This is a genomic window from Silanimonas lenta DSM 16282, from assembly GCF_000429065.1.
In the GTDB taxonomy this organism is placed as follows: Bacteria; Pseudomonadota; Gammaproteobacteria; order Xanthomonadales; family Xanthomonadaceae; genus Silanimonas; species Silanimonas lenta.
Window position 1 is genome coordinate 284,494 of sequence record NZ_KE386844.1, and the last position, 88,679, is coordinate 373,172.

Genomic DNA, 88,679 nt, shown 5'->3' on the forward strand with positions numbered 1-88,679 from the left:
GCGGTCACCGCGCGGTGCAGGTCCTCGTCCTTGAAGCGGTCGCGCAGCACCTTGAGCCGGTTGCGCGCCAGCACCAGCTCGCCGGTGAGGTTGACGATGGCATCGAGGCGCTTGGTATCGACGCGCACGGTCTGCTCGGCCTCGCCGCCGGCCTTGGCCGGGGCCGCGGGCCTGGGTGCGGCAGACGCACCCGCCGCGGGCCTGGCGGCGGCCGGCTTGGCCGGCCGGGTGGCGGCCGAGCCCGAGGCCCAGGCCTTGATCGAGGCGATCAGCTCCGGCTCGGCGGGCGGCAGTTCCTGCCCGGCGGCGAGGGCGGCCATCTGCGCGGAGAGGGTGTCGAGGCAGCGCTGGGCGTAATCGAAGGCGTCGTCGTCGAGCAGGATCTTGCCGTCGCGGGCCTTGTCGAAGGCGTCCTCGAGGGCATGGCAGAGATCGACCATGGGGGTGAGGCCAAGGAAGCCGGCGCCGCCCTTGATGGTGTGGAAGCCGCGGAAGACCGCGTTCAGCAGGCCCTTGTCGTCGGCCGCCTGCTCGAGCTGCACCAGCTGCTCGCCGAGGCGCTCGAGGATCTCGCCGGCTTCGACGAGGAAATCGGCGGCGATGTCGGGCGAGACGGCAGCCATGGGCGCTCCTTCACAGGCCGAGGTCGGACAGCAGGTCGTCGGCGTCGCGCTGCGAGGCCGCCGGCCGGTCCAGCCCTGCAATACTCGGGCCAGTGCCGGCGAGCGGGTCTTCGTCCTTCTTCCGCGCGCCGCCCGGCGGCAGGCCCATGGCGCTGAGCTGGTCGTGCACCCCGCGCACGATGCCGGCCACCTTCTTGATGATCTGCCCGGTGAGGTCCTGGTAGCTCTGCGCCAGCGCCATCTCCGAGAGGTTCCCGCGCAGGGCCTTCAGCAGTTCCTCGTGGTCGGCGCTGGGCACCAGCAGGCGCTCCATCAGCCGCTGCGAGTCCTCGACGAGGTCGAGGGTGCGGTTGGCGGCCTGCTCGCTCATGGCCACGGCATGGTCGAGGCGGGCGCAGGCATCGGGCAGTTCGCCCACCGCCGCATCCACCGCCGGCAGCTCGCCGAGCGCCTCGCCGAGCTGCTGGCTCAAGCGCGCCAGGCCTTCCACCAGCGGCCCTTCCTGCCATTGCAGGATGGCATTGAGTTCGGCGCGCAGGCTGGCCTCGTCGGCCTGGCCGATGGCCTCCAGCGCCGCCCGCAGGTGGGCGGCGAGGTCGAGGTTGCGCGCCGTGTCGCTCATGCCGCTGCGCTGCCCAGGCGTTCGAAGATCTTGTCGATCTTTTCCTTGAGGGTGGCGGCGGTGAAGGGCTTGATGATGTAGCCGTTCACGCCGGCCTGCGCCGCTTCGATGATCTGCTCGCGCTTGGCCTCGGCGGTGACCATCAGCACCGGCAGGGTCTTCAGCTTCTCGTCGGCGCGGATCATCTTGAGAAGCTCGATGCCGGTCACGCCCGGCATGTTCCAGTCGGTGACGACGAAATCGAAACCGCCCTGCTTGAGCATGGTGAAGGCCACGCCGCCGTCCTCGGCCTCGGCCACGTTGGTGAGCCCGAGGTCGGCGAGCAGGTTCTTGACGATGCGGCGCATCGTCGAGAAATCGTCGACCACCAGGATGCGCATGTTCTTGTTCACTCGGAATCCTCGTGTTGCCGGATGCGGCGATTCTAGAAGCCCCTGGCCTCAGGCCTCCGTGTCCTTATCGGCAGAACCGAAGTCGCCTAAATGGGCACGCAGGCGCAGCATGGCCTGGCCGTGGATCTGGCAGACCCGGGACTCGGAGACGCCGAGCACGGCGCCGATCTCCTTGAGGTTCAGCTCCTGCTCGTAGTAGAGGGAGAGCACCAGCTGCTCGCGCTCGGGCAGGCGGCCGATGGCCTCGGCGAGATGGCGGCGGAACTCCTCGGCCACCACCTGGCGGTCCGGGGCGGCCGCGCTGTCGCAGGGCAGGTGGGCCTCGCCATGGTCCTCGAGGTGGGAATCGAGGCTCAGCACCTGGCCGGAGACGGCGTCCTCCAGCAGCCGGGCGTACTCCTCGGGGCTCAGGCCGAGGGCCTTCGCCACCTCGGCGCCGGTGGCGGCGCGCCCGGTGGCCTGTTCGATGCGGCGGATCGCCTCGGCGGCCTCGCGGCTCCTGCGGTGCACCGAGCGCGGGGTCCAGTCGCCCTTGCGGATCTCGTCGATCATGGCGCCGCGGATGCGGATCGAGGCATAGGTCTCGAAGCTGGCGCCCTGCTCGCTGTCGAAGTTGGAGGCGGCCTCGATCAGGCCCAGCATGCCGGCCTGCACGAGGTCGTCGATCTCGACGCTGGCGGGCAGCCGCGCCGCCAGATGGTGGGCGATGCGCCGCACCAGCTCCGTGTGCCGCTCCACCACCTCGAGGAGGGGGCCTCGCTGGACGGCTCGGTACTGGGCGGCGGGGGCGATCATGCGCGGGCACCTCCGGCCTCCAGCATACGCTCGAGGAAGAACTCCACGTGACCACGCGGCGTGGAGGTCCTGGCCCAGCGATGGACGCGGGTGGCGAGCTCGCGGAAGGCGGCGGCCGAGGGCGAGGCCGGGAAGGCCTCGACCACCGGTTTCTGGCGCTGCACGGCACGCCGCAGGTGCTCGTCCTGGGGGATGGCCCCGAGGTAGGCCAGCGAGGCCTCGGGCAGGAATTTCTCCACCACCCGGGCCAGCTTGTCGTAGAGCGCCCGGCCCTCGACCGGGCTGCGCACCAGGTTGGCCACCACGTGCACCCGGCGCAGGCCGCGCTCGCGGCACAGCACCTTCACCAAGGCATAGGCGTCGGTGATCGAGGCCGGCTCGTCGCAGACCACCACCAGCACCTCCTGCGCCGCCTGGCAGAAGGTGAGCACGGCGTCGTTGATGCCGGCGGCGGTGTCCACCACCAGGGTGTCGAGCGGGCCCTCGTAGGCCGAGACGGCCTGGACGATGCCGGCATGCTCGGCCGGGCTCATCTCGGCCATGTGCCGCTTGCCGGAGGCCGAGGGCACGATCTGCACCCCCCTCGGCCCCGGCAGCAGGATCTCGGCCAGCGCGGCGCGGCCGGCCACCACGTCGGCGAGGGTGAGCTTCGGGGTCAGGCCGAGCAGCACATCGACGTTGGCGAGGCCGAAATCGGCATCCAGCAGCATCACCCGCTCGCCCAGGGCGGCGAGCGCGGTGGCCAGGTTCACCGAGACATTGGTCTTGCCCACGCCGCCCTTGCCGGAGGCGACGGCCAGCACCCGCACCGGGCCGGCGGCCTCAGGCGGCATCGGCGCCCTCCACCTCCAGCGGCCGGTCGCCGGCGCGGCGCAGCTCCTCCAGCCGCAGCACGAGATGGCTGGGGTCGGCGGCGGCGATGTCCTCGGGCACCCGCTGGCCGTCGGTGGTCCAGGCCAGCGGCAGGCGGTGGCGGGCCAGCACCGAGAGCGCGGCGCCGAGCCGGCCGGTCTCGTCCAGCTTGGTCAGGATGGCCGCTTCCGGGGCGATGAAGCCGAAGCGGCGGACCACCTCGTCGAGGTCGGCGTTGTGGGCATTGGCGGGCATGACCAGCATCGTCCGCACCTTGCCGGCGTGACGCAACCAGTTGAGCTGGCCCACCAGGGCGCGGTCGCGCGGGCCGTGGCCGGCGGTGTCCACCAGCACCAGCGGGTAGGCGGAGAGCCGCCCGAGGGCGGCATGCAGGGCCTCCTCGCTGCCGGCCTCGACCACGGTCAGGCCGAACTCCCGGCCATAGGCATGCAGCTGCTCGCGGCCGCCCGGGCGCTGGGTGTCGGTGGTGATCAGGGCGACGTCGCGCGGGCCGTGCTGGGCGGCATAGCGGGCCGCCAGCTTGGCCACGGTGGTGGTCTTGCCGGCCCCGGTGGGGCCGACCAGGGCCACCACGCCCGGGGTGCGCAGGGGGTCGCGGGTGGCCACCGGGATCAGGTGGGCGAGCTGGCCCAGCATCAGCCCCCGGGCCCGGGCCGGTTCGGCATCCGCCGGGATCTTGGCGGCCACCTCGCGGGCCAGGGCGTCCTCGCAGCCGTAGCCGGCGAGGGCATCGAGGGCGAAGGCGCGGGCCGGACTGCCGCGCAGGCGCTCGCCGGCCATGCGCTGCATCTCGCGCTCGATCATGCCGCGCATCTCGGCGAGCTCGGCCCGCACCTCGCCCAGCGCCGGGTCCTCGTCCCAGGGCGAGATCCGCACCGGGCGCGGCCCGGCGGGACGGGCTTCGGGCGGCGGCGCCAGGTCCTCGGCCGCCCGGCTGGCGGCCGCGGCCCAGTCCTCGCTGCGCGGCCGGGGCGGCGGGCCGGGCTCGGGGTCCATGAAGCCGGCGCTGGGCCGGGGCCGCGGCACGGCCTCGGCGGCGCGGACGATGCGGTCCTTGGCCTCGGCGAGGAAGGTCGAGAAGTCGGCCCGGCGGCCGGCGGCGGCAGGCCTGGCCGGCGCGGGCGGCGGCGGCGCGGCGGCACGCAGGGCCTTGGCGAGTTCCCCCGGCAGGCCGACATCGGCCGCCGGCGCCTGGTCGAGGGCGGTGGCCGGGCGGGTGGGGATCAGCGATTTGAGGGCATCCTGGGCCAGCTGCTCGTCGTAGTCGGTGGCCGCCACCACCTCGATGCCGCCCGGTACCGACCGGTTCGAGAGGATGACCGCGTCGGCCCCCTGCTCCTCGCGGACCATGCGCAGCACCGTCCGCATGTCCGGGGCAACGAAGCGCTTGATCTTCATGGTGGTCTACTCCGGCGGCGGCGGCCGCGTATGGCTTCGGTGTACCTGAAGGCCTCAGCCGATCGAACCGACCAGCTTCAGCCGTTTGTCTTCCGGGATCTCGCCGTAGGCCAGCACCTGCAGCGAGGGGATGCCGTGCCGGAACATCCGCGAGAGCACCCCGCGCACGCCGCCCGGCACCAGCAGCACGGCGGGTTCGCCGCGGGCTTCCTGCCGCTGTACGCAGTCGGCGAGGCTCTCCTGCAGGCGCTCGGCCAGGCCCGGTTCGAGCGCGGCCGTGTTCCCGTTGACCGAGTCCTGCAAGATCCGTTCCAGCTGCGGGGCCAGGGTGTAGACCGGCAGCTCCGGGTTCATGCCATTGATCTCCTGCACGATGAAACGCCCCAGCGCGGTGCGCACCGCGGCGGTGAGCTGGGCCGGGTCCTGGGTGGCGGCGCCGTGCTCCAGCAGGGCCTCGGCGATCTGCCGGATCTGCCGGATCGGCACCTTCTCGGCCAACAGGTTCTGCAGCACCCGCGCCACCACCGCCAGCGGCAGGGTCTTGGGCGTGAGGTCCTCCACCAGCTTGGGCGCGGATTTCTTCAGGGTATCGAGCAGGGCCTGCACTTCCTCCAGGCCCAGAAGCTCGCTGGCGTGCTCGCGGATCAGATGCGAGAGATGGGTGGCGATCACCGTGGCCGGGTCTACCACCGTGTAGCCCAGCGATTCGGCCTGCGCCCGCTGCGCCGGCTGCACCCACACTGCCTCGAGGCCGAAGGCCGGGTCGCGGCCGGGGATGCCCTGCACCTCGCCGAACACCTGCCCCGGGTTCAGGGCCATCTCGCGGTCCGGGTGCACCTCGCCCACCGCCACCGGCACGCCATGCACCAGCACCCGGTACTGGTTCGGCGGCAGATCGAGGTTGTCGCGGATGTGCACCGCCGGCACCAGGAAGCCGAGGTCCTGGGTCTGCTTGCGGCGGATCGCCTTGATCCGCGCCATCAGGTCGCCGCCCTGCCCCTTGTCCACCAGCGGGATCAGGCGGAAACCCACCTCCAGGCCGAGCGCATCCACCGGCCGCACCTCGTCCCAGCTGAGCTCGGCCGGCGCACCCGGCGCCGGACCGGCCACCAGCTGCCGGGCGGCCTCCTCGGCCTGCCGCGCGGCCTCGGCGCGCTCGTGCTGGTGCATCCGCCAGGCCAGCCAGCCGAGGCCGGCGGCGAGGGTGAGGAAGGCGAGGTTCGGCATGCCCGGCACCAGGCCCACGAGGCCGATGATGCCGGCGGTGATGGCGAGCGGCTTGTACTGCCCGAACACCTGCCCGACCATGGCATTGCCCATGTCCTGCGAGCGCGACACCCGGGTGACGATGACCGCCACCGCGGTGGAGACCAGCAGGGCCGGCAGCTGCGCCACCAGGCCGTCGCCGATCGAGAGCAGGATGTAGGTTTGGGCCGCATCGGCCGCCGACAGGCCGTGCTGCAGGGTGCCGATGGCAAAACCGCCGAGGATGTTGATGAACAGGATGAGGATGCCAGCGATGGCGTCGCCGCGCACGAACTTGCCGGCGCCGTCCATCGAGCCGTAGAAGTCGGCCTCCTCGCGCACCTCCTCGCGCCGCGCCCTGGCCTCCTCGCGGGTGAGGATGCCGGCGTTGAGGTCGGCGTCGATCGCCATCTGCTTGCCGGGCAGGGCGTCCAGGGTGAAGCGCGCCGCCACTTCCGAGACGCGGGTGGCGCCCTTGGTGATGACGATGAAGTTGATGATGGTGAGGATGGCAAAGACGATGATGCCAACCGCATAGCTGCCGCCCACCACGAACTGGCCGAAGCTGGCGATCACCTGACCGGCGGCCTCGTGCCCCTGGTGGCCGTTGAGCAGCACCACGCGGGTGGAGGCCACGTTGAGCGCGAGACGCATCAGAGTGACCAACAGCAACACGGTGGGGAAGATCGAAAACTCCAGCGGCCGCCTGACATAGATCACCGCCAGCAACACCACCAGCGAGGCGGCGATGTTGAGGGTGAACAGGGCATCGAGGGCGATCGGCGGCAGGGGCACCACGATCATCGCCAGCAGGCCGAGCAGCACGATCGGCACCGCGGCGCCCTGCTGGATCAGTTGGCGGGTGCGGCTGAAGGAGGGACTCACGGCGGCCATCGGGCATCGTGTCCGGGCATGGGGTCGAGCCGGTCGTGCAAGATGCGTGCCGGGACGCGGGCCCATCGTGCGAGCCTGCCGGCTGCGCGGGGCATTCGCTTCTCCCTCGGTCGGGGCTGTCCTGCCCCGACTCGGGCGCTCGGCATCCCTGCCTCGCTGTCCGCGAACCGCCCCGCGCAGCGTCGCGGCTCGCCACAGCCTTGCAGGGAGCGCCGCGCCCGCGGGGATTGCGCCCCCGTGAGCGAGGCAGGACGCCGAGCGGCAGCGAATATGGAGCCGGACGCGGAATCTGAGCTGCACGGGGGCGCAAACCACGCGATGGCAGGCGCTCCCACCAAGAGCTCCCGCGCCCCGCTCAGCCCGGCCCCGGCGCCTCCAGGTCGCCGAAATCCGGCAGCGTCGGGTAGGGCCCGCGGCGCGGCGTCCATACCTTGAGCTGGTAGACGTAGCTCAGTACCTGCGCCACCGCCTGGTACAGGGCCACCGGAATCTCCCGGCCGAGTTCGCCCTGGGCATGCAGCACGCGGGCCAGCGGCGGGGCGGAGACGATGGCCACGCGGTGGGCCTCGGCCACCTTGCGGATGTTGAGCGCCACCTCGTCGATGCCCTTGGCCACCACCACCGGGGCGCGGTGGCGGTTGCCGTCGTATTTCAGCGCCACCGCGTAGTGGGTGGGGTTCACCACCACCACGTCGGCGGTAGGCACGGCCTCCATCATCCGGCGGTTGGCCACCTGCTGCTGCAGGCGGCGGATCTGCCCCTTCACCTCGGGGTTGCCGTCGGTCTCCTTCAGCTCCTCGCGCAGTTCCTGCCGGGTCATCTTCAGCCGGCGCTTCCAGTTCCAGAACTGGAAGGGCACGTCGGCGGCGGCCAGCAGGCCGAGGCCGAGGCCCATGGCCAGCAGCAGGCCGAGGATGAGGCCGAAGCCCTGGGCGGCGGCGGCGGCCACCGGCAGCTGCGAGAGCGCCAGCAGCCGGTCTTCGTAGAGCAGGAAATAGGCGGTGCCGATGCCGCCCAGCAGCAGCACGCGAAACAGGGATTTCACGAGCTCGCCGAGCGCCTGCATGCCGAAGAGCCGCTTCACTCCCTGCAGTGGCGAGAGCCGCTCCGGCTTCGGCGCCATCGCCTCGGCGCTGAAGCGCACCCCCAGCACCGCCGGCGCCACCAGGGCGAAGAGCAGGCACATGGCCATCAGCGGGGCGATGGCGAGCATGAGCTCGCCAAGCGAAAGCAGGCCACGGTCGACGAGGTCCTGGCCCATGCCCCGGCCCTCGCCGGCACGGGCCAGGCTGTTCTTCATCCAGGCCAGGGCATGGCCGGCCATCCAGTCGCCGAACAGCATCAGGCCGAGCACGGCGCCACTGAACACCGCGGCCGTGGCGAGTTCCGGCGAGCGCGGGTTGTCGCCTTTCCTGCGCGCATCCTCCAGCCGTTTCGGGGTCGGGAGTTCGGTTTTCTCCTGGCCGCTCTCGCTTTCCGCCATGGCGCTACCCCAGCAGTCCCAGGGCCTGCCCGAAGGCCTGTTCGAGGAGTTCGCGCACCGGCCCGAGCAACTGGCCGGTGAGGGTGCCGATGAGGATCAGGCCCACCAGCAGCGAGGCCGGCAGGCCGAGCTGGATCGGATTGAGCGAGGGCGCGGCGCGCGCCATCACGCCGAAGCTCAGGTTCACCACCAGCAGGGCCAGCACCACCGGCAGGGCGATCTGGATCGCCACCACGAACATCTGCTGGGCGAACTCGGGCACGGCGCGCAGGGCCTCGGCATCGGGCAGCCAGCCGGAGGAGAGCGGCACCGCGCGCCAGGAATCGGCCATCAGCTCCACCAGCATCAGATGCCCGTTGAGCGAGAGGAAGATCAGCGAGAAGCAGAGGTAGAACCACTGGCCCACCACGCCGGCGTTCACTCCGCGCATCGGGTCGGCCAGCACCGCGAAGGAAAGGCCCGAGCCCTGGGCGATGTACTCGCCGGCGAGCGCGCCGGCCTCGAAGGCGAGCCGCAGCACGAAGCCGATGGCCACGCCGATGAACAGTTCGCGCGCCACCACCAGCACGGTGAGCGGGTCGATGCCCGGCAGCGGCGGCGGCGGCCCGGCCAGCGGCGCCATGGCGAAGCCCAGCGCGATCGCCAGCATGGCCTTGACCCGGCGCGGCACCGAGCGCGTGCCGAACAACGGCGCCACCATCAGCATGCCGCCGAGGCGGATGCTGGCCCACAGCGTGGCGTTGACGACGGCCAGCATGGCCTCGCCGTCGAGCACGATGCCGGGGATGCCCTGCGCCGCCATGCCCGGGCTGCCGCGCTCAGCCGACGATCTGCGGGATGCGCTGGAACAGCGCGATGGTGTAGTCCACGAGCATGCCGATCAGCAGGCTGCCCATGGCCGCCAGGGCCACCACCATGGCGACGGCCTTGGCGACGAAAGCCACGGTGGGCTCGTTCACCTGGGTGGCGGCCTGCAGCAGGCCCACCACCACGCCCACCGCCAGCACGGCCACCAGCAGCGGCCCGCCCACCATCAGGGCCAGCTCCAGCCCGGCGCGCAGCTCGGTGATGGCGGTCTCCGGCGTCATCGCTAGCCCCCCATCGGGTTGAAGCTTCCGGCCAGGGTGCCCACCACCAGCACCCAGCCGTCCACCAGCACGAACAGCAGCACCTTGAACGGGGCCGAGATCAGCATGGGCGACATCATCATCATGCCCATCGACATCAGCACGCTGGCCACCACGAGGTCGATGATCACGAAGGGGATGAAGATCAGGAAACCGATCTCGAAGGCGGTCTTCAGCTCGGAGGTGATGAAGGAGGCCACCAGCACGCCGAAGGGCACGTCGGCCGGGCTGGCGAAGCCCTCGGTGTGCCCGGAGAGGTTGGCGAAGGTGATCAGGTCGTTCTCGCGCACCTGCGCCAGCATGAAGGCGCGGAAGGGTTCGGAGGTGGCGGTCCAGGCATCGGCGAAGCTCAGGGAGCCCTCGAGGTAAGGCGAAAGGCCCTGGGTCCAGGCCTGGTCCATCACCGGGGCCATCACCATCACGGTGAGGAAGAGGGCAAGCCCCACCAGCACCTGGTTGCTTGGCGTCTGGCCGGTGCCCATGGCCATGCGCAGCAGGGCCAGCACCACCATGATGCGGGTGAAGGCGGTGCAGGCCAGCAGCAGCGAGGGCAGCAGCGTGATCGCCGTCATGCCGAGCAGCACCGCCAGCGAGACGCTCACGTCCTCGCCCCCGACATTGGCGACCGTGAGGCTGGGCAGGCCGGTGGGCTGGGGACCGCCGGCCGCCGCGGCCAGCGAGGGCAGCAGGGCGAGCAGCAGGACCGGCAGGGAGGAGAGGAGACGGGAGGAGAGAGCGGGCACGACGGGCATCCGGCGGGGATGCCGGAGCCATGCAAGCGGCGTGCCTGGAAAGTGCCCCGGGCAGGGCTCAGGCCGAATCCCGTGCCCGCAGCCGGGCCAGGAGCTCGGCGAAGCCGGCCTGCGTGGGGGCATCGAGCAGGGGCTCGGGCAGGGTGTGCAGCAGGTTCACGCTGTGCTGGGTCACCCCCAGCAGCAGCTGCTGGCCGCCGCAGTCCACCAGCACCACGCGCTCGCGCGGGCCGATGGCGAGGCTCGCCACCACCCGCAGGCCGGGCAGGGGCCTGAGGCCGCCCCCGGGCAGGCGCCGCAGCGCCCAGGCAAGAAGCAGGATCAGGCCCACCACCAGGCCCAGGGCCAGCAGGGTGCCGCCGAGGCCGGCGCCCTGCGGCACGCCCTGCCCCACCTGCACGGCCCGGGCGGCGGCCGGCGCGGCACTGGCGGCGGCGAGCAGGAGAGCGTCCATCAGCGCAGGCGCTTGATGCGCTCGGAGGGGCTCACCACCTCGGTGAGGCGCACGCCGAAGCGGTCGTTCACCACCACCACCTCGCCCTGGGCCACCAGGGTGCCGTTGACGTAGACGTCGAGCGGCTCACCGGCGGCGCGCTCCAGCTCCACCACCGAGCCCTGGTTGAGCTGCAGCAGGTTGCGGATGGGGATGCGGGCGCGGCCCACCTCGAGGCTCAGGGTCACCTGCACGTCGAGGATCAGGTCGAGATTGACGTCGGCGCTGGCGGCCGGGGCGGCCTGTTCGGGGCCAGGGGCGAGATCACCCCACATGGCAAGATCGGCGGCGTCTTTTTCGGTGCTCATGGAGGGGTCCTTTCAGTTCGCCTTCGGCTTCGTCTGCGTGGGCGTGATGCGGTTGATCTTCACGGCATGCTTGCCGCCGTGCAGGCCGAACTGGCCTTCGAACAGGGGCAGGCCCTCCACCACCAGCGGCGTCTGTTTCGGTACGTCGATGGGCAGGATGTCGCCCACCTTCAGCGCCACGAGCTGGCGCACGCTGAGCCGGCGGGTGGCCAGCACCCCGGCCACGTCCAGCTCGACGAGGTTCAGGCCTTCGCGCAGCTGGATGGGGAAGTTCTCGTCCTTCTCCGAGCGGTCGGAGGCGATGCCGGCATCCAGGAGCTCGCGGATCGGCTCGAGCATGGCATAGGGCAGGGTGACGTGCATCTCGCCGCCGCCGCCCTCCAGCTCGACGTGGAACTTGCTCACCACCACGTATTCGCGCGGGCTGACGATGCTGGCGAAGTGCGGGTTCACCTCCGAGTTCGTGTACTCGAACTCGAACTGCATCACCGGCGACCAGGCCTCGGTAAGATCGATGAAGGCCTGCTTGAGCATGAGCTGGATCACGCGCATCTCGGTGGGCGTGAACTCGCGGCCCTCGATCTTGGCCGGAAAGCGCCCGGCGCCGCCAAAGAAGTTGTCGAGCACGGCGAAGACCAGGGTGGGCTCGAAGACGATCAGGCCGGTGCCGCGCAGCGGCTTCATCTTGATCAGGTTGAGGTTCGTCGGCACGTAGAGCGTGTGCAGGTAGTCGGCGAACTTCATCAGCTCGACGCCGCGCACCGAAAGATCGGCGGAGCGCCGCAGCAGGTTGAACAGGCCCACCCGCCACATGCGGGCGAAGCGCTCGTTCACCATCTCCAGCGTGGGCATGCGCCCACGCACGATGCGGTCCTGGGTGGCGAAATCGTAGGGCCTGGCCTCGCCGGCATCGACGCCGGTCTCGGCCTCGACCGCGCCCGAATCCACGCCATGCAGCAGGGCGTCGATCTCGTCCTGGGACAGCAGGTCGCTCATGGCCTCCGCCTCACTGGGTGACGAAGCTGGTGAACAGGAGGGCGCTCACCAGGTCCTTCTGCCGGGTCTCGCCCTCCAGCACGCGGTTGGCCTCGGCCAGCGCCCGGCCCTGCAGGGTGACCATCACGTCAGGCTGGGCCAGCTCCTCGGCGGTGGTCTGCCGCAGCATCACCAAAAGCGCGCTGCGGATCGCCGGCAGATGGGTTTCGATGGCCTTCTGCCCGGCCTCGCTGCGGGTGGCGAGCTGCACCTGTACCTGCAGGTAGCGGGCGCCGCCGCCGCTCAGGTTCACCACCAGCGGGTCCTTGACCTCGATGTAGCGGGTCTGGGCCTTCGGGTCGGGCGCGGCCTGGGCGGCCTCTTCGCCCCCGGCGGCCGGCGCCGGCGGCGCCTTGGGCATCAGGAAGAACATCAGGCCACCCACCAGCAGGGCCGAGCCCAGCGAGGCGCCGAGGATCGGCACCAGGGGCAGGCCGGGCTTGGCCTCGGCGGCGGGGGCAGCGGGAGCGGGCTTCTTGTCGGCCATGGACAGTCCTCGAGGCGTCGGCAGCGGGCGTGCAAGCGTCATGCCGGGGCTCCGTCCCGGACGCTGCCGGGAATCCGTCGCACCCGGCACGGACGGGCGGCCCGGGCTAGTAGGCGCCGAAACGGCGGCGGGTTCAATCGGTGGAATTTGTACTTTGCTGACAAAGCCGGGGAAAAGTTCCGGCAAGCTTCGCCGCGTCCCGTTTCTCCGGGATGGAAGGGCCCGGACGGCCCGGCGGCATGGCGCTCGGCCCCCCCGGCCACGGTTCCCGACCCTGCCCTGCGCCCCGCGCCCCGGCCCCGGCGCCCTTCCCGACCCGGCCCCCGCGGCCGGGTTCTTCTTTATCCGGCCTGCGCGCGGCTTCCCAAGGCCCCGGGGGCTTGCCACACTGCCGCGATGATCTGCCTCTCGCCCCCTTCCCGCCGGCCCGGCGCCGGCGCCTGCCGGCCCCGCGGGCCCGGAGGGTCCGACGCATGAGCGCCGCCCCGGGAACGGGCGGCCCGGGCCTGCGGGTGGCCCTGGTCGAGGACGACCGCGGTGAGGCCGAACGGGTGCTGGCGGCCCTGGGCGGGGCCGGGCACCACACCGACTGGTATCCGGATGGCACCGGCTTCATGGCCGAGGCGCGCGACGGCCGCCACGACCTCTTCCTGATCGACTGGAACCTGCCGGACGGCGAGGGCGTGGCCCTGGTGAGCTGGCTGCACCGTGCGGTGGGCCGGCGCGCCCCGGTGATCATCTTCAGCCGCTTCGACGACGACGAACGCATCGTCGAGGCCCTGGCCGCCGGGGCCGACGACTACATCACCAAGCCCACCGCCTGCCGGGTGCTGCTGGCGCGCATCGCCGCGGTGCTGCGACGGGCGCAGCCGGGGCCGGCCCCGGCCATGGCCCTGGAACACGGGCCGTTCCGCCTCGACGCCAGCCTGCGCGAGGTCTACCGCGAAGGCGAGCGGATCGAGCTGCAGCCCAAGGAGTTCGACCTTGCCTGGTACCTGTTCCAGCACCGCGACCGGCTGATCCGCCGCGAAGAGCTGGCGGCCGCGGTCTGGGGCCGCGAGGTGCCGGGGCGGGCGCGCACCCTCGACACCCACCTCTACACCCTGCGCCGCAAGCTGCGCTTCGCCGAGCACGGGATGCGGCTCGCCAACGTCTACCGCGAGGGCTACCGGCTGGAAACCACGGGCAGCGAGGCCGAGGAGGCACCGGGCGGCTCAGGCGGCTGAGGCCTTCTGCTCGCGCGGCAGCTCGATGCGGAACTCGGCGCCGCCGCCGGGGCGGTCGTCCACCACCACCGTGCCGCGGTGGCGGGCCACCACGCTCATCACCATGGCCAGGCCGAGGCCCACCGAGCGGGCGTCGCCGTGCTCGCGCCGGGCCAGGGGACCGAAGCGCTGGAACAGCTGGCTGCGCCGCGAAGGCGCGATGCCCGGCCCCTCGTCGCGCACCACCACCGCCAGCCGCTCGCCCCTGGCCTCCAGCCGCACCTCGACCGTGCCCCCGGCTGGCGTCACCTTGAGCGCGTTCGACAGCAGGTTCTCCACCGCCCGGCGCAGCAGGGCGGCATCGCCCAGCACCCAGCCGGGCTCGTCCTCCTCCAGCACCAGGGCGATCCGCACGCCCTTGGCCCGGGCCGCGGGCGAGCTGGTTTCCACCGCCTCCACCAGCACGTCGCCGAGCAGCACCGGATCGGCGCGGGTGAAGGCCTCGGGCGAGGCGGCACGCACATAGTCGAGGTAGGTGGTGGCCATCTGGGCCAGCTGCTGGGCGAGGCGTTCGGCCTGCTGCAGCAGGGCGCGGGTCGGCGCCGGCAGCTCCGGCCCGGCCTTCACCCCCTCGCAGAGCTGCACCAGGGCATGGGCCGGGGCGCGCAGATCGTGGGAGAGGAAGTCGATGGCGGCCTGGCGCTCGCGCTGCTCGGCCAGCAGGCCAGAGACCTCGGTGAGGCAGACCAGGGTGTCGTGCCGGGCCGGGTCGTGGCCGGGCGGCAGCGGCTCGAAGGCCACGATCACCTCGCGCTCGCCGCAGCGGGCGAGCAGGCGGGTGCTGCCACTGCCGAGGTACTGCGGAAGCTGGCCCGGCAGGGCAAGGTCGATGGCCTGCAGCCACTCGCGCAGGGAGCTGCTCGCCGCCTCGGGCGGCTGGCGCCAGGCCAGGGCCTGGGCATTGGCGAGCCGCACCCGCTGCTCCGCATCGACCACCAGGATCGCCGCCGGCTGCAGGTCGAGCAGCCGGTGCACGTACTCGCGCTGCTGGCGGATGCTGGCGATGGCCTCGCGCACAGCCGCCAGGGCCTCGTCGAAATCGAAGCCGCGCCGCGGTGCCGGCGCCCCCGCCGCCTCGCGGCGCAGCACCGCGAGCTCGGCGGCGAGCTGGGCGGCCGCCCGCGAGAAACGCCGCGCCAGCTCCACGCCGAGCTGCACCGGCAGGGCGATGAACAGGGCCACCGCCGGCACCCAGAACAGCAGGCGGTAGGCGAGGAGATGCAGACCGACCACGGCGAGCAGGCCAAGGCCCCCGAGCAGGGCGGCACGGCGCTGCGGCAGGCGGTGCATCAGCAGGGCGAAGCCGAACAGCAATCCGCCGATGCCGAGCGCGCTGGCCCAGGCCGGCGGCACCCGGAACACATGCCCGGTGAGCAGGGCGGCCGCGGCCTGGGCCTCGAACTCGTCGATGGTGAGGTCCTGGGCCCAGCCGGAGACCGGGGTGGTGAGGTTGATCTCGGTGTCCTGCTCCGACTGCCCGATCAGCACGATGCGGTCGCGCCAGGCATCGGGGTGCACCTCGCCATCGAGCACGTCGCCGGCATTGATGGTGCGGATGCTGCGCGCGCCCCCGAGGAAGGCGAAGACATAGGGCTCGCTCGCCGCCGCGGGGGATTCGAAGGCCGCCCGCAGGGCGGCGCGGCGCGGCGCCGGCACGAGGTCGCCGGCCTGCTGCAGCAGGGCCAGCGGGAAGGCCGGGCGCAGCGCCCCGGCAAGGGGCGTGGCGTAGTAGCCGCCGCGGATCACGTTGTCCTCGCCGGTGGCCACGAGCTGCACGCCTAAGGTGCGGAAACCGAGCTTCTCGGCATGGCGGAAGCCTTCCTCGGCGCTCATGTGCGCGCCGTCCGCGGCGAATGCCTTGCCCACCGTATTGCCGTGCCGCAAAAGCGCCTCGCGCAGCACCGGCAGGCCCTCGCGGTCGCGCGGGTCGCGCGGGTCGAAGTGCAGGTAGACGCCGATCACCCGCGGCTTGACCTGGTTCAGGCGGTCGACGAGGCGGGCGAGTGCCAGCGGCCGGCGGTCGATGAAATCCGGGTAACGGCGCTCCGACTCGCCGTCGATGTGCACCAGCACGATCTCCGCCGGCGGCGCGCGGCGGTGCAGGCGCATCCACTGGTCGTAGAGCCGGGTGTCGAAGGGACCGAACACGTCGAAGCCGACCAGCAGGGCGGCCAGCACGGGCACCACGAACAGGTGGAGGGGCAACCGGCGCATGCTCAGCGGCCGCGCAGCACCGCCTCGCCGTGCAGGGCCTCGAGGGCCACCGCCAGCATCGAGCGCAGGCCCACCCCGAGCGCCGCCTCGTCGAGCAGGAACTCCGGCGAATGGTTCATCGGCGCCCGCCGCGGATCGAGGCCGGGCGCGGTGCTGCCGACGAACCAGTAGAAGGTGGGCGCCACCGTGCTGAACTGCGAGAAGTCCTCGCCGATGGTGAGCAGGGGCATCTCCACCACCGACTCCTCGCCCAGCGCCGCACGCAGGGCCGCGCCGCCGCGCTGCGCCCGCTCGAAGGCATTGGCGGTGAGCGGGGCATTGAGGTTCACCGTGAGCTCGGCGCTGCCGCCCGCCGCCTCGGCGATCGCTTTCGCGGTGCGCTCCATGCGGGCGATCACGTCGCGCCGCACCTCGGCGTCGAAGGCACGCAGGGTGCCGGTCATCACCGCCTCGTCGGGGATGATGTTGAAGCGCACCCCGGCCTGCACCTGGCCGGTGGAGAGCACCACCGGCGAGCGCACGGTGTCGATCTGCCGCGCCACGATGGCCTGCAGGGCGAGCTGCACCTGCGCCGCGATGGTCACCGGATCGACCCCGTCCCAGGGCCGGGCCCCGTGCGTCTGCCGCCCGCGCAGGCGCAGTTCCCATTCGTCCACCGAGGCCATGGTGGGGCCGCCGCGGTAGCCCACCCGCCCCGCCGGCAGCGCCGACCAGACATGTAGGCCGAACACCGCCTCCGGCGTCCAGTCGGCGAACAGGCCCTCGTCCAGCATGGCCTTCGCGCCCACCACCTGGCCCGGTTGCGGCGGGCCTTCCTCGGCCGGCTGGAACACGAACATCACCTCGCCGGGCAGGCGCTCGCGCATCCCGGCCAGCACCTCAGCCACGCCCATCAGGATGGCGACATGGGCGTCGTGGCCGCAGGCATGCATCACCCCCACCTCCTGCCCGCGGTAGGTGGTGCGCACGCGGGAGGCGAAGGGCAGGCCGGTGGCCTCGGTCACCGGCAGGGCATCCATGTCGGCGCGCAGGGCGATGCGCGGGCCGGGCCGGCCGCCCTTCAGCAGCCCGGCCACGCCGGTGATGCCGAGGCCCTCGCGCACCTCGAGGCCGAGGCCGCGCAGATGGGCCGCCACCTTCGCCGCCGTGCGCACCTCGAGGGTGCCGAGCTCCGGATGCTGGTGGAAATCCCGGCGCCAGGCAGTGACGGCCGGCAGTACGGCCTCGATGCGCTGGTCCAGATCGCCCGCTGCCACGCCGGATGCGGATGCGGGCGCGGCGGCGAGCAGGGCGGCGAGCAGCAGGGCCGGGAGCCGGAGGACGGCCGGAAGAACGGAAACGCGGGGCTGGGGCATGGCGGCCAGAACCGGTGGCATGGCCCCGAAGCATACGCAGGAAGACGCGGCCCCGCGGCCCCCGGCGCCACGCCGCGGCCCGCCGCCGCTACTCGTAGCGCAGCGCCTCGATGGGGTCGAGGCCGGCGGCCTTGGACGCCGGCATGATGCCGAAGGCCACACCCACCAGGGCGGAGAAGCCGGCCGCGGCCAGCACCACCCAGACCGGCACCGAGGCCGGCGGGAAGCCGGGGATCAGCGAGGCCACGCCGATGCCCGCCGCAATGCCCAGGATGATGCCGATGACGCCGCCGAGCAGGGCGAGCAGCGCGGCCTCGAGCAGGAACTGCACGAGGATGTCGCGGCGGGTGGCGCCCAGCGCCTTCAGGATGCCGATCTCGCGGGTGCGCTCGGTCACCGAGACCAGCATGATGTTCATGATGCCGATGCCGCCGACCAGCAGGCTGATGCCGACCACGCCGCCCACCACGAAGGTGGCGGTGGCGGCCACCTGGTCGAACTGCTTCACGAAGGCGTCGGCGGCGTCGATCTTGAAGGTGTCGTCCTCGCCGGGCGGGGTGCGGCGGGCGAGGCGGATGGCGCGCTTCGCCCGCTCGCGCACCGTGTTCACCTGCTCGAGGTCGGGCACGGTGAAGCTCACCTGCATCATCGGCCGGGTGCTGTTGCCGCTCATGGCCCGGCCCACGTCGAAGGGGATGATGAGGTAGTTGTCGAGGCTGAAGCCGAGCAGCTCGCCCTGCTTCTCCATCAGGCCCACCACCTTGAACCACTCGTTGCCGAGGCGGATGAACTCGCCGGTGGGGTCCTCGGGCAGGCGCAGGTCGGCGCGCAGCTTCTCGCCGATCACCGCCACCCGGCGCCGGCCGAGGTCGTCGGCCGGGGCGAGGAAGCGGCCCTTGGCCGGCCAGCGGCCATAGACCGCCGCGTAATCGGCGTTGCTGGCCTGCACCTGGGCCGTGACCGTGCGGCCGCGGTAGCTCACCCCGGGCACCGGCACCACCAGCACCGGCGAGACCTGGCCCACGCCCGGCACGCGGTAACGCAGCACGTCGAGGTCGTCGAAGGTGATGTAGTTGAAGCGGCCGCTCTGGAAGTTCTCGTTGGTGTTCACCGCCTGCAGGGTGAGCGTGCTGCCGCCCAGCTCGGCGAGCTGGCCCTTGATCGAGGCGGAGAAGCCCTGCACCAGCGAAACGACGGCGATCACCGAGCCGGTGCCGATGACGATGCCGAGCGTGGTAAGCACGCTGCGCAGGCGGTTGGCCAGCAGGCTGGCCAGCGCGGCGCGGAAGGCTTCCAGCAGGGCCTGCATCTCAGGCCGCTCCGGCCGCCGCGCGCGGCGGATTGGGGTGGTCCCCGACGATGCGGCCGTCCATCACCCGCACGGTGCGCCGGCAGTGCGCGGCGATATCCGGCTCGTGGGTGACCACTACCAGCGTCTGGCCCTGGGCATGCAGGGCGTCGAACAGGGCCATGATCTCGGCCGAGGTGCGCGAGTCGAGGTTGCCGGTGGGTTCGTCCGCCAGCAGCAGCGAGGGCTCGCCCACGAGGGCGCGGGCCACCGCCACGCGCTGGCGCTGGCCACCGGAGAGCTGGTTGGGCCGGTGGTCGAGACGATTGCCGAGGCCCACCCGCTCCAGGGCCTCGATGGCGCGGCGGCGGCGCTCGGCCCGCGGCAGGCCGCGGTAGACCAGGGGCTGCATCACGTTGTCGAGCACGCTCATGCGCGGCAGCAGGTGGAAGCTCTGGAACACGAAGCCCACCTCGCGGTTGCGCACCCGCGCCAGCTCGTCCTCGGTAAGTTGCGCCGTGTCGCGGCCGTTCAGCAGGTAGCGGCCGGAAGTGGGGGTATCGAGGCAGCCCAGCAGGTTCATCAGGGTGGACTTGCCCGAGCCCGAGGGCCCGACGAGGGCCACGTACTCGTTGCGGCCGATCACGAGGTCCACGCCGTCGAGGGCGCGCACCTCCTGCTCGCCCATCCGGTAATGCTTGTGGATGGCGGAGAGCTCGATCACGCGTCGGCGTCCGCCTCGTCACCGGCCTCGTCGGCCGTGGCCTTCGGCGTGGCGGCCTTCACCGCCGTGCCTTCGGCCATCTGCCGCAAGAGGCGCGCCGGGCCGGCCACCACCACGTCGCCCTCGGCGAGACCGGAGGCGATGCCCTGCCAGCGGTCGTCGGCCTCGCCGAGGCGGACCTCCACCCGGCGGGCGCGGCCATCGACCACGGTCCACAGGTGGTGGACGATCCGGCGCGGCTCGGGCTCGCTGCTCTGTACCGCCTCCACCGGCACGGCGAGCGTCCGGCTGCCATCGCCGAGGAAGACGTTGGCCCGGGCGCTCATGCCCGATCGCAGGGACAGGTCGGCGGGCGGATCCAGCTCGGCGATCACCTCGTAGGCGCGGCCCTGGTTCTCGACGAGGGGCGAGAGCGCCACCCGCCGCACCGTGCCCGGCACCGCGGTGTCGGCATGCGCGGCAGGGAACACCTCCACGGCCTGCCCCACCACCACCCGGGCCACGTCGGCCTCGTCCACCTTCAGCCGCGCCTCGATGGCGCTGGTGTCGGCGATGCGCATCAGCTGCGCCCCGGCGAAGGCCTGAGTGGAGGGCACGGCGGTCTCGCCCACCTTGATCGACACCGCCACCACGGTGCCGTCGATCGGCGAGACCACCTCGGTCTTCTGCAGCAGCTCGCGGGCCTCGGCGAGCACCGCCTCGGCGCGGCGCAGGGCCTCCTCGCTGCTCTTGAGCTCGATGCGCGCCAGCGCGAGCTGGTTCTTCTCCTCGTCGAAGCGCGCGGCATCGATGGTGCGGGCCGCCATCAGCCGCTCGAAGCGCTCGAACTGCTTCTCGCGCAGGGCCAGGGCCGCACGCTGGCGCTCGATGGCGATCGCGGCCTGCCGGCGCGTGGCCTCCTCACGCTCGATGGCATTGCGGTAGGTCTCCGGGTCGAGGCGCAGCAGCACCTGGCCGGCACGCACCTGCTCGCCCTCTTCCACCAGTACCTCGGCCACCCGGGCCAGCACCTCGGAAGTGAGGTTCACCTCGGTGCGGTACGCCAGGGTGCCGGAGGCGAGGATGCTCGGGCGGATCGCCTGCGGCGCCGCGGTGGCCAGGGTCACCTCCAGCGCATCGCCGCCGCCGCGCTTCACCAGGAAGGGCAGGGCCAGCACCAGGACGATGCCGCCCGCCACCAGGGCTTTCTTCGGAATGGGCATGGGCGGTCAGCGGGTGAGCGCCCAGGCGAGCCAGGCGCCATAGATGAGCACGTTCGGCAGCAGGGCCACGAACAGGGCGCCGCCCCAGCCGCCGCGGGTCATCACCTTCCAGCCGAGGGCGGTAAGACCGATGGACCACAGGGCCAGCAGGTCGAACTGCTTGGCGAGGCTGCTGAAGGCATGATCGAAGGGCAGCTGCACCAGCAGCGGATCGACGTGGGTGAGCATCAGCGCGTGCTGCGGGGTCTGCGGCGCCATGGTGAAGGCGCCGACGAGGCCGACGACGTAGCCGAGAAGACCCGGCAGGCTCGCCCAGACGACCAGGGCGAAGGCATGCTTGAAGGACAGCGCCGCGCCCGCCACCTTGCCGGCGAGGAAGTAGTAGAGGGCGAAGAGGGCGAACATCAGCGGCAGGACGATGGCCAGGACCACCGCGCCGATATAGCCCTGCACCTCGGCCGAGGGCATGAACTGCTTGGCCTGGGCGATCTCGGCGGCGGTCATCTCGCGGCCGGCCATGGTCAGCGCGAAATCGGCGTACCAGTCGGGGTCGACGCGCAGGAAGTAGGCGAGGGTGAAGCCCGCCACCGCCAGCACGAAGAGGGCGAGCGGCAGCAGCACCGTGGGCCGCTCGCGCTGGGCCTCGAAATGCCGGGTGGGTTCGAGGAAGACATCGACGAGGCTCATGCGGCGCTCTCCTGCGCATACGGGGGGAGAGCCGCACCCTGCCCGGCCCTGCAGCCACGCGGAAGTGACGATGGTCATGCAGCCTGCGGTCATCCAGACCGCGCGCCTACCGAAAATGCTTCAGGCGTAGAGATCGAGCAGGCCGTTGCCGGCACGCGGTGTCGGCAGGATTACCTGCGCCTCAGATTCACCGGCAGCGCTGCCGCGGTCCTGTGCCGCATGGCCTGCGCTGCCCGCAAAGCCCCGGTCGCCGGCCTCGCCGCCGCGCGGTGGCGGGCGCTCGCCGACATCGGCCTGCCCCAGGCTCAGGCCCTGCTGGGCCAGCAGCTCGCGCAGCCGCGGCAGGGCCTGCTCGAGCGCGTGGCGGGTTTCGGCCTGGGTGGCGAGGAAGCCGAGATCGACCCGGTCGCCCTCCAGGCTCAGGCGGATCTCGACCGGACCCAGGCCCTCGGGCGCGACGCGCAGGGTGGCCTCGCCGCCGCCGCGCCCGGCCATCCACTGCAGGCGGGCGCCGAGGTCTTCGCTGAAGCGCGCGCCATGCAGTAGCGGGGCCTGCGGGAAGGCGGTGTGCAGGTCGAGGCGCGGCAGGCCGGTGCCGGAAAGCGGAGGCAGCGGCAAGCCCGTGGCCAGGGCGGCCAGCGCGGCGGGGGTCGGCGCGAGGCCGGGCTCGCCCTCGCCGTGGCGATCAGCGCCGGCGGGCAAGACGAGCCCCCGGCCTGCGGCGGCCAGCGCCATGGCGAGCGGCGCCGGGCCTGCCGCGAGGGCGGCGGCCGCGATCCCCGCCCGGGCGCCGGCAGGTCCGGCTCCTGCGCGCGCCCCGGCCGCCACCGGCGTGGAGGCCGTCGCCGCGGCGAGACCGGGGGGCAGCGCCACGGCGGCGGAGCCGGACGCCACCGGCAGCGCGGGCGTCGCGGCGGCGGGCAGGGCCGCCGCTGCGGGCAAAGCCGGTGCCGCGACCGCGGCCGGTGCGGTGCCGTGGCCGGCGAACAGCGGCGCGGCGGGGAACAGGGAGGACAGGCCGGGCGGCGGCCAGGCGGCGGCCGGAGCCGCAGCGTCCATGGGCGAGGCCGGACCTGTCGTCGCAGCGATCGTCGCGGCGGGCGATGGCACGGCGACCACCGCCGGAGTGGGGGACGGCCCCGCGAGGGACGCACCCGCCGCGGGCGGGGCCACGCCCGGCGGACGGGGCATCGGCCCGGTGGCCAGGGACAGGGGCGCCGCCGCCGGCGTGGTGACCAGTGCGGCGTCGGCCGGCGCAAGCAGCGGGCCGGCGGCATCGCCGCGCTCTGCCGGTTCGGCAGGCGCGGCCTGCTGCAGGGCAGCGGCGAACAGGCCGGCAGGCACGGCCGGATCGACCGGCGTGGCCGGATCGGGGGGCGGCGCCGGGGCGGCGATGGCCTGCGGGCGGAGATCGGGGGCTTTCATCGGCCATCCTCCGGCGAGGGCCGGCAGTGCTGGCGGGCCGCCAGCTCGTCCAGCACCGACTGCTCGCGGCGCTCCTCGAGCTTGCGCTCGGCCAGGCGGTAGCTGGCGGCCAGCTTCTCCAGCACCAGTTTGTCGCGGCTGGCGAGCAATAGGCGGGTGCGCTCGATGGCCAGGGCCTCCTCACTGCTGGCGAGCTGCTTTGCCTGCAGGCTCACGGCATCGTCGATCCTGGCGAGAAAAGCGGCGCGGTTCTTCAGCAGGCTGGAACTGAGCGCCGTGCCAGGAGCCGGCAGGGTCTCGTATTCGGTGCGAAAACGGGCCAGGTCCTCGAGACGGCGGACCTGTTGCTCATGAGCCTGCACCTTCTTCGCCAGCTCCTTGGCCAGCGTGTCCTCGCGCTTCTCGGCGCGGCGGATCAGGGGATCGAGGCGCTTCGAGTTCATGCCGGGCCCTCCAGCAACTGCGCGAGTGCGGCCTTGCTGTCCTCGAGGCTGGCGGCCTCGTGCACGTCCTGGGCGAGGAAGGCCTGGATGGCCGGCCAGCGGGCGATGGCCTCGTCCACCAGCGGATCGGCGCCGCGCTGGTAGGCACCGATGGTGATCAGGTCGCGCTGCGCCGAGTGCGCGGCGAGCAGGCGCTTCAGGCGGCGGATGCGCTCGCGCCAGGCAAGGTCGGCGATCTCGGTGACCACGCGGGACACCGAGCGCTCGACGTCGATCGCCGGGTAGAGCCCGGAATCGGCGATGCGGCGGTCGAGCACGATGTGGCCGTCGAGAATGGCGCGGGCGGCGTCGGCGATCGGCTCTTGCGGATCATCGCCCTCGGTGAGCACGGTGTAGAAGGCGGTGATCGAGCCGCGCCCGGCCGGCCCCATGCCAGCGCGCTCGCAGAGCGCGGGCAGCCTGGCGAACACCGAGGGCGGATAGCCGCGGGTGGTGGGCGGCTCGCCGATCGACAGGCCGATCTCGCGCTGGGCCTGGGCGAAGCGGGTGAGCGAATCCATCAGCAGCAGCACATCGAGGCCCTGGTCGCGGAAGTACTCGGCGATCGCAGTGGCGCGCAGGGCGCCGTGGATGCGCGCCAGCGGCGGTCGGTCGGCCGGCGCCGCCACCACCACCGCACGCTTCAGGCCATCAGGGCCGAGGGTGGCCTCGACGAAATCGCGTACCTCGCGGCCGCGCTCGCCGATCAGGCCCACCACCACCACGTCGGCGCGGGTGAAGCGGGTCATCATGCCGAGCAGGGTGGACTTGCCGACGCCGGAACCGGCGAACAGGCCCACGCGCTGGCCGCGGCCGATCGGCAGCAGGGCATTGATGGCGCGCACGCCGACGTCGAGGCCCTGGGTGATCGGCTCGCGCGAGAGCGGGTTGATCGGCAGGCCAGTGAGCCCGAGGTAGGCATCCGGGCGCGGCGTGGGCCGGCCGTCGAGGGCGTGGCCGTCGCTGTCGATCACCCGGCCGAGCAGACCTTCGCCTACCGCCACGCGGCCACGCGCCCAGCCCGGCAGCACCCGGGCCCGCGGCAGCAGGCCGTGCAGGTCGGTGGTGGGCATGAGATAGGTCTTGTCACCGGCGAAGCCCACCACCTCGGCCTCGACGAAGCCGCCGCCCTGGGCTTCGATGCGCACCGCCGAGCCCAAGGGCACTTCGCAGCCCTCGGCCTCGAGGGTAAGACCGATGGCCCGGCGTAGCACGCCCTCGCGCACCAGGCCCTGGCGCTCGATGGGCGGCAGGGGGGCGGCAAGCCGGGCGGCGAGCCGGGCAGCGCGGTGTTCCAGCAGCAGGCCAGTGGCGGTGTTCATGGCAGGCTCCCGGGCGCCTGCAGCACGGCGGCCAGTGCGGCCTGCAGGCGGGCATCGGTGCGGGCATCGATGCGCACGCCATCGCCGTGGATGCGCACGTCGGCGCGGGCAAGCTGCGGATCGGGCACCACCCGGGCATCCGGCCATTCCGGCAGCCAGGGCTTCAAAAGCACGGCATCCTCGGGATTGAGGCGGATCTCGAGGGTACGTTGCCCCGGGCCCACGGCCTCGAGGGCGGTGCGCACCAGCTGCGCCAGCAGTTCCGGCTCGGCCTCGTAGGCGCGGCCGAGCAGGGCCCCGGCCACCCGCACCGCCATCTGCGCCAGGGCCGCATGCACTTCGTCCTCGAGCCGGCCGAGCGGCCGGGCCATGGCCTCGACCACGCCCTCGATCTGTGCCACCAACCGGCGCACTTCGGCCTCGCCGGCCTTGAAGCCTTCGCGGCGGCCGGCTTCGAAGCCCTCGCGGCGCGCCGCCTCCTCGATGCGCTGCAGCTCCTCGATCGAGGGCGGCTTCGGGGGGGGCGGGGCATCCAGCACCGGGGCCCGCCACAGGGCAGGTTCGGCGCTCATACCATCTCCTCCTTGGCGCCGCCGAGCGAGATCGTGCCCTCATCGGCCAGGCGGCGGACGATGGAGAGGATCTCCTTCTGCGCCGCCTCGACCTCGGAAAGCTTGACCGGGCCACGGTCCTCCATGTCTTCCTTGAGGATCTGCGCGGCGCGCTGCGACATGTTCTTCAGCACCTTCTCCTTCACTTCCGGCGAGGCGCCGCGCAGGGCCAGCGGCAGGCGGTCACCCGGCACCTCGCGCAGGATGGTCTGCATCGATTTGTCGTCGATGCCGGCAAGGTCGTCGAAGACGAACATCAGTTCCTGGATCTGGTCGGCGAGGCCCTGGTCGACCTTGCCGATGGCGCCCAGGATCACCTGGTCCTGCCCGGTATCGACGAAGTTGAGGATGTTGGCCGCGGTCTTCACCCCGCCGATGGTGGTGGCCTTGCTGCTCTGCGCGCCGGCGAACTGCTTTTCCATCACCTCGTTGAGTTCGTTGAGCGCCACCGGCGGCACGTTGTCGAGGGTGGCCACGCGCAGCAGCACGTCGGCGCGCACCCGCTCGGGGAAGCACTTGAGGGTCTCGGCGGCCTGGTCGGGCTCGAGGTGCGAGAGCACGATGGCCATGATCTGCGGGTGCTCGTTGCGGATGAGGTCGGCGATGGCGCGCGGATCCATCCACTTCAGCATCTCCATGCCCGAGCTGTTGCGCCCGAGCAGGATGCGGTCGATCACGCTGCCGGCCTTGTCCTCGCCCAGGGCCTGCACCAGCACCTTGCGCACGTAGTCATCGGCACCGATGCCCACCGAGGTCTGCTTGTCGAGGGTCTGGGCGAACTCGCCCATCACCGCCTCGATCTGCTCGCGCGAGACGCCGCCGACCGTGGCCATGGCCTGGCCGACCTTCTGCACTTCCTTCGCCGTCATGTGCTTCAGCACCTCGGCGGCCTCGAGCTCGCCGAGCGAGAGCATCAGGATCGCGGCCTTCTCCACGCCGCTGAATTCGCCTTTCTTGTCAGCCATCGCTCGCGATCCATTCCTTCACGACCTGGGCGACGCGGCGCGGATCTTCCTTGACGGCGTTGCGCGCGAACTCGATCTTGCCCTCGATGCTGGTCGGCGGCGGCAGGGCCCCGGCCCCGCCCGGCTGCGCCAGGGCGAGCTGGGTGCCCGGCGCCCCGGGGGCCGTGCCTTCGGCCCCGGGCAGCATCGGGCCACCCTCGCCAGCATACGCCCGCCCGGCGCCGGCGTCCTCCGCCGGGGCCGGCGCCGCCAGCAGCTGCTTCAGGGCCGGGCGCAGCACCAGGAAGGCCACCAGCAGCACCAGCAGGGCGCCCACGGCAATCCTCGCCACCTGCCAGACCAGCGGGTTCTCCCACAGGGGCGGGGCGGCCTCCTCCAGCGGCTCGGGGGCGATGAAGGGCGCGTTCACCACCGTCACCACATCGCCGCGCTCGGCATCGAAGCCCACCGCCTGTTTCACTAGGGCCTCGATGCGCGAAAGCTCGTCGGCGCTCAGGGGGCGCAGGGCGCCGGCCGGCGCCTCGGGCGCGGGTGCCGCGCCTTCGGCCGGAGCGGCGAGGGCGGCACCGGGCAGATTGGGGATGTTGTCCACCACCACCGCCACGGTGAGGCGGCGCACCCGACCCACCGGCTGGCGCACATGGGTGAGGGTGCGGTCGAGTTCGAAGTTGCGGGTGCGGCTGCTGCTCGATTCCACCGGCCCCGCAGCGGCGGTATCGGCCGTGGCCTCGGGGCCGGGGGGGGTATTGCTGGTGGCGCCGGGGATGCCGCGGTCGCCGGCCTCGGCGCGGCGCTGGTCGCTCACCTGCTCGCTGCGCAGCTGGGCGGAATCCGGCGCATAGACCTCGCGCGCCTCCTCCACGGCGGAGAAATCCATGTCCAGCGCCACCTCGCTGCGCACCCGGCCGATGCCGACCAGGGGCTCGATCAGGCTGGCCACCTTGGCGGCGATGCTGGCCTCCTTCTCGCGGGTCAGGGCGAACTGCTCGGCGCTGATGGCATTCGGCGAGTCGGGCTTGTCGCGGGTGAGCAGGCGGCCCGTCTCGTCCACCACCGTCACCCGCTCGGGCACCAGGTTGGGGATGCCGTTGGCCACCAGGTGCTGGATGGCCTGCACCTCGTCGGGCTTGAGGAAGCGGCCGGGCAGCAGGCCCACCACCACCGAGGCGGCGGCCGGCTGCTGCTGGCGGGTGAAGGCGGAGGGCCGCGGCAGGGCGAGATGCACCCGCGCCTCGCGGATCGGCCGCAGCTGGCGGATGGTCTTGGCGAGCTCGGTCTCCAGCGCCCGCTGGTAGCGCGCCGTCTCGACGAACTGGCTGACGCCGAAGCCGGGGTCGCGCTCGATCAGGGCCATGCCCGGGCCGTCGCTGCTGCCAAGCCCGGAACTGGCGAGCGCCATGCGGGCTTCCTGCAGGCGCTCCTGCGGCACCTTCACGTCGCCGGTGGCGGGGTCGATCTCGACCGGGATCTGCGCCGCGCGCAGCACCTGGGCGAACTCGCCGGCGGTGGCGGCATTGGTGCCCGATTGCACCGTCACCAGCGGCGGCTTCTGGGTCCAGAAGAAGGCCCAGAGCCCGGCGGCGATCGCCAGGGTGAGCAGGCCCATGGCCCAGAGCTGGCGCGGCAGCCCGGCGCGCGAGAGCTGGGCGAGGAAGCCGGCGGCGGGCGGGCTGGGAGGCAGGGCGACGGCATTCATCGGTCAGCAGTCCTTACAAGGCCGCCTCACAGCGGCATGTTCATGACGTCCTGATAGGCCTGCACCAGGCGGTTGCGCACCTCCACCGTGGCGCGGAAGGCCACCGAGGAGGCCTGGGCGGCGACCATCACCCGGGCCAGATCGGCCCTGGGGTCGCCACGTTCGAAGGCGGCCTGCAGCTCGCGGGTCTGGGCCTGCAGGGTGTTCACTTTGCGGATCGCGTTGCCGAGCGCCTCGCCGAAGCTCGGCGCCGCCACCGCCGGGCTGGCCCCCAGGCCGGTTGCCGCCGGCGCGGCGCCGGGAGCGGCGGGGCCGGCCGCACCCGCAGCTCCCTGCAGGCTCGCCATCTGCGCCTGGTAGCTGCGGATCTGCGACAGCACGGAGCTGATGGCGTCGGTCATGGCATGGCGGCATCGGACAGGCAGGTGCGGGGGAGGCTGCAAGCCGCGTGCCAGCCGCCACCGCCACCGGGCCGACGTCAAACCGCCGGGCCGGCATGCGAGCATGGGGGCATGTCGGCGCATGTCTCCGATCTCACCGCCTCGCTGCTGGCCGGCTGGGGCCCGGGCACGGTCTCGCCGTGGATCGCCGCGGTCTGGGGCGTCTACGTGCTGGTGCTGGCGCTGTGGATCGTGCGCCAGCGCCGCGAGCCGGTGGCCACCCTGGCCTGGCTGCTGGCCCTGGCCTGGCTGCCGGTGCTGGGCTGGGCGGTGTACTGGTGGCTGGGGCCGCAGCGCATCCGCCGCCGCCGCCTGAAGCGCCAGCGTGCCCGCAGCGCCTTCCACCGCGCCCCACTGCCGCGGCCAGGGGAGATGGTGGCCGACGGCCGCGAGCGGCTCATCGAGGCGAGCACCGGCGTGGCCCCCACCCAGGCCTGCCGGGTCGATCTCATCACCGGCGGCGAATCCACCTTCGAGGCCCTGTTCAGCGCCATCGCCGCGGCCCGGCATTCGATCCACCTCGAGTACTACATCTTCGAGCCGGACAGCGTGGGCACCCGCCTGCGCGACCTGCTCGCCGCCCGCGCCCGCGCGGGCGTGGCGGTGCGCCTGCTGCTCGATGGCCTGGGCTCGCGGCGCTGCTCGCCGCGCTTCCTCGCCCCGCTGAGCGCCGCCGGGGCGGAGGTGGCGTGGTTCCATCCGCTGCGTCTCGGCCACCTGGTGTGGCGACCCACCCTCAATCTGCGCACCCACCGCAAGATCGCGGTGATCGATGGCCGGATCGGCTTCACCGGCGGGGTGAACATCTCCGACAGCCAGAGCGAGCGCGCCTCGGCCGCGGCCTTCCACGACCTGCACCTGCGCATGGAGGGCGAGGTGGTCTCGGCCCTGCAGCTCGCCTTCGCCGAAGACTGGCATTACGCCACCGGCCGCCTGCTCACCGCCGCCGCCGACTGGCCGCCGCAGCCGCCCGGTGGCATCCGCTGCCAGCTGGTGCCCTCCGGCCCCGACAACCCGCTGGCGCCGATCCACCGGCTCTACGTGGATGCCCTGCACACCGCGCGCCAGCGGGTGTGGATGATGACCCCCTACTTCGTGCCGGACGCCGCGGTGCTGCTGGCGCTCACTTCGGCGGCCCTGCGCGGGCTGGACGTGCGCCTGCTGCTGCCCAACCGCAACGATTCGCGGGTGGTGCGCGCGGCGGCGCGCAGCTTCTACCCCGAGCTGCTGGCCGCCGGGGTGCGGGTGTTCGAGTTCCAGCCGCGCATGCTGCACGGCAAGGCCCTGCTGGTCGATGGCGATACGGCCATCATCGGCAGCGCGAATGTCGATCCGCGCAGCTTCTGGCTGAACTTCGAGCTCTCGGTGCTGTTCCGCGACACTGCCGTGGCCGCGGCCCTGGAGCGGCGCATCGCCGCTGATCTCGCGCAGTCGGCAGTGGTGCCGCCCGGCTGGCAGCCCGGCGGCTGGCGCGCCTATGCCGACAGCTTCGCCCGCCTGCTGGCGCCGGTGCTCTGAACCCGCGGCGCCCCGCCGGCCACAGGCACTAGACTGGAAGCCCCTCCGCCCCGAGGCCCTCCGATGCCCTGGCTCGCCTACGCCGCCGCGCTCACCGCCTTCGCCCTCGCCCTCCTGCCCCGCCTCGGCAGCATCGCGGTGCTGGCCTGCCTCGGCCTGGCGCTCGGCCTGCTGCTCGCCGGCACCCTCGCCTGGCTGCGCCAGCGCGAGGCGCGGCTGGTCTCGGCCCGGCTGCTCGACGAGGCCGAGCTGCAGCGGCTGCGGGCTCAGCTCGAGGCCCTGGGGCCCGAACCCCGGGGCCTGCCCCTGCGGCAGGCCTCCGAGCAGTAGACCACCTGCTCCCAGTCGCGCTCCCACTTCTTCCGCCACTGGAAGGGCCGCTGGCAGGCCGGGCAGGTCTTCTCCGGCCGCGCTGGCCGCCGCGACTCACGCCTCGGCACGGACCACCCGGTTGCGGCCGAGACGCTTGGCCTCGTAGAGCGCCTGGTCGGCACGGCGCAGCAGGCTCATCGGCAGCTCGCCGCGCGCCGGGTACATCACCGCCACTCCGATGCTGATGGTGACCCCGATCCGGGCCCGACCCACCACCTCGCAGAGCCGTTCGGCGCGCTGCTCCGCGGCCGCGGCATCGGTGCCCGGCAGCAGCAGGGTGAACTCCTCGCCGCCGTAGCGGGCCAGCATCTCGAGCGGCGGGGAAAGGCCGGTGCGCAGCAGGGCGGCCACGTCCACCAGCACCCGGTCGCCCTCGAGATGGCCGTGATGGTCGTTGTAGCGCTTGAAGTGGTCGACATCGATCATCAGCGCCGAGAGCGGCAGGTCCTGCTCGGCGCAGCGCGCCCACTCGCGGGCCAGCGCCTGCTCCAGGGCGCGGCGGTTGTGCAGGCCGGTGAGCGGGTCCTCCACCGCCATCTCCGCCAGCCGGGCATTGGCCCGTTCCAGTTCCAGGGTGCGGTCGGCGATGCGCTGTTCGAGCAGGCGGTTCTGCGCCTCCACCCGCGCCAAGCGCCGGCGGCCGAGCGCGCGCGAGGCCCAGACCATCAGGGCGCCGAAACCGGCGAGGGCGAGGATGCGCAGCAGTGGTTCTTCGTGCAGGCGCGGGGTCACCAGAAGGCGCAGGCGCAACGGGGCGATGGCGCGGCCGCTGGGCAGCTGGCCCTCCACCTCCAGCAGGTATTCCCCGGGGTCGAGACCACGGATCGAAAGATCGCGGTCGGCCCAGTCGGAGAAGTCCGGCACCAGCGGCATCAGGCGGTAGCGGAAACGCGCCCCGGGCTCCAGGCTCTTCAGGGTAAAGCGCATCCGGATCGGCTCCTGCGAGCGCAGTTCGAGGGCTCCGCGCAGCACCTCGCCGAGGCGGGGGGCTTCACCCGGCGGAGCCACCACGAGCTGGTCGAACTCCACCGCCAGCGGCGGCAGGGCCGGCACCGGGCCGTCCGGGGCGTACTGCAGGATGCCGTTCCACACCGGCACCCGCAGCACGCCGCCGCGGCTCACCCGCGGCAGACCGAAGCCGGTACTGGCCCAACCACCGACATGGACCCGCTCCCAGGCGAGCGTAGCCGCTGGCCGCAGCAGCAGGTCGCGCGGGGTCACCGCGAACAAGCCCATCGGGGTTTCCACCACACTGAGCTTGCCCGGCTGCACCAGGCTGGCGATCCACTCCGGGGTCGGCGCCTCGACGAAGCGCTCGGCGCTGCGGTCGAAGCGGTAGGTGCGCCCCTTCGACCAGGCCGAGAGCTCGCCATCGACGAAGTACAGCTTGGGCCGGTCGGGCCCGTCGATGGGCAGGCCCTGGTCGGCGCCGAAGGCCTCGTCGGACTGCCGGGTGGCGGTATCGAGCTCGATCCGCCAGCGCCGCGGCGCGCCGCGGTCGTCGCTGAGCCAGAACTCGCCCGGGGCGGTCTGCACGAGATCGATCACCGCCATGCCCTCCAGTGGCCAGCGACGGCGCAGCTGCCAGCCCTCGGGGCCGGTGCGGGCGAGCAGGAAGAAGGCATGGTCGGACACCGCCACCGCAAGATCGCTGCGGCCGCGCACCGGCTGCACCAGCAGCACCGCCTCGCCGTCGTGCAGTACCGTCGGCTCGCGCTGGCCCGGTCGCAGCTGGCGCAGGCCATTGCGCTCGGCCACCAGCAGGTGGCGCTCGTCGGCCAGCAGCATGTAGGTCTCGAGCTCGGCCCAGGGCAGGGCCTCGGCCCGCACACCGCCCTGGCCGTCGGCCTGCAGGCGGAACAGGCCGCGGGCGCTGGCCACCCAGAGCGCGCCGTCGAACTCGGCGGTATCGGCCACCACCCCGCGGATGCCATGCCGGCGGTCGAGGACCGACCAGGGCGAGGGCATGACGAGACGCAGCACCTCGGTATCGGTCACCGCCCACAGCCCGCCTTCGTTGTCGCGGGCAAGGTCGAGCAGCGAGTGTTCACCGAGCTCGACCCGCTGCCGCAGGCGCAGCCCGGCATCCACCCACAAGAGCTCTCCATCCAGCGTGGAGACGAGAAAGCCCCCGCCATCGAGGCCGATCGCGGTGTACACCGACAGCGCCCCGCCCGGCCAAGGCAGGGCGAGCTCGGTGCCGTGGTCGTCGAGCCGCCAGACCCCGCTGCCGGCCACCACGAAGCGGCTGCCGCCCCAGCCCAGCACGGCCGCCACCGGGGTGTCGGCGAAGGTCTCGCCCCCGGGGAACAGCTGATGTTCGCCGCCCCGCAGGAACCCCAGGCCGCGGCCCTGGATGCGGGCATAGAGCTCGCCGCCGAAGCTGAGCAGCGAACGCATGTCCGGCCCCAGCGGCCAGCTGCGGGTATCGCCGCCACGCGCCGGCAGCAGGTGCAGGAAATGCTGCGACTGCAGATAGATGCCGTCCGGCGTCTCGAGGATTTCCCACACCGGCCCGAGCCGGCGGTCGGCCTCGGGCAGGCCGCTCGTGGCGAGAAGGTCGACGTAGCGGTAGCCCTGCAGCGGATCGAGCTCGAGCCGGCCGTAGGTGTCGTTGCCGCCCACCATCACCGTGCCATCGGCCAGCCGCCGCACCAGGGTGGCATTCACCCCCACCGGCAGCGGCACGGTGCTCCATTCCACCCCGTCGTAGACCAGCACCCCGTCGGCCGAGGCGACATAGACCTTGCCCGGCGCGGTGGCCACCGACCACAGGGCGGGCGTGGCGCGGTAGACCTCGGGGCCGATCCGCTGCAGGATCGGCGCGCCCTGCAGGCCGCGGGCGGTGACCGCGGTGGCTGGCCCCGGCTCCGCGGCCGGGGCAGGGGCGGGCCACGGGGCCGCCAGCAGCCCGAGCCAGGCAAGGCAGGCAAGACGGCGGGCAAGGGCGGACAGGCCGGGCATGGGGCGATTATGCGCATGCCCGCTTCCGCTAGGATGCCGGGCGCCGTCACGCCCGTCCCGCCCCGATGACCCTGCTCAGCGTCAACGTCAACAAGATCGCCGTGCTGCGCAACTCGCGCGGCGGCACCCTGCCCTGCCCGCGGGCCCTGGCCCTGCACTGCGTCGAGGCCGGGGCCCGGGGCATCACCGTGCATCCGCGGCCCGACCGCCGCCACATCACCGCCGAGGACGTGCAGGCCATCGCCGCCGCCCTGCCCGCCGGGGTGGAGTTCAATATCGAGGGCAATCCTTTCGCCCCGCCGCGCCCCGGCTACCCCGGCCTCCTGGCCCTGGCCCGCGAGGCCCGGCCGGCGCAGGTCACCTTCGTACCGGATGCCGACGGCCAGCTGACCTCCGACCACGGCTTCGACCCCGCGGCCCTGCCCCCTGCGCTGGCGGACGAGATCGCGGCCTTCCGCGCCCTGGGCTGCCGGGTCTCGCTGTTCGTCGATCCCGGCACCCTCCGGCTCGACCCGATCCGCGCCGCCGGCGCCGAGCGCATCGAGATCTATACCGGGCCCTATGCCGCCGCCTTCGGCCAGCCGGGCGAGGCTGCCGCCCTTGCCGACTGCCAGGCCACGGCCCGGGCCGCCCAGGCCCTCGGCCTCGGGGTGAATGCCGGCCATGACCTCTCGCAGGCCAATCTCGGGCGCTTCCTCGCCGCCGTGCCGGGTGTGCTCGAAGTATCGATCGGCCATGCCCTGGTGGCCGAGGCCCTGGTGGAGGGCCTGGCCGAAACGGTGCGCCGCTACCGCGCCATCACCGGCGGCTGAAGGCGCAAAAAGCCCAGGCAGCACCGCGGCCCAGTCCGGGCGGCAGGCCACGCCCCGCTGCCCGGAGGCTTGCCGCGGCAATGAAAAAACGCCGCCCCGAAGGGCGGCGTTTCCACTCCCTGCCTCGGGCGGCGAGGCCGCCCAGGCTCACTGCGGGGTCTGGTCGACGAAGGCGATCTTCTCGAGCCGGGCATTCTTCGCCCGCGCCAGCACCTTGGCCAGCACCTCGTACTCCGCAGCCGGATCGACCTCGACCTCAATGCGCGGCTGTTCGTCCACCGGCAGGAGCTGGGTGCGCACCTGCGAGATGTCCTCGAACTGCGCCTGCAGGGTGGCCATCGGCGCCGGGGTGTTGTTGAGCAGCACCTCGCCGGAGGAGGTGATCTTGAGCGACACCGGCGGCGGCGGCTCCTTCGGGTTCTCCGGCGGGTTGGGGCTGCGCTGCGGCAGGGTGATGTTGATCCACGAGGCCGGCGTCGGCGCCGTCACCATGAAGATGATGAGCAGCACCAGCAGGATGTCGATCAGCGGCACCACGTTCATGTCGGCCTTGGGGCCGGAACCGGAACCTGCGGAAAAGGCCATGGATCAGCTCTCCGGCTCGGAAATGTAGTTGATCGAACGCATGCCAGCCACGCGCACCCGGGTGGTCACGTCCTGGATCAGGGCGTAGCGGGTTTCCTTGTCGGCGCGCAGCAGCACCTCCGGCTGCGGCGTCTTCTGCGCCTCCACCGCCAGGCGGGCGTCGAGGGCGTCCTTGCTGGCCAGCTCCTCGTCACCCCAGAACACCGTGCCGGCCTCGCGGACGGTGATGGTGATCGGCGTGACCTTCACCGAAGGCGGGCGCTCATCGACGCTCGCCTTCGGCAGCTCGACGCGCACGTTCTGCGACACCGAGGCGGTGACCATGAAGATGATGAGCAGCACGAGCATCACGTCGACCAGCGGCACGACGTTCGGCTCGTTGAAGCCGCCTGCGTTGTCGGAATCGGCACTGAAGGCCATCGAGGGATCTCCCTGGCTGGGGGCGCGAGGCCCCCCTTAGCGCTTGTCCCCGCCCACGCGGGCGCCGGTGGCGAAGAAGTCGTGCAGGTCGTGCGCGAAGGCGTCGAACTGCGCGATCAGCTTGCGGTTGATGCGGTTGAAGTAGTTGAACGCGATCACCGCCGGGATGGCCACGGCAAGACCGATGGCGGTCATGATCAGCGCCTCGCCCACCGGGCCGGCCACCGCCTTGATCGAGCTCTCGCCCGAGGCCGAGAGGCCGACCAGGGCCATCAGGATGCCCCACACGGTGCCGAGCAGACCGACGAAGGGCGCGATGGCGCCGGTGGTGGCGAGCCAGGTCTGGCCGTCCTCCAGCGACTGCGACTCACGGGCCACCGCCTGGCGCAGGGCGCGGTCGATGAACTCCGAGCGGTTCAGGGCCTCGGCGAGGCGGCCTTCCGACTTCTGGTGGTGGGCGGCGGACTGGGCGCAGTCCAGCGCGATCTTCGAGAACGGCTCCCAGCCCGGCTGCTCCTCCATGAAGCGGATCGCTTCCTGGGCATTGCTGGTCTGCCAGAAGGTGCCGGTCACGCGGTCGGCGCGGCCACGGATGCGCAGGAGCTTGATGCTCTTCATCACCGTGTAGTACCAGGACACGATCGACATGATCACGAGGGCGATGAACACGGCCCAGTTGACCGGACCCATGTGGTCCATCACGGCCTGGAAGCTGAAGTCGGCCCCCGTGTCCGGCTGCACCGTCTGCGCCGCGGTGGCGGGAGCGGTCAGCGGGATGTTGGTCGCGACCGAAGCCGCCGGAGCAGCGGCCTCAGCCGCCGGCGCGTTGGTGGTGTTGTCCTGCAGCATACGTGGATACCTTCGGTTGGATTAGCAGGGAGGAGTGAAGTTGACGGGGACGAGGACCGCGCCACCGACCGGCTGGCCATTGCGCAGACCGGCCTTGAAGGTCCAGCGGCGGGCGGCGTCCATGGCCGCGCGGTCGAGGTTGCGGTTGCGGCTGGTGCGCTCGACATCGACCTCGAGCACGTTGCCCTGGGCGTCGATGGTCACGCGCAGCATCACCTCGCCACCGATACAGCGGCGGGCTTCCTGCGGCGGATAGCGCGGCGGGTTCAGGCGGCGGCCGGCGATGTCCTCGGAGGGCGCGAAATCGCTCGGCGGGGCCGGCGGGGCCGGCGGGGCCGGCGGCGGCGCCTGGATGTCGAGGGCGCTGGCATCATCGAAGACCACCGGCGGCTCTTCCGGCGGCGGCGGCACGGTGGTGGGGGTGACCGGCGTCTGCACGATCTTCTGCACCACCTTGGGCGGTTCCGGCGGCGGCGGCGGCGGCGGCGGCGGCGGCGGCGGCGGCTCGATGAAGCTGACGTTCACCACCCGCTCCACCTCCTCCTCGGCGGCCTGGTTGTTGATCGGCACCAGGAGGGCAAGGCCGCCGGCCACGTGCAGGGCGATGGCGAAGGCCAGGCCGATGGTCCGCGGCCAGCTGAAGGGCGCGGGGACGCGGGTGCCGTAGATGCGATTGTCCGTCATGCGTAGAGCCGGCTCGGGAATTGGGGACCCGCCCGCGGGCGGGCCGTCAATAGTACGGGATGAATGCGGCGCTGGATACCGCGAATGGCCCCGGAAATGTGAAGGGATCAGCGCATCTGCTGCAGCATGCGGTTGGCCTGGTCGCGGGTCTCGGCGTACTTGGCCGCCTCCTGCAGCGCGGCGCGGGCGCCGGCGCGGTTGTCGAGCTGGGCCTCGGAACGGGCGATCACCATCCAGGCATCACCGGGCTTGGACACGCCCTTGGCCAGGGCGGCCCGGGCGGCATCGCGGGCCTTGGCGTCCTCGCCCTCGCCGGAGAGCACCTTGGCGAGGTTGAGGCCGGTGTCGCCCTTGGGATCCAGGGCCGCGGCCTCGGTGTAGGCGGCGATGGCCTTGGGGATGTCCTCGGAGAAGTAGGCGGCCTGGGCCAAGGCATTCAGGGTCTGCAGGTCGCGGTTCAGGACGCCCTTGGCGAGGCCTTCCTCGATCACGGCGATCACCTCGCGCTCCTTGCCCTCGGCATTGAAATAGAGCGAGTAGAGCGTCTGGTAATCGCGCGATTCGGTGAGCAGCCCCTTGGCGCGGGCGCCCTCGACGAGGGCGATGGCGCGGTCCTGCTGGCCAAGATCGAGATAGGTGGAGGCCAGGGCGAAGACCATGCGCTTGTCGTCCGGCGCCGCGGCCAGCAGTTCCTCGCCCACGGCCACCGCCTCCTGCGCCCGGTCGAGCTCCATCAGCGAGGAGAACAGCAGCCGCTTCCATTCCGGCTTCGGCGAGGGCGAGAGGGCAATGGCGGTCTTCAGCGCATCGACGGCCTTGGCGAAGTCCTCGGCCTGGTGGTAGGCACCCGCCAGCATGTAGTGGTGGTCGGGATTCTTCGACTTCGACTCGGCGAAGAAGCGCTCCATGACGGCGATCGCTTCCGCGGCCTCGTCGTCGTTGAGATGGGCGATGGCGAGGTTGAGCATCACGCCGAAATGGCCGTTGTTGTCGAGGCCATTGGCCTCGATCGCCGTGCGGTAGTAGCCCTTGGCGGCGGCAAGATCGTCCATTTCCAGCGCAGCGGTGCCGGCGATCTGCGCGGCGAAGGCGCGCTCATAGGCATTCAGCCGGTCCTCGGCGAGCAGGCCATCGGCGAGACGGCGGGCCTTCTCCGGATCGTCGTCGTCGTTGATGGCCTTGACCAGCTGGTTGAACTGGCGCGAGTAGCGCGAGGAGATCTTCAGCCCGGGCTCGGTGCGGGTGGCCTCGGGATAGTTCGGCGCCGCCTGCTGGGCGCGGGCTTCCCGGGCCTCGCGGGCATTGGAGCGGCTGAGCTGCGCCTCGGCGGGCAGGGCGTAGACGGCCGCGGTGAACAGGGCGAGGCCGACGAGGAGGGAACGGGATGCGGACATGGCGGCTCCAGGCACGGGCAGCGACGAACAAGGCTGGCGAGGGTAAGGCTTGGAGTGGCCCGTACTCAAGCGAATTCCCGTCCGGACAAGGCCGTTCAGGCCGGTGTCACGCGGACGAAACGGCGCCTTAACGAACCCGGGACGCGGTCTTCAGCCCGTGGTGGCGAAGTTCGCCCGGGCGAAGGCCACCCGCTCGGCCGGGTCCTTCGACAGGCGGCCGGCCGCCTCCAGCGCCTGCACCTTGCGCAGCCGCGGCAGCAGGCCATTGGCATTGGCCATCTGGATGGCGAGCCCGGGGCGGGCATTGAGCTCGAGGATCAGCGGGCCCTTGTGCTTGTCGAGCACGAAATCGACGCCGATGTAGCCGAGGCCGGAAAGCTCGTAGCAGCGTGCCGCCATGTGCAGCAGCTCGTCCCAGCGCGGGATCGACAGGCCGACGATGCTGTGCTCGGTGTCCGGGTGGTCGCGGATGATCTCCGAGCCCCAGACCCCGCGCTTGGTGATGCCCGAGGGCAGGTCGATGCCGACACCGATCGCGCCCTGGTGCAGGTTGGCCTTGCCGTCCGAGAGCCGGGTCGGCAGGCGGATCATCGCCATCACCGGGTAGCCGAGGAAGACGATGATGCGGATGTCGGGCACGCCCTTGAAGCTGACCCGCTCGAAGATCGGGTCGAACTGCACGCAGTACTCGACCAGCAGGTGGTCGGGCTGGCCGCCGAGCGAGAACAGGCCCGAGAGGCCGTTGCTCAGGTGGTGCTCGAACTCCTCGCGGGCCATCAGGCTGCCGTTGGCACGACGGTACTTCTCGCCGCGGCGGCCGCTGATGACGAGGATGCCGTCACCGCCGGAGCCGTGCGCCGGCTTCACCACGAAGCTCTCGCGGTCCTTCAGCTTCTCGTGCAGCTCGCCGATCTCGTGCTCCTCGCGCACCACCGCATAGAGCTCGGGCACCGGCAGGCCGGCGGCCAGGGCCAGCTTCTTGGTGATCAGCTTGTCGTCCACCCGCGGGTAGAACTTGCGCGGGTTGTACATCAGCACGAACTCGGCATTGCGCCGGCCGATGCCGACGAGGCCGAGCCGGTTCAGCCGGCGGGCGATCTCGAAGGGATTCCACAGGCCCATGGCTCAGGCCTTCGGCGCGTCGGTGCCGGCGGCGGGCGGTGGCGCGATCGGGTCGGCCTCGCGGGCGAGCGCGCGGAAGCGTACCAGCTCGGTGAGGCGGTAGCCGGAGTAGCGGCCGAGCACCAGGGCGGCGGCGAACAGCCAGAGCAGGAACTCGGGATAGACATAGATCAGGTGCTCCAGCCGGTCCCAGCTCATCACCAGGTAGGCCATGGCCGCCACCACCATGGTGCCGATGCCTTCCTTGATCGCGGTGCCGGCGCCGCGCTCGTCCCAGGCCACCGACATGCGCTCGATGGTCATGGCCATGATCACCATCGGGAACAGGGCCACCGAGAGCCCGACCTCGAGATCCATGCGGTTGGCCAGCACCGAGATCAGGGCCATCAGCAGCACCACCATGATGAGGATGGCGGTGAGGCGGGGCACCAGCAGCAGGCGCAGGCGCTCGAGGTAGAAGCGCACCAGCAGGCCGGCGCCGACCACCAGCACGAACAGGGTGATGCCGGCCACCAGCGCGGTCTCGCGGAAGGCCAGGGCCACCAGCACCGGCATGAAGGTGCCGTAGGTCTTGATGCCGACGATGTTGCGCAGGATCAGCATCATGAAGGCGCCGATCGGCACCAGCAGCAGCACCTTGTACACCTCCTGCGCCTGCAGCGGCAGGGAGAGCAACGACCAGCGGATGTAGTTGGCGTCCTGCACCTCGAGCCGGCGCTGGGCCATGGCCATGGCATCGGCGAGGTTGTAGCCCACGGTGAAGCGCAGGCTGGGCCTGGCCTCGCTGTCGAGCACCAGGAGTGGATCGGGCGAGACGTTCCACAGCAGCAGGTCGGCGGGCAGGCCCTCGGCGGCGGTGCGCGGGTCGAGCAGCCGCCATTCGGTGCCGGTGTGCACCAGCAGCCAGGGCTCGATGCGACCCTCGCCGCCGCCTTCCACGAGGCGCAGGCCCTGCACCATGCGCGCCGGGATGTTGCGGATCGCGAGCAGGTCGACGATGAAGCGGGTACGCAGCTCGTCGTCGATCTCACCGGTGCGGTCGCGGCGGGCGTAGCGGTCGAGCAGCAGCTGGGCATCCTCGTCCGGGCTGGCGGTGAGGCGGCGGATCAGCTCGCGGGCGAAGGTGGTGATGTCGGCCGAGCGGTCGCGCACGCTGTCGAGCAGTTCCTGGGCGGCGAGCTGGTAGGGGCGCTCGAGCTCGGGCGGGGTGCGCAGTTCGGGCACCAGCTCCGGCAGCAGGGTGCCGACGGCGAGCTGCGAGCGCACGAAGGTGGCGCGGTAGTAGAGGTCCTGCTCGCCCACGGCGTTGCGCGTGGCCCACACCACCTTGCGGCCCTGGGCCTCGCGCTCCGGGATGCGCGAGTAGCCGCGGGCGACGAAGCGCTCGTCGAGCGCGATCCAGCCCGGGGTGAGGAAGGGCAGCTGCAGGTTGACCACGTTGGCACGGCGCTGCGGCTGGAACTCGACGTGCGCCTGCACCGTCCACACCTGCACCGTCTCGTCGGGCTGCAGCGGGAACTTGAGCACCTGCCACTTGTAGACGATGGCCGCGCTGGCGAGGGCAAAGATCGCGAACGCGAGGACGTAGAGGTGGCGCTTGCTCATTCGGCGTTCCGTGTCGGCCCGCGCGGCATCGGCGCGCGGGGTCGCGGCAGTGTACCCGAGGCCCCGTGCGGCCGGCGCGGCATCAGGCCGCCAGCACTAGGGCGAGGCCCAGGGCGTTGAGCAGGGCGTGGGCGAGGATGGCGGCGTCGACGCGCCGGGTGCGCAGGTAGAACAGGCCGAAGCCGAGGCCCATCAGCAGGTAGGTGCCAAGCGTGAGGCCCCAGGCCGGCAGCCCGCGCCCGGCCGGCAGCGGCTCGTGGACGAGGGCGAAGACGCAGGCGGTGACGAGCAGGCCCAGGAGCCCCCGCCCGGCGCGGGCGAAGCGTTCCAGCAGCACCCGGCGGAACACCAGTTCCTCGCCCACCGGCGCCAGCACCAGCACCGCGAAGGCGGTCAGCAGCGGCGCCTCTTCGAAGGCGAGGCGGATCAGCGGCACATTGCTGCCGGTGGTGGACAGGCCGATGGCCTCTCCCAGGCTAGCGAGCGCCACGGCCAGCGCCTGCAGGCCGAGGGCGAGCAGCAGGCTGGCTAGCAGCAGGCGGGCGCCCCTCGGCCCCTTTCCGGGTGCCGGCAGGCGCCGGCGGTGCAGGGCGTAGAGCACGGTGCCGGCGAGCGCGGTGCCGATGAGGCTGAGGGGAATGAAGCGCGCCGGCAGGCCGCCGAGGGCCGCGAGCGGCGGACCGGGATCGAAGCCGAGACGCTGGGCGAGGCCGAGGGCTAGTCCGAGCAGGAAGACCGTGGCGAAGACGAGGCCGGCGCCGAACAGCAGGTCGAGGCCGGTCCAGCCCGCCAGGGCCGGGAGACTCGAGGGGGCCGGCCGCGGGGGGAGGGCGGCGGCCGGCATCAGACGTCGAGATTGCCGACGCGCAGGGCGTTGTCTTCGATGAAGGCGCGCCGGGGCTCGACGATGTCCCCCATCAGGGTGGAGAAGATCTGGTCGGCGGCCACCGCATCCTCGATCCGCACCCGCAGCAGGCGCCGGGTCTCGGGGTTCACCGTGGTCTCCCAGAGCTGCTCCGGGTTCATCTCGCCCAGGCCCTTGAAGCGCTGGATGGTGCGGCCCTTCTTGGCTTCCTCGAGCAGCCAGTGCTGCGCCGCGGCAAAATCACGCACCGGCTGCTGGCGGTTGCCGCGCAGCACCATCGCGCCCTCGCCCAGGGCGAGTTCGGCGAGTTGCCGGGCGGTATCGGTGAGCGCCTTGAGCTCACCGGTGAGCAGCTGCGCGGCGGCGATGGTCTGGGTGCTGGTGAGGCCGTGGTGGCGCTTTTCGACCAGCAGCGCCCCGGGCTGGTCGCCGGCCTCGGCCTGGCCGCGCAGCCGGTACTGCGGCCGGCCGGGGCCGCGGGCCTCGAGCCTGGCGTTTTGTGCATCGCACCATGCAGCGAGCGCGCCGGCATCGGCGAACAGCGCGGGCGAGAGCGGCGGCGCCTGGTAGATCGCCTCCAGCACCGCGGCATCGATGCGGTGGCGGTGGCGCTCCACCGTCTCCTGGGCCGAGGCCACGGCCTGCATCAGGGCCTCGAGGGCGGCGCCGCGCACCGGCGGGGCGCCGGCGGCCGGCACCAGCTCGGCGCCCTCGATGGCGTTCTGGATCAGATAGGCGCTGAGTGCGTGGTCGTCCTTGAGGTAGAGCTCGGTCTTGCCCTGCTTCACCTTGTACAGCGGCGGCAGGCCGATGTAGATGTGGCCGCGCTCGATCAGCTCCGGCATCTGCCGGTAGAAGAAGGTGAGCAGCAGGGTGCGGATGTGCGAGCCGTCGACGTCGGCGTCGGTCATCAGGATGATGCGGTGGTAGCGCAGCTTGTCCGGGTTGTACTCGTCCTTGCCGATGCCGCAGCCCAGCGCGGTGATCAGGGTGCCGACCTCGGCCGAGGCGAGCATGCGGTCGAAGCGGGCGCGCTCGACGTTGAGGATCTTGCCCTTGAGCGGGAGGATGGCCTGGGTCTTGCGGTTGCGGCCCTGCTTCGCCGAGCCGCCGGCCGAATCGCCCTCGACGATGAAGAGCTCGGAGAGCGCCGGGTCTTTCTCCTGGCAGTCGGCGAGCTTGCCGGGCAGGCCGGCGATGTCCAGCGCCCCCTTGCGGCGGGTGAGTTCGCGGGCCTTGCGCGCCGCCTCGCGGGCGCGGGCGGCGTCCACCACCTTCTCGGTGATGATCCGGGCCTCCTGCGGATGCTCCTGCAGGAACTCCTGCAGCCGGGCGCCGACGATGGCCTCGACCACCGGCTTCACGTCGGAGCTGACCAGCTTTTCCTTGGTCTGGCTGGAGAAGCTGGGGTCCGGCACCTTCACCGAAATGATGGCGATCAGGCCTTCACGCATGTCGTCGCCGGAGAGGGCGACCTTGGCCTTCGCCGCGGTTCCGCTCTGTTCGATGTAGTTCGTGAGCGTTCGCGTCAGTGCGGCACGGAAGCCGGCAAGATGGGTGCCGCCGTCCTTCTGCGGGATGTTGTTGGTGAAGCAGTACACCGTCTCCTGGTAGGCATCGGTCCACTGCATGGCGATCTCCACCGTGATGCCGTTCTGCTCGCCGCTCATGGCGATCACCTGCGGGTGCAGCGGCGTCTTCACCGAGGCGAGATGCTCGACGAAGCTCTGGATGCCGCCCACGTATTCGAAGATCTCGTGCCGCCCCTCGCCGCGCTCGTCGATGAGCTCGATGCGCACCCCGGAGTTGAGGAAGCTGAGCTCGCGCAGGCGCTTGGCCAGCACGTCGAAGTGGAACTCGGTATCGGTGAAGGTCTCCTTGGAGGGCAGGAAGCGCAGGGTGGTGCCGCGCTTCTGCGAAGGCCCGACGGCCTTCAGCGGGTAGAGCGGCTCGCCATGGGCGTACTCCTGCTGGTGGTGCTGGCCTTCGCGCCAGATGTCCAGCCAGAGCCGCTCGGAGAGCGCGTTCACCACCGAGACGCCGACGCCATGCAGGCCGCCGGAGACCTTGTAGCTGTTGTCGTCGAACTTGCCGCCGGCATGCAGCACGGTGAGGATGACCTCGGCGGCGGAGCGCCCCTCTTCCTTGTGGATGTCGACCGGGATGCCGCGGCCATTGTCGGCCACCGAGCAGGAGCCATCGGCGTGCAGGGTGACCACGACCCGGTCGCAGTGGCCGGCCAGGGCCTCGTCGATGGCGTTGTCCACCACCTCGAAGACCATGTGGTGCAGGCCGGTGCCGTCGTGCACATCGCCGATGTACATGCCCGGGCGCTTGCGCACGGCCTCGAGGCCGCGGAGCACGGTGATGCTGGAGCTGTCGTAGGTCGGGGTGGCCGGGGTACCGCTGGTCTGTTCCGTCATGCCTTGCTCGCAGGCCGCCGCTCGGCAGACGCCGGCAGGCGGGATGGGGAGAGGGCCAACCGGAGGCCGGTGGAGGCCGTCCCGGCAGGGCGGAGCGGAAGTGCCGGGGCCGGTTGGAACGGCCTGATTATACCCCCTGCCCCCCGGGAGGCGGCGCGGCATCGGGAGCGGTCACGGGCGCTGCCAGCTGGGCGGAAAGCGGGCGGACCTTGCCCTGTTCCACGTGGAACACCGGCCAGTGGGCAGCCTCGGCGGGACAGGCCGCCGGCAGGCCGGTGCCCGTGACGAGGCATTGATACGGTGCCCGTGCCAGCCAGTGCAGAAGCCGGCCGAGGTGCCCGGCATCCAGTTCGGCCCCGAGATCATCAAACAGCAGCAGACTCGTAAGACCGCGGGCCTGCCTCAGGGCTTCGGCCTGGGCGAGGCAGAGGGCCAGGGCCACCAGCTTGGCCTGGCCCCGCGACCAATGCTCGGGCGGCACGCCGAAGGCCTCGCCAAACTGCAGGTCGGCGCGATGCGGGCCAATGGTGGTGTAGCCCAGTTCCCGGTCGCGGGAACGGTTGAGCAGCAGCAGGTCTTCCAGCGCCGAGTCCTCGGCCCGCCAGCCGGGCCGCAGGCCGAGGGGCGGGGGGGAATCCTCACACAGCCGGGGCCAGACGGCGGCCAGTGCCTGTTCCAGATACCCCGCCGCCGCCGCCCGCTGCCGGGTCATGGCATGGGCGCAGCGGCCCAGTTCCTGCTCCCAGGGCTCGAACTCGGCATCCGGCGCACCGCTGCGCAGCAGGGCATTGCGCTGCCGCAGGGCCCGGGCATAGCGGCGGGCGAGGGAAGAAAACCCGGGTTCGAGATGGAACACCAGCCAGTCGAGGGCACGCCGGCGTTCCTCGGCCGGACCTTGGGCCAGGGCCGAGGAGGCGGGGTGGAAACACAGCACTGGAAAGCCCTCAGCCAGGCCTCCAAGGGTCGAAAGCGCTTCGCCGTCCCGGCGGGCCGTCCAGTGCTCGCCGCCATGGCGCAGACCACTGACATGACCCTGGCCGGTGCCATCCCGCCAGTGGGCCACCACTTCGAGGGCCGTCTTCCCGCGCTGGATCAGGCCCTGGCCGGGCCGGGCCCGAAAGCTCCGGCCATAGCCCAGCAGGCACAGGGCTTCCAGCAGGCTGGTCTTGCCGGCCCCATTGGGTCCGGTCAGCCAGGCCGAACGCCCGGCCAGTTCCAGCTCGACACGGCCAAGGCAGCGCAGATGTTCCACGTGGAACCGGTCGATCCGCATTCCGCGCCCTCAGGCCTGCAAAGACGAACGCCCGGCAGGGCCGGGCGTCCAGAAAAAACGGCCAGGCAGGGAGCTCACAGGCGCAGCGGCATCACCACGTGGCGGCTGCGCTCGCTGTCCTTTTCCCGCACCAGCACCGAGGAGTTGGCATCGCGCAGCATCAGTACCACGGTCTCGCCCTTGAGAGCGCCGAGGGCATCCAGGAGGTAGGTGACGTTGAAGCCGATGGCAAGACCGTCGACCTGCGTCCTGGCCTCGAGTTCCTCCTGGGCCTCTTCCTGCTCGGGGTTGTGCGCCACGATGTGCAGACGGCCCGGCGAGGCCTCCAGCTTCACGCCGCGGAACTTCTCGTTGCTGAGGATGGCGGCGCGCTGCAGGGCCGAGCGCAACACTTCGCGGTCGAGTTCCACGGTCTTGTCGGCGCCGATCGGAATCACGGCCTCGTAGTCGGGGAAACGGCCATCGATCAGCTTGGAGGTGAAACTCACGTCCTCGCGGCGCATGCGCAGGTGGTTGCGCGCCAGTTCGAGTTCGATGATGCGCTCGCCGCCCTCAAGCAGGCGCTGCAGTTCCAGCACGCCCTTGCGCGGCACGATGATCTGCCGCTTGGTACCGCTGCCGCCGGGCAGGGCGGCCTCGCACAGGGCCAGACGATGGCCATCGGTGGCCACGCAGCGCAGGCTGTCGCCGCGCAGGTCGAGCAGCAGGCCATTGAGGTAATAGCGCACGTCCTGCTGGGCCATGGCAAAGGCGCTGCGCTCGATCAGGTCTTTCAGCAGGCCTTCGGTGAGCGAGACCCGTTCCACGCCTTCGAGGGCGTCGATGGAGGGGAAGTCGTTGGCGGGCAGGGTGGCGAGGGTGAAGCGGCTGCGGCCCGCCGAGACCGTGGCCTTGTCGCCACTCACCGAAACGCTGACGCGGCAGCCGTCGGGCAGGGCGCGGACGATTTCGTAGAGCTTTCGTGCGGGAATGGTGGTTTCGCCGGGCTCGGCATCTTCCACCACGGCACGGGCGACCATCTCGACCTCGAGATCGGTGCCGGTGAGCGCCAGCTCGACGCCCTGGACCTGCACCAGCAGGTTGGAGAGCACGGGGAGCGTCTGCCGGCGTTCGACGACGCCGACGACCTGCTGGAGGGGCTTCAGAAAGGCTTCGCGGGAGAGGGAGAAGCGCATGCGTCGGGGCCTGTATCCGTCGTTGGATAAATCGGTGCTTGGCGGTGGTAGAGCGCCCGGAAAGCCCGGGATAACGCGTCAAACCATTGATTTTGAAGGAAAAATTTTTCTTCGCGCTGTGGGGAAGCCGAGGAACAACTGTGTGGATAACCGTGGATGGCCGGGGCGCTGCGGCAGTTGTCCCAAGTTCTCCACAGGCTATGCACCCCTTGATCTGCGGCTATTCACTCCGTGAGTTTGCGCACCAGCTTGTCCCAGTCCTCGCACAGCTTGCCGTCGGTCTGCATCAGCTCGCGGATCACCCGGCAGCCATGCAGCACCGTGGTGTGGTCGCGGCCGCCGAAGGCATCCCCGATTTCCGGCAGGCTGTGCTCGGTGAGCTCCTTGGCGAGCGCCATCGCCAGCTGGCGCGGGCGCGCCAGCGAGCGGGTGCGGCGTTTCGACAGGAGGTCGGCCACGCGCAGCTGGTAGTAGTCTGCCACGGCCTTCTGGATGTTCGGGATGGAAATGGCCTGCTGCTGGGCCCGCAGCAGGTCGCGCAGGGTCTCCTGGGCGAACTCGACGGTGATCGGCTTGCCGAGGAAGTTGGCGCGGGCCGCCAGGGTGTTCAGGGCGCCCTCGAGATCGCGCACGTTGGAGCGCATGCGCTTGGCGATCAAAAGGGCCACGTCCTCGGGCAGCGGCACGTTGCGCGCCCGGGCCTTGGAGGCGAGGATGGCCGCCCGGGTCTCGAAGTCGGGCGGCTCGATGGCCACCGACAGGCCCCAGCCGAGGCGTGACTTCAGCCGCGGCTCCAGGTTCTCCACCTCGCGCGGGTAGCGGTCGCAGGTGAGGATGATCTGCTGCTTGCCGTCGAACAGCGCATTGAAGGTGTGGAAGAACTCCTCCTGGGTGGTGTTCTTGCCGGCGAAGAACTGGATGTCGTCGATCAGCAGCGCGTCCACGGTGTGGAACTGGCGCTTGAACTGGTCCATCGACTTTTCCTGCAGCGCCTTCATCATCGCCGAGAAGAACTGCTCGGAACGCAGATAGAGAACGCGCATACCGGGGTTGAGCGAGAGCATCAGGTTGCCGGCGGCATGCATCAGATGGGTCTTGCCCAGGCCCGTGCCGCCGTAGAGCAGCAGGGGGTTGTAGGCCCGGCCCGGGTTCTGCGCCACCTGCAGGGCGGCCGACTTGCCGAGCTGGTTGCTGCGGCCTTCCACGAAGTTCTCGAAGGTATAGGCCGGGTCCACCGTCGGCGCGAGCGGGGGTAGGGCCGGCCGCGCTGGCGTGCTGCCGGCAACGGTCTCCGGGGCGCTGCCGGGTTCGCGGCCGGTAGCGGGGCGCGGGGCGCTGCCCACCGTCACCTGCACCGGCAGCGGGGTACCGGCGAAGTGCGCCAGCAGCTCCTGGATGCGGGCGAGGTAGCGGTCGCGCACCGTGTCGACCACGAACCCGTTCGGCGCATAGAGGGTGAGGCCGTCGGCGCGGGCCTCGGCATGCAGGGGTTTCAGCCAGGTCTGGACGTCCTCGAGCGGCAGCTCGGCTTCCAGGCGTTCCAGGCAGAGGGGCCAGGCGGATTCCATAAGGCGGGGACGAGGCATTCCAGCCCGCGGCCGGAGCCGCGGCTGTGGATAAGTTGGGGATGGGCGGGCAGCATAGCGTTGCCGTCCCGCTCCGCCAAGCCGCGGATGGCTTGACGGAAAAACCGGGAGTGCGTAGGATCCCGCCTCTTTTCCTGCCCCATCGAACAGGTGACCCATGGCCACCAAGCGCACCTACCAGCCCAGCAACCTCAAGCGCAAGCGCGACCACGGCTTCCGCGCCCGCATGGCGACCGCCGAGGGCCGCAAGATCCTGTCGCGCCGCCGCGCCAAGGGCCGCAAGCGCCTCAGCGCCTGATCCCGGTGGCTTCGCCGCCGGCATGCGAGGCCTAGACGCCCGCTTTCCGGTCGAGGTCCGCGTCCGCAGCGGGCGCGAGTACCGCGAAGCCTTCGCCGACAGCCGGCGCGTGGCCACGCGCCACTTCAGCCTCCATCTGCGTTCCCGCGATGGGGGCTTTTGCCGTTTGGGAATGGCGGTGAGCCGCAAGGTCAGCCCCGACGCCGTGGTGCGCAACCGCATCAAGCGGCAGATCCGCGAGAGCTTCCGCCAGCGTCGCCACGGCCTGCCCGCCGGCGACTGCATCGTGGTGGCCCGGGTGGGGGCCGGAGCCCTCGGCAAGGCCGCCCTGCGCGCCGAGCTCGAGACCCTCTGGCAACGCCTGCTCGCGTTGCCGCCATCCCCGCCCGCCGGCACAATCGCCCCGGCCGCGACCCCGGGGCCCGAGCCCCCATCGTCTCCGCATTCCGAATCCCCATCCAGCCCCGCGCGCCCGTCGGCGCCAGCGGGCGAGTGACCGAATGAACCAGAACCGTGCCTTCCTCCTGTTCGCCTGGGTTGCCCTGGCGATCCTGCTCGCCTTCGAATGGACCCGCTTCACCGCCACGCCGCCCGCGGCACCGCCCGCGCCGCCGCCGACCGCCACGGTGGAGAGCAGTGATGCGGGGCTGCCGACCGCCGCCGACCTGCCGCAGGCCTCCGCCGCTCCGGTGGCTGGCGCGGTAGCGGTCAGCGACGGCCTGCCGACTCTGGCCGATGCTCCGGCGCCGGCCCTCGCCCCGGCCAGCCTTCGTTCCGCCGCTGGCCGCGAGCTCGAACTACTCACCGACGTGCTGCGCCTGCGCATCGACAGCCGGGGCGGCGCCCTAGTGTTCGCCGAGCTGCTCACCTATCCGGTGGACCAGGAAGACCGCAGCAAGGGCAATGTCATCCTGCTCGACCGCGAGGCTACTCGCTTCGAGGTGGCGCAGAGCGGCTGGCTCGCCGCCAGCCCCGCCCCCGGTGGTGATGCCCTGTGGACCTTCGAGCAGGAGGCTTCTCGCCTCGTCCTCGCCGAAGGGCAGGACCGGCTGGAGGTGCCGCTCGTCTGGCGCGACGAGGCCTCCGGTCTCGTCGCCCGCAAGATCTACACGCTGGAACGCGGCAGCTATGCCATCAGCGTGCGCCACGAGCTCGAGAACGCCGGCACGGCGGCCTTCAGCGGCAGCCTGTTCCACCAGATCCTGAAGCGCCCGCCGCCGCCGCCGGCCAAGAGCTCGATGTTCACCAACCCGGAGAGCTTCAGCTTCGTCGGCGCGGCCTGGTACACCGCCACCGATCACTTCGAGAAGCGCAAGTTCGAGGACTTCGCCGGCAAGGGCCCGCTCGACAAGGCCACCACCGGCGGCTGGTTCGCCATGCTGCGCCACCACTTCCTCTCGGCCTGGGTGCCGCCGAAGGACAAGGCGCACACCCTCTCCCTGCACACGGTGGAAGGCAACCGCTTCGCCATCCGCAGCGTGGGCCAGCCGCTGATGGTGGCTCCCGGCGAGCGCGTGGCGATCGATTCCATCCTGTGGGTGGGACCGAAGCTGCAGGCGCCGATGAAGGCCATCGATCCTACCCTGCCGCTCTCGCTCGACTACGGCATCTTCAGCTTCCTCGCCCAGCCGCTGTTCTGGGTGCTGAACTGGCTGCACGGCCTGTTCGGCAACTGGGGCTGGGCCATCATCGGCATCGTGGTGCTGCTGAAGCTGGTGCTCTATCCGGTCTCGGCCAAGCAGTACCAGAGCATGGCCCGTATGCGCGCCGTCGCCCCGCGCATCGAGCAGCTCAAGGAGCGCTATGGCGAGGACCGCATGAAGTTCAACCAGGCGATGATGGAGCTGTACCAGAAGGAGAAGATCAATCCGCTGGGCGGCTGCCTGCCGATGCTGGTGCCGATCCCGATCTTCCTCGCGCTCTACTGGGTGCTGCTGGAGTCGGTGGAGCTGCGCCAGGCGCCGTGGATCCTCTGGATCGACAACCTCACCGCGCCCGACCCCTACTTCATCCTGCCCGCGCTGAATCTCGCAGTGATGTGGCTGACGCAGAAGCTCACGCCCAGCCCGGGCATGGACCCGATGCAGAAGAAGATGCTGCAGTGGATGCCGGTGGTGTTCGGTGTGCTGTTCGCCTTCTTCCCCTCGGGCCTGGTGCTGTACTGGTTCACGAACGGCCTGCTCGGCCTGGCCCAGCAGTGGTGGATGACCAAGCGCTACGGCGAGACGCCGGCGCTGCCGGCCAAGGCGAAGTAAGCGCCGGAGGCAGGCCGGGGGTGTTGCGCGACACCATCGTCGCCATTGCCACGCCCGCCGGGCGGGCCGGCATCGGCGTGCTGCGGCTTTCCGGGCCGCGTGCCTTTGCCATCGCGGCGGCGCTCACCGGGCCTGCGGAGGCGGGCTTCGTGCCGCGCCCGCGCCATGCGCATTACCGGCGCTTCTGCGAGGCCGACGGCGAGGTGATCGACGACGGCCTGCTGATCGCCTTCCCGGCGCCCCACAGCTTCACCGGCGAGGACGTGGTGGAACTGCAGGGCCATGGCAATCCGCTGCTCCTGGCCCGGCTGCAGGCCCGCTGCGTGGCGCTGGGCGCCCGGCCGGCACGCCCCGGCGAGTTCAGTGAGCGCGCCTTCCTCGAGGGCAGGATCGACCTGGCCCAGGCCGAAGCGGTGGCCGACCTGATCGCCGCTTCCTCCGAGGCGGCCTTGCGCGCCGCGCGGCGCTCGCTCGACGGCGTGTTCAGCGCCCGCGTGGCCGAGGTGGTGGAAGCCCTCACGGCGCTGCGGGTGTATGTGGAGGCGGCGATCGATTTCCCGGAGGAGGAGATCGATTTTCTCGCCGCCGCGGAACTGCGCGAACGCCTGGCTGGGGTCGAGGCCCTGCATGCCGCCCTGCGTGCCGATGCCGCCCGCGGCCAGCGCCTCGTCGACGGCTTGCATGTAGTGCTGGTCGGTGCGCCGAATGCCGGCAAGAGTGCGTTGATGAATGCCCTCGCCGGCGCCGAGCGTGCCATCGTCACCCCGCTTCCCGGTACCACCCGCGATCTCTTGCGCGAAGTGCTGCGCCTCGAGGACATGGAGTTCACCCTAGTGGACACCGCCGGCCTGCGCGAGACCGCTGATCCGATCGAGCAGGAGGGCATCCGCCGTGCCCGGGCCGAGCGCCGGCGTGCCGACCTGGTACTGGCTCTGCTCGACGACCGCGAGGCCGAGGCCGCCCTGCCGCGGTTGGCCGCCGAGCTGGCCGCCGACCGCGAAGGCGATGTGCCGGGTCCGGCCCTGCTCTGGCTGCATACCCATGCCGATCTCACAGGGCGGCTGGGCGCGGAGGAGCGGCGTGCCGACGGCCTGCACCTGTGGATCGATGCCCGCCGCGGCGAGGGCCTGGAAGCCCTGCGCCGCACCCTGCGCGAGGCCGCCGCCGGCGAGGGCGCGGAGGGCAGCTTCTCGGCGCGGGCGCGGCATGTGGAGGCGATCGGGCGTGCCGGCCAGCATCTCGCCGCTGCCGCCGCGCAGCTCCGGGCCGGGCAGGGCGAACTCGCGGCGGAGGAGCTGCGGCTTGCGCAGGCGGCCTATGGCGAGATCACCGGCGCGGTGAGTGCCGATGCCCTGCTCGGCCGCATCTTCTCGAGCTTCTGCATCGGGAAGTGAGGCCGTCTTCGCGCCCGGTGCGGAGGGCCCCTACTGGCGGATCACCTCGCGCCGCATCGGCGCCAGGATCGCCAGCAGCTCGTTCTGGGCCGACAGCGGCACGCCGCGGGCGCGCATCGCGTCCACGAGGTGTTCCACGAGAGCGTTGAAGTCGGCCTCGGTCAGGCCCAGCCCGGCATGCGCGGCGCGCATGTCGCGGCCGCCGTAGGTGCAGGGGCCGCCGCTGAGGGCGCAGAGCCGTTCGACCAAGCGTTCGTGCAGGTTCACCAGGTCGGCCTCGACGAAGTCCTCGGCGATGCGCGGGTCGGCCACGCTGCGCGCCAGGAGGTCGAAGCTGATGGCATCGATGCCCTCCGCGCCGCCGAGGCGCTCGTAGAGGCTGGCCTTCGGCGCGCCGGTGCTGGCGCAGCCGGCCAGCAGCAGGGCGAGCAGCGCGGCGCGCAGGCTGCGCTCAGTGGCTGAGCTGTAGCGAGACATACCAGGCCTCCTGTCGGTCGAGGGTGGCGATGGCGCCGAGGTCGGCGTAGGCCGCGACCACCGCCACGCGCTTGTTGGGGAACCAGGCGACGAACACGTCCTTCCAGTCGTGCTCGCGGGCGAAGCCGAGGTTGTCGGGCTTCTGCCGGTACTCCACGCCCACCGCCCAGCGCGGGTCGAGCAGCACCGCCACGCTGGCCTCGCCCAGCAGGGAGCGGCCGCGCCGCGCATCGCCGCCGAAGCCGAGCAGGCCGGTCTGGTTGGCGTTGCTGCTGCGGAGCACGCCGTTGAGGAGGAGGTGCCGGCCCCCGGCGCCGCCGAGGAAGAGCTTGGTGGCGGCGAGGTAGACGTCGTTGCCGCTGTCGTCCACCGCCCCCACGAGGGAGGGCACGAGGAAATCACGCTGGCGCTTGTGTTGCAGGCCGAGGCTGAGCTGCGGCCAGGGGCCGTAGACGAGGTCGCCGGCAAGCCGCAACTTGGCGTGGGCGATGTCCTGGCGGAAGTGGCGCGTCGGCAGGCCCAGCGCATCGGCCAGGGTGGCCAGGCCGAAGTCCTGGCGCGCCAGCCCGATTTCCACGCGGTTGCGCCAGCCCAGCGCGATGCCGCGGCTGGTCAGCGTATAGTCGCCGCTGTCGACGCGGGTGGCGAAGGCCGCCCCGCCCCATTGCTCCTCGGTGCCGTAACCGGCGATCACCGCCCAGGGCACGATGCCCCCGCCGGCGCTGCCCTCGATGCTGCTGGCGCCGCCGGTGGCGAGCAGGCGGCCGGCGTGGCCGGTGGCTGACGGGGTGGCGATATCGCGAGCGGACGCAGGCGCGCCGGCGAGCAGCGCGATGGCGAGCCAGGGAACGATGCGTGTCATGCGGCGTGGTCCTCCTGCCGGTCGGGGCCGCGGGCGCGGAGCCAGTCGAGCAGGGCCTCGAGCGGCAGCGGGCGGCTGAAGTGGTAGCCCTGCGCCACGTCGCAGCGCAGGCGGGACAGCACCTCGAGGCCGACCTCGGTTTCCAGTCCCTCGGCCACCACCTTGAGGCCGAGGGCGTGGCCGAGCTGGACGATCGATTGCACGATGCGTTCGTCGTCGCTGCCGGGCGCGAGCTGCAGTACGAAGCTCTTGTCGATCTTCAGTTCGTCGGCCGGCAGGCGCTTCAGCTGCCCGAGCGAGCTCTGGCCGGTGCCGAAGTCGTCCACCGACACCCGTAGGCCTTCGGCGCGCAGGGCGTCGAGCGTGGCGACGGCGCGGTCGAGGTCGGCGAGCACGGCGCTCTCGGTGACCTCGACGATGACCTGCGCCGGCGGCACGCCATGGGCGCGCAGGCGGTCCATCACCGCCGCGCCGAGCCCCGGGTCGGCGAGGTCGATGGCGGAGAGGTTGATCGCCACCCCGTGGGTGAACCCGGCCGCCCGCCAGGCGGCGAGGTCGGCGAAGGCGCGCTCCAGCACCCAGCGGGTGAGGACGCCCACCAGGCCGGCCCGCTCGGCCAGCGGGATGAACTCGTCCGGGCCGATGCGCCCGAGGGTGGGATGCGTCCAGCGCAGCAGGGCCTCGACATGGCGTACGTCGCGCGTCGCCACGTCCACCTTCGGCTGGTAGACGAGGCTGAACTGGCCGTCGTCGATGGCGCTGCGCAGCTCACCGACGATGGCCAGTTGCCGCAGGTGCTGCTCGTCCAGGCCCTCGCGGTAGAGCCCGATGCCCCGGCCCTCGCGCTTGGCGAGCTGGTTGGCGATCTCGACCCGGCGCAGGAGGGTGCGGGCATCGGGCAGGGCGCCGTCCGTGCCGCGGACGAAGGCCACCAGGCCGAGGTCGACCTCCAGGCGCAGCGGCGCCCCCTGCACGGCCATCGGCGCGGCCAGCGACTGTGCGAGGGCCTCGAAGCGCGCCTGCGCCGTGCCGGCGTCCATGGCCCAGAAGCCGATCAGGAATTCGTCGCCGCCGAGGCGGGCCACCAGGTCCTCGCCGCGCACGGCGGCACGCAGCCGGTTCGCCACCTCCACCAGCGCGAGGTCGCCATGCCCGTGCCCGAGCAGGTCGTTCACTTCGCGGAAGCGGCGCAGGTCGATCATGGCCAGCGTGCCCTGCATCAGCCGCCGGTCGGCGAGACGTGCGGCCAGCAACGCCAGCGCCCGCTCGCGGTTCGGCAGGCCGGTGAGGGCATCATGCCCGGCCTGGTGGACGATGCGCTGCTCGCGTTCGGCGATGCCCTGCTGCATGGCATTGAAGGCTTCGGCGAGGGTGGCGAACTCGTCGTTGCCCTCAACCGGCACCGTGGTGCCGTACTCGCCGCGGCGGATGCGCGAGGCGGCCCGCGCCAGCGCGCCCACCGGGCCGCTCACGCGCCGGCCGACGAGGCCGGCGGCCAGCATCGCCAGCACGGCGGCGGCCAGCGACAGCACCAGCACCTGGGCCTGAAGGCCGGCGTAAGGCGCCATGGCCAGCTCGCGGTCGGCGCCGATGAGCAGGTACACCGGGGAGAGGTGTTCGGCGGAGAGCCGGAGCGCCAGCCGCGGATCGCCGCCGTCTTCGGCTGGCAGCGTGATGCGCGCTGATCCGGACTCCAGCGCGGCGCGATCGGCGCTGCCTAGCTCCGCGCCCTGCAGGGTGCGCCAGCCGCTCCCATCGCGCAGCACCACGCCCGGGGCAAGGCCGGTGATGTCGGCCAACTCGTCCGTCTCCTCGCTGCCGAAGCCCTGGCCGAGGGCCAGCCAGCCCACGAGGTCGGGCGCGAACACCGGCACCAGGGCATAGCTCACCGCCTCGCCGGACAGGGCGATGATGCCGGCGGAGAAGCCGTCCTCCCGCGCCTCCGCCACCAGCCCGCCCAGGGCGGACTCGGGCAGCGACACCCCGGCGGGTAGCCGGTGCGCCAGCAGCGTCCCGTCAGCAGCGAGGATGGCGCCGTAAGGAGCGCCGATGCGGCGCTCGGCGCTCTCCAGCACCGATTCGAGCGTGGGCCCGTCCTGCAGGGCGATGGCTTCCTTGAAGCCGAAATCCTCGGCCAGCACCGCCACGCGCTCCAGCAGCTGCCGCAGCTTCGCCTCGTGCAGCCGGCCCCAGACCTTTTCCCCGACCCGCAGCTGGGCCTCGAGCTGCTGGTCGATGCTGCGCTCCACCGCCACCCGCACCGTGAGCCAGCCGGCGACCTGAAGCCCCACCACCAGGGCGGCCAGCAGCAGCACCAGCTTGGTGCCGAAGCGCAGGCCGCGTCGCGGAGGAGCCGCCTCGTCCATGGCTCAGGGACGAGGCGGGGCCCGCAGGCGTTCCTGCAGGGCACGCAGGCGCTCATCGCCGCGCGGCGGCGGCGGCGGGGCGAGGGGAAGTTCGAGCACTTCGGCCGAGGTAGTTGGCAGCGTGATGCGGCGCTTTGGCGCCGCATCGATCGTCGGCAGGCGCTCGTGCCAGGCGGTGAGCAGGTACTCGCCGGGCGGCAGGTCCACCCGCGCCCGGCCCTCGGCATCGCTCAGGGCGAAATACGGCGTATCGACCACCACGATATAGCCCTTCATCCAGTCGTGGATGTTGCAGCCGAGGGTCACCACGCCGGCGCGGTCGAACACCACCGGTTCCGGCGGCGTGCCGGTATACAGCGGCAGCTCGAAGCGCTTGGCCGGGGAGAAGGAGTAGACCTGGTGGCGGATGCGGTCGCGGTTCGGGAAGTGGACCCGCGAGCCCTTGGTCACCACCAGCACGCGCGGTTCGAACTCGCTGTTCACCTGGTCCATCACCGCCTCCATCGGAACGGTGGCGGCGGCGCGACCGATCGGGCTCAGGGTGACGACGGCATTGGCAACCGGGCGGCCTTCGCTGAGGACGCGCACCTCCACGGCGGCGGCGGGAAGCGTCGCGAGGCCGAGCAGACCGGCAAGCAGGGCGGCGCAGCGGCGTGGGGCCATGCACGGCTCCATAAGAACCAAGGTAGCCCGATCATAGCCAGTCCCCGGCGGCCGGGCGTGCAAACCCCGTCAGACGTCGCCGTCTTTTGACCAGCCTTCACCGGTGCCGCGGTGGAACACCCGGTCGCTGTCCAGCACCTCGCCGGCCGGGATCGTCGGCTGGCCGGCGAGCCGCGCATAGATCGGCGCGAAATCCGGCCGGGTGGCCTCCATCAGCGCCTCATAGCTGTCGATGACGAAGTAGGTCTTCTGGTAGGTGTCGATGCGGTAGCGGGTCCGCATGATCCGCTCGAGCTCGAAACCGAGGCGGTTCGGCGCGGCGCTCTCGAGGCAGTAGATCGACTCGCCCTTCGAGCTCAGGATGCCGGCGCCGTAGATGCGCAGGCCGGCCGCGGTGCGGATCAGGCCGAACTCCACCGTGTACCAGTAAAGGCGCGTCAACTGCGCCAGCGCCTCCGGGCCGAAGCCATGCGCCCGCACACCGCCCTGGCCATAGGCCTGCATGTAGTCGGCGAACACCGGGTTCATGAGCAGGGGCACGTGGCCGAACAGGTCGTGGAACAGGTCGGGTTCGGAAAGGTAGTCGAGCTGCTCGGGCCGGCGGATCCACCAGGTCACCGGGAAGCGGCGATGGGCCAGGTGCTCGAAGAAGGTGAGCTCGGGCAGCAGGCCCTCCACCCCGACCAGCTCCCAGCCGGTGCGCGCGCGCAGCATGCGGTTCAAGTCGTCGAACTTCGGGATGCGCTCCTCGCCCATGCCCATGGCGTCCTGGGTGCGCAGGAACTCGTCTTCGGCGCGGCCCACCAGCAATTCCCGCTGGCGGCGGAACAACTGCGCCCACACCGCATGGTCGGTGGCGCTGTAGCTCGACCAGGGCTGCTCAATGACCGCCGTGGTGTAGACCGGCACGCTGCCCTTGTCGGTTTGCAGGTGTTCGACGCGGCGTGGCGTGGCGTTCACGGGCGGCTCCGGGGTGGGGATTCAGCCCCTACTGTGGCGCGGAAACCGGGAAACGGGGTTGCGTTGTGCGACAGTTTCCGTGATTTCGTGCAATGATCGTGCGCCAATAGCCATGAACGCGCTCGACCGTACCGATCTTGCCATCCTCCGCGCCCTCGAGGCCGAAGGCCGGCTCAGCAATGTGGAACTGGCGCAGCGGGTGAGGCTCTCGCCCTCGGCCTGCCTGCGCCGGGTGCAGCGCCTGGAGGCCCAGGGCGTGATCGCCGGCTACCGCGCCCTGCTCGATCCGGCCAAGCTTGGCCTCGGCCTGCACGCCTTCGTGCGCGTGCAGCTGAAAAGCCATGGCGCCGAGGACATCACCCGCTTCGCCGCCGACATCCGCGCCTGGGACGAGGTGGTGCGCTGCCACGCCCTCACCGGCGACATGGACTACCTGATCGAAGTGCGCGTGGCCGACCTCGAGCATTTCTCGCGTTTCCTGCTCGACCGCCTGCTGGCCGGCGGCCAGGTGGCCGACGTCAACACTTCCTTCGTGCTGCGGGCGGTGAAGTAGCGACCGGGGCGATCGTCCCGGCCGGGTCGCCCGCTTGACGGATGCAGGGGGTGGGGGGGCTATAACTTCGTGCCGACACCGTCGTCGGTGAGACAATGACATGGAGTTGTTTAATGCGAACCAACGTGGTTCTCGCGGTAGCGATAGCAGTGTTTTGCTCTCCGTTCGCATTCGCGAACGACTCAGGTCCAATACCCCCACCGACGAGACCGCCCTGCGCGAGCTGCGCGAGCGCAGCCTCGGGCTGACCCGCGCCGATGCCGAGGCGGCCTTGCAGGTGGTGCCCGGGGCACGCGAGGCCGCGGCCGAGAAGCGCCTGCGCACCGATGGCGTGCACAGCGAGCTGCGGCCTCCGATGCCCAGCTCGCCGGCGTCAGCCCGGGCTTCTTCGCCCTTGCCTCGCTCTCCGTGGCCGAGGGCCGCGCCCTTTCGGCAGAAGACGAACAGCGCCTCGCGCCGGTGGCGGTGCTCGGCCACCAGGCGGCGCGCAGCCTGTTTCCGGGCGGTAGCGCCGTGGGCCAGTGGATCAAGGCCAACCATGTCTGGCTGGAAGTGGTGGGCGTGCTGGCCGACCGCGACCCCTCGGCCGATGCCTTCGAGGGCGTGCAGTTCGGGCTGGAGAGCAACCGCGTGTTCGTGCCCCTGGCCACCGCGCTCTCGCGTTTCGGCAGCCCGTCGCTGCAGGACGAGCTCGACCGCTTCCTGCTCAAGCTGGAACGTCCCGAGGGCATCGAAGCCGGAGCGCGGGCGCTCGCCGAGCTCATCCGCCAGCGCCATGCCGGGGCCAATGACTTCCGTCTCGTGGTGCCGGCCCAGCTGTTCCAGCAGTACCAGCAGACCCAGCGCATCTTCCAGATCGTGATGGGTGCCATCGCCGCCGTGTCCCTGCTGGTGGGCGGCATCGGCATCATGAACATCATGCTCGCCAATGTGCTGGAGCGGCGCCGCGAGATCGGCCTGCTGCGCGCGCTCGGCGCCCGCCACGAGGACATCATCGCCCGCTTCCTGCGCGAGGCCGCCGCCATCTGCGTGGCCGGAGCGCTGCTCGGTCTGCTGTTCGGCGCGATCCTCGCCTATGCCATCGCCGCGCTGCGCACCGACTGACCTTAGTCGCCCTCCGGCGGCGGACGGCGGAAGGCCAGCACGGTGCCGCGTTCCTCCTGCGGCGCGGGCCGCTGCCAGAGCACCGGCACCGCCTCGGGCCGGGCCGGCTCGTAGGTGCCGGCGTCGATCACCTTGGCCTCCGCCAAGGCCTCGGCGGCGCGCTCCTCCTCCTCCCAGGAATAGAGCCGGCGCGGCGGCGGCGGATCGAGGCGGCGCCAGCGCCAGGCCGCCAGCAGGCCGGAAAGCGCGCCGCCGGCGTGCATCTCCCAGCTCACCCGCCACTCCTGCGGCAGCACCGTGAGCAGCATGCCGCCGAACAGCATCACCGCCACCATCGCCGCCACCACGGCGGGGCGGTCGCGGCGCAGCAGGGCCAGGACGAACAGGGCGAAAAACAGGGCATGCACCAGGCCCGAGGCGCCGAGGTGGATTGAGGGCCGACCGAGTAGCCAGGTGAACAGGCCGGCGCCCAGCCAGCCGGCCAGCACGATCCGCGATGCCGCCTTCGGGTAGACGCTGGAGACGAGGGTGCCGAGCACCACGAGGGCGAAGGCATTCGAGAGCAGATGCCCGGCATCGGCGTGCAGCAGAGGCGCGGCGAGCAGGCCGGACAGGCCGGGCAGGCTGAGCGGCACCACCCCAAGACCTCGGAGGCCGGGCCAGGCGATGCTGAGTACCTGCATGACGCCCAGCAGGGCGACGAAGCCCAGCCAGCCCAGCAGGGCGCCCTGCAGGCGCCGGCGCTGGGTCTGGGCGAGCTGGCGGGGGTCGAGGTCGGGGGTGGGGGTGGCGTCCATCCCGGCATCGTGGGGGCGTTGCGCCCGGGCGCAAGCCACGCCGCGTGAACGCGGCCCGGGGCCACGGGGTGGGCCGGGCGGCGGGGCCGGGCCATGGCGTGACGTGCCGCCCGGGCAGGAGGACAATGGCGGCTCGCGGAGCGAAAAGGATCTCGCGCGTGAGCCTGGACCTGATGAGCCTGATGCTGGTGTCGACGGCCCTGTGCCTGCTGATGGCCGGCCTGATCGGCTATGTGCGCACCGCCTTCCCGCGGCGCTACCGGGCGCCGCTCGGGGCCTGGGCCCAGGCCCTGGTGCTGCAGGCTCTTGGCTGGGGCGCCTTCGTCATGCGCGGGCAGTGGCCAGATGCGGTGACGGTGATGCTGGCCAATGTGCTGCTGCTCGCCGGCATGCAGCGCCTCGACCATGCCATCGCGCTTTACTTCGCCCGCCCGGTGCCCTGGCGCCGCGACTTCGCCTTGCTGGGCGCTGCTTCTGTCTGGCTGCTGTTCTTCCTCTGGATCGCGCCGGACTACACCCTGCGCCTCGTCGGCATGACGGGGCTGATCGCCGTGCCGCTGCTGCATGCCATCGCCACCCTGCTGCGCCGCGGGCGCCGGCCCTATCCGCCGGCCCTGCGCATCGTCGTGCTGTTCCTCGCCCTGCCGGTGGCGGTGCTGCTGCTGCGGGCGCTGAAGCAGCTCTTCGGTACGCCGGTGGATTCGATCGTGGCCCATGACCCGGTCCAGATCGCCCTGCACCTCACCGCCGCCCTGGCGCCGGTGGCCACCGCGCTCGGCTTCGTGCTGATGGTGGCGAGCCGGCTGCAGGCAGAGCTGGCCGAGGCCGCCGATACCGATCCGCTCACCGGGCTGGCCAACCGTCGCCGCGTCGAGGCCCTGGCCCGGCCCTGGGTGGAGGATCCCGAGGGCGCGCTCTCGGCCCTGATGATCGACGTCGACCACTTCAAGCGCGTCAACGACCAGTACGGCCACGACGCCGGCGACGAGGCCCTGGTCTGGCTCGGTAGCCATCTGCGGGTGGAGGCCCGGGCCAGCGACCTCGTGGGCCGGCTCGGCGGTGAGGAGTTCGTGATGCTGCTGCCCGGCACCCGGCTGGCCGAGGCCCTGGTGCTGGCCGAACGCCTGCGCGCCACGGTGGCGGCCACGCCGGCCGATCTCGGCGGCGGCATCGAATGGCCGCTCACCATCTCGGTCGGAGTGGCCGAGCGCCGCCCCGGCGACACCGAAGTGCGCTCGCTGCTGCGCCGCGCCGACGATGCCATGTACGAGGCCAAGCGCAGCGGCCGCAACCGCGTGGTGCGGGCACCCGACTGAGTCATGGCGACCAGGGAAGGCGCCGCGCCGCGTACACTGAGGCGATGAATGCACCCGCCGAGAACCCTGTCGTCCGCCTGAAGATCGAGCGCCGCTCGAACCATCCCTGGATCTTCCAGAAGATGGTGGAAAAACCGCCCACCAAGCCCAGGCCGGGAAGCCTCGTCGAGGTCTACGATCGCGATGGTGCCTGGTGCGGCCGCGGCTTCTACAACGGCCATTCGCGCATCGCGCTGCGCCTCCTCACCACCGATCCAGACGAGACCATCGATGCGGCCTGGTTCCGCGCCAAGATCGCCGCCGCCGTGGCCCTGCGCCGTGAGGTGCTGCGGCTCGATGCGGTGAGCGATGCCTGGCGCGTGGTGCATTCCGAGGGCGACGGCATCTCCGGCCTCGTGGTCGACCGCTACGGCGAGCTGCTGGTGGTGGAGTTCTTCTCCGCCGGCGCCTTCCGCCACCGCGACTGGATCTTCGCCGCCCTCGAGGCCGAATTCCCGGGCTGCCGGATCTGGAGCTTCGCCGACGAGCATGTGCAGAAGCAGGAGAGCTTCGACTGGCATCCGCGCGAGGCCCCGGCGCCAGTGGTGATCACCGAGCACGGCATCCGCTTCCGCGCCGCCCCGGGAAGCGCGCACAAGACCGGCTTCTTCGCCGACCAGCGCGAGAACCGCGAATGGCTCTCGCAGCGGGTCGCGGGCAAGACCGTGCTCGACCTGTGCTGCAATACCGGGGGCTTTGCGGTGTACGCGGCGGCGCGTGGGGCCGCCGAGGTGGTGGGCGTCGACATCGACGAGGAGGTCATCGCGATTGCCCGCCAGAACCTCCGGTTGAACCCGCAGGCCGCGGCGGCGAAGACGCGCTTCGTCCATGCCGACATCTTCCCCTGGCTGCGCGATGCCGCCGCCCGCGGCGAGGCCTATGACGTCGTCATCCTCGACCCGGCGAAGATGACCCGCGACCGCGAGCAGGTGATCCCGGCGCTGAAGAAGTACCTCGACATGAACAAGCTGGCCCTCGGGGTCTGCAAGCCGGGCGCGCTGTTCGCCACCTTCTCCTGCACCGGCCTCGTGGGCGAGGAGGGGTTCCTCGACATGCTGCGCCGCGCGGCCTTCTACGCGAACCGCACCGTGCAGGTGATCAAGGTGGCCGGCGCCGGGCCCGACCATCCCTGGCTGGCCCATGTGCCGGAGAGCCGTTACCTCAAGGCGGTGTTCTGCCGCGTGCTGGACTGAGCGCGGTTTCGCGCCCCGGCGACGGCGACGGCGCTTGAATGCCGGCATGGACAGCCGCGACCTGCCCGAACCCTCCCTGCCCGGTGTGCTCGACCGCTGCTGGGCCCTGCTCGCCGAGGGCCAGCGCCTGCGCCATTCGCCCTTCCATCAAGGGGTACTGGGCACGCTGAGCCGCCGTGGCCCGGCCACCCGCTACGTGGTGCTGCGGCAGGTGGACCGCGAGCAGGGCGTGCTCGGCTTCCACACCGATCGGCGCAGCGAGAAGTGGGGCGAGATCGAGCGCGACCCGCGGGTATCGCTGTGCTTTTTCGGCCAGGGGCAGCAGATCCGCGCCGAGGGCCTCGCCCGTCGCCATGCCGGGGATGCGCCGGCCGAACTGGCCTGGAAGCGCACCGGCCTGATGTCGCGCCGCTGCTACCTTGCCACGCCGGGGCCGGGCACGGTGCTGCCCGGGCCTGGCAGCGGCCTGCCCGCGCCTCTGGCGACCCGCCGCCCGGAGGAGGCCGAAAGCGCCGCCGGCTGGGTGCATTTCGGCCTGGTGCAGGTGGTGCTGGCACGGCTCGAATGGCTCAACCTCGCCTTCGAAGGGCACCGCCGCGCCCGCTTCGTCCGCGAGGGCGGGCGCTGGCGCGGGGAGTGGTGCGTGCCCTGAAGGCCAGCGCCGGCGGCCCATGCCGGCAGCTAGAATCCGCGGCATGGACCTGCCCCTGCGCCCGCTGCTGATCGACTGCCGCATCGAACTGCGCAAGGCCCTGCGCCAGTTCGACCAGACCGACCTCTGCCACCGCATCGACACTGCGCTGTCGATGCTCGGCAACGAGGCGGCGAAGGCGGGCGCTCCCGACCGGCCGGCCGGCCCCGTGGCGCCTGCCGAACGCACCGCGCAGCAGGTGGCCTATGCCTGGCAGATGGCCGCGCGCAGCCTGAAGTCCACCCACCCCTCGCTGTATGCCGAGCTGCAGAAGGAAGTGCTGCGCCTGCTCGATGGCGCCGGCTTCGCCGATGCCAATGCCGAGATCGAGCGCCTGAAGCAGGACCTCGAGGAGGCCGAGGCCGCGGCCGGTCGCGCCAAGCTGGCGCGGATGAAGGCCACCGGCCAGCTCAACACGGTGTGCAAGGCCCTGGCCGCCGCGGCACCGCAGGTGCCGGAGAGCGGCGATGCCCAGGCCACCGCCCTGGCGCGGATCGAGGCCCTGGTGAAGGGCCAGGGCGGCCCGGCGGCCGCGGCGGCGGGCGGCGGGGCCAGGCCGGAAGCCCTCGATCCCGAGGCGGTACCGCCGCCGCCCTTCGTCCTGGAGCTCGTGCAGGCGGGGCAGCGCAGCTTCACCAAGGCACAGCGGGAGTTCGCCGTGGCCGAGGCGATGATCGTCACCGGCTGGCAGTACACGCCGGTGGAACTGCTGGAGCGCGGCGAGGCCTGGCTGGCCGGCCTGCTGCTCAATCCCGACACCCAGGCGTGAGGCGAGGGGTGCCGGCGCCCGCGCCACCGTCCGGCCTGCTGCAGCGCCTGTGGGAGAGCCCGCAGCGGCTCTCCGACAGCATCCGCGCCTCGGCCCTGTGGCTGGCGGCGCTCGACGGTCCGCCCGACCTGCGCGAGCTGCACGAGGTGGGCCTTGCTCTCACCCACGAGCCCGAGGGCGTGCCCCTGCAGGAGATCGCCGAGGCCTTCGCCGCCGATCCGCTGCCGCCCGACCTGCCGCGGCTGTTCCGCTTCCTACGCAGCCAGCGCTCGCCCAAGCGTACCGAGTTCCTGCTCGATCTCTACCTGCGGGTGGCGGCAGCCGACGGCACGCTCTCGGAGATCGAGCGCCATGCCCTCGTCTTCCTCTCCGACCTGCTCGGGGCCTCGCCCGCCCTGCTGCGCGAGCGTTTCGAGGCGGTGCTGGGCCTGGAGTTCGAACCGCCGGCCGACCTTTCCGACCCAGCCTGGTTCGAGCAAGCCGAGGCCGCGGCCGCGGCGCGCGAGGCGCGAGCCCGGCGCCTCGCCCGCGATGCCGCCCTGGCCGCCGCCGCCGAGGCGGCGCGCCGCGAGGCCCTGCTCACCCTCGGGCTGGCGCCGGGAGCCACGCCGATCGCCATCAAGGCGGCTTGGCGGCGGCTGTCACGGCAGTACCACCCGGACCGCCAGCCACAGGCCGATGCCGCGGCCAGGGCCAGTGCCGCCGCGCGTTTCGATGCCGTGCAGAAGGCCTGGAAGCAGCTGCAGGAGAGCGGCGATGCGTGACCTCTATGCCCGCCTCGGCCTGGGCTTTGGCGCCGACGAGGCCGCCCTGCGCCGGGCCATCGCCGCCACCCCCGATGCCGAGCTGGCCCGCCGCGCCCGCGCCGTGCTCCTAGTGCCGGAGCGGCGCGCCGCCCACGATGCCGTGTACCGGGTGGCGCGGCAGCTGCGCGACTGGCGGGTGGAGCTGCTGCTGGAGGACGCGCCGATGGCCAGCGAGCTGGCCGAGAGCGATCTCGTACGCCCCGATCTACCGGCAGCGCCGCTGCGCCGCGCCGTGCCGTCAGCGCCGGGCGGCGGTCTTGCCGGCCTGCTGCGGCGCTGGCTCCGGCGCGGCTGAGGTCGTGTTTCAGTGCGTTTCGCCCTGCGGCGCCACCCGTGGCAGGGTGACGGTGAAGCGTGCGCCCTTGCCCGGCTGGCTTTCCACCCGGATGCGGCCGCCCAGGGCGCGCTCCACCAGGCTGTAGACGATGTGCAGCCCAAGGCCGCTGCCGCCCTCGCCGAGCTTGGTGGTGAAGAAGGGATCGAAGATTCGGGTGAGATGCTCGGGGCGGATGCCCCGGCCATTGTCGGCCACGCTCAGGGCCACCTCGTCGCCCTCGAGTGCCCGGGCCTCGATGCGGATCTCGCCGGCGCAGGCATCGAGGCCGTGCAGCAGGGCATTCATCACCAGGTTGGTGAGCACCTGGCCGAGCGGTCCGGGGTAGCTGTCCATCAACAGGCCGGGGGGAATGTCCACACAGACCTGGTGCGGGGTCTTGCGCAGCCGCGGCTGTAGGGTGCCGAGCACTTCGTCCACCACCTCAGCGAGATCGAAACGCCGGCGCTGCTCCGAGGTCTGGTCCACCGCCACCTGCTTGAAGCGGCCGATCAGCTCGGCGGCGCGGCGGGCATTGCGCACGATCAGGGCCTGTGCCTCGGCCTGCTGTTCGAGGAAGGCCTCGAGGGCCGAGCGTCGGAGTTCGCCGCGGGCGAGCTGGGCGCGCAGCTCTTCCAGGCCATCACCGAGGGTGGTGGCCACCAGCAGCACGCTGCCGAGCGGGGTATTGAGCTCGTGCGCCACCCCGGCCACCAGCGAACCCAGCGAGGCCAGGCGCTCGCTGCGCACCAGTTCGGCCTGGGTGAGCCGCAGCTGCCCGATCGCCGTCGAGAGCTCGGCATTCGACTGTGCGAGGTCGCGGGTGCGTTCCGCCACCCGGCGCTCCAGCTCCTCGTTCATGCGCTGCAGGGCCTCGGCAGCGGCCTTGCGCTCGGTGATGTCGAACAGGCTGGCGAGCAGCATCGGCGCCTCGTCCGGGCCGAAGCGGGCGAGGTGCACCTCGGCGTCGAACTCGCTGCCATCGGGGCGCCGGTGCCGCCACTCGTAGACCTGCGGCTCGCCGCGCAGCGCCGCTTCCAGATAGGGCTTGATGGCCTCCTCGGAGGGCGTGCCGTCGTACTGCAGCGGGGTCGAGACACTGGCCACCCCGGTGCCCAGGGTGGCCTCGCGCGAGGGGAAGCCGTACACCGCCACCGCGGCGTCGTTGCAGTCCACGGCATGGCCGAGCCGCGGGTCGATCAGCACCACCGGCAGCGGCAGGCGCTTGAACAGCAGGTCGTTGTACTCGGCCTGCAGGCGCAGGCTGCGGGTCTGCGCCTCGAGCCGCTCCAGCATGTGGTTGAAGGCGCTGGCGAGCTGGCCGATCTCGTCGCGCCCCTCCACCGGGGCGCGCAGGCCTTCCGCGCCGGTGCCGTCGATCGACTCGACCACCGCGCCGAGCCGGCGGATCGGCCCGGAGATCAGGCGTTCCAGCAGCAGGCCGAGCAGTACGGCGAGCAGCGCGCCCACGCCGCCGGTGAGCGCCCAGGTGCGCAGCTGGGCGCGCAGCCGCTCGCGCAGCGGCTCCGTGGTCGAGACCAGCAGCAGGTGTCCGGCCGGGTCCTCGGGCTGCACCGTCACGCTCACCCGCAGCCAGCTCTCGCCCGCGCCGACGCGGGCTTCGGCATGGCGCGCCGGGCAGGGCGGCTCGCCGGCGACATGGAAGCCGGCAAGCAGGCTGCCGCCGAGTTCGTAGAGGCAGGCGGCGGTGATGTGCGGCAGGTTGTCCAGGGCCTCGAGGTTCTCCTGGGCGAGCGCCTGGTCGCCGAAGACCACGGCCGCGGCGCTGCGGTTGGCCACCAGCGAGGCGATGGCGGCCTGTTCGGCGGCCAGGGCGGCGCGGGCGGCGCGCTGCTCGGCGAGCAGGGCAAGGCCGCCGAAGGCGGCCATGGAGACGAAGGTGACGAAGAGGATCACGGCCAGCAGGCGGGCGCGCAGCGAGCGCCGGGCGAGCCAGCCCTTCATCCCCGCACTCCCGGGCGGCCGTGCCGCACCTCGGCGATCTCCAGCAGCTTGGCGCTCACCCGCAGCTCGGAGCCCTGCAGGCTGGCCAGGTTGACGTGCAGCTGGATGCGCCGGCCACTGGCCACCAGGGCCATCATCCCGCCCTCGCGGGCGAAGCGGCCTTCGCTCGCCACCGTGAGCAGGCGGGCATCGAGGGCGGGGCCGCCGGCGGCCCGCCAGGCCGGCTGGGCATCGGGGGCGATGTAGGCGATCTGGCAGCCGGCGAGGCCTGCCGGGCTGCCCGTGCGCCGCACCTGGATCGGCCGCCCGCCTGCCCGCCGCTCTTCGAGCGCATCGAGGTGCCGGCCGAAAGGATCGCTGCCGAGCACGCAGATGCGGAACGGGCTGTCGGGCGATTCGAAGGCCGCGTCGGGCCACTGCACGAAGCGGGTGAAGTGGAACAGGAAGGCGGCGCGCAGGGCGTACTCGTCCACCGCGCCCGTCTCGGCCCGTGAAGGCGGCGGGCCCAGCGCGGCCAGCAGCGCCAGCAGCAGGCCGGCAAGGCCGGCGGCCGGGCGGTGGTGGCGCTGGCCCGGGGCCGTGCTCATGTCTGCTGGCCGGCCAGCCAGCCCGGCAAAGCGTCCACCGCCAGCGGCGGCGAGAACAGGTAGCCCTGCAGCTCGTGGCAGCCGAGCGCCACCAGCCGCTGGCGCTGGGCTTCCGTCTCCACGCCCTCGGCGATCACCCGGAGGCCCAGGGTGCGGCCAAGCTCGATGATCATCTCGGCAATGCCGCTGCTGCCCTGTTCCGCCTCCAGGCCCAGGACGAAGCTGCGGTCGATCTTCAGCCGGTCCGGCGCCAGCTTCTCGAGGCTGGAGAGCGAGGAATAGCCGGTGCCGAAGTCGTCGATCGCCACGCCCACGCCCAGCCGCTTCAGGGCCGCCAGCCGGGGCAGCACGATGTCCGGCGACTGCATGGCCACGGATTCGGTGATCTCGATCTCCAGCCGCTGCGGCGGCAGGCCGCCCTCGGCCAGGGCCTCCTCCACCAGCCGCTCGAAGCCCGGCACCAGGAGCTGGCTCATCGAGACGTTCACCGCCATCCGCAGCCGGTGTCCGGCCTCGCCCAGCACCACCGCGCGGTGGATGGCGAGCCGCAGGGCCCAGGCCCCGAGGTCCTTGATCAGGCCGGACTGCTCGGCCAGCGGGATGAAGCGGTCGGGCGGCACCAGCCGGCCATCGTCGGCGCGCCAGCGCATCAGTGCTTCTAAGCCCACGGTGCGGCCGCTCGCCGCCTCCACCTGCGGCTGGTAGACGAGGAACAGGCGCTGCTGGTCGAAGGCGGCGCGCAGGCCGTGCAGCAGCCGGGTGCGTTCCTTGATCTCGGTGGCCACCTCGTGCGAGTAGAAGGCCACCGAGCGGTGGCCGGCCTGCTTGGCGCGCTTCAGCGCCGAATAGCCCATCTTGATGAGCTCGCCGCCGCTGCCGCATTCGGGCGTCAGTTCCACGCCGCCGAAGGAAGCCGAGAGCGCGATCTGCAGCTCATCGACCTCGAAGGGCTCGTCGAGCCGCCGCGCCCAGTCGGCCGGCACCAGGCGGTCCTGTGGGCCGAAGGCGGCGAAGGTGTCGTTGGCCACCCGCGCCACCCGCACGCTGGAATCGGCCTGCGCCATCAGGCGCTGGGCCACGCCGCGCAGCAGGGCATCGCCGATGCGGTCGCCGAAGGTCTCGTTGATCTCGGAGAACTGGTCGATGTCGATCAGCAGCAGGCGCTGCGGTCCATCCGGGGGCACGCGCAGGGCGCCGTCGATGGTCTCGGCCAGCGCCGAGCGGTTCGGCAGCCGGGTGAGTCCGTCGACATAGGCGGCGTCGCGCAGGCGCTCCACCAGGCGCACGCCGTCGGCGGCCACCGCGGTGTTCTGCACGAACAGGTCGAACACCTCCGGCGCGTGGCGGGCGGTGGCGCAGGCCGCGCCGAGGAAGGCCACGGCATCGGCGCCGGTGCGCGAGGGCAGGTACATCGCCAGGCCGCACTCGCCCTGCACCGTGCGCCGGGTACTGAAGGCGAGCTCGATCACCCGCACCTCCGGGCAGGGGCCGATCGCATCCAGCCGCCGCCAGGACCAGTCGGCGTAGCGGCCGAGCGCGGCCACCACCCGGCGGCGGTGGTCCTCGGCGTCCTGGGCGCGCCTGCCGTCGCTCACGAAGGCGGCATCGGCCGCCGCCCCGAACAGCCCGGCCAGGCGTTCCAGCAGGCCGACGGCGAAGGCCGGCATGGTATTGGCCGAGAGCAGCTCGGTCTGGGCGCGCAGCAGGTACTCGAGATCGTGGCGGGTGGATTCGACCGCGGCGAGGGTCTGGTAGCCGCGCAGCGCCGAGGTCAGCACGGTGTACAGCCGGGTGCGGGTGAGCTCGCTCTTGATGCGGTAGTCGTTGATGTCGTAGTCGCGGATCGCCTGCATCTCCGGCGCGTAGCCGGGCTGGCCGGTGCGCAGGATGATGCGGGGCTTCTTCAGGCCGAGCTCGTTGCGGATGCAGGCCACCAGCTCGAGGCCGGCCGCCTCCGATTCCATCACCACGTCGAGCAGGATCACCGCCACCTCGGGCCGGGACTGCAGCAGGGCGCGGGCCTCCCGCGCCGAGGCGGCATGCACGAACTCCAGCGGCCGGCCGAGGATTTCCACGCCGCGCATCGCCATGCAGGTGGCGGCAAAGACATCGGGCTCGTCATCGACCACCAGGATGGTCCATGGCGGACAGCCCCGACCGGCGGCGGCCGCCTCGCTGGCGAACACCAGGCTGTCTTCGGCGGCATCGGGCCGGTCTTGGCTCATCCCTTCCCCCGGGCGGCCACGGGAAGGGCTCCCGTTCCGGCCTAGCATAGCCAGCCCCGGCGCGGCCGGCGCAAGCCGCGCCGGCTCAGGCCGCGCGTTGCATCCGCGCCGCCAGTTCCCGCCAGTCGGGCAGGTGTGCGGCCATGCCGCAGCGTTCCAGCCAGCCCTCGTCCACCCGGCGGTCGAAGGCCAGCGCGGTGGCCACGTGCACCGCGCCGACGATGCCGAAGCCCGGGCCGGCGAAGCGCGGGCTGCGCTGCCAGGCCACCGCCTGCTGGAGGATGCCGGGCAGCTGCCACAGCCCCAGCAGGTAGGCCGCCGCCTCGTCCTGGATCGGCGGGGCGCTCGGCAGGGGCGGCACGCCGTCGTCGTCGAGCTCGGGCAGAAGCTCGCCGATGCCGGCGAGCAGGGCCGCCGTGCCGGCGATGTCCGGGTCGCTGCCCGGGCCGATCAGCCGCGGTGCCAGCCAGGCGGCCAGCAGGCTGCGGCGGCGGGCCTCCTCGGCACGGGCCGCAGGCAGGCCCGCGGCCGGGGCGTAGAGCTCGGCGGCCAGCACCAGCTGGCGGATGGCCTTGAGGCCGAGCCGGGTCACCGCCACCGGCAGGCTGGCGATCTGCCGGCCGGCGCCGTACAGCGCCGAGTTGGCGATCTGCAGCACCCGCCCGGCCAGCACCGGGTCCTCGCCGATCTTCGCGGCGATCGCACCGAGCTCGACGTTCGGATCCTCGAGGGCGCGGCTGATCGCGAGGTAGAGCCGCGGCACGCCGGGCAGCACGGTGAGCGCGGCCACCTTCGCCCGCAGCGCCGGACGGTCGAGGCTGCGGGCGAGATCGGCATAGGCGAGCAGGGTCTCGGCCACCACCTCCACGGGCTCGCTGGCGGCCACCAGGCCGTGGCAGAGCCCGAGCAGGGCCGGCAGCACGCGTTCGCCGGGCTCTTCGCAGAGCAGCACCCGGGCGGTCTGCGGCGCGGTGTAGAGCAGGTGGCGCAGCAGCGCCTCGGCCCCGGGCAGGGCGAGATCCACCACCACCACATCGGCCGCCGCCTCGCCCAGCACCTGGCGCGATTCCTCGTTCCGGGCATAGGCCAGCACCTGCCAGTCGTAGCCCCGGGCGAGCAGGGCATCGGCCACGGCGCCGGGACGGTTGGGATCGGGAGTGGCGAAGAAGACACGCATGGCGGGCAGGATTTGCGGCGTTTGACAAATCCTAGCGGCTGCGTGGCGCGAATCTCCGCCCTGCGTCACGCCCTGCCGCGAGGGCCCGTGCGCTGGATCACGCTTCGCGCCGCGAAGCCGTGCCGGGCGCACGGGGGCCCCTGCTAGAGTTCCCCCACATTCCCCCAGGTGCCTGGCGTGAGCCCCCCCGAGCCTCTGGAAACCCGCGTCCCCCTGCGCCTGCTCTTCGTCGGTGTCGACACCGCCCTGGCCGCGCGCCTCGCTGCCGGCTGTGTCGGTGCCGCCACGCTGGAGGCGGTGGACAGCGCGGCCGCAGCGCTGGAGCGGGCCGCGGCCACCGCCTTCGATGCCGCCCTGGTGCAGCCGCGCCTCGCCCAGGGGTCCGGCAATGCCCTGCTCGGCGCGCTCAAGCGCGAGCATCCGGCGGTGGTGCGCTGCCTGCTGCTCGACGATGGCCGCGACGCGCCGGCCCTGGCGGCGCTGGAGAACCTGCACCGCGTGCTGCAGCAGCCGCTCGATCCCGCGGCCCTCGTCGAGGACCTGCAGGCCCTGCTCGCCCTGCGCCGCCGGCTGGGTCGGCCGGCGCTCGCCGAGGCCATCGGCCGCGTCGGCCGCCTGCCGCCGCCGCCCCGGCTCTCGCTGGAGCTGCTGCGCCGCACCGAGGATGGTGAGACCTCGGCCCGCGAGGTGGCCGCGCTGGTGGAGAGCGACCCGGCCCTGGCCGCCAAGGTGCTGCGCCTGTGCAACTCGGCGATGTATGCCGGCCAGCGCCGCATCGAGGACATCCACAGCGCCGTGGTGCGCCTTGGCAATCTCGCCCTGCGCCGCCTGGTGCTGGCCGGCGAGATCTTCGGCACCGGTCGGACCCGTGCCGAGGATCCGGCGCAGGAGGCCCTGCGCGAGCGCAGCCTGCGCGCCTCGCGGCTGGCCGCCCGGCTGCTGCCCGGGCCGCGCGCCGACCTCGCCGCCACCGCCGCCCTGCTGGCCGGGGTCGGCCGCCTGCTGCCCGAGGTGCGCCTGCCCTGGCTGCCGGCCGCGGCTGCGGAAGCCGACTGGCCCGGCTACGACGAGGCCGGAGCCTACCTGCTGGCGCTCTGGGGCCTGCCCGAGCCGCTGGTGGAGGCCACCGCCCGCCATGTCCATCCGGGGGCGGCCGGCGAGAGCGGGCTCGGCCTCGTCGGCGCCTGCCATCTCGCCTGGGCCCTGGCCGGCGACGTGCCGCTGGATGGCGGCTGGCTCGCGGCCCAGGGCCTGGAGGGCGAGCTCGAGGCCTGGCGCGCCCTCGCCGCCGACGCTTCCGACGCCGGCTGATGGGCGGGGCAGGGCAGGACCCGGTGACCGGGCTTTCCTGGCTGGGGGCCGGGGACCCTGGCCTGTGCGAGTGGTTCGCCGCGCGGCCGCGGGCCCTGTTCGCCGAGATCGCGCTCGACCGCTTCGTCGGCCTGGTCGATGGCCTCGGCGAGGAAACCGCCGGCCGGGCGCTGGCCGCCGCCGCCGACCGCATCGCCGCCTTCGCCCTGCCGGCGGGCCGGGTCTGGCGCCTGCGCGGGGCCTGCCTGCTGCTCGCCACCGATGCGCCGGCGGCGCTCGAGGACCCGGAGGGCTTCGCCGCGCGCCTGCTGGAGGAACTTGCCGCACCACTCGCCGTGCCGCCCTACACCCTGCGGCTCAATGCCAGCATCGGTCTTGCCCTGGTGCCCGAGGACGCCGGCGATCTCGCCGCCGCCCTGAGCGCCGCCGACCGCGCGCTCTACGCCGCCCAGCGCTCTGGCGTGGGGCGCAGCCGCCGGCCCTCGCCCTGGAGCGCCGAGGCGCGCAGCGTGCCGGATTTCACCCGCGCCCTGGCCCGGGCCCTCGAGCACGACGAACTCGCACTCCACTACCAGCCCTTCGTCGATGCCGCCGACGGCCGCATCGCCGGCGTCGAGGCCCTGCTGCGCTGGCGCGCTCCGGACGGCTGCCTGCTCGCCCCGCCGCAGTTCCTGCCGCGGGCCGAGCAGCTCGGCCTGATGCGCGGCATCAGCGGCTGGGTGCTCGACCGGGTGATCGCCGATGCCCGCCACTGGCGCCGTGCCGGCCTCGACGATCTCAAGATCGCGGTCAATGTCTCCACCGTGCAGCTGCTCGAGGAGGATCTCGTCGACCAGCTCGAGGTGCGGCTGGCCCGCGCCGACGTGGCCTTCGACCAGTTCGAGATCGAGCTGTCCGAGAGCACCCTGCTGCGCGACATCGAGCGCATCCGCGAGGTCCTGCGCCGGCTGCGCAGCTATGGCGTCGGCCTGACCCTCGACGATTTCGGCGTCGGCGGCGCCGGTCTGGTGCAGCTGCCGCGCTACCCGCTCTCGAAGATCAAGATCGACCGCGATTTCGTCGGCGAGGTGGCGCACGACCAGGGCCAGGCGGCGATCGCCCGCGCCATCATCGCCATGGGCCGGCAGCTGCACCTCAAGGTGATGGCCGAGGGCGTGGAGAGCGAGGCCCAGGTGGGCTACCTGCGGCGCGCCGACTGCGACCAGCTGCAGGGTTACCTGTTCTGCGGGCCGCTGCCGCCCGCCGAGCTCGACCCGCTGCTGCACCAGCGCTACCTGCGCCCGGAGCTGTTCGCCAAGGGGCCGGCCTCGCGCACCCTGCTGCTGGTGGACGACGAGGAAAACGTGCTGCGCGCCCTGCAGCGGGTGTTCCGCCGCGAGGGTTACCGGGTGCTGGCCACCAGCCGGGTGGCCGAGGCCTTCGAGCTGCTCGCCAGCAACGAGGTGCAGGTGATCGTCAGCGACCAGCGCATGAGCGAACTTTCCGGCACCGAGTTCCTCGGCCGGGTGAAGGAGCTCTACCCGCGCACCATGCGCCTCATCCTCTCCGGCTACACCGATCTCGCCAGCGTCACCGAGGCGATCAACCGCGGCGCCATCTACCGCTACCTCACCAAGCCCTGGAACGAGGACGAGCTGCGCCACCACATCCGCGAGGCCTTCCGCACCTGGGAAGGGCTGGGCTGAAGCCGGGCCCCCCGCTCAGGCCGCGCCCTCGCGCTGCGGCTGGTGCACCGGCAGCACCACGGTGAACACCGCCCCGCCCTCCGGGGCATTGGCCGCCTCGATGCGGCCGCCGTGCTTCTTGACGATGCCGTAGCTGATCGACAGCCCGAGCCCGGTGCCGGTGCCCACCGGCTTGGTGGTGAAGAAGGGGTCGAACAGCCTCGGCATCACCTCGGCGGGAATGCCGGGGCCGGAATCCCGCACGCTCACCCAGACCTCGTCGCGCTCGTGGTCGTGGCCGCTGGAGAGCGTGATGGTGCCGCGCTCGCCGATGGCATGCCCGGCATTGAGCAGCAGGTTCATGAACACCTGGTTGATCTCGCCGGGGTGGCAGTCCACCAGCGGCAGGCTGCCGAAGCGACGCTCCACCCGGGCCCGGTACTTGAGGTCGTTCCAGACGATGTTGAGCGTGCTCTCCAGGCCCTTGTGCAGGTCGACCCGGCGCCAGCCGGCTTCGCGCCCGGCATGGCTGAAATCCTTGAGGTCCTGGACGATGCGCCGAACCCGTTCCAGGCCCTCGCGCGATTCGTTGATCAGCTCCGGCAGGTCGGTGGAGACGAAATCGAAGTCGATCCGGGTGCGGACCTCCGCCAGCGCCGCCAGGGTGGCCTCGTCGAGCCTCGGCGCCAGTGCCCGCTCGTAGGCGTGGATCAGTTCCAGAAGGCCGCTGGTGTAGTCGCGCAGGCTGACGAGGTTGGAGTGCACGTAGCCGATCGGGTTGTTGATCTCGTGGGCGATGCCGGCGGCGAGCTGGCCGATCGAGGCCAGCTTCTCGCTCTGCAGCAGCTGCTCCTGGGCACTGGCGAGCCGGGCATAGGCCTGCTGCAGCTCGCCGTGGCGGCGGCGCAGCTCGTCCTGGCGGTGGCGGGCCTCGGTCACGTCGCGCAGCAGCAGCAGGTGGGCCTCGGCCCCGTCCAGCCGCCACGGGTAGCGGCGCACCGCGAACACCAGGCCGCTCGCCTCGTCGCGCACCTCGCCGCTCCAGCGCTCGCCTGCCGGGGCCGTGAACAGCTCCGCGGGCAGCAGGGCGAGGAGGTGCTCGGCATTGTCGGGGTCGGCCGGATCGACGGCGAGACGGTGCGCCAGCTCGCCGGCGGCGAGGTTGGCGTAGTGCAGGGCACGCCGGCCATCGACCAGCAGCACGCCTTCCTCGAGCATCTCGAGGAAGGCCACGAGTTCCGGGTTGCCGGGGCGGCTGGGCAGCCAGAAGCGGCCGTGCGGGGAATCGGGCATGGCAGCACCGTCGGGACGACGGTGCGAGGCTACCCGGCTTTCAGGCAACGGCGATAGGCCGGGTCCACGCCCCCTGCGCACGCTGGCCGCGCGGGTCGTAGCCCTCGGCCTCGCTGCGGCCGAGCTGGCGCAGGGCGAAGGCCACGGCGCGGCGGTGGCGGGCCAGCATCAGGCCGTTCTCACGGTTGAGCTCGGCGAGCCGGGCGATCCTGGCGCGGTCATGCGGGGCCGCCGGCGCGGCCTCCACGGCCTTCAGCGCCTGCAGCTTGGCCTCGGTGGAGCGCAGCAGGGCCTCCACGTCCTGGCCGGCGAGGGCCTCGCGCTCGGCGTGCAGGGCGGCTTCCAGGCGGTCGAGCAGGGCGTCGGTCATGGGCGGGTCCGGGGCCGTCAGCGGCTGAGTTCGCGCTCCAGCGCGTCGAGGCGCCGGGCGATGTCCTGCGGGTCGATGCGGTAGGTGCCGGCGGCCAGGGCGGCGCGCAGGGCCTGGATCTTGGCCTGGTCCATCGGCGAGGGGCCGGCCTTGGCCTGCTGCTGCACCACCCGCAGGGCCTCGGCCTCGCCGGTGAGGCGCACGTTGTCGGCCGCCACCGGCGGCACTTCGGCCACCGCCTGCGCCCGCGGGCCACCCGACCGCTCGATGGCGGCGGGCACCGGCGCGGCCGCCGGCGCAGGGGCCGGACGGGGCGGAGCGGCTCCGTCGATCTTGCTGGTCATGGTCGTGTCCTCCGGAACAGGGGGTTCCTCATCGCCGGTAACGGCCGCTGCGCGCGCGACTTTAGCCCGACCGGTGAAATTTCGTGCAAGGGCCATCTTTGCGTGACCGGGCGCACGTTTCTCCCCGCGCGTCAGCGGCCCACCCGGACCTCGCCGGGCCCGGCCACCACGCCGGAGAGCACCCGGCGCGAGCTCAGGTTCTCGACCCGCACCACCTCGCCGGTGGCGGCATCGCCGAGCGCGCGCCCGGCCATGCGCACCTCGAAGCCGCCGCCGCCGGCCACCAGGGACACCGGCTCGCCGCGCTTCACCGCGGCCGCCAGCACGAGGTCGGCGCGGGTCAGCACCTGGCCGGGGCGGCCCCCCCGGCGCAGCACCTGGCCGATGGCCTGTGCGGGGTCGGTGAGCGGCGCCGCGCCGAGCCGGGCGGCGTCGCGGGTTTCCACCCGCAGCGCCGAGGCCGGGATCGGCTGGCCCGGGGCCAGGGCCTCGGCCAGCACCAGCACCGGCTGCACCCGCTGCACCCGCACCGGCACGAACAGGCGCCAGCCCGAGGGGCAGGCCACTTCCACATTGACGGCCGAGACCGCGTGGGCCTGAAGGGCTTCGGGGCAGGCCGGCATGCGCAGGGCGGGATCGAGGTGGGCTTCCACCCGGGCCTCGGGCGAGGCGATCGCGGCCTCGGCGGCGGCGCGGATCGATTCCACGCTCTGGAAGCCGCTGCCGGCGGCCGTGCCGGCGAGCAGGAGGGCGAGGACCGCGGCCACGAGGTGCAGGGTGCGCCGGGCGCGCCGCGGCAGCGGAAGGGGGGGCAGGCGCGGCGGCGGCAGCGGGGCGGGGGCCGGCAGGGGCGTGAAAGCCTCGGGGCGGGACATCGGTCACTCCAGGCGCGGATCGGACGTGGCAGCCTGTGCAAGCCCCGTGCCGGGGCCGCGGCTGGCACGCCGCGTGCAGGGGCCTGACCTTCCTCAAGAAGCCCGTCACCGGGCCGACAACGACAGGGACGTTCCCGTCCATGGACGCCTTACCGCTCAGCCGCATGTCGCGCGACCTGCTGAACCGCATCGACCAGCGCACCCGGCTCGCCGGCCACAACCGGCTGGCCCTGCTGCTGTTCCGCCTCGGCGGCCGGCAGCTGTTCGGGGTGAACGTGTTCAAGGTGCAGGAGGTGCTGCGCCGCCCCCCGCTGTTCCCGATCCCGCGCCTGCCGCCCGGCTTCGTCGGCGCCGCCGACATCCGCGGCCGCTCGGTGCCGATCCTCGATCTCGGCAGCGCGGTGCGCTACCCGGAGCGCCACCTCGATCCGCCCTACCTCGTGGTGACGGAATTCAACCGCTCGGTGCAGGGCTTCCTGGTGGCCGAGGTCGACCGCATCGTCAACATCGCGGTGGAGGACATCCGCCCGCCGCCCGAGCTGGGCGCCGACGACAGCTACCTTACCGCCGTGACCCGCTACGGCGGCGAGCTGATCCAGGTGATCGACGTGGAATCGGTGCTGGCCGATGCCACCGGGGCGAAGATGCTGCAGCCCATCGAACAGCGCCTGCGCATCGGCCCGGGCGACGAGCCGGTGCGGGTGCTGGTGGCGGACGACTCGCGGGTGGCGCGCAACCAGATCCGCGGCGTGCTCGACCAGCTCGGCGTGGCTTCCACCCTGCTCTCCGACGGCCGCCAGGCCCTGGACCACCTAAAGCAGCTGGTGGCCGAGGGCGTGGACGTGCCGAAGCACTACGCCATGGTGATCTCCGACATCGAGATGCCCTCGATGGACGGCTACACCCTGACGACGGAAATCCGCCGCGACCCGGCCCTGGCCGGCCTCTACGTGCTGCTGCACACCTCGCTCTCCGGAGTGTTCAACAACGCCATGGTCGACCAGGTGGGCGCCAATGCCTTCGTGGCCAAGTACTCGGCCAACGAGCTGGCCGAGAAGGTGCTGGCGCGGATCGAGGCGGTGCAGGCCGCCACCGCCTGAAGCCCCGGCCGCCGCCCGGCACGGGCTGGCACGCCGCTTGCACCGCTTCCGGGCAGCCACTCTGCCCGGAGCCTGCCATGGCCGGTCCCTTCGACAATCCCTTCGGCCTCTCCGCCCTCGCGCTGCCGCTGCGCGAGCAGCGGCTCCGCGTGCTGAGCTCGAACCTGGCCAATGCCGACACGCCCGGCTACCAGGCCCAGGACTTCGATTTCCAGGCCGCGCTGCGTGGCGCCGAGGCCGCGCTGCATGGCCCGGCCCCGCGACCGGCCAGCGGCAGCCCGACGGTGGCGGCCGCGGCCATGGGGCTGGCCACCGCCCCCGACTACTCGCGTTACGTCAGCACCCGCCGCGCGCTGCAGGGCAGTCTCGATGGCAACACCGTGGACAGCGAGACCGAACACGCCGCCTTCGGCCGGGCGGTGCTCGAGTACCGCGCCTCGCTCACCTTCTTCGAGCAGCGGGTGCGCGGCCTGATGACCGCGATCACCGGCCAGTGACCCCGTCTTTCCGAGGACCCTGCCCATGAGCAGCCTGCCGATCTTCGACGTCGCCGGAAGCGCCCTCGCGGCGCAGTCGGTACGCATCAACACCATCGCCTCCAACCTGGCCAATGCCGAGACCGTGGGGCGCACGCCCGAGACGGCCTACCGGCCGATCGAGCCGACCTTCCAGAGCGCGCCGCTGCGCGGGCAGGAGGGCATGGCCGGGGTGACGGTGCTGCGGGTGGAGACGCTCGACCGCCCGCCGCTCAGGCGCTACGAGCCCGGCCATCCGATGGCCGACGAGCAGGGCTACATCTACGTGCCCGACGTCGATCCGGTGGCGCAGATGGTGAACCTCATCTCTGCCTCGCGTGGCTACCAGGCCAATGTCGAGGTGATCAATTCGGCGCGCGAGCTGGCGCTCGCCACCCTCGCCATCGGCCGCTGAGCCGGGAGTGCCCGCCATGCCTTTCGATGCTTCCCTCGCCAATGCCATCGGCCTGTCGAACCCGCCGGCCAGCCAGAGCCGGATGGGCAAGCCGGATCTCACCCAGGCCGACTTCCTGCGCCTGATGACCGAGCAGCTGAAGAACCAGGACCCGCTCAACCCGCTCTCGAACGCCGAGTTCGTGAGCCAGATGGCGCAGATGTCCACCGCCCAGGGCGTGGGCGACCTGCGCCGTGCCCTGCAGGGCATGGCCGATGCCTTCAACAACGACCAGGCCCTGCGCGGCGCGGCCCTGCTCGGGCGCACTGCCCTCGTCGAGACCGACCGCCTCGTGCTGGCCGCCGGCGCCGACGGCCAGCCGGGCGCCGAGGGCGTCACCGCCACGCCCGCGGCCGGGCTGGTGACCATCGACATCACCACGCCCTCCGGGGCGCTGGTACGCCGCTTGCAGCTTCGGGCCGAGGGGCCGGGCGACCTGCCCTTCCGCTGGGACGGCCTGAGCGACCGGGGCGAGCCCCTGCCGCCGGGCAGTTACCGGATGCGGGCGACCTTCGGCGAGGGCCGCAGCGCCGTGGCGCTGGAGACGGCGGCCATGGCGCCGATCGAGAGCGTCACCCTCGACCCGCAGGGACTGCTGCTCAACCTCACCGGCATCGGCACCGCGCCGCTGTCGTCCATCCGCCGCCTGGGCTGAGCCCGGCACACCGCACCGCCACTGGAGTCACGCCATGAGCTTCCGCACCGCGCTTTCCGGCATCAACGCGGCCACCACCGACCTGGCGGTGACCTCGAACAACATCGCCAACGTCTCGACCACCGGCTTCAAGGCCGCCCGCGCCGAGTTCGGCGATCTTTATGCCGCCTCGATCTTCGGCACCTCGCGCAATACCGCCGGCTCCGGCGTGCGGGTCACCGGCATCACCCAGCAGTTCACCCAGGGCAGCGTCGAGTTCACCAACCGCAACCTCGACCTCGCCATCTCCGGCGGCGGCTTCTTCACCCTCGACAACAACGGCGCCACCGTCTACTCGCGCGCCGGCAACTTCCAGCTCGACCGCGACGGCTTCGTGGTGAACCCCACCGGCGCCCGGCTGCAGATCTTCCCGCCTACCGACGGCTCGGGCCGCAACTTCGAGACCGGGCGCCTGGTGCCGCTGCAGCTCGTCACCACCGACAGCGCCCCTGCGGCCTCCACCCAGGTGATCGTCGGCTCGAACCTGCCGGCCAATGCCACCGTGCCGGTGGCGGCCCCCTTCGACCCGAACGACACCAATACCTTCAACCACTCGACCTCGATCACGCTCTACGACTCGCTCGGCGTGGCCCATGTGCAGACCCTGTACTACGTGAAGACGCCGAATGCCAACGAGTGGGAGCTGTACAACTACATCGACGGCACGGCCGTGGGCGGCCCCATCACCCTGCAGTACGACGCCCAGGGCGCGCTGGTGACGCCGGCCACCGGCTTCGCCACCCTGCCGGCCTACACCCCGACCACCGGTGCCGCGCCGATCACCCTCACCCTGGACCTGCGCAACTCCACCCAGTACGGCGAGCGCTTCGCCATCAACGACCTGCGCCAGGACGGCTACACCACCGGGCGCCTGATCGGCATCGAGGTCTCGCAGCAGGGCGTGATCTTCGCCCGCTACACCAATGGCGTGGCCGACCCGCTGGGCCAGATCGCGCTGTCGATCTTCCCCAACCAGCAGGGCCTGCAGAACCTCGGCGACAACGTCTGGTCGGAGACCTTCGACTCCGGCGGTCCGCGCCGCGGCCCGGCCGGCACCTCGGATTTCGGCCTGGTGCAGAGCGGGGCGCTGGAGAGCTCGAACGTCGAGCTCACCGAGCAGCTGGTGAACATGATCGTCGCGCAGCGCAACTTCCAGGCCAACGCGCAGATGATCCAGACCACCGACCGCATCACCCAGACCATCATCAACCTGCGTTGATGAGGGCACGGGCACGCTGAGCGGGGAGCAGGACGATGGACAGGGCCCTCTACGTGGCGATGAGCGGCGCGCAGGCCAACCTGCGCGCCCAGGCCGCCGTCTCGCACAACCTGGCGAATGCCAGCACCACCGGCTTCAAGGCCCTGCTGCACGCCACCGAGGCCTTCCCGGTGGCCGGCGGCGAGCTGCGCTCGCGGGTCTATTCGATGGGCGACGTGGGTGGCTTCGACGCCCGCCAGGGCAGCCTGCAGACCACCGGCAACCCGCTCGACTTCGCGCTCAACGGTGCCGACCTGTGGATGGCGGTGGCCGACCGCGAGGGCCAGCCCGCCTACACCCGCGCCACCGACCTCAAGCTCGATGCCACCGGCCGCCTCACCAATGGCCGCGGCCAGCCGGTGCTGGACGATGCCGGCCAGCCGATCGCCCTGCCGCCCTTCCAGAGCCTCTCGGTGGGCGGCGACGGCACGGTGGCCATCGTGCCGCTCGGCGATGCCGGCGGCGTGGTGCAGAACGTGGCCCGCATCGGCGTGGTGCGTGCCGACCCGGCCAGTCTGTCGCGCGGCGAGGACGGCCTGTTCCGCCCCGCCGGGGACGCCGCCGAGGCCCCCCAGCCGGCCGCCGGCCAGGTGCTGATGAGCGGCATGCTGGAGGGCAGCAATGTCAATGCCACCGAACAGCTGGTGGCGATGATCAGCCTCGCCCGCCAGTTCGAGATGAACCTCAAGGTGATCCGCAGCGGCGAGGAAAACGCCCGCGCCGCGGCCACCCTGCTGCGCGCGCGCTGACGCCGCCGGAACCCCCACGGGAGACCCCGCCATGAACCCCGCCCTCTGGATCGCCAAGACCGGCCTCGACGCGCAGCAGACGCGCATGTCGGTGGTGGCGCACAACCTCGCCAACGTCAACACCACCGGCTTCAAGCGCGACCGCGCCAGCTTCGAGGACCTGCTCTACCAGCAGGTGCGCGCCCCCGGCGGCGCCAGCTCGCAGCAGACCAACCTGCCCTCCGGCCTGCAGCTCGGCACCGGCGTGCGGGTGGTGAGCACGGCCAAGAGCCATATCCAGGGCAATGTGCTGCAGACCGGCAATGCGCTGGACGTGGCGATCAACGGCCGCGGCTTCTTCCAGGTGCTGCTGCCCGACGGCACCGAGGCCTATACCCGCGACGGCAGCTTCCAGATCAATGCCCAGGGCGAGCTGGTGACCAACTCCGGCTACCAGGTGCAGCCCGGCATCCAGATCCCGGAAGGCGCGCAGGCCATCTCGATCGGCGCCGACGGCACGGTGACGGTGCAGATCGCCGGCCAGGCCGCGCCGCAGGAAGTGGGGCAGATCACCCTCACCGACTTCGTGAACCCGGCCGGCCTGTTCGCCAAGGGCGAGAACCTCTATCTCGAGAGCGGCGCCTCCGGCCCGGCCCAGGCCGGCACCCCGGGGCAGGCGGGCCTCGGCCTTCTGCAGCAGGGCGCCCTGGAGAGCTCGAACGTCAATACCGTGGAAGAGCTGGTAGCGATGATCGAGACGCAGCGCGCCTACGAGATCAACGCCAAGGCCATCAGCACCACCGACCAGATGCTGGCCTATCTCAACAACAAGCTCTGAGGCCCGCCATGAAACGCCTGCTGCCCGCCCTCGTCTTCCCCCTGCTCGCTGCCTGCGGCCATGGCGCGATGATCCGCGGCGACGTCCAGCCGCTCGCCCCCGTGGCCGTGATGCAGGTGCCGGTGCAGCCAGTGGCGGCACCCACCGCCGGCGCCATCTACCGCGAGGGCCCGGGCCTGCGCCTGTTCACCGACCGCAAGGCCCGGGAGGTGGGCGACATCGTCACCGTCACCCTCACCGAGCGCACCCAGGCCAGTACCCGCGCCAACACCAAGATCGCCAAGGAGAGCACCACCGGCATGTCCGGCCAGCTGTTCGGCGCTCCGGTGACCCTGGGCGGCCGCGACCTGCTGAACAACTCGCTGTCCACCAGCCGCGACTTCGCCGGCGACGGCAACTCGACGCAGAGCAACCAGATCACCGGCACGCTCACCGCCCAGGTGGTGCAGAAGCTGCCGAACGGCAACCTGGTCATCCAGGGCAGCAAGGAGCTCACGCTGAACCAGGGCAACGAGCTGATCCAGGTGCAGGGCATCATCCGCCCCTCCGACATCGGCCCGGACAACACCATTCCCAGCACCCGGGTGGCCGATGCCCGGATCGTCTATGGCGGCCGCGGCCCGATGGCCCGCAGCAATGCCATGGGCTGGCTCGACCGCTTCTTCAACGGCGCCTGGTTCCCGAACTGAAGGCGCGCTGGCACGCGGCTTGCAAGTTCCGGCCCGAGCGGCCGATACCGCTGGAGATGCCCATGCCCGCCCTGCCTGCCCCCGTCGTTCCGTTCCCGGCCGCTGCCGCGGCCCTTCCCGCCGCCCTGGCGCGGCGGCTGGCCCTGGGCCTCGCCCTCGGGGCCGCCCTGCTCGCCGGGCCGGCGGTCGCGGTGGAGCGGATCAAGGATCTGGCCCAGGTGGAGGGCGTGCGCGGCAACCCGCTGGTGGGCTATGGCCTGGTGGTCGGTCTCGACGGCACCGGCGACCGCACCAGCCAGTCGCCCTTCACCACCCAGAGCCTGAAGAACCTGCTCGACGAGCTCGGCGTCACCGTGCCGCCGAACGTCAACCCGCAGCTCAAGAACGTGGCGGCGGTGGCCATCCATGCCGAGCTGCCGCCGTTTGCCCGCCCCGGCCAGACCATCGACGTCACCGTCTCCTCGATCTCCAATGCCGTCAGCCTGCGCGGCGGGGCCCTGCTGATGGCGCCGCTCAAGGGCGCCGATGGCCAGGTCTATGCCATCGCCCAGGGCAACCTGGTGGTGGGCGGCTTCGGCGCCGCCGGCGCCGACGGCTCCAAGGTCTCGGTGAACGTGCCGAGTTCCGGGCGCATCCCCAATGGCGCCATCGTCGAGCGTGCCCTGCCCGATGCCCTCGCCCAGGCCGGGCAGGGCGGACGCATCACCCTGAGCCTGCGCCGCCCCGATTTCACCACCGCCACCCGCATGGTCGAGGCGCTCAACCGCGCCTTCGGCGAGGACGCCGCCACGGCGCTGGACGCCGGTACCGTGCAGGTGCAGGCGCCGCTCGACCCCGGCGCCCGCGTGGCCTTCCTCGCCCGTGTCGAGAACCTCACCCTGGAGCCGGGCGAGGCCCTGGCCAAGGTGGTGGTGAACGCCCGCACCGGCACCGTGGTGATCGGCCGCAACGTGCAGGTGCTGCCGGCCGCCGTGGCGCATGGCTCGCTCACCGTCACCATCACCGAGGCGGTGAACGTGAGCCAGCCGGCCCCCTTCAGCCAGGGCCAGACCGTGGTGGCGCCGGAATCCACCGTCGAGGCCTCGGCCGACGGCTCGCGCATGTTCCTGTTCAAGGGCGGCACCTCGCTCGACCAGATCGTGCGCGCGGTGAACGAGGTCGGCGCCGCGCCAGGCGATCTCATCGCCATCCTCGAGGCCCTGAAGCAGGTCGGCGCCCTGCGCGCCGAGCTCGAGATCATCTGAAGACTGCCGCCATGCGCGTCGATGCCGCCTTCCCGCTCTCGCCGCCCGCCCCGGGCGATGCCGCGCGCATCGACCGGGTCGCGCGCGACATGGAAGGCCTGTTCGCGCAGATGATGATCCGGCAGATGCGCGAGGCCATGCCCGCCGACAGCCTGTTTCCCGGGGCGGCCGGGCAGTTCCGCAGCCTGCACGACGAGCAGCTGGCCAAGACCCTGACCCAGGGGCGCGGCCTCGGCCTGGCGCCGATGATCGCCCGCCAGCTCGCGCAGCAGGCCAGCGCTGCGGAGGCCGCCCCGGCGGGCGCGCACGGCCCGCTGCCGCTCTCGCCGGCGAACCGCGCCCTGCGTCTGCTGCCGCTCGAGGGCTATGCCCGGCCGCTGCCGGCAATCCGCCCGGAAGTGCCGCCGCCCGCCGAGGCCCTTGCCGCCCGCCCGGCCAATGCCACCGCGCGGGCCAACTGGATCCCGGCCGAGGCCGTGCCGCGCCTGCAACCTGCGGTGCGCCACGAGCCGACCGCCGCCAAGGCCGCGCCGGCCGAGGGTGTGGCCGCGAACCCGCGTGTCGAGGCCTTCGTGCGCGAGGTCTGGCCGCATGCCCAGCGCGTGGCGCGCGAGCTCGGCGTCGATCCGCGGGCCATCGTCGCCCAAGCCGCGCTCGAGACCGGCTGGGGCCGCAGCACGCTCTCCGGCGCCGGCGGCAAGGGCCACAACTACTTCGGCATCAAGGCCACCGGCGGCTGGCGCGGCGAGCGCATCGAGGCCAACACCCTCGAGTACGGCGAGGGCGGCTTCCGCAGCGAGCGTGCTGCCTTCCGCGCCTATGGCGGCGCTGCGCAGAGCTTCGCCGACTACGCCGCCCTGCTGAAGCGCAGCCCGCGGTATGCCGGGGCCCTGGGCCGGGGCAGCGACATCCGCGGCTTTGCCGAGGCCCTGCAGCGCGGCGGCTATGCCACCGACCCGGCCTATGCCCGCAAGATCGAGGCCATCGCCACCGGGCCCACGCTCGAGCGCGCGCTGGCGCGGCTCGACATCGACGACGCCCGCGGCCCGGCCCTGCGCAACACCCTGTTCGCCGGCGCCGGCATCGGAGGTCTTTGATGAGCAACGTGCTCGGCAATGGCACCAGCGCCCTCTTGTCCTTCCAGCGCGCCCTGGCCACCACCAGCCACAACATCGCCAATGCCACGGTCGAGGGCTACACCCGGCAGCGGGTGGAACTCGCCAACCGGTCGGGCGGCGGCTTCGGGCCGCTCTACGTCGGGGCCGGTGTGCGCGTGGCCGGGGTCACCCGGCTCGCCGACCAGCTGGTCACCAACCGCCTGCTCGACAGCGCCGGCGAGCTCGGGCGGCTGGAACGCCTGAACGGCTATGCCAACCGCATCGACCAGCTGTTCACCGACGGAACCACCGGCCTTGCCCGCCCCTGGTCGGCGTTCTGGGACGCCGCCCAGGGCGTGGCCGCCGAGCCCGCCTCGCAGGCCGCGCGCACCGAGCTGCTCGGCCGCGCCGAGGCCCTGGTGGCGCGCTTCGCCCTGCTGCAGCGGGGCCTGGAGCAGATCGATGGCGAGATCAATGCCGCCCTCACCGGCGGGGCCGCCGAGGTCAACCGCCTCGCCGCCGAGGTCGCCCGGCTCAATGTCGAGCTCACCCGCAACGGCCCGGGCAATGCCTCGCCCGACCTGCTCGACCAGCGCGACCGCCTGATCCGGCAGATCGCCACCCTCACCGGGGTGAGCACCGTGCCGCAGGACGATGGCGCGCTCAATGTCTTCACCGCCGGCGGCCAGCCGCTGGTGGTGGGGGCCTCGGTCTCGCGCCTCGTCGCCGCGGTGGACGATTTCCGTCCCGACCGGGTGGTGCTCTCGCTGGAAACCAGCACCGGCACCGTACGCCTCGGCCCGGGCAGCGTTTCCGGCTCGCTGGGCGGGGCGCTCGCCGCCCGCGCGAGCCTGGTGGACACCGGCCGCGCCGAGCTGGGCCGCATCGCCACCGCCCTCGCCGGCGTGGTGAATGCCACCAGTGCCGCCGGCCTCGACCTCAACGGCAACGTCGGCACCGATTTCTTCAGCCTGCCGGCGCCGGTGCCGCTCGCCAACCGCAACAACACCGGCAGCGCCAGCCTCGCGGTCACGGTCGCCGATCTCGGCGCCCTCGACGGCGTACCCCTGGAGTTCCAGTTCGATGGCGTGACCTGGAGCGCCCGCCGCGCCGATACCGGGCAGCCGGTGCCGCTCACCGGCACCGGTACGGTGGCCGACCCGCTGGTGGTGAACGGCATCGAAGTGGTGGTGTCCGGCACCCCGGCGGCCAACGACCGTTTCCTCGTCGAGCCCACCAGCACGGCCGCCCGCAACCTCGGGGTGGCGATCAACGATCCCAACCGCATCGCCGCCGCCAGCCGCATCCGCCCGGAGGCCAGCCTCGCCAACCTCGGCGATGGCCGGGTGGTATCGCTCAGTGTGCTCGACCCTGCCGACCCGGCGCTGGCCACGCCGGCCACGATCCAGTTCCTCACCCCCACCACCTTCAGCCTCAATGGCGGCCCACCCCAGACCTACACCCCGGGCGCGGCCATCAGCGCCAATGGCTGGTCCCTGGTGCTCGATGGCGCGCCGCGGGCCGGCGACGTGTTCACCGTCGGGCCGAACACCGCCGGCTCCAGCGACAACACCAACATGCGGGTCTGGGCCGACCTCGACGACCGCCGCATCCTCGGCGGCGGCGCCAACTCGCTCAACGACACGCTCGGCGCCCAGACCACCCGCATCGGCTCGGCGGCGCGGGAGACGAACTTCTCGCTCGACAGCCAGAAGGCCATCGACCTTGCCCTGGTGCAGCAGCGCGACCAGCTCTCGGGCGTCAACCTCGACGAAGAGGCGGCCAACCTGCTGCGCTTCCAGCAGGCCTACCAGGCCGCGGCCCAGGTGATCTCGATCGCCGACAACCTGTTCCAGACCTTCCTCGCGGCCGTGCGGCGCTGATCCGGGAGACCCGCCATGAGCTTCAACCGCATCGCCAGCAACACGCTCTACGAGACCAACATCGCCCAGCTGCTGCGGCGCCAGGTGGAGCTGATCGCCACCCAGAACCAGATCGCCAGCGGCCGCCGGGTGAACACCGCCGCCGACGATCCCCTGGCCGCCGGGGCCGCCGTGGCCATCGACCGCTCGCTGGCCGAGTTCGCCCGCTTCGAGCTCAATGCCAACGTGCTGGCCAACCGCCTCAACCTGCAGGAGAGCAATCTGGCCCAGGCCGGCGACCTTCTACAGCGCATCCGCGAGCTCACCATCCAGGCCGCGAATGCACCGCTCTCGGCCAGCGACCGCGCCTCCGTCGCCCGCGAGATCCGCCAGCTGCGCGACAGCCTGCTCGGCATCGCCAACAGCACCGATGCCGCCGGCCGCTACCTGTTCGGCGGCACCCAGGACGACCGGCCGCCTTTCGTCGACAGCCCGGGCGGCGTCACCTACGTGGGCGACCAGGTGCAGCGCCGCGTCGACGTGGCCCCGGCCCTGGCGCTCGCCGATGCCGAGCCCGGCAGCGAGGTGTGGATGCGCATCCCCACCGGCGACGGCCGGGTGCGGGTGGCCGCCGATCCCGCCAACACCGGTACCGGCCTGCTCGGCACCTTCGGCGTGGTCGATGCCGCGCTCTGGGCCGCCGGTGGCAATGCCGGTTACCGCGTGTTCTTCACCTCGCCCACCACCTACGAAATCCAGGACGCCGGCGGCGCGCCGCTGGTGCCGCCGCAGACCGGCACCTACACCCCCGGCGCCACGCTCAGCTTCGAGGGCCTGCAGCTGCGGCTGCAGGGCGAGCCGGCCGCCGGCGACGTCTTCACCATCGACCCTGCCAACCGCCAGGACCTGTTCGCCACCCTGGACGCCCTGGTGGCCGCCCTGGAGGCCCCGGCCACTACCCCGGTGGAGCGCACCCGGCAGCAGAACGCCATCTTCGTGGCCCTGGCCAACATCAGCACCGCCCAGGACCATTTCGTCGACAAGCGCGCCGCCGGCGGGGCCAGGCTCTCCGGCCTGGACGAGGCCGCCGCCCTGCGCGAGGCCACCAACGTCACCCTGAAGACCACCCTGGCCGACCTGCGCGACGTGAACATCGCCGAGGCCGCCAGCCGTCTGGCCCAGCAGAGCACCGCCCTGGACGCCGCCCAGCTCAGCTTCCAGCGCGTCGCCAGCCTGTCGCTGTTCAATTACTTGCGCTGATTCACAAACTCGTGGCTCCGGGGCCTAAAGCTCCGGCCGGCGTCGCCGTTATCTAGGTCAGCAGCGGGAAGCCCAGGGCCTCGGCCCCCACCGCGGCCCCGGACGGTTCAGTGCTGTCCCGGAAACCCATCGACCCGGAGCGCAAGCCATGAGCATCATCAATACCAACGTGATTTCGCTGAACGCGCAGCGGAACCTGTCGACGAACAGCGCCTCGCTGGCGACGACGATCCAGCGCCTGTCCTCGGGCCTGCGCATCAACAGCGCCCGTGACGACGCCGCCGGCCTCGCCATTTCGGAGCGCTTCAGCACCCAGATCCGCGGCCTCAACGTGGCGGCCCGGAATGCCAACGACGGCATTTCGCTGGCGCAGACGGCGGAAGGCGCGCTGGGCGAGATCGGCTCGAACCTGCAGCGCATCCG

Annotated in this window: 87 protein-coding genes (1 of these 87 running past the window's edge); 31 read left to right on the top strand and 56 right to left on the bottom strand. The window is 72.1% G+C overall.

The window, feature by feature from the left end; genetic code table 11:
• The 15 genes from G408_RS0109930 to G408_RS0110000 all read right to left on the bottom strand — a co-directional run.
• Positions 1 to 623, bottom strand: partial view of a chemotaxis protein CheA gene (locus tag G408_RS0109930; RefSeq protein ID WP_028770959.1) — the 5' portion only. 1,033 nt of this gene lie to the left of the window's left edge; 623 of the gene's 1,656 nt are visible here — the first part of the coding sequence; it begins with the start codon at positions 621 to 623; the stop codon falls past the left edge of the window.
• Positions 624 to 633: 10 nt separating this feature from the next.
• Positions 634 to 1,245: a protein phosphatase CheZ gene (locus G408_RS0109935; RefSeq protein WP_028770960.1), complete on the bottom strand. Its 612-nt coding sequence runs from the start codon at positions 1,243 to 1,245 to the stop codon at positions 634 to 636.
• Positions 1,242 to 1,637, bottom strand: a complete 396-nt coding sequence (cheY, locus tag G408_RS0109940) for a chemotaxis response regulator CheY (protein WP_028770961.1) — start codon at positions 1,635 to 1,637, stop codon at positions 1,242 to 1,244. Before cheY ends, G408_RS0109935 begins: the two co-directional genes overlap by 4 nt.
• A gap of 48 nt (positions 1,638 to 1,685) precedes the next feature.
• The gene (locus G408_RS0109945; protein ID WP_028770962.1) at positions 1,686 to 2,432 is read right to left on the bottom strand and encodes an RNA polymerase sigma factor FliA; all 747 of its coding nucleotides are present in this window, start codon (positions 2,430 to 2,432) and stop codon (positions 1,686 to 1,688) included.
• A complete protein-coding gene (locus G408_RS14215; RefSeq protein WP_037412915.1) occupies positions 2,429 to 3,265 on the bottom strand; it encodes a MinD/ParA family protein in 837 nt (278 codons plus the stop codon). Before G408_RS14215 ends, G408_RS0109945 begins: the two co-directional genes overlap by 4 nt.
• On the bottom strand, positions 3,255 to 4,703 hold the full coding sequence (flhF, locus tag G408_RS0109955; protein WP_037412916.1) for a flagellar biosynthesis GTPase FlhF: 1,449 nt from the start codon (positions 4,701 to 4,703) through the stop codon (positions 3,255 to 3,257). The genes G408_RS14215 and flhF overlap by 11 nt, the downstream gene beginning before the upstream one ends.
• 54 nt (positions 4,704 to 4,757) lie before the next feature.
• On the bottom strand, positions 4,758 to 6,752 hold the full coding sequence (flhA, locus tag G408_RS0109960) for a flagellar biosynthesis protein FlhA (RefSeq protein ID WP_245584308.1): 1,995 nt from the start codon (positions 6,750 to 6,752) through the stop codon (positions 4,758 to 4,760).
• Between the two features lie 445 nt (positions 6,753 to 7,197).
• Entirely contained in the window at positions 7,198 to 8,325 is a 1,128-nt protein-coding gene (flhB, locus tag G408_RS0109965) for a flagellar biosynthesis protein FlhB (protein ID WP_028770965.1), read from the bottom strand.
• Between the two features lie 4 nt (positions 8,326 to 8,329).
• Positions 8,330 to 9,127: a flagellar biosynthetic protein FliR gene (fliR, locus tag G408_RS0109970; protein ID WP_037412919.1), complete on the bottom strand. Its 798-nt coding sequence runs from the start codon at positions 9,125 to 9,127 to the stop codon at positions 8,330 to 8,332.
• A gap of 16 nt (positions 9,128 to 9,143) precedes the next feature.
• Positions 9,144 to 9,413, bottom strand: a complete 270-nt coding sequence (locus G408_RS0109975) for a flagellar biosynthetic protein FliQ (protein ID WP_028770967.1) — start codon at positions 9,411 to 9,413, stop codon at positions 9,144 to 9,146.
• Positions 9,414 to 9,415: 2 nt separating this feature from the next.
• A complete protein-coding gene (gene fliP, locus G408_RS0109980) occupies positions 9,416 to 10,204 on the bottom strand; it encodes a flagellar type III secretion system pore protein FliP (protein ID WP_028770968.1) in 789 nt (262 codons plus the stop codon).
• Positions 10,205 to 10,262: 58 nt separating this feature from the next.
• Positions 10,263 to 10,658 (bottom strand): flagellar biosynthetic protein FliO, encoded by a 396-nt coding sequence (fliO, locus tag G408_RS0109985; RefSeq protein ID WP_028770969.1) that lies wholly within the window; start codon positions 10,656 to 10,658, stop codon positions 10,263 to 10,265.
• Positions 10,658 to 10,972, bottom strand: a complete 315-nt coding sequence (gene fliN, locus G408_RS0109990; protein WP_051282916.1) for a flagellar motor switch protein FliN — start codon at positions 10,970 to 10,972, stop codon at positions 10,658 to 10,660. The genes fliO and fliN overlap by 1 nt, the downstream gene beginning before the upstream one ends.
• A 45-nt stretch (positions 10,973 to 11,017) precedes the next feature.
• Positions 11,018 to 12,001 carry a flagellar motor switch protein FliM gene (gene fliM, locus G408_RS0109995; protein ID WP_028770971.1) on the bottom strand — a complete coding sequence of 328 codons (984 nt, stop codon included), beginning with the start codon at positions 11,999 to 12,001 and terminating at the stop codon, positions 11,018 to 11,020.
• A 10-nt stretch (positions 12,002 to 12,011) separates the two neighbouring features.
• Entirely contained in the window at positions 12,012 to 12,527 is a 516-nt protein-coding gene (locus G408_RS0110000) for a flagellar basal body-associated FliL family protein (protein ID WP_037412920.1), read from the bottom strand.
• 473 nt (positions 12,528 to 13,000) lie between these two features.
• Here G408_RS0110000 and G408_RS0110005 point away from each other — a divergent pair, with 473 nt between their 5' ends.
• Entirely contained in the window at positions 13,001 to 13,753 is a 753-nt protein-coding gene (locus tag G408_RS0110005) for a response regulator transcription factor (RefSeq protein WP_051282871.1), read from the top strand.
• On the opposite strand, the gene G408_RS0110010 is transcribed toward G408_RS0110005, so the two are convergent.
• From G408_RS0110010 to fliE, 13 genes are all read right to left on the bottom strand, one after another.
• The gene (locus tag G408_RS0110010; RefSeq protein ID WP_028770974.1) at positions 13,742 to 15,997 is read right to left on the bottom strand and encodes a CHASE2 domain-containing protein; all 2,256 of its coding nucleotides are present in this window, start codon (positions 15,995 to 15,997) and stop codon (positions 13,742 to 13,744) included. The two genes, G408_RS0110005 and G408_RS0110010, sit on opposite strands and share 12 nt — an antisense overlap.
• An 11-nt stretch (positions 15,998 to 16,008) precedes the next feature.
• Positions 16,009 to 17,361, bottom strand: a complete 1,353-nt coding sequence (locus tag G408_RS0110015) for an amidohydrolase (protein WP_051282872.1) — start codon at positions 17,359 to 17,361, stop codon at positions 16,009 to 16,011.
• A gap of 88 nt (positions 17,362 to 17,449) precedes the next feature.
• Positions 17,450 to 18,670 carry an ABC transporter permease gene (locus tag G408_RS0110020; RefSeq protein WP_028770976.1) on the bottom strand — a complete coding sequence of 407 codons (1,221 nt, stop codon included), beginning with the start codon at positions 18,668 to 18,670 and terminating at the stop codon, positions 17,450 to 17,452.
• Between the two features lies 1 nt (position 18,671).
• On the bottom strand, positions 18,672 to 19,373 hold the full coding sequence (locus G408_RS0110025; RefSeq protein ID WP_028770977.1) for an ABC transporter ATP-binding protein: 702 nt from the start codon (positions 19,371 to 19,373) through the stop codon (positions 18,672 to 18,674).
• Complete coding sequence (locus tag G408_RS0110030; RefSeq protein WP_028770978.1) at positions 19,370 to 20,575, bottom strand: efflux RND transporter periplasmic adaptor subunit; 1,206 nt, start codon at positions 20,573 to 20,575, stop codon at positions 19,370 to 19,372. Before G408_RS0110030 ends, G408_RS0110025 begins: the two co-directional genes overlap by 4 nt.
• Before the next feature lie 6 nt (positions 20,576 to 20,581).
• Positions 20,582 to 21,262, bottom strand: a complete 681-nt coding sequence (locus tag G408_RS0110035) for a YIP1 family protein (protein WP_028770979.1) — start codon at positions 21,260 to 21,262, stop codon at positions 20,582 to 20,584.
• Between the two features lie 120 nt (positions 21,263 to 21,382).
• A complete protein-coding gene (locus G408_RS14890; RefSeq protein WP_028770980.1) occupies positions 21,383 to 22,687 on the bottom strand; it encodes a flagellar hook-length control protein FliK in 1,305 nt (434 codons plus the stop codon).
• Complete coding sequence (fliJ, locus tag G408_RS0110045) at positions 22,684 to 23,130, bottom strand: flagellar export protein FliJ (RefSeq protein ID WP_028770981.1); 447 nt, start codon at positions 23,128 to 23,130, stop codon at positions 22,684 to 22,686. The genes G408_RS14890 and fliJ overlap by 4 nt, the downstream gene beginning before the upstream one ends.
• On the bottom strand, positions 23,127 to 24,491 hold the full coding sequence (locus G408_RS0110050) for a FliI/YscN family ATPase (RefSeq protein WP_028770982.1): 1,365 nt from the start codon (positions 24,489 to 24,491) through the stop codon (positions 23,127 to 23,129). The genes fliJ and G408_RS0110050 overlap by 4 nt, the downstream gene beginning before the upstream one ends.
• Positions 24,488 to 25,063, bottom strand: a complete 576-nt coding sequence (locus G408_RS0110055) for a FliH/SctL family protein (RefSeq protein WP_028770983.1) — start codon at positions 25,061 to 25,063, stop codon at positions 24,488 to 24,490. The genes G408_RS0110050 and G408_RS0110055 overlap by 4 nt, the downstream gene beginning before the upstream one ends.
• Positions 25,060 to 26,067 carry a flagellar motor switch protein FliG gene (fliG, locus tag G408_RS0110060; protein WP_028770984.1) on the bottom strand — a complete coding sequence of 336 codons (1,008 nt, stop codon included), beginning with the start codon at positions 26,065 to 26,067 and terminating at the stop codon, positions 25,060 to 25,062. Before fliG ends, G408_RS0110055 begins: the two co-directional genes overlap by 4 nt.
• Positions 26,060 to 27,763 (bottom strand): flagellar basal-body MS-ring/collar protein FliF, encoded by a 1,704-nt coding sequence (gene fliF / locus G408_RS0110065; RefSeq protein WP_028770985.1) that lies wholly within the window; start codon positions 27,761 to 27,763, stop codon positions 26,060 to 26,062. Before fliF ends, fliG begins: the two co-directional genes overlap by 8 nt.
• Before the next feature lie 26 nt (positions 27,764 to 27,789).
• The gene (fliE, locus tag G408_RS0110070) at positions 27,790 to 28,164 is read right to left on the bottom strand and encodes a flagellar hook-basal body complex protein FliE (protein ID WP_028770986.1); all 375 of its coding nucleotides are present in this window, start codon (positions 28,162 to 28,164) and stop codon (positions 27,790 to 27,792) included.
• A gap of 111 nt (positions 28,165 to 28,275) precedes the next feature.
• On the opposite strand from fliE, the gene cls reads away from it, so the two are divergent.
• Together cls and G408_RS0110080 are read left to right on the top strand one after the other, a co-directional pair.
• Positions 28,276 to 29,721 (top strand): cardiolipin synthase, encoded by a 1,446-nt coding sequence (cls, locus tag G408_RS0110075; RefSeq protein ID WP_084628196.1) that lies wholly within the window; start codon positions 28,276 to 28,278, stop codon positions 29,719 to 29,721.
• A gap of 63 nt (positions 29,722 to 29,784) precedes the next feature.
• The gene (locus G408_RS0110080; protein ID WP_028770988.1) at positions 29,785 to 30,051 is read left to right on the top strand and encodes a hypothetical protein; all 267 of its coding nucleotides are present in this window, start codon (positions 29,785 to 29,787) and stop codon (positions 30,049 to 30,051) included.
• Here the strand turns inward: G408_RS0110080 and G408_RS15165 are convergent.
• Complete coding sequence (locus tag G408_RS15165; protein WP_425423352.1) at positions 29,988 to 30,215, bottom strand: DUF2256 domain-containing protein; 228 nt, start codon at positions 30,213 to 30,215, stop codon at positions 29,988 to 29,990. The genes G408_RS0110080 and G408_RS15165 overlap by 64 nt on opposite strands.
• Positions 30,148 to 33,057 carry a GGDEF domain-containing protein gene (locus tag G408_RS14895; protein ID WP_028770989.1) on the bottom strand — a complete coding sequence of 970 codons (2,910 nt, stop codon included), beginning with the start codon at positions 33,055 to 33,057 and terminating at the stop codon, positions 30,148 to 30,150. Before G408_RS14895 ends, G408_RS15165 begins: the two co-directional genes overlap by 68 nt.
• A 65-nt stretch (positions 33,058 to 33,122) precedes the next feature.
• Between G408_RS14895 and G408_RS0110090 the strand changes: the two genes are divergently transcribed.
• Positions 33,123 to 33,869 carry a pyridoxine 5'-phosphate synthase gene (locus tag G408_RS0110090; protein WP_028770990.1) on the top strand — a complete coding sequence of 249 codons (747 nt, stop codon included), beginning with the start codon at positions 33,123 to 33,125 and terminating at the stop codon, positions 33,867 to 33,869.
• 147 nt (positions 33,870 to 34,016) lie between these two features.
• Here G408_RS0110090 and G408_RS0110095 read toward each other — a convergent pair whose 3' ends face one another.
• The 12 genes from G408_RS0110095 to dnaA all read right to left on the bottom strand — a co-directional run bounded on the left by G408_RS0110095 (position 34,017) and on the right by dnaA (position 47,832).
• Positions 34,017 to 34,454 (bottom strand): ExbD/TolR family protein, encoded by a 438-nt coding sequence (locus tag G408_RS0110095; protein WP_028770991.1) that lies wholly within the window; start codon positions 34,452 to 34,454, stop codon positions 34,017 to 34,019.
• 3 nt (positions 34,455 to 34,457) lie between these two features.
• The gene (locus G408_RS0110100; protein WP_028770992.1) at positions 34,458 to 34,874 is read right to left on the bottom strand and encodes an ExbD/TolR family protein; all 417 of its coding nucleotides are present in this window, start codon (positions 34,872 to 34,874) and stop codon (positions 34,458 to 34,460) included.
• 36 nt (positions 34,875 to 34,910) lie between these two features.
• Positions 34,911 to 35,573, bottom strand: coding sequence for a MotA/TolQ/ExbB proton channel family protein (locus tag G408_RS0110105; RefSeq protein ID WP_084628227.1), 663 nt, complete (start codon positions 35,571 to 35,573; stop codon positions 34,911 to 34,913).
• Between the two features lie 171 nt (positions 35,574 to 35,744).
• Entirely contained in the window at positions 35,745 to 36,407 is a 663-nt protein-coding gene (locus G408_RS0110110) for an energy transducer TonB (protein ID WP_037412924.1), read from the bottom strand.
• Positions 36,408 to 36,514: 107 nt separating this feature from the next.
• On the bottom strand, positions 36,515 to 37,801 hold the full coding sequence (locus G408_RS14230; protein ID WP_051282874.1) for a tetratricopeptide repeat protein: 1,287 nt from the start codon (positions 37,799 to 37,801) through the stop codon (positions 36,515 to 36,517).
• A gap of 150 nt (positions 37,802 to 37,951) precedes the next feature.
• Positions 37,952 to 38,923 carry an alpha-L-glutamate ligase-like protein gene (locus tag G408_RS0110120; RefSeq protein WP_051282875.1) on the bottom strand — a complete coding sequence of 324 codons (972 nt, stop codon included), beginning with the start codon at positions 38,921 to 38,923 and terminating at the stop codon, positions 37,952 to 37,954.
• A 3-nt stretch (positions 38,924 to 38,926) separates the two neighbouring features.
• Positions 38,927 to 40,528, bottom strand: coding sequence for a UUP1 family membrane protein (locus G408_RS14235; protein WP_051282876.1), 1,602 nt, complete (start codon positions 40,526 to 40,528; stop codon positions 38,927 to 38,929).
• 82 nt (positions 40,529 to 40,610) lie between these two features.
• Positions 40,611 to 41,372, bottom strand: coding sequence for a CPBP family intramembrane glutamic endopeptidase (locus G408_RS0110130; protein WP_028770996.1), 762 nt, complete (start codon positions 41,370 to 41,372; stop codon positions 40,611 to 40,613).
• Positions 41,372 to 43,816, bottom strand: a complete 2,445-nt coding sequence (gene gyrB / locus G408_RS0110135; RefSeq protein WP_028770997.1) for a DNA topoisomerase (ATP-hydrolyzing) subunit B — start codon at positions 43,814 to 43,816, stop codon at positions 41,372 to 41,374. The genes G408_RS0110130 and gyrB overlap by 1 nt, the downstream gene beginning before the upstream one ends.
• A gap of 127 nt (positions 43,817 to 43,943) precedes the next feature.
• On the bottom strand, positions 43,944 to 45,089 hold the full coding sequence (gene recF, locus G408_RS14245) for a DNA replication/repair protein RecF (RefSeq protein WP_051282877.1): 1,146 nt from the start codon (positions 45,087 to 45,089) through the stop codon (positions 43,944 to 43,946).
• Between the two features lie 74 nt (positions 45,090 to 45,163).
• Positions 45,164 to 46,264: a DNA polymerase III subunit beta gene (gene dnaN, locus G408_RS0110145; RefSeq protein ID WP_028770998.1), complete on the bottom strand. Its 1,101-nt coding sequence runs from the start codon at positions 46,262 to 46,264 to the stop codon at positions 45,164 to 45,166.
• A gap of 224 nt (positions 46,265 to 46,488) precedes the next feature.
• Positions 46,489 to 47,832: a chromosomal replication initiator protein DnaA gene (gene dnaA / locus G408_RS0110150; RefSeq protein ID WP_028770999.1), complete on the bottom strand. Its 1,344-nt coding sequence runs from the start codon at positions 47,830 to 47,832 to the stop codon at positions 46,489 to 46,491.
• Positions 47,833 to 48,007: 175 nt separating this feature from the next.
• On the opposite strand from dnaA, the gene rpmH reads away from it, so the two are divergent.
• From rpmH to mnmE, 4 genes are read left to right on the top strand one after another with little or no spacing between them, the layout of a single operon-like run.
• Positions 48,008 to 48,148, top strand: a complete 141-nt coding sequence (gene rpmH / locus G408_RS0110155) for a 50S ribosomal protein L34 (RefSeq protein WP_028771000.1) — start codon at positions 48,008 to 48,010, stop codon at positions 48,146 to 48,148.
• Positions 48,149 to 48,170: 22 nt separating this feature from the next.
• The gene (gene rnpA, locus G408_RS14250) at positions 48,171 to 48,644 is read left to right on the top strand and encodes a ribonuclease P protein component (RefSeq protein ID WP_051282878.1); all 474 of its coding nucleotides are present in this window, start codon (positions 48,171 to 48,173) and stop codon (positions 48,642 to 48,644) included.
• A gap of 4 nt (positions 48,645 to 48,648) precedes the next feature.
• Positions 48,649 to 50,403 carry a membrane protein insertase YidC gene (yidC, locus tag G408_RS0110165; protein ID WP_028771001.1) on the top strand — a complete coding sequence of 585 codons (1,755 nt, stop codon included), beginning with the start codon at positions 48,649 to 48,651 and terminating at the stop codon, positions 50,401 to 50,403.
• A 20-nt stretch (positions 50,404 to 50,423) separates the two neighbouring features.
• Entirely contained in the window at positions 50,424 to 51,797 is a 1,374-nt protein-coding gene (mnmE, locus tag G408_RS0110170; protein WP_028771002.1) for a tRNA uridine-5-carboxymethylaminomethyl(34) synthesis GTPase MnmE, read from the top strand.
• A gap of 30 nt (positions 51,798 to 51,827) precedes the next feature.
• On the opposite strand, the gene G408_RS0110175 is transcribed toward mnmE, so the two are convergent.
• From G408_RS0110175 to phhA, 5 genes are all read right to left on the bottom strand, one after another.
• Entirely contained in the window at positions 51,828 to 52,274 is a 447-nt protein-coding gene (locus G408_RS0110175) for a group I truncated hemoglobin (RefSeq protein ID WP_211226668.1), read from the bottom strand.
• Positions 52,249 to 53,136 carry a DUF3034 family protein gene (locus G408_RS0110180; RefSeq protein ID WP_028771004.1) on the bottom strand — a complete coding sequence of 296 codons (888 nt, stop codon included), beginning with the start codon at positions 53,134 to 53,136 and terminating at the stop codon, positions 52,249 to 52,251. The genes G408_RS0110175 and G408_RS0110180 overlap by 26 nt, the downstream gene beginning before the upstream one ends.
• Positions 53,133 to 55,502: a putative bifunctional diguanylate cyclase/phosphodiesterase gene (locus G408_RS14255; protein WP_051282879.1), complete on the bottom strand. Its 2,370-nt coding sequence runs from the start codon at positions 55,500 to 55,502 to the stop codon at positions 53,133 to 53,135. The genes G408_RS0110180 and G408_RS14255 overlap by 4 nt, the downstream gene beginning before the upstream one ends.
• Before the next feature lie 3 nt (positions 55,503 to 55,505).
• Entirely contained in the window at positions 55,506 to 56,165 is a 660-nt protein-coding gene (locus tag G408_RS0110190) for a cupredoxin domain-containing protein (protein ID WP_037412928.1), read from the bottom strand.
• Between the two features lie 69 nt (positions 56,166 to 56,234).
• On the bottom strand, positions 56,235 to 57,125 hold the full coding sequence (phhA, locus tag G408_RS0110195) for a phenylalanine 4-monooxygenase (RefSeq protein ID WP_028771006.1): 891 nt from the start codon (positions 57,123 to 57,125) through the stop codon (positions 56,235 to 56,237).
• A 112-nt stretch (positions 57,126 to 57,237) separates the two neighbouring features.
• Here phhA and G408_RS0110200 point away from each other — a divergent pair, with 112 nt between their 5' ends.
• Together G408_RS0110200 and G408_RS14260 are read left to right on the top strand one after the other, a co-directional pair.
• Complete coding sequence (locus G408_RS0110200; RefSeq protein ID WP_028771007.1) at positions 57,238 to 57,678, top strand: Lrp/AsnC family transcriptional regulator; 441 nt, start codon at positions 57,238 to 57,240, stop codon at positions 57,676 to 57,678.
• 408 nt (positions 57,679 to 58,086) lie between these two features.
• The gene (locus tag G408_RS14260) at positions 58,087 to 58,782 is read left to right on the top strand and encodes an ABC transporter permease (protein ID WP_051282880.1); all 696 of its coding nucleotides are present in this window, start codon (positions 58,087 to 58,089) and stop codon (positions 58,780 to 58,782) included.
• Positions 58,783 to 58,784: 2 nt separating this feature from the next.
• Here G408_RS14260 and G408_RS0110210 read toward each other — a convergent pair whose 3' ends face one another.
• Positions 58,785 to 59,579 (bottom strand): rhomboid family intramembrane serine protease, encoded by a 795-nt coding sequence (locus tag G408_RS0110210; protein ID WP_028771008.1) that lies wholly within the window; start codon positions 59,577 to 59,579, stop codon positions 58,785 to 58,787.
• 158 nt (positions 59,580 to 59,737) lie between these two features.
• Here G408_RS0110210 and G408_RS14900 point away from each other — a divergent pair, with 158 nt between their 5' ends.
• Genes G408_RS14900 through G408_RS0110240 form a run of 6 tightly spaced genes read left to right on the top strand, consistent with a single transcriptional unit; the run spans position 59,738 to position 64,688 of the window.
• Positions 59,738 to 60,895 carry a GGDEF domain-containing protein gene (locus G408_RS14900; protein WP_051282881.1) on the top strand — a complete coding sequence of 386 codons (1,158 nt, stop codon included), beginning with the start codon at positions 59,738 to 59,740 and terminating at the stop codon, positions 60,893 to 60,895.
• 44 nt (positions 60,896 to 60,939) lie between these two features.
• The gene (locus G408_RS0110220; RefSeq protein ID WP_028771009.1) at positions 60,940 to 62,127 is read left to right on the top strand and encodes a class I SAM-dependent rRNA methyltransferase; all 1,188 of its coding nucleotides are present in this window, start codon (positions 60,940 to 60,942) and stop codon (positions 62,125 to 62,127) included.
• 46 nt (positions 62,128 to 62,173) lie between these two features.
• A complete protein-coding gene (locus tag G408_RS14270) occupies positions 62,174 to 62,779 on the top strand; it encodes a pyridoxamine 5'-phosphate oxidase family protein (protein WP_051282882.1) in 606 nt (201 codons plus the stop codon).
• A gap of 43 nt (positions 62,780 to 62,822) precedes the next feature.
• Positions 62,823 to 63,587, top strand: a complete 765-nt coding sequence (locus G408_RS15435) for a hypothetical protein (RefSeq protein ID WP_028771010.1) — start codon at positions 62,823 to 62,825, stop codon at positions 63,585 to 63,587.
• Complete coding sequence (locus G408_RS14905; RefSeq protein WP_169719226.1) at positions 63,584 to 64,351, top strand: DnaJ domain-containing protein; 768 nt, start codon at positions 63,584 to 63,586, stop codon at positions 64,349 to 64,351. The genes G408_RS15435 and G408_RS14905 overlap by 4 nt, the downstream gene beginning before the upstream one ends.
• Positions 64,344 to 64,688: a hypothetical protein gene (locus G408_RS0110240; protein ID WP_028771012.1), complete on the top strand. Its 345-nt coding sequence runs from the start codon at positions 64,344 to 64,346 to the stop codon at positions 64,686 to 64,688. The genes G408_RS14905 and G408_RS0110240 overlap by 8 nt, the downstream gene beginning before the upstream one ends.
• A gap of 9 nt (positions 64,689 to 64,697) precedes the next feature.
• On the opposite strand, the gene G408_RS14910 is transcribed toward G408_RS0110240, so the two are convergent.
• The 4 genes from G408_RS14910 to G408_RS14290 form a co-directional block, all read right to left on the bottom strand.
• Positions 64,698 to 66,671: an ATP-binding protein gene (locus G408_RS14910; RefSeq protein ID WP_051282883.1), complete on the bottom strand. Its 1,974-nt coding sequence runs from the start codon at positions 66,669 to 66,671 to the stop codon at positions 64,698 to 64,700.
• Entirely contained in the window at positions 66,668 to 67,258 is a 591-nt protein-coding gene (locus G408_RS14285; protein ID WP_051282884.1) for a YfiR family protein, read from the bottom strand. Before G408_RS14285 ends, G408_RS14910 begins: the two co-directional genes overlap by 4 nt.
• The gene (locus G408_RS0110260; protein WP_028771013.1) at positions 67,255 to 69,483 is read right to left on the bottom strand and encodes a putative bifunctional diguanylate cyclase/phosphodiesterase; all 2,229 of its coding nucleotides are present in this window, start codon (positions 69,481 to 69,483) and stop codon (positions 67,255 to 67,257) included. Before G408_RS0110260 ends, G408_RS14285 begins: the two co-directional genes overlap by 4 nt.
• 85 nt (positions 69,484 to 69,568) lie before the next feature.
• Positions 69,569 to 70,660: an HDOD domain-containing protein gene (locus tag G408_RS14290; RefSeq protein WP_051282885.1), complete on the bottom strand. Its 1,092-nt coding sequence runs from the start codon at positions 70,658 to 70,660 to the stop codon at positions 69,569 to 69,571.
• Positions 70,661 to 70,837: 177 nt separating this feature from the next.
• Here G408_RS14290 and G408_RS0110270 point away from each other — a divergent pair, with 177 nt between their 5' ends.
• Together G408_RS0110270 and G408_RS0110275 are read left to right on the top strand one after the other, a co-directional pair.
• Entirely contained in the window at positions 70,838 to 71,971 is a 1,134-nt protein-coding gene (locus G408_RS0110270; RefSeq protein WP_051282886.1) for an HDOD domain-containing protein, read from the top strand.
• 23 nt (positions 71,972 to 71,994) lie between these two features.
• Positions 71,995 to 73,656, top strand: coding sequence for an EAL domain-containing protein (locus tag G408_RS0110275; protein WP_169719227.1), 1,662 nt, complete (start codon positions 71,995 to 71,997; stop codon positions 73,654 to 73,656).
• A gap of 15 nt (positions 73,657 to 73,671) precedes the next feature.
• Here the strand turns inward: G408_RS0110275 and G408_RS0110280 are convergent, their stop codons facing one another.
• The 4 genes from G408_RS0110280 to flgA all read right to left on the bottom strand — a co-directional run bounded on the left by G408_RS0110280 (position 73,672) and on the right by flgA (position 76,517).
• Positions 73,672 to 74,928: an ATP-binding protein gene (locus G408_RS0110280; protein WP_037412929.1), complete on the bottom strand. Its 1,257-nt coding sequence runs from the start codon at positions 74,926 to 74,928 to the stop codon at positions 73,672 to 73,674.
• Between the two features lie 40 nt (positions 74,929 to 74,968).
• Positions 74,969 to 75,298 carry a flagellar protein FlgN gene (locus G408_RS0110285; RefSeq protein ID WP_028771017.1) on the bottom strand — a complete coding sequence of 110 codons (330 nt, stop codon included), beginning with the start codon at positions 75,296 to 75,298 and terminating at the stop codon, positions 74,969 to 74,971.
• A gap of 17 nt (positions 75,299 to 75,315) precedes the next feature.
• Entirely contained in the window at positions 75,316 to 75,642 is a 327-nt protein-coding gene (gene flgM, locus G408_RS14915; protein ID WP_051282887.1) for a flagellar biosynthesis anti-sigma factor FlgM, read from the bottom strand.
• A gap of 131 nt (positions 75,643 to 75,773) precedes the next feature.
• On the bottom strand, positions 75,774 to 76,517 hold the full coding sequence (gene flgA / locus G408_RS0110295) for a flagellar basal body P-ring formation chaperone FlgA (protein WP_156890126.1): 744 nt from the start codon (positions 76,515 to 76,517) through the stop codon (positions 75,774 to 75,776).
• A 164-nt stretch (positions 76,518 to 76,681) separates the two neighbouring features.
• Between flgA and G408_RS0110300 the strand changes: the two genes are divergently transcribed.
• From G408_RS0110300 to G408_RS14305, 13 genes are all read left to right on the top strand, one after another.
• Positions 76,682 to 77,617 (top strand): chemotaxis protein, encoded by a 936-nt coding sequence (locus tag G408_RS0110300; protein ID WP_028771019.1) that lies wholly within the window; start codon positions 76,682 to 76,684, stop codon positions 77,615 to 77,617.
• A gap of 77 nt (positions 77,618 to 77,694) precedes the next feature.
• Entirely contained in the window at positions 77,695 to 78,114 is a 420-nt protein-coding gene (gene flgB, locus G408_RS0110305) for a flagellar basal body rod protein FlgB (protein WP_028771020.1), read from the top strand.
• Positions 78,115 to 78,139: 25 nt separating this feature from the next.
• A complete protein-coding gene (gene flgC, locus G408_RS0110310; protein WP_028771021.1) occupies positions 78,140 to 78,547 on the top strand; it encodes a flagellar basal body rod protein FlgC in 408 nt (135 codons plus the stop codon).
• Between the two features lie 16 nt (positions 78,548 to 78,563).
• Positions 78,564 to 79,241: a flagellar hook assembly protein FlgD gene (locus G408_RS0110315; protein ID WP_028771022.1), complete on the top strand. Its 678-nt coding sequence runs from the start codon at positions 78,564 to 78,566 to the stop codon at positions 79,239 to 79,241.
• Positions 79,242 to 79,275: 34 nt separating this feature from the next.
• Positions 79,276 to 80,499: a flagellar hook protein FlgE gene (flgE, locus tag G408_RS0110320; RefSeq protein WP_028771023.1), complete on the top strand. Its 1,224-nt coding sequence runs from the start codon at positions 79,276 to 79,278 to the stop codon at positions 80,497 to 80,499.
• A 35-nt stretch (positions 80,500 to 80,534) separates the two neighbouring features.
• Entirely contained in the window at positions 80,535 to 81,287 is a 753-nt protein-coding gene (locus tag G408_RS0110325; RefSeq protein WP_028771024.1) for a flagellar basal body rod protein FlgF, read from the top strand.
• 31 nt (positions 81,288 to 81,318) lie between these two features.
• The gene (flgG, locus tag G408_RS0110330; RefSeq protein WP_028771025.1) at positions 81,319 to 82,104 is read left to right on the top strand and encodes a flagellar basal-body rod protein FlgG; all 786 of its coding nucleotides are present in this window, start codon (positions 81,319 to 81,321) and stop codon (positions 82,102 to 82,104) included.
• Positions 82,105 to 82,112: 8 nt separating this feature from the next.
• A complete protein-coding gene (gene flgH, locus G408_RS0110335) occupies positions 82,113 to 82,793 on the top strand; it encodes a flagellar basal body L-ring protein FlgH (RefSeq protein WP_084628208.1) in 681 nt (226 codons plus the stop codon).
• Between the two features lie 62 nt (positions 82,794 to 82,855).
• On the top strand, positions 82,856 to 84,037 hold the full coding sequence (locus G408_RS0110340) for a flagellar basal body P-ring protein FlgI (protein WP_084628229.1): 1,182 nt from the start codon (positions 82,856 to 82,858) through the stop codon (positions 84,035 to 84,037).
• Positions 84,038 to 84,048: 11 nt separating this feature from the next.
• Complete coding sequence (flgJ, locus tag G408_RS14300) at positions 84,049 to 85,134, top strand: flagellar assembly peptidoglycan hydrolase FlgJ (RefSeq protein ID WP_051282888.1); 1,086 nt, start codon at positions 84,049 to 84,051, stop codon at positions 85,132 to 85,134.
• The gene (flgK, locus tag G408_RS0110350) at positions 85,134 to 87,017 is read left to right on the top strand and encodes a flagellar hook-associated protein FlgK (RefSeq protein WP_028771028.1); all 1,884 of its coding nucleotides are present in this window, start codon (positions 85,134 to 85,136) and stop codon (positions 87,015 to 87,017) included. The genes flgJ and flgK overlap by 1 nt, the downstream gene beginning before the upstream one ends.
• Before the next feature lie 15 nt (positions 87,018 to 87,032).
• A complete protein-coding gene (gene flgL / locus G408_RS0110355) occupies positions 87,033 to 88,256 on the top strand; it encodes a flagellar hook-associated protein FlgL (RefSeq protein ID WP_028771029.1) in 1,224 nt (407 codons plus the stop codon).
• 148 nt (positions 88,257 to 88,404) lie between these two features.
• The coding region (locus tag G408_RS14305; RefSeq protein ID WP_037412930.1) for a flagellin N-terminal helical domain-containing protein at positions 88,405 to 88,679 on the top strand (275 nt) is incomplete at its 3' end.

What these genes read in the sequence shown, in the direction of transcription:
- G408_RS0109935 (WP_028770960.1), bottom strand. Translation starts at nt 1,245, where the DNA reads ATGAGCGACACGGCGCGCAACCTCGACCTCGCCGCCCACCTGCGGGCG.
- G408_RS0109945 (WP_028770962.1), bottom strand. Translation starts at nt 2,432, where the DNA reads ATGATCGCCCCCGCCGCCCAGTACCGAGCCGTCCAGCGAGGCCCCCTC.
- G408_RS14215 (WP_037412915.1), bottom strand. Translation starts at nt 3,265, where the DNA reads ATGCCGCCTGAGGCCGCCGGCCCGGTGCGGGTGCTGGCCGTCGCCTCC.
- flhF (WP_037412916.1), bottom strand. Translation starts at nt 4,703, where the DNA reads ATGAAGATCAAGCGCTTCGTTGCCCCGGACATGCGGACGGTGCTGCGC.
- flhA (WP_245584308.1), bottom strand. Translation starts at nt 6,752, where the DNA reads ATGATCGTGGTGCCCCTGCCGCCGATCGCCCTCGATGCCCTGTTCACC.
- flhB (WP_028770965.1), bottom strand. Translation starts at nt 8,325, where the DNA reads ATGGCGGAAAGCGAGAGCGGCCAGGAGAAAACCGAACTCCCGACCCCG.
- fliR (WP_037412919.1), bottom strand. Translation starts at nt 9,127, where the DNA reads ATGGCGGCGCAGGGCATCCCCGGCATCGTGCTCGACGGCGAGGCCATG.
- G408_RS0109975 (WP_028770967.1), bottom strand. Translation starts at nt 9,413, where the DNA reads ATGACGCCGGAGACCGCCATCACCGAGCTGCGCGCCGGGCTGGAGCTG.
- fliP (WP_028770968.1), bottom strand. Translation starts at nt 10,204, where the DNA reads ATGCCCGTCGTGCCCGCTCTCTCCTCCCGTCTCCTCTCCTCCCTGCCG.
- fliO (WP_028770969.1), bottom strand. Translation starts at nt 10,658, where the DNA reads ATGGACGCTCTCCTGCTCGCCGCCGCCAGTGCCGCGCCGGCCGCCGCC.
- fliN (WP_051282916.1), bottom strand. Translation starts at nt 10,972, where the DNA reads ATGTGGGGTGATCTCGCCCCTGGCCCCGAACAGGCCGCCCCGGCCGCC.
- fliM (WP_028770971.1), bottom strand. Translation starts at nt 12,001, where the DNA reads ATGAGCGACCTGCTGTCCCAGGACGAGATCGACGCCCTGCTGCATGGC.
- G408_RS0110000 (WP_037412920.1), bottom strand. Translation starts at nt 12,527, where the DNA reads ATGGCCGACAAGAAGCCCGCTCCCGCTGCCCCCGCCGCCGAGGCCAAG.
- G408_RS0110005 (WP_051282871.1), top strand. Translation starts at nt 13,001, where the DNA reads ATGAGCGCCGCCCCGGGAACGGGCGGCCCGGGCCTGCGGGTGGCCCTG.
- G408_RS0110015 (WP_051282872.1), bottom strand. Translation starts at nt 17,361, where the DNA reads ATGCCCCAGCCCCGCGTTTCCGTTCTTCCGGCCGTCCTCCGGCTCCCG.
- G408_RS0110020 (WP_028770976.1), bottom strand. Translation starts at nt 18,670, where the DNA reads ATGCAGGCCCTGCTGGAAGCCTTCCGCGCCGCGCTGGCCAGCCTGCTG.
- G408_RS0110030 (WP_028770978.1), bottom strand. Translation starts at nt 20,575, where the DNA reads ATGCCCATTCCGAAGAAAGCCCTGGTGGCGGGCGGCATCGTCCTGGTG.
- G408_RS0110035 (WP_028770979.1), bottom strand. Translation starts at nt 21,262, where the DNA reads ATGAGCCTCGTCGATGTCTTCCTCGAACCCACCCGGCATTTCGAGGCC.
- G408_RS14890 (WP_028770980.1), bottom strand. Translation starts at nt 22,687, where the DNA reads ATGAAAGCCCCCGATCTCCGCCCGCAGGCCATCGCCGCCCCGGCGCCG.
- fliJ (WP_028770981.1), bottom strand. Translation starts at nt 23,130, where the DNA reads ATGAACTCGAAGCGCCTCGATCCCCTGATCCGCCGCGCCGAGAAGCGC.
- G408_RS0110050 (WP_028770982.1), bottom strand. Translation starts at nt 24,491, where the DNA reads ATGAACACCGCCACTGGCCTGCTGCTGGAACACCGCGCTGCCCGGCTC.
- G408_RS0110055 (WP_028770983.1), bottom strand. Translation starts at nt 25,063, where the DNA reads ATGAGCGCCGAACCTGCCCTGTGGCGGGCCCCGGTGCTGGATGCCCCG.
- fliG (WP_028770984.1), bottom strand. Translation starts at nt 26,067, where the DNA reads ATGGCTGACAAGAAAGGCGAATTCAGCGGCGTGGAGAAGGCCGCGATC.
- fliF (WP_028770985.1), bottom strand. Translation starts at nt 27,763, where the DNA reads ATGAATGCCGTCGCCCTGCCTCCCAGCCCGCCCGCCGCCGGCTTCCTC.
- fliE (WP_028770986.1), bottom strand. Translation starts at nt 28,164, where the DNA reads ATGACCGACGCCATCAGCTCCGTGCTGTCGCAGATCCGCAGCTACCAG.
- cls (WP_084628196.1), top strand. Translation starts at nt 28,276, where the DNA reads ATGTCGGCGCATGTCTCCGATCTCACCGCCTCGCTGCTGGCCGGCTGG.
- G408_RS0110080 (WP_028770988.1), top strand. Translation starts at nt 29,785, where the DNA reads ATGCCCTGGCTCGCCTACGCCGCCGCGCTCACCGCCTTCGCCCTCGCC.
- G408_RS14895 (WP_028770989.1), bottom strand. Translation starts at nt 33,057, where the DNA reads ATGCCCGGCCTGTCCGCCCTTGCCCGCCGTCTTGCCTGCCTTGCCTGG.
- G408_RS0110090 (WP_028770990.1), top strand. Translation starts at nt 33,123, where the DNA reads ATGACCCTGCTCAGCGTCAACGTCAACAAGATCGCCGTGCTGCGCAAC.
- G408_RS0110095 (WP_028770991.1), bottom strand. Translation starts at nt 34,454, where the DNA reads ATGGCCTTTTCCGCAGGTTCCGGTTCCGGCCCCAAGGCCGACATGAAC.
- G408_RS0110100 (WP_028770992.1), bottom strand. Translation starts at nt 34,874, where the DNA reads ATGGCCTTCAGTGCCGATTCCGACAACGCAGGCGGCTTCAACGAGCCG.
- G408_RS0110105 (WP_084628227.1), bottom strand. Translation starts at nt 35,573, where the DNA reads ATGGACCACATGGGTCCGGTCAACTGGGCCGTGTTCATCGCCCTCGTG.
- G408_RS0110110 (WP_037412924.1), bottom strand. Translation starts at nt 36,407, where the DNA reads ATGACGGACAATCGCATCTACGGCACCCGCGTCCCCGCGCCCTTCAGC.
- G408_RS14230 (WP_051282874.1), bottom strand. Translation starts at nt 37,801, where the DNA reads ATGTCCGCATCCCGTTCCCTCCTCGTCGGCCTCGCCCTGTTCACCGCG.
- G408_RS0110120 (WP_051282875.1), bottom strand. Translation starts at nt 38,923, where the DNA reads ATGGGCCTGTGGAATCCCTTCGAGATCGCCCGCCGGCTGAACCGGCTC.
- G408_RS14235 (WP_051282876.1), bottom strand. Translation starts at nt 40,528, where the DNA reads ATGAGCAAGCGCCACCTCTACGTCCTCGCGTTCGCGATCTTTGCCCTC.
- G408_RS0110130 (WP_028770996.1), bottom strand. Translation starts at nt 41,372, where the DNA reads ATGCCGGCCGCCGCCCTCCCCCCGCGGCCGGCCCCCTCGAGTCTCCCG.
- gyrB (WP_028770997.1), bottom strand. Translation starts at nt 43,816, where the DNA reads ATGACGGAACAGACCAGCGGTACCCCGGCCACCCCGACCTACGACAGC.
- recF (WP_051282877.1), bottom strand. Translation starts at nt 45,089, where the DNA reads ATGCGGATCGACCGGTTCCACGTGGAACATCTGCGCTGCCTTGGCCGT.
- dnaN (WP_028770998.1), bottom strand. Translation starts at nt 46,264, where the DNA reads ATGCGCTTCTCCCTCTCCCGCGAAGCCTTTCTGAAGCCCCTCCAGCAG.
- dnaA (WP_028770999.1), bottom strand. Translation starts at nt 47,832, where the DNA reads ATGGAATCCGCCTGGCCCCTCTGCCTGGAACGCCTGGAAGCCGAGCTG.
- rpmH (WP_028771000.1), top strand. Translation starts at nt 48,008, where the DNA reads ATGGCCACCAAGCGCACCTACCAGCCCAGCAACCTCAAGCGCAAGCGC.
- rnpA (WP_051282878.1), top strand. Translation starts at nt 48,171, where the DNA reads ATGCGAGGCCTAGACGCCCGCTTTCCGGTCGAGGTCCGCGTCCGCAGC.
- yidC (WP_028771001.1), top strand. Translation starts at nt 48,649, where the DNA reads ATGAACCAGAACCGTGCCTTCCTCCTGTTCGCCTGGGTTGCCCTGGCG.
- G408_RS0110175 (WP_211226668.1), bottom strand. Translation starts at nt 52,274, where the DNA reads ATGTCTCGCTACAGCTCAGCCACTGAGCGCAGCCTGCGCGCCGCGCTG.
- G408_RS0110180 (WP_028771004.1), bottom strand. Translation starts at nt 53,136, where the DNA reads ATGACACGCATCGTTCCCTGGCTCGCCATCGCGCTGCTCGCCGGCGCG.
- G408_RS14255 (WP_051282879.1), bottom strand. Translation starts at nt 55,502, where the DNA reads ATGGACGAGGCGGCTCCTCCGCGACGCGGCCTGCGCTTCGGCACCAAG.
- G408_RS0110190 (WP_037412928.1), bottom strand. Translation starts at nt 56,165, where the DNA reads ATGGCCCCACGCCGCTGCGCCGCCCTGCTTGCCGGTCTGCTCGGCCTC.
- G408_RS0110200 (WP_028771007.1), top strand. Translation starts at nt 57,238, where the DNA reads ATGAACGCGCTCGACCGTACCGATCTTGCCATCCTCCGCGCCCTCGAG.
- G408_RS0110210 (WP_028771008.1), bottom strand. Translation starts at nt 59,579, where the DNA reads ATGGACGCCACCCCCACCCCCGACCTCGACCCCCGCCAGCTCGCCCAG.
- G408_RS0110220 (WP_028771009.1), top strand. Translation starts at nt 60,940, where the DNA reads ATGAATGCACCCGCCGAGAACCCTGTCGTCCGCCTGAAGATCGAGCGC.
- G408_RS14270 (WP_051282882.1), top strand. Translation starts at nt 62,174, where the DNA reads ATGGACAGCCGCGACCTGCCCGAACCCTCCCTGCCCGGTGTGCTCGAC.
- G408_RS15435 (WP_028771010.1), top strand. Translation starts at nt 62,823, where the DNA reads ATGGACCTGCCCCTGCGCCCGCTGCTGATCGACTGCCGCATCGAACTG.
- G408_RS0110240 (WP_028771012.1), top strand. Translation starts at nt 64,344, where the DNA reads ATGCGTGACCTCTATGCCCGCCTCGGCCTGGGCTTTGGCGCCGACGAG.
- G408_RS14910 (WP_051282883.1), bottom strand. Translation starts at nt 66,671, where the DNA reads ATGAAGGGCTGGCTCGCCCGGCGCTCGCTGCGCGCCCGCCTGCTGGCC.
- G408_RS14285 (WP_051282884.1), bottom strand. Translation starts at nt 67,258, where the DNA reads ATGAGCACGGCCCCGGGCCAGCGCCACCACCGCCCGGCCGCCGGCCTT.
- G408_RS0110260 (WP_028771013.1), bottom strand. Translation starts at nt 69,483, where the DNA reads ATGAGCCAAGACCGGCCCGATGCCGCCGAAGACAGCCTGGTGTTCGCC.
- G408_RS14290 (WP_051282885.1), bottom strand. Translation starts at nt 70,660, where the DNA reads ATGCGTGTCTTCTTCGCCACTCCCGATCCCAACCGTCCCGGCGCCGTG.
- G408_RS0110280 (WP_037412929.1), bottom strand. Translation starts at nt 74,928, where the DNA reads ATGCCCGATTCCCCGCACGGCCGCTTCTGGCTGCCCAGCCGCCCCGGC.
- G408_RS0110285 (WP_028771017.1), bottom strand. Translation starts at nt 75,298, where the DNA reads ATGACCGACGCCCTGCTCGACCGCCTGGAAGCCGCCCTGCACGCCGAG.
- flgM (WP_051282887.1), bottom strand. Translation starts at nt 75,642, where the DNA reads ATGACCAGCAAGATCGACGGAGCCGCTCCGCCCCGTCCGGCCCCTGCG.
- flgA (WP_156890126.1), bottom strand. Translation starts at nt 76,517, where the DNA reads ATGTCCCGCCCCGAGGCTTTCACGCCCCTGCCGGCCCCCGCCCCGCTG.
- G408_RS0110300 (WP_028771019.1), top strand. Translation starts at nt 76,682, where the DNA reads ATGTCGCGCGACCTGCTGAACCGCATCGACCAGCGCACCCGGCTCGCC.
- flgB (WP_028771020.1), top strand. Translation starts at nt 77,695, where the DNA reads ATGGCCGGTCCCTTCGACAATCCCTTCGGCCTCTCCGCCCTCGCGCTG.
- flgC (WP_028771021.1), top strand. Translation starts at nt 78,140, where the DNA reads ATGAGCAGCCTGCCGATCTTCGACGTCGCCGGAAGCGCCCTCGCGGCG.
- G408_RS0110315 (WP_028771022.1), top strand. Translation starts at nt 78,564, where the DNA reads ATGCCTTTCGATGCTTCCCTCGCCAATGCCATCGGCCTGTCGAACCCG.
- flgE (WP_028771023.1), top strand. Translation starts at nt 79,276, where the DNA reads ATGAGCTTCCGCACCGCGCTTTCCGGCATCAACGCGGCCACCACCGAC.
- G408_RS0110325 (WP_028771024.1), top strand. Translation starts at nt 80,535, where the DNA reads ATGGACAGGGCCCTCTACGTGGCGATGAGCGGCGCGCAGGCCAACCTG.
- flgG (WP_028771025.1), top strand. Translation starts at nt 81,319, where the DNA reads ATGAACCCCGCCCTCTGGATCGCCAAGACCGGCCTCGACGCGCAGCAG.
- flgH (WP_084628208.1), top strand. Translation starts at nt 82,113, where the DNA reads ATGAAACGCCTGCTGCCCGCCCTCGTCTTCCCCCTGCTCGCTGCCTGC.
- G408_RS0110340 (WP_084628229.1), top strand. Translation starts at nt 82,856, where the DNA reads ATGCCCGCCCTGCCTGCCCCCGTCGTTCCGTTCCCGGCCGCTGCCGCG.
- flgJ (WP_051282888.1), top strand. Translation starts at nt 84,049, where the DNA reads ATGCGCGTCGATGCCGCCTTCCCGCTCTCGCCGCCCGCCCCGGGCGAT.
- flgK (WP_028771028.1), top strand. Translation starts at nt 85,134, where the DNA reads ATGAGCAACGTGCTCGGCAATGGCACCAGCGCCCTCTTGTCCTTCCAG.
- flgL (WP_028771029.1), top strand. Translation starts at nt 87,033, where the DNA reads ATGAGCTTCAACCGCATCGCCAGCAACACGCTCTACGAGACCAACATC.